Source organism: Aliirhizobium smilacinae (assembly GCF_006335145.1).
Classification (GTDB): domain Bacteria; phylum Pseudomonadota; class Alphaproteobacteria; order Rhizobiales; family Rhizobiaceae; genus Neorhizobium; species Neorhizobium smilacinae.
Genome location: NZ_VDMN01000010.1, coordinates 1 through 102,732, shown reverse-complemented (window position 1 = coordinate 102,732; position 102,732 = coordinate 1). Strand labels below are relative to the sequence as shown.

Annotated in this window: 87 protein-coding genes and 5 pseudogenes; 18 read left to right on the top strand and 74 right to left on the bottom strand. The window is 60.0% G+C overall.

The features are described from left to right. The 20 genes from FHP24_RS27020 to FHP24_RS26925 form a co-directional block, all read right to left on the bottom strand. Positions 1–271: electron transfer flavoprotein subunit beta/FixA family protein (locus FHP24_RS27020; protein WP_394344675.1), on the bottom strand; the 271-nt coding region annotated here is incomplete at its 3' end. A 47-nt stretch (positions 272–318) separates the two neighbouring features. Further along, complete coding sequence (locus tag FHP24_RS27015; RefSeq protein WP_180356146.1) at positions 319–1,302, bottom strand: NAD(P)H-quinone oxidoreductase; 984 nt, start codon at positions 1,300–1,302, stop codon at positions 319–321. 13 nt (positions 1,303–1,315) lie between these two features. Next, positions 1,316–2,251 carry an MBL fold metallo-hydrolase gene (locus tag FHP24_RS27010; protein WP_139679352.1) on the bottom strand — a complete coding sequence of 312 codons (936 nt, stop codon included), beginning with the start codon at positions 2,249–2,251 and terminating at the stop codon, positions 1,316–1,318. Continuing rightward, positions 2,248–3,798 carry a class I adenylate-forming enzyme family protein gene (locus FHP24_RS27005; protein WP_139679351.1) on the bottom strand — a complete coding sequence of 517 codons (1,551 nt, stop codon included), beginning with the start codon at positions 3,796–3,798 and terminating at the stop codon, positions 2,248–2,250. The genes FHP24_RS27010 and FHP24_RS27005 overlap by 4 nt, the downstream gene beginning before the upstream one ends. After that, positions 3,795–4,988, bottom strand: a complete 1,194-nt coding sequence (locus tag FHP24_RS27000; protein ID WP_139679350.1) for an NADH:flavin oxidoreductase/NADH oxidase — start codon at positions 4,986–4,988, stop codon at positions 3,795–3,797. The genes FHP24_RS27005 and FHP24_RS27000 overlap by 4 nt, the downstream gene beginning before the upstream one ends. Before the next feature lie 14 nt (positions 4,989–5,002). Next, on the bottom strand, positions 5,003–6,397 hold the full coding sequence (locus tag FHP24_RS26995; protein ID WP_180356145.1) for an MmgE/PrpD family protein: 1,395 nt from the start codon (positions 6,395–6,397) through the stop codon (positions 5,003–5,005). A gap of 46 nt (positions 6,398–6,443) precedes the next feature. Further along, positions 6,444–7,196, bottom strand: coding sequence for an aspartate/glutamate racemase family protein (locus FHP24_RS26990; RefSeq protein WP_139679348.1), 753 nt, complete (start codon positions 7,194–7,196; stop codon positions 6,444–6,446). 29 nt (positions 7,197–7,225) lie between these two features. Then, the gene (locus FHP24_RS26985; protein WP_139679347.1) at positions 7,226–8,437 is read right to left on the bottom strand and encodes an NADH:flavin oxidoreductase/NADH oxidase; all 1,212 of its coding nucleotides are present in this window, start codon (positions 8,435–8,437) and stop codon (positions 7,226–7,228) included. A gap of 112 nt (positions 8,438–8,549) precedes the next feature. Beyond that, entirely contained in the window at positions 8,550–9,584 is a 1,035-nt protein-coding gene (locus FHP24_RS26980) for a LacI family DNA-binding transcriptional regulator (RefSeq protein ID WP_139679346.1), read from the bottom strand. 21 nt (positions 9,585–9,605) lie between these two features. Further along, entirely contained in the window at positions 9,606–10,493 is an 888-nt protein-coding gene (locus FHP24_RS26975) for an MBL fold metallo-hydrolase (RefSeq protein WP_139679345.1), read from the bottom strand. Further along, the gene (locus FHP24_RS26970; RefSeq protein WP_139679344.1) at positions 10,490–11,845 is read right to left on the bottom strand and encodes an MmgE/PrpD family protein; all 1,356 of its coding nucleotides are present in this window, start codon (positions 11,843–11,845) and stop codon (positions 10,490–10,492) included. The genes FHP24_RS26975 and FHP24_RS26970 overlap by 4 nt, the downstream gene beginning before the upstream one ends. Positions 11,846–11,854: 9 nt before the next feature. Continuing rightward, complete coding sequence (locus FHP24_RS26965) at positions 11,855–13,033, bottom strand: acyl-CoA dehydrogenase family protein (protein WP_139679343.1); 1,179 nt, start codon at positions 13,031–13,033, stop codon at positions 11,855–11,857. Continuing rightward, positions 13,030–13,968: a hydroxymethylglutaryl-CoA lyase gene (locus FHP24_RS26960; protein ID WP_139679342.1), complete on the bottom strand. Its 939-nt coding sequence runs from the start codon at positions 13,966–13,968 to the stop codon at positions 13,030–13,032. The genes FHP24_RS26965 and FHP24_RS26960 overlap by 4 nt, the downstream gene beginning before the upstream one ends. 3 nt (positions 13,969–13,971) lie before the next feature. Next, on the bottom strand, positions 13,972–14,766 hold the full coding sequence (locus FHP24_RS26955) for an enoyl-CoA hydratase/isomerase family protein (RefSeq protein WP_139679341.1): 795 nt from the start codon (positions 14,764–14,766) through the stop codon (positions 13,972–13,974). Then, positions 14,766–15,899 (bottom strand): CaiB/BaiF CoA transferase family protein, encoded by a 1,134-nt coding sequence (locus tag FHP24_RS26950; protein ID WP_139679340.1) that lies wholly within the window; start codon positions 15,897–15,899, stop codon positions 14,766–14,768. Before FHP24_RS26950 ends, FHP24_RS26955 begins: the two co-directional genes overlap by 1 nt. Positions 15,900–15,937: 38 nt before the next feature. Further along, complete coding sequence (locus tag FHP24_RS26945; RefSeq protein ID WP_139679339.1) at positions 15,938–16,630, bottom strand: ABC transporter ATP-binding protein; 693 nt, start codon at positions 16,628–16,630, stop codon at positions 15,938–15,940. After that, on the bottom strand, positions 16,614–17,384 hold the full coding sequence (locus FHP24_RS26940) for an ABC transporter ATP-binding protein (protein WP_139679338.1): 771 nt from the start codon (positions 17,382–17,384) through the stop codon (positions 16,614–16,616). The genes FHP24_RS26945 and FHP24_RS26940 overlap by 17 nt, the downstream gene beginning before the upstream one ends. Continuing rightward, a complete protein-coding gene (locus tag FHP24_RS26935) occupies positions 17,384–18,439 on the bottom strand; it encodes a branched-chain amino acid ABC transporter permease (protein WP_139679337.1) in 1,056 nt (351 codons plus the stop codon). The genes FHP24_RS26940 and FHP24_RS26935 overlap by 1 nt, the downstream gene beginning before the upstream one ends. After that, positions 18,436–19,302 (bottom strand): branched-chain amino acid ABC transporter permease, encoded by an 867-nt coding sequence (locus tag FHP24_RS26930; RefSeq protein WP_139679336.1) that lies wholly within the window; start codon positions 19,300–19,302, stop codon positions 18,436–18,438. Before FHP24_RS26930 ends, FHP24_RS26935 begins: the two co-directional genes overlap by 4 nt. Before the next feature lie 11 nt (positions 19,303–19,313). After that, positions 19,314–20,486, bottom strand: coding sequence for an ABC transporter substrate-binding protein (locus tag FHP24_RS26925; RefSeq protein ID WP_139679335.1), 1,173 nt, complete (start codon positions 20,484–20,486; stop codon positions 19,314–19,316). A 489-nt stretch (positions 20,487–20,975) separates the two neighbouring features. On the opposite strand from FHP24_RS26925, the pseudogene FHP24_RS26920 reads away from it, so the two are divergent. Continuing rightward, positions 20,976–21,423 (top strand): annotated as a pseudogene (locus tag FHP24_RS26920) (IS110 family transposase); the annotation flags it as partial. A gap of 52 nt (positions 21,424–21,475) precedes the next feature. Here FHP24_RS26920 and FHP24_RS26915 read toward each other — a convergent pair. Beyond that, positions 21,476–22,573 carry an IS1595 family transposase gene (locus tag FHP24_RS26915; RefSeq protein ID WP_139679334.1) on the bottom strand — a complete coding sequence of 366 codons (1,098 nt, stop codon included), beginning with the start codon at positions 22,571–22,573 and terminating at the stop codon, positions 21,476–21,478. A gap of 146 nt (positions 22,574–22,719) precedes the next feature. Further along, positions 22,720–23,823 carry a nucleotidyltransferase family protein gene (locus FHP24_RS26910; RefSeq protein ID WP_139679333.1) on the bottom strand — a complete coding sequence of 368 codons (1,104 nt, stop codon included), beginning with the start codon at positions 23,821–23,823 and terminating at the stop codon, positions 22,720–22,722. Positions 23,824–24,067: 244 nt separating this feature from the next. On the opposite strand from FHP24_RS26910, the pseudogene FHP24_RS26905 reads away from it, so the two are divergent. Next, positions 24,068–24,760 (top strand): annotated as a pseudogene (locus FHP24_RS26905) (hypothetical protein); the annotation flags it as partial. A gap of 368 nt (positions 24,761–25,128) precedes the next feature. Here FHP24_RS26905 and FHP24_RS26900 read toward each other — a convergent pair. The 8 genes from FHP24_RS26900 to FHP24_RS26865 all read right to left on the bottom strand — a co-directional run bounded on the left by FHP24_RS26900 (position 25,129) and on the right by FHP24_RS26865 (position 33,110). Beyond that, the gene (locus tag FHP24_RS26900; RefSeq protein ID WP_246091963.1) at positions 25,129–25,848 is read right to left on the bottom strand and encodes a sulfite exporter TauE/SafE family protein; all 720 of its coding nucleotides are present in this window, start codon (positions 25,846–25,848) and stop codon (positions 25,129–25,131) included. Between the two features lie 39 nt (positions 25,849–25,887). Further along, positions 25,888–26,523 (bottom strand): 3-oxo-tetronate 4-phosphate decarboxylase, encoded by a 636-nt coding sequence (gene otnC, locus FHP24_RS26895; RefSeq protein ID WP_139679331.1) that lies wholly within the window; start codon positions 26,521–26,523, stop codon positions 25,888–25,890. Beyond that, the gene (otnK, locus tag FHP24_RS26890) at positions 26,510–27,796 is read right to left on the bottom strand and encodes a 3-oxo-tetronate kinase (protein WP_139679330.1); all 1,287 of its coding nucleotides are present in this window, start codon (positions 27,794–27,796) and stop codon (positions 26,510–26,512) included. Before otnK ends, otnC begins: the two co-directional genes overlap by 14 nt. 4 nt (positions 27,797–27,800) lie before the next feature. After that, positions 27,801–28,475 (bottom strand): aspartate/glutamate racemase family protein, encoded by a 675-nt coding sequence (locus FHP24_RS26885; RefSeq protein WP_139679329.1) that lies wholly within the window; start codon positions 28,473–28,475, stop codon positions 27,801–27,803. 19 nt (positions 28,476–28,494) lie between these two features. After that, on the bottom strand, positions 28,495–29,907 hold the full coding sequence (locus FHP24_RS26880) for an NAD(P)H-dependent oxidoreductase (RefSeq protein WP_139679328.1): 1,413 nt from the start codon (positions 29,905–29,907) through the stop codon (positions 28,495–28,497). Positions 29,908–30,050: 143 nt separating this feature from the next. Further along, a complete protein-coding gene (locus tag FHP24_RS26875; protein ID WP_139679327.1) occupies positions 30,051–31,577 on the bottom strand; it encodes a tripartite tricarboxylate transporter permease in 1,527 nt (508 codons plus the stop codon). Between the two features lie 21 nt (positions 31,578–31,598). Continuing rightward, complete coding sequence (locus tag FHP24_RS26870) at positions 31,599–32,045, bottom strand: tripartite tricarboxylate transporter TctB family protein (protein WP_180356144.1); 447 nt, start codon at positions 32,043–32,045, stop codon at positions 31,599–31,601. A 78-nt stretch (positions 32,046–32,123) separates the two neighbouring features. Further along, entirely contained in the window at positions 32,124–33,110 is a 987-nt protein-coding gene (locus FHP24_RS26865) for a Bug family tripartite tricarboxylate transporter substrate binding protein (protein ID WP_246091962.1), read from the bottom strand. Between the two features lie 151 nt (positions 33,111–33,261). On the opposite strand from FHP24_RS26865, the gene FHP24_RS26860 reads away from it, so the two are divergent. The 3 genes from FHP24_RS26860 to FHP24_RS26850 all read left to right on the top strand — a co-directional run bounded on the left by FHP24_RS26860 (position 33,262) and on the right by FHP24_RS26850 (position 35,881). After that, entirely contained in the window at positions 33,262–34,200 is a 939-nt protein-coding gene (locus FHP24_RS26860) for a LysR family transcriptional regulator (RefSeq protein WP_180356143.1), read from the top strand. 840 nt (positions 34,201–35,040) lie between these two features. Continuing rightward, on the top strand, positions 35,041–35,325 hold the full coding sequence (locus FHP24_RS26855) for a hypothetical protein (protein ID WP_139679324.1): 285 nt from the start codon (positions 35,041–35,043) through the stop codon (positions 35,323–35,325). Positions 35,326–35,584: 259 nt separating this feature from the next. Then, on the top strand, positions 35,585–35,881 hold the full coding sequence (locus FHP24_RS26850; RefSeq protein WP_342782364.1) for a WGR domain-containing protein: 297 nt from the start codon (positions 35,585–35,587) through the stop codon (positions 35,879–35,881). A 214-nt stretch (positions 35,882–36,095) separates the two neighbouring features. Here FHP24_RS26850 and FHP24_RS28890 read toward each other — a convergent pair whose 3' ends face one another. Beyond that, positions 36,096–36,260 carry a hypothetical protein gene (locus FHP24_RS28890; protein ID WP_180356142.1) on the bottom strand — a complete coding sequence of 55 codons (165 nt, stop codon included), beginning with the start codon at positions 36,258–36,260 and terminating at the stop codon, positions 36,096–36,098. A gap of 390 nt (positions 36,261–36,650) precedes the next feature. On the opposite strand from FHP24_RS28890, the gene FHP24_RS26845 reads away from it, so the two are divergent. Continuing rightward, complete coding sequence (locus FHP24_RS26845) at positions 36,651–36,929, top strand: HU family DNA-binding protein (RefSeq protein ID WP_139679322.1); 279 nt, start codon at positions 36,651–36,653, stop codon at positions 36,927–36,929. A gap of 245 nt (positions 36,930–37,174) precedes the next feature. On the opposite strand, the gene FHP24_RS26840 is transcribed toward FHP24_RS26845, so the two are convergent. From FHP24_RS26840 to FHP24_RS26705, 28 genes and pseudogenes are all read right to left on the bottom strand, one after another. Continuing rightward, complete coding sequence (locus tag FHP24_RS26840) at positions 37,175–37,492, bottom strand: DUF736 domain-containing protein (protein ID WP_180356149.1); 318 nt, start codon at positions 37,490–37,492, stop codon at positions 37,175–37,177. Between the two features lie 657 nt (positions 37,493–38,149). After that, entirely contained in the window at positions 38,150–39,076 is a 927-nt protein-coding gene (locus FHP24_RS26830; protein WP_139679320.1) for an ArdC family protein, read from the bottom strand. Positions 39,077–39,147: 71 nt separating this feature from the next. Beyond that, positions 39,148–39,291 carry a hypothetical protein gene (locus tag FHP24_RS28885; RefSeq protein ID WP_180356141.1) on the bottom strand — a complete coding sequence of 48 codons (144 nt, stop codon included), beginning with the start codon at positions 39,289–39,291 and terminating at the stop codon, positions 39,148–39,150. 115 nt (positions 39,292–39,406) lie between these two features. Next, positions 39,407–40,018, bottom strand: a complete 612-nt coding sequence (locus tag FHP24_RS26825) for a hypothetical protein (RefSeq protein ID WP_139679319.1) — start codon at positions 40,016–40,018, stop codon at positions 39,407–39,409. A gap of 611 nt (positions 40,019–40,629) precedes the next feature. Then, positions 40,630–40,785: a hypothetical protein gene (locus FHP24_RS28880; protein ID WP_180356140.1), complete on the bottom strand. Its 156-nt coding sequence runs from the start codon at positions 40,783–40,785 to the stop codon at positions 40,630–40,632. 310 nt (positions 40,786–41,095) lie between these two features. Beyond that, on the bottom strand, positions 41,096–41,800 hold the full coding sequence (locus FHP24_RS26820; RefSeq protein ID WP_139679318.1) for a DUF7007 domain-containing protein: 705 nt from the start codon (positions 41,798–41,800) through the stop codon (positions 41,096–41,098). 49 nt (positions 41,801–41,849) lie between these two features. Continuing rightward, positions 41,850–42,065 (bottom strand): annotated as a pseudogene (locus tag FHP24_RS26815) (DUF1419 domain-containing protein); the annotation flags it as partial. Positions 42,066–42,207: 142 nt separating this feature from the next. Continuing rightward, on the bottom strand, positions 42,208–43,236 hold the full coding sequence (locus FHP24_RS26810) for a DUF3991 and toprim domain-containing protein (RefSeq protein WP_342782363.1): 1,029 nt from the start codon (positions 43,234–43,236) through the stop codon (positions 42,208–42,210). 347 nt (positions 43,237–43,583) lie between these two features. Next, a pseudogene (repC, locus tag FHP24_RS26800) lies at positions 43,584–44,554 on the bottom strand (plasmid replication protein RepC); the annotation flags it as partial. A 201-nt stretch (positions 44,555–44,755) separates the two neighbouring features. Next, positions 44,756–45,916 carry a pyridoxal-phosphate dependent enzyme gene (locus FHP24_RS26795; RefSeq protein WP_246091961.1) on the bottom strand — a complete coding sequence of 387 codons (1,161 nt, stop codon included), beginning with the start codon at positions 45,914–45,916 and terminating at the stop codon, positions 44,756–44,758. After that, a complete protein-coding gene (locus FHP24_RS26790; RefSeq protein WP_246091960.1) occupies positions 45,913–46,986 on the bottom strand; it encodes a DSD1 family PLP-dependent enzyme in 1,074 nt (357 codons plus the stop codon). Before FHP24_RS26790 ends, FHP24_RS26795 begins: the two co-directional genes overlap by 4 nt. Positions 46,987–47,025: 39 nt before the next feature. Beyond that, positions 47,026–48,654 (bottom strand): GMC family oxidoreductase, encoded by a 1,629-nt coding sequence (locus FHP24_RS26785; RefSeq protein WP_139679314.1) that lies wholly within the window; start codon positions 48,652–48,654, stop codon positions 47,026–47,028. Then, a complete protein-coding gene (locus FHP24_RS26780) occupies positions 48,651–49,208 on the bottom strand; it encodes a gluconate 2-dehydrogenase subunit 3 family protein (protein ID WP_139679313.1) in 558 nt (185 codons plus the stop codon). Before FHP24_RS26780 ends, FHP24_RS26785 begins: the two co-directional genes overlap by 4 nt. Further along, positions 49,205–50,677: an aldehyde dehydrogenase family protein gene (locus FHP24_RS26775; protein ID WP_139679312.1), complete on the bottom strand. Its 1,473-nt coding sequence runs from the start codon at positions 50,675–50,677 to the stop codon at positions 49,205–49,207. The genes FHP24_RS26780 and FHP24_RS26775 overlap by 4 nt, the downstream gene beginning before the upstream one ends. An 11-nt stretch (positions 50,678–50,688) precedes the next feature. After that, positions 50,689–51,846, bottom strand: a complete 1,158-nt coding sequence (locus FHP24_RS26770; protein ID WP_139679311.1) for an amidohydrolase/deacetylase family metallohydrolase — start codon at positions 51,844–51,846, stop codon at positions 50,689–50,691. 24 nt (positions 51,847–51,870) lie between these two features. Next, entirely contained in the window at positions 51,871–52,890 is a 1,020-nt protein-coding gene (locus tag FHP24_RS26765) for an ABC transporter ATP-binding protein (protein ID WP_139679310.1), read from the bottom strand. Between the two features lie 27 nt (positions 52,891–52,917). Continuing rightward, positions 52,918–54,807 carry an ABC transporter permease gene (locus tag FHP24_RS26760; protein WP_139679309.1) on the bottom strand — a complete coding sequence of 630 codons (1,890 nt, stop codon included), beginning with the start codon at positions 54,805–54,807 and terminating at the stop codon, positions 52,918–52,920. 137 nt (positions 54,808–54,944) lie between these two features. Then, positions 54,945–56,219, bottom strand: coding sequence for an ABC transporter substrate-binding protein (locus tag FHP24_RS26755; protein ID WP_246091959.1), 1,275 nt, complete (start codon positions 56,217–56,219; stop codon positions 54,945–54,947). Between the two features lie 273 nt (positions 56,220–56,492). Continuing rightward, positions 56,493–57,428, bottom strand: a complete 936-nt coding sequence (locus FHP24_RS26750) for a MurR/RpiR family transcriptional regulator (RefSeq protein WP_139679307.1) — start codon at positions 57,426–57,428, stop codon at positions 56,493–56,495. A gap of 215 nt (positions 57,429–57,643) precedes the next feature. Continuing rightward, positions 57,644–59,359 carry a GMC family oxidoreductase gene (locus tag FHP24_RS26745; protein WP_139679306.1) on the bottom strand — a complete coding sequence of 572 codons (1,716 nt, stop codon included), beginning with the start codon at positions 59,357–59,359 and terminating at the stop codon, positions 57,644–57,646. Positions 59,360–59,407: 48 nt separating this feature from the next. Continuing rightward, the gene (locus tag FHP24_RS26740) at positions 59,408–59,794 is read right to left on the bottom strand and encodes a RidA family protein (protein ID WP_139679305.1); all 387 of its coding nucleotides are present in this window, start codon (positions 59,792–59,794) and stop codon (positions 59,408–59,410) included. Between the two features lie 55 nt (positions 59,795–59,849). After that, positions 59,850–61,376, bottom strand: coding sequence for an aldehyde dehydrogenase family protein (locus FHP24_RS26735; protein ID WP_139679304.1), 1,527 nt, complete (start codon positions 61,374–61,376; stop codon positions 59,850–59,852). Continuing rightward, on the bottom strand, positions 61,373–62,182 hold the full coding sequence (locus tag FHP24_RS26730) for a creatininase family protein (RefSeq protein WP_139679303.1): 810 nt from the start codon (positions 62,180–62,182) through the stop codon (positions 61,373–61,375). The genes FHP24_RS26735 and FHP24_RS26730 overlap by 4 nt, the downstream gene beginning before the upstream one ends. Then, positions 62,179–63,153: an ABC transporter permease gene (locus tag FHP24_RS26725; RefSeq protein WP_139679302.1), complete on the bottom strand. Its 975-nt coding sequence runs from the start codon at positions 63,151–63,153 to the stop codon at positions 62,179–62,181. The genes FHP24_RS26730 and FHP24_RS26725 overlap by 4 nt, the downstream gene beginning before the upstream one ends. Positions 63,154–63,213: 60 nt before the next feature. Further along, complete coding sequence (locus tag FHP24_RS26720; RefSeq protein WP_139679301.1) at positions 63,214–65,790, bottom strand: ATP-binding cassette domain-containing protein; 2,577 nt, start codon at positions 65,788–65,790, stop codon at positions 63,214–63,216. Between the two features lie 115 nt (positions 65,791–65,905). Then, on the bottom strand, positions 65,906–66,925 hold the full coding sequence (locus FHP24_RS26715; protein WP_139679300.1) for a sugar ABC transporter substrate-binding protein: 1,020 nt from the start codon (positions 66,923–66,925) through the stop codon (positions 65,906–65,908). Between the two features lie 165 nt (positions 66,926–67,090). After that, entirely contained in the window at positions 67,091–68,029 is a 939-nt protein-coding gene (locus tag FHP24_RS26710) for a threonine ammonia-lyase (RefSeq protein WP_139679299.1), read from the bottom strand. After that, positions 68,019–69,110, bottom strand: coding sequence for a succinylglutamate desuccinylase/aspartoacylase family protein (locus FHP24_RS26705; RefSeq protein ID WP_246091958.1), 1,092 nt, complete (start codon positions 69,108–69,110; stop codon positions 68,019–68,021). Before FHP24_RS26705 ends, FHP24_RS26710 begins: the two co-directional genes overlap by 11 nt. Positions 69,111–69,242: 132 nt before the next feature. On the opposite strand from FHP24_RS26705, the gene FHP24_RS26700 reads away from it, so the two are divergent. Further along, on the top strand, positions 69,243–70,052 hold the full coding sequence (locus FHP24_RS26700; protein ID WP_139679298.1) for an IclR family transcriptional regulator: 810 nt from the start codon (positions 69,243–69,245) through the stop codon (positions 70,050–70,052). 44 nt (positions 70,053–70,096) lie between these two features. On the opposite strand, the gene FHP24_RS26695 is transcribed toward FHP24_RS26700, so the two are convergent. The 5 genes from FHP24_RS26695 to FHP24_RS26675 are packed head-to-tail and all read right to left on the bottom strand — an operon-like array spanning position 70,097 to position 75,771. After that, complete coding sequence (locus FHP24_RS26695; protein WP_139679297.1) at positions 70,097–71,098, bottom strand: ABC transporter ATP-binding protein; 1,002 nt, start codon at positions 71,096–71,098, stop codon at positions 70,097–70,099. 28 nt (positions 71,099–71,126) lie between these two features. Then, on the bottom strand, positions 71,127–71,945 hold the full coding sequence (locus tag FHP24_RS26690; protein WP_139679296.1) for a carbohydrate ABC transporter permease: 819 nt from the start codon (positions 71,943–71,945) through the stop codon (positions 71,127–71,129). Then, positions 71,942–72,826: a carbohydrate ABC transporter permease gene (locus FHP24_RS26685; protein WP_139679295.1), complete on the bottom strand. Its 885-nt coding sequence runs from the start codon at positions 72,824–72,826 to the stop codon at positions 71,942–71,944. The genes FHP24_RS26690 and FHP24_RS26685 overlap by 4 nt, the downstream gene beginning before the upstream one ends. Before the next feature lie 52 nt (positions 72,827–72,878). Next, a complete protein-coding gene (locus FHP24_RS26680) occupies positions 72,879–74,213 on the bottom strand; it encodes an extracellular solute-binding protein (protein ID WP_139679294.1) in 1,335 nt (444 codons plus the stop codon). Positions 74,214–74,250: 37 nt separating this feature from the next. Continuing rightward, complete coding sequence (locus FHP24_RS26675) at positions 74,251–75,771, bottom strand: putative N-acetylmannosamine-6-phosphate 2-epimerase (protein WP_139679293.1); 1,521 nt, start codon at positions 75,769–75,771, stop codon at positions 74,251–74,253. 189 nt (positions 75,772–75,960) lie between these two features. Here FHP24_RS26675 and FHP24_RS26670 point away from each other — a divergent pair, with 189 nt between their 5' ends. After that, positions 75,961–76,749, top strand: a complete 789-nt coding sequence (locus tag FHP24_RS26670) for a GntR family transcriptional regulator (protein WP_180356139.1) — start codon at positions 75,961–75,963, stop codon at positions 76,747–76,749. A gap of 199 nt (positions 76,750–76,948) precedes the next feature. Here FHP24_RS26670 and FHP24_RS26665 read toward each other — a convergent pair whose 3' ends face one another. Both FHP24_RS26665 and FHP24_RS26660 read right to left on the bottom strand, forming a co-directional pair. Further along, a complete protein-coding gene (locus FHP24_RS26665; RefSeq protein WP_139679291.1) occupies positions 76,949–79,228 on the bottom strand; it encodes a molybdopterin guanine dinucleotide-containing S/N-oxide reductase in 2,280 nt (759 codons plus the stop codon). A gap of 20 nt (positions 79,229–79,248) precedes the next feature. Continuing rightward, on the bottom strand, positions 79,249–79,941 hold the full coding sequence (locus FHP24_RS26660; protein WP_210237874.1) for an FCD domain-containing protein: 693 nt from the start codon (positions 79,939–79,941) through the stop codon (positions 79,249–79,251). Positions 79,942–80,106: 165 nt separating this feature from the next. Here FHP24_RS26660 and FHP24_RS26655 point away from each other — a divergent pair, with 165 nt between their 5' ends. The 6 genes from FHP24_RS26655 to FHP24_RS26630 are packed head-to-tail and all read left to right on the top strand — an operon-like array spanning position 80,107 to position 86,541. Further along, positions 80,107–81,594 carry an ABC transporter substrate-binding protein gene (locus FHP24_RS26655; protein ID WP_139679289.1) on the top strand — a complete coding sequence of 496 codons (1,488 nt, stop codon included), beginning with the start codon at positions 80,107–80,109 and terminating at the stop codon, positions 81,592–81,594. A gap of 6 nt (positions 81,595–81,600) precedes the next feature. Beyond that, positions 81,601–82,440 (top strand): ABC transporter permease, encoded by an 840-nt coding sequence (locus tag FHP24_RS26650; RefSeq protein ID WP_139679288.1) that lies wholly within the window; start codon positions 81,601–81,603, stop codon positions 82,438–82,440. A 4-nt stretch (positions 82,441–82,444) separates the two neighbouring features. Next, positions 82,445–83,365: an ABC transporter permease gene (locus FHP24_RS26645; protein WP_139679287.1), complete on the top strand. Its 921-nt coding sequence runs from the start codon at positions 82,445–82,447 to the stop codon at positions 83,363–83,365. Then, positions 83,362–84,711, top strand: a complete 1,350-nt coding sequence (locus FHP24_RS26640; protein WP_139679286.1) for a M20/M25/M40 family metallo-hydrolase — start codon at positions 83,362–83,364, stop codon at positions 84,709–84,711. The genes FHP24_RS26645 and FHP24_RS26640 overlap by 4 nt, the downstream gene beginning before the upstream one ends. Continuing rightward, complete coding sequence (locus FHP24_RS26635; RefSeq protein ID WP_139679285.1) at positions 84,708–85,694, top strand: ornithine cyclodeaminase family protein; 987 nt, start codon at positions 84,708–84,710, stop codon at positions 85,692–85,694. Before FHP24_RS26640 ends, FHP24_RS26635 begins: the two co-directional genes overlap by 4 nt. A gap of 25 nt (positions 85,695–85,719) precedes the next feature. Further along, a complete protein-coding gene (locus tag FHP24_RS26630) occupies positions 85,720–86,541 on the top strand; it encodes a sulfurtransferase (RefSeq protein ID WP_139679284.1) in 822 nt (273 codons plus the stop codon). A gap of 52 nt (positions 86,542–86,593) precedes the next feature. Here FHP24_RS26630 and FHP24_RS26625 read toward each other — a convergent pair whose 3' ends face one another. After that, a complete protein-coding gene (locus FHP24_RS26625; protein WP_246091957.1) occupies positions 86,594–87,295 on the bottom strand; it encodes an SDR family NAD(P)-dependent oxidoreductase in 702 nt (233 codons plus the stop codon). Between the two features lie 24 nt (positions 87,296–87,319). After that, positions 87,320–89,164: an ABC transporter ATP-binding protein gene (locus tag FHP24_RS26620; RefSeq protein ID WP_139679282.1), complete on the bottom strand. Its 1,845-nt coding sequence runs from the start codon at positions 89,162–89,164 to the stop codon at positions 87,320–87,322. Positions 89,165–89,336: 172 nt separating this feature from the next. On the opposite strand from FHP24_RS26620, the gene FHP24_RS26615 reads away from it, so the two are divergent. Then, positions 89,337–90,341, top strand: coding sequence for a 1-aminocyclopropane-1-carboxylate deaminase/D-cysteine desulfhydrase (locus FHP24_RS26615; protein WP_139679281.1), 1,005 nt, complete (start codon positions 89,337–89,339; stop codon positions 90,339–90,341). Positions 90,342–90,459: 118 nt separating this feature from the next. On the opposite strand, the gene FHP24_RS26610 is transcribed toward FHP24_RS26615, so the two are convergent. From FHP24_RS26610 to FHP24_RS26595, 5 genes are all read right to left on the bottom strand, one after another. Continuing rightward, a complete protein-coding gene (locus FHP24_RS26610) occupies positions 90,460–91,782 on the bottom strand; it encodes an NAD(P)/FAD-dependent oxidoreductase (protein ID WP_139679280.1) in 1,323 nt (440 codons plus the stop codon). Positions 91,783–91,812: 30 nt separating this feature from the next. Continuing rightward, a complete protein-coding gene (locus tag FHP24_RS26605; protein ID WP_180356147.1) occupies positions 91,813–93,645 on the bottom strand; it encodes an ABC transporter ATP-binding protein in 1,833 nt (610 codons plus the stop codon). Further along, positions 93,645–94,478 (bottom strand): ABC transporter permease, encoded by an 834-nt coding sequence (locus FHP24_RS28875; RefSeq protein ID WP_246091956.1) that lies wholly within the window; start codon positions 94,476–94,478, stop codon positions 93,645–93,647. Before FHP24_RS28875 ends, FHP24_RS26605 begins: the two co-directional genes overlap by 1 nt. After that, on the bottom strand, positions 94,475–95,422 hold the full coding sequence (locus FHP24_RS26600) for an ABC transporter permease (protein ID WP_139679279.1): 948 nt from the start codon (positions 95,420–95,422) through the stop codon (positions 94,475–94,477). Before FHP24_RS26600 ends, FHP24_RS28875 begins: the two co-directional genes overlap by 4 nt. A 117-nt stretch (positions 95,423–95,539) precedes the next feature. Further along, positions 95,540–97,069 (bottom strand): ABC transporter substrate-binding protein, encoded by a 1,530-nt coding sequence (locus FHP24_RS26595; protein WP_139679278.1) that lies wholly within the window; start codon positions 97,067–97,069, stop codon positions 95,540–95,542. A 449-nt stretch (positions 97,070–97,518) separates the two neighbouring features. Between FHP24_RS26595 and FHP24_RS26590 the strand changes: the two genes are divergently transcribed. From FHP24_RS26590 to FHP24_RS26580, 3 genes are all read left to right on the top strand, one after another. Further along, positions 97,519–99,570 (top strand): hydantoinase/oxoprolinase family protein, encoded by a 2,052-nt coding sequence (locus tag FHP24_RS26590; RefSeq protein ID WP_139679277.1) that lies wholly within the window; start codon positions 97,519–97,521, stop codon positions 99,568–99,570. Then, on the top strand, positions 99,570–101,210 hold the full coding sequence (locus FHP24_RS26585; protein ID WP_139679276.1) for a hydantoinase B/oxoprolinase family protein: 1,641 nt from the start codon (positions 99,570–99,572) through the stop codon (positions 101,208–101,210). Before FHP24_RS26590 ends, FHP24_RS26585 begins: the two co-directional genes overlap by 1 nt. Positions 101,211–101,340: 130 nt before the next feature. Next, the gene (locus FHP24_RS26580) at positions 101,341–102,084 is read left to right on the top strand and encodes an IclR family transcriptional regulator (protein ID WP_139679275.1); all 744 of its coding nucleotides are present in this window, start codon (positions 101,341–101,343) and stop codon (positions 102,082–102,084) included. Positions 102,085–102,218: 134 nt separating this feature from the next. Here the strand turns inward: FHP24_RS26580 and FHP24_RS28935 are convergent. Beyond that, a pseudogene (locus FHP24_RS28935) lies at positions 102,219–102,607 on the bottom strand (integrase core domain-containing protein); the annotation flags it as partial. Between the last annotated feature and the right edge of the window lie 125 nt (positions 102,608–102,732).

Below are 102,732 nucleotides of genomic sequence, written 5' to 3'. Positions count from 1 at the left end.
GATCGTCGGTCTCGATGAGGATCGCCCGGTCGGCGCCCATGGCGAGCGCTGTCCGCAGCGTTTCTTCGGCTTTCGCCGGGCCGATCGAGACGACCACCACTTCTTCGGCCTTGCCTGCTTCCTTCAGTCGTAGCGCCTCTTCGACGGAGATTTCGTCAAAGGGGTTCATCGACATCTTCACGTTGGCGAGTTCCACGCCCGTGCCATCCGGTTTCACGCGGATCTTCACGTTGTAATCGACAACTCGCTTAACAGGCACCAGGATCTTCATGGGGTCCTTCCTCTCAATTCGAACGTGTTCAGCCAGCCAGGTTCGGGCTAGGGACAGAGTATGATCTTGCCGAAATTGTCGCCCGCTTCGAGCATGCGGTGCGCCTCCACCGCCTGACTGATGGGTAGGACGGCGTGAATGGCCGGTTCGATTGCCCGGCCTGCCAACACGGGCATCCAGGTTTGCCGAAACCGTTCGACAACGGCTGCTTTTTCCGCCGGTGAATGCGGCCGCAATGTAAAACCGCGCAATTGCAGCATCTTTGTCAGTACGAGAGAGACATCACATTCTGTAATTCCCGCGCTGAGCAACCCGACGAAAGCCAACCGTCCCCGCCAGCGCAGCAACGATATGTGATGCGCCAGATAGGCGGGACCGATGAAATCCTCGACCACGTCGATGCCATCCGGATAGATCTCCCGGACAACCTGCGAGAAATCAGCTTCACGATAATTGATTACATGCGGCACGCCCCATGCCCGTAGCCGGGTCGCCTTGTCTTCGCGCCCGACTGTGGTGATGATCTCTGCCCCGATATGCTTTGCCATCAGAATCGCAGTCGATCCCACGGCACTGCCACCGGCATGGATCAGCACCCGTTCACCCGATGACAGCCGGGACAGTTCGAACAGGGTTTCGTGTGCGGTACAGAAGGTCTCGATCACCGAAGCGGCCAAGACATCGTCCCAGTCCGCAGGTACGACCACCACGTGACGCCAGTAGGCCACAGCATATTCGGCATACCCTCCGCCCGAAAGTAACGCAGCGACCCGCATGCCGACAGAAATGCCTTCCACATCAGCCCCAACCTCGATCACCTCGCCAGCACATTCAACGCCGAGGATCGGATTTGCACCAGCTGGCAGCGGATAGGCTCCGGCGCGCTGCATCGCATCGAGCCGGTTGACACCGATCGCACCGACGCGGATCAGAACCTCACCCGGTCCGGGCCTTGGCCGCATTACGGTCTCGAAGCGCAGGGTCTCCGGTCCTCCCGGCTGCGGAGCATGGCAAATGGTCATCGTCTGCATTTTGCCATCCCGCTCATGATGTCTTGCCCGGCGGTTGCCAGGCATCCGGCCGGTGCCCGTGATTGTCGGCATGGAACCATTGCTCCTGCACGAAGCGGAAGGCGCCCTTATATCCCTTGCGGATACGTGCGAAACCGGGAAAGTGGATGTGCATCCCGCCGACCAGAAGATCCTCGTCGACGCATTTTTGCAGAATACGCCGCCGGGATTCGGCTGCGCGCGGCGTATCGGTGTCGAAGATCATTCCGACGCCCGGATCGCCGAGCTGTACTTCCGGCACGTGAACTGTATCGCCCCAGACGATCATCACCTCGACGCCGGATCGAAGCACATAACACGTGTGTCCCGGCGTATGACCCGGCGACGGCAATGCGGTGATACCCGGCAGGATCTCGCACTCCCGGTCGAAGAGATTTGCGGCATCCTTCAGATAGGGCGTGATCTGGGTGCGACCGGCATCGAAATAAACCCGCTTCTGCCGTTCGGTCGCCTTGGCCTTCTCTCCATCATCAAACCAATGAGCTATCTCTGCCTGATGCACATGCACAGTCGCATTGGGAAACAACTTGGCACCCGTCACTGGATCGGTCAGCCCGTTGGAGTGGTCGGGATGGATATGGGTCAGCGCCACATCGGTGATAGCTTCCGGTGCGATGCCCATCTGATCGAGCAGGCCTGGCACCCGCCCGCAGGTCGGCCCCATGATATCACCCGAGCCGCAATCGATCAGCACGTTGCGCGATCCGTATCGGACGAGAAAGGTGTTGATCGAGACGACCGGTGGGGCCACGCGCGTCTCGGCCTCCAGGAAATGCCGCAGCTTGGCGTGGTCGGGATCGCGAAAAATATCGAACGTATCATAGGCCATATAGCCGTCGCAGACGGTGGTGACGAGCATCTCGCCGAGCGGTCGATGGTAAATTCCGGGGATCTGGTTGAAGCCACTCATATCTGGTTCTCCGCAAGAACCACAGCCTTGGCCACGAATGCCGGATGCGGCCTTTCGACGAGGTCATAGGTCTCGCTCAGCCAGCGCCGCAGATGGGCGCGAGAAATCTTGCCGATCGCATTGCGCGGTATTTCGTCAATCGCAACGAAAAGACGCGGCCGCTTGTAGGGTGTCATCGCAGAGAGCGCGTCCATCAGATCGTCACGCCAACCGTCCGGCGGTCGTTGTGCGACGACGGTGACGATCTCGCCCCAATATTCGGACGGAAAACCAAGAGCGACGAGCTCCGTTCCCGGCAATGCAGGGACCAGCGCCCGCTCCACCTCATCAGGGGCAATCTTGTAGCCGCCGCTCTTCATCATGTCGGAATCGCGCGCCACGAGAAAAAGCCGGCCGCGATCATCAATCCGACCGAGATCGCCGGTGTCGTGATATTCGCCCGGCGCCAGCATCCTGCGGCCGTTCGCGGTAATATATCCGGTAAACATGTGCGGGCTTGCCAGATGGATCTGGCCGATCTCCCCGTGCGGCAAGGCTTTACCCTCATCATCCCGAATTTCCACCTCGACGCCGCTCGCCGGCCAGCCGACGCAAAGCCCATCAGCCGGCGGTTCGGCATAGACGGCTGCCGTCTCGGCCGGGTCGAGCACAGTAATCGGGTTGAAGATCTCGCTCTTGCCATAAGTCACGCGGACAATCTCGCCGAAGGCGTTCACTACGTTGCGGTAAAGCGTCGGCGAAAGCGGCGCCGTGCCGGTCAGGATAGTCTTCAGTTTCGGGGTCAGGCCGGCATGTCCCGAGCGGCCAAGGGCTTCGGTTAGCTTCGCAAGCACAGTGGGCGGTGCGAACATTTCGGTCACCTCACCTTCATTAAGCAGCGGCAGGATGACGGCAGGATCAACGCCCTGCATCAGGTGCACACTGGCACCCTCGGCCAGATAGGCGAAGGTCAGCAGCGAGCTTCCATGCGAAAAGGGCGTCATCAGAAGGATGCGGCTGTCGCCGCCCGGCAGGATAGGCAAGGCCGCACGAAGCATGAGCGATGCGACCCAGCGGCTGCGATGAGTATGGATGGCGCCCTTGGCCGGACCGGTGGTGCCGCTGGTGAAGACGATGCGGCTCGGCTCGTCGTTCACGACATCCGGCCAGCCTTCCGGCACGAATGCACAGGCGGCAATCGCACGCACATCCTCGACTGACACATCAGCCGACACGGTGGGCTTGGCCGCGCCATCGAGAAGGATGATGCGTGTTCCGGTGCAGCGCAGCGCGTGGCCGATCTCGGCTGCACTCAGAACCGGGTTGATAGGTACTTCCGTCGACCCGACAAGTGCAACCGCATAACTTGCAGCCGCAGCCAGCGCCGAGTTCTGAAAAATGGTGGCGACGAACTCACCCGGTCCCAAACCGAGATCCTGCAACCGGCGTGCAATACCGGTGGCGCGATCGACGACAGATGCCGTGGTGTGCGTTCCCTCGATGTCGACGATGCCGACCCGGTCGCCGTACCGGTCGCGCATCGCTGAAAGTTCGCGGCCCCAGTTCATATCCGATCTTCTCCCATAATCATTTCGGGAAACACTTCAGCACCAAGTGGATCTTCACCATTCGTAGCAAGCGCCTTCGCCCACTTGTCCAGCCACCAGCCATAGGGTTCCGGCCAGGTGGAAAAGTTCTGGTCCAGCCCCAGCTCCCAGGCCGCATGCCGCACCCAGAACGGATTGAAAAGCATCTGTCGTCCGATGCAGATGAGATCAGCCTTTTGCTGCTGCAGGATGCTTTCGGCATAACCGGCGCTGCGGATCATGCCGACCGCTGCCGTGGCGATCTCGGCCTCACGACGAAGCATTTCGGACAATGCCACTTGATAACCCGGCCCGCGCGCAAGATTGGAATTTGTGGCCCCCGCCCGCATATTCCCACCCGAGGAGCAGTCGACCAGGTCGACACCTGCCGCCTTCAATTCTCGGGCAAAGACGATGCTGTCATCCTCCGTCCAGCCACCGTCCATCCAGTCGGTGACGGACAGGCGGGCGAAAAGCGGCATCGAATCCGGCATCAGGTCTCGCAGCCGTGCCACGACGGCAAGCGCCAGGCGCATGCGGTTTTCCAATGAACCACCCCATTGATCTGCTCGCTGATTGGCAAGCGGAGAGAGGAAGCTCTGCAGCAGATAACCGTGGGCGAGATGCAGTTCGAGAAGGTCGAAACCCGCAAGCAGAGCCCGACGTGCGCCGGCAACGAAGGCATCGACAATGCCCTCAATCTGCGCTTCGCTCATCTCGACCGGCGTCAGCCAGCCCTCGGACAGCGGGATGGCCGACGCGCCCATCGGATAAAGCTGTTCGTCACCGGCCGCCAGATTGCGGTCGGAGATCGGTCCATTACCCTCGAAAGCGCGCTGCTGGCCGCCTTTACGGCCGCCATGGCTAATCTGGATCGCCGTCTTGGCGCCGTATCGCTTCATTTCGCTGACGAGCCTTGCCATCGGCTCTATATGGCTATCGGCCCAGAGACCGGGATCGCCATTGCTGACCCGTCCTGCACGGGTGACAAAGGTCTGTTCCATGATGACGAGGCCCGCGCCCCCCATCGCCATGCGCTCGTAATGGGCAAACTGGAAGGGCGTCAGTCGTCCGTCTTCGGCAGCATAGGTTCCCATCGGAGATACCACGACGCGGTTCTTCAGCGTTACACCGCGAAACGTACGGGGCTGGAAAAGCAAGGGAGTGGACATGGACTGGAACAACCTCACTTGCCACGAACGAGAGCGAAGACATCCTGAAGCGCCCCAGAAACCGGTCGGCCAGCGCCGGTTTCCAGTTCACCGAACAGCTTTTCACCGACGGCGGTTGCTGCTCCCGGCGTGGCACCAATCGCCGCCATCCGGCGTTCGAAGACGGAAAGTGACCGGGCGCGGTTCTGAAACACCAGTTCGTCCGGCATTTCGCGCGAATGCGCCTGGCGCTTGCTGCCATCCTTCATCGTCACAGTGATCAGAGAATCTAGCGCGCCATTGACCGCATCCGGCACCACCGTCGTTTTCCCCACGAGATCGAGGATCAGCGGATCCTGCCGCAAGGTGTTTCCCATTTCATAGGTGATATCGCCACGCGACAGCATCGCGCCGACGGCAAACGCGGTGCTGGCCTGGGTCTGGACCATGCGCTCGTAAGGCCCTTTGAAATTTGTGCCCGGATAGACGGTGAAGGGCTCCCACAGTGTCACCTCGACATCGGCGATCTGGCTTGCATCGATGCCGTCCTGATGCAGTTTCTGGGCCGCTGTCGCCGCCGCCATGTTGTCCCCGAGTGTGGCGTAGGGCTTGGCCTGAAGCCGGCGCATGATCGCCGGGTCCGGCGACGCCGACCAGACGTCCGGCGCCTTATCCATGCCGGCGACGGCCGCCAGAAATCCCTTCGGGCCATCGAGCGCCTGCGGTGCACCGACAACACCCGCCTGCGCAAGGCAGGCGGCGATCAGGCCGCCTTGCGCGGCGCGACCATTCTGCACCCGCCATTCATCGGCGCCGGAACGTACCGGCTCCAGCGTGCCACCGGTGGTCGATGCGGCGATAGACACCGCCGAGGCGGCCTTGGCTGCATCCAGCCCGAGAATGACCGCACTCCCGGCCGCAGCCGCAATCGTGCCGAAGGTCGGGCTTGTGCGGAAACCGCGGGCGATCAGCTTGCGGGCGACCACTTCGTCCCGCCCCAGCCAGTTGATAACGCTGTAGCCGGCGACAAGTGCTCGCAGCGCTGCTTCGAGGCTTGCTCCCTCTCTCTCGGCAAGCGCGACAATCGCCGGCGGTACCAGCGACCCGGGATGCGTCCAGGATTCATGGTCCGTATCGTCCTGGAAATGAGCGTGCGTGGCGACGCCATTGGCAAAGGCCGCCTCGGTTGCCGACAAGCGGTCGCCGGATACCCAGGCCGTAGCCGCTCGCGTCGACCCGACAGGTAATTCGCTGGAGAGAGCGAGTGCGGCTCGGGTAGTCGGTTCTGTGCGCGCGGAAAGCGCCAGACCTAGAGCATCGATCAGGCAGATCAGCGCCTTCTCGCGAATATCATCCTCCAGTTCGACGGCATGGAAGCCGCCAAGATAATCACCGAGAATTTCGCCTGCCGCCTTTGTGGCCGTCGTCATGAAAATGTTCCTCCCCGAACTTCGAATGGGCGCCCTGCCCGAAAAATCAGCCGCGGCTGTAAAGCCAGGCGCGGCTTGTTCCCATGCCGGCCTTGCGCATCCGCACCAGACCAAGCGCCTGGCTCCAGGCCGCTGCAAAGACATCAATGACCGTTGCCCCGTCGATCGTCTTCAGCCCTTCGCGGGCGAGGATCTCCGCCATCACCCCTTCGGCCGGCACGATCACCTCCGCACCTCGACCGATCAGAACACGTGCTTCTGTCTTGAAGGCCTCGATCAACGCAGACGGTTCATCGCGCGCTGCGATCAGTTGGTACTCGTCCATGCCTGGAGACAGCGCCGTGACATCGAGAACGCGTGCCTCTAGATGATGCTTGGCAACGGAGAGCCTGGTCATGAAGGCGACGTTCGGGGCATTGGAGATGAGACCGATCTGGCCGCCGAGTGCGCAGCCGGTCAGAAGTGCTGCCTCGGTCAGCGACACGACCGGAATATCGACCGCCGTGCGCATTTCGCGCAGATAGGGTTCGCTGAAAGAGCCTATGACGAAGGCGTCATAGCCCTGCCGCTCCGCTTCCACCGCCTGTTCCACGATTGGCGACAGGACGCGATGGTAAAGATAGGCATTGCCGAGCGCATCGCTCGGGCTCTGCGTGCCATAGGTGCCCTCCGGCATGCCATGTACATGCACCTCTGCCTCGGCACCGAGAAACGCCCCCGCATGTGCCTCAATGCCGCGTTTGTAAGCCTCGATGCGGCTAAGCTCGTTGACCGACTGGTGCCAGAATTTCAGGCTCATCGTCCTTGCCTCCTCTCAACGGTCCGCGGTCAGACCGACGCCTGTCGTCGGACCGACTCTCCGGCTGCGGGTTCAGGAAAGACCTCAGGTCCGGTCGGGACTTCGCCATTGGCGGCGAGCGCCCTGCCCCACTTGTCCAGCCACCAGCCGTATTGCGGCGGCCAGTCGGCGAAGTTCTCGTTGGCACCGAGCTTTTCTGCCGCATGCCGCGACCAGAACGGATCAAACAACGCCTGGCGACCGAGGCAGACCAGATCGGCCCGGCCTTCCTGCACGATCTGCTCGGCGAATTCCGGCGTCCGGATCATACCGACGGCAGCAGTCGGGATGCCAGTCTCCGAACGGATCCGCTCTGCAAACGGAACCTGATAGCCCGGTCCACGACCGAGGCTGGCATTCGTGGCGCCAATCCTGAGATTGCCGCCAGAGGAGCAATCGACGAGATCGATGCCAGCTTCGGTTAAGGCCCTGGCCAGAACGACGCTGTCATCGATCGTCCAGCCGCCCTCGATCCAGTCGGTCGCGGAAATCCGGGCGAACAGCGGCATGGACTGAGGCACGACTTCACGGACCGCCCGCACCACCTCCAGCGGGAAACGCATGCGGTTTTCCAGGCTGCCGCCATAGTCGTCGTCCCGCTGGTTGGCGAGCGGCGAGAGGAAATTTTGCAGGAGATAACCATGCGCCATATGGATCTCGAGCAGATCGAAACCGGCAAGCATGGCACGGCGGGCTGCAGCCACGAATGCCTGGCGGATACCGTCCAGATGATCCTTGGTGATCGCTTCCGGTGTCAGCCAGCCTTCACCGAGCGGCAGGGCGGAGGGGGCGAGCGGCACCCATTTTTCCTCACCCATGGCGACATCCCGATCCGTCAGCGGACCATTGCCGCGGAAGGCGCGTTGCATGCTGGATTTGCGACCGCCATGATTAAGCTGGATGCCCGCCCTGGCGCCATAGGCACGCATGTGGCTGACGAGCGCGCGCATGCCGGCGATCTGACCGTCTTCCCAAAGACCCGGATCGCCATTGGTGACGCGGCCGCGTCGCGTAATCGAGGTCTGCTCGACCATGACCAATCCTGCGCCGCCCATGGCAAAATTCGCATAATGCGTATGATGGAAAGGCTGTAATTGGCCATTCTCTGCCGAATAGGTGCCCATAGGCGAAATCACGACGCGATTTTTCAACGTCACGCTGCGCAGCTTGAATTCGGAAAACAACCGGACATCATGCGGCATCTTTCTCTCCCTTGATCCCGTTCTGCCGCGACAACTCAGATCGCAGGCAACAACTTTCCCCCCGCAATCTTGCGAACGCGGTTCCGTCTGTCTCATTCATTGGTTTTGCCGGTCAGGCCGGCGTCATGTCCCTCGCCGGCGGGGGCATGCAGGATGCCTGCGCGTTGAAGGTGGTTGGAATGATGACACGGCGTGGTTCCTCCCTTTTGCCGTGAGTGATCAGGTCGAGGAGCAGCGCCGCAGCGGTTGCTCCGACCTCGTTCTGGTCCCAACCGACGACAGCGATCGGCGGTTGATGCAGGTCGGCCAGATCGCTCTGTCCCGATCCGACAACGGAAATGTCTTGGGGTATTCGCAGGCCCCGTGTGCGGATGGCCTTGAGGACACCCGACAGCATGTCTATACCGCCTGCGATGATCGCGGTTGGCGGCTGCGACATGCCGAGCATCGACGACGTGACCCGATAGCCCTGGTCGCGCAGAAAGCTCTCCGCAACCACCAGCTCCGGATCCGGCTCCAGTCCCCGCTCGCGATAGGCCCGCTCATAACCACGCACACGGGCAGCACCCGGGTGAAGTCGCGTCGGACCGGTCAGGAGTGCGATCTGGCGATGCCCGAGATCCAGCAGATGGCCGGTAGCCTGAGCAAGGCCACCCTCGTGATCGGTATAAACCGCATTGCACCAGGAAGGCTGGTCACGGTCGATCATGACGAAGGGGATCGGCAGACCGCGAAGCAAATCCTCGAATTCACCCTCGATCGGAGTGTAAGGCCCCATCAGCACGCCATCGACCTGACCGCTCGAAAAGTTACGCAGAAGCTCCATCTCACGCTGCCGCCGACCTTCCGAATTGGCGATCAGCAACGCATAACCCGCTTCGTTCAGCATGTTGTGCGCCGTCGAGACAAATCCGCCGAGTTGGGCGATATTGATCTCACGAAGAATACAGCCCACGGTCCGGGTGCGACCCATGCGCATCGATTTCGCGGCCGCGTTTGGCACATAGCCGAGTTTCTCGATGGCGCTTTCCACCGCCTTGCGGATTTGCGGCTTGACGTCCGCCGCGTCGTTGACCACGCGCGACACCGTGCCGATGGACACGTTGGCGAGTAAAGCGACGTCGCGTATGGTGGGGGTCTTTGCCATCTCAGTCCGCAGCCAAGCCTTTCAGATCTCAAAATTCCATTGTTCGGTAGCAACCCGGTAGCCGGAACTTTCGCGCACCAGCCAGCCGAATCCTGGAAAGTGGATATGCATGCCGGCCACTAGCATATCCTCCTCGAAAATACGCGCCAGCAATGCCGTCCGGTTCTTCGCCGCAAGGTCTGGATCATGGTCGAAGCTCATTGAAACTTCGGGGCGCGCCACCTGAATTTCCGGCACATGCGCCAAATCGCCCCAGACGATCATCTGCTGTCCCTGCGAGCGGATCAGCCAGGTGCTGTGTCCGGGCGTGTGCCCCGCGCATTCGACGAGCCTGATGCCCGGCAGAACCTCTTCGCCATCGTCTGCCAGCCGAAGGTGCTTTTCGCGGTATGGTTCCACCTGTTCCCGGGTCCAGCCGAAATAGCGCAGGCGTTTGCGTTCGTCGACTGAAGCCATTTCCTCGTCCGAGAACCAGTGCTCGATCTCCTTGCGGTTGGCGATCACCGTAGCGTTCGGGAAAAGCCGCCGGCCGTTCTTGGGATCGGCCAGGCCGGAGGAATGGTCCGGATGGCAATGAGTGAGCAACACGTGATCGACCTCGCTGGGATCGACACCGGCAGCCTCCAGATTTTCAAACAGCTTGCCGGCCGTCGGCCCGAACTTGTCTGCCGAACCGCAATCGATCAGCACCGTGCCGGCCGGCCCGCGCACCAGGAAGCAGTTGACGGAAATGCGCGGCGGAGAGACACGGTGATCCCGCGCCATCATCAGGTCCACATCCTGCGGCTCGAACTCCCGAAAGATATTATAGCCCATTTCCACATAGCCGTCGGAAATCCCCGTCACCAGGAATTCACCGAAGCGACGGTGATAGACGCCGGGTATCTGCCTTGTCGGGAGACCGCTCATAACAGTTCCAGCTCCCGGATATCGTTGACCGTCTGGAGATCGTATAGTCTGTCGAACAGCGGCCCAACCTTCTCTTCGGGCAGCAGGATGCCCGCACATTCTCCGAACTTTGCGGCGATCTCGGATCGTCGAAGCTGTTTTTGCCAACTTCCCCGCGCATGCTCTACCGGTTCATGGCGCAATACCGTGCCATCCCTGAGCGTAACCCAGACAAGATCGAAAGGTGCATTCGGGAGATCACCTGCATCCTTTTCCTCGCTGACCGTCACCTCGACCTTTTCCAACATCGCCTGAATATCAGGGCGGGTGACGAAGTCGTCGGTGAGTTCCCTGAGCCCCACCTTGCGGGTAATCGCGGCGCTGGCCATCGCAAATTCCATCGAGAACTTTGCTTCAAGCCCCGTTTGTGGCCGCGTATTGCGCAGCATCAAGCGCTGCGTTACGCCGGTATGGACGTGGATTATCGCGACATCGTCAGGCGCGATGTCATGTTCGTCGGCAAGATCGATCATCGCATCGATCGAGCGGTGAGTGGCATAGCAGGTCGGGTAGCGCTTGATGTTGACGCCGTAGCGGGCCGCAAGCGACTCTTCGCCGATGCGAAAAGCGGAGGCCTCAGTGTCCGGAGAGCCGGACGGGGAAAAGGACCGCAGGAAACCCGTACGATGCTCCAGAACGTCGAGGCTGCCGGTATAACCGGATTGCGCCAGCCGCACTGCCTGAATTCCGGACTGTGCCGTGCGGCCGGCATGCAGCGATTTTGTCATCGATCCGAAATTGGCGACCAGACCCGCCGCAAGGGAGGCAGCGATCGCAAGCGCATTGGCCGTCTCCTCCGTGGGGAGCCGGTTCAGCCGCGCAGCACCGGCCGCACAGGCGAGTGTGCCCATCACCGCAGTTGGATGGAAGCCGCGATCATGCATATGGCCGGGTTCGAGTTCTGCGAGATGTGCCCACAGTTCATAGCCCACCAGATAGGCCTCGATCGCCTCCTGCCCGGAGGATTGCAGCCGATGTCCTTCGGCGAGGATCATCGGCACCAGAACCGTGCTTGGATGTCCGGCCAATGCCACGTCGTCGAAGTCAAGCACATGCGCCGCAACGCCATTGACGAGAGCGGCATCCGCCGCGCCATAGCGCAAGCCATTGACGGCCGGCGGAGCGTCATTGCTGCCGGTCGCGGGCGTGGCAATGCAGGCAACCAGGCCGACTGCCGGTTCACGTGCCCCCGCCAGCATGACGCCGACGCAATCGACGATGCCAATGCGCGCCGCGTGAACCGCCTCGTTCGGAACGGAGGCGAGATCGAATTTCGCGACGAATTCGGCCGCTTTTCTGGTGATACTGTCCATGGTCTGGCCTCAATAGGAGCGTGGCATCCCAAGAATATGCTGGCCGATATAGGCAAGCACCATGTTCGTGGAGATCGGCGCTGTCTGGTAAATGCGGCATTCGCGCCATTTTCGCTCGATCCCGTATTCCACCGCATAACCAAAGCCGCCAAAGGTCTGCAGCGCCGTGTCGGCTGCTTTCCAGGTCGCTTCCGACGCCAGCATTTTTGCGATATTCGCCTCGCCGCCACATGGCTGGTGGGCATCGAACAGGGCGGCCGCCTTGCGCGCCATCAGGTCGGCCGCTTCAAGTTCGGCATGGGCGCGTGCGATCGGGAACTGGACGCCCTGATTGGCGCCGATCTCTCGGTTGAATACGCGGCGCTCGTTGGCATAGTCCACCGCGCGGCGCACCATATAGCGCCCGTCGCCAATGCATTCCGAGGCGACCAGAATGCGCTCGGCATTCATGCCGTCCAGAATGTAGCGGAAACCTTTTCCTTCCTCTCCGACCAGTGCGGATGCTGGAACCCGCAGGTTATCGATGAAGATTTCCGTGGTGTTGTGGTTGATCAGCGCCTTGATCGGCCGGATGTCGACACCGTTTCCGCGCGCCGCGCGCAGGTCGATCAGGAACACCGAGATGCCATCCGTCTTCTTGGCAACCTGATCGATCGGCGTAGTGCGCGCCAGCAGCAGCAGCAGATCGGAATAGAGCGCGCGTGACGTCCAGACCTTCTGGCCGTTGATGACATAGTGGTCACCGTCACGCACCGCCTTCGTCTTCAACTGGGTCGTATCGGAGCCGGTGGTCGGCTCCGTCACGCCGAAAGCTTGAAGCCGCAGTCGGCCTGCGGCGATCTCTGGCAGATATTTTGCTTTCTGTTCTTCAGATCCATGCCGGAGCAGCGTGCCCATAATATACATCTGCGCATGCGCCGGGCTCGCCTGGCAGCCGCAGGCATTGATCTCTTCCAGAATGACGGCTGCGGCGCGCAGCGGCAGGCCCGCCCCGCCATATTCCTCCGGCACGAGAGCTGCCAGAAACCCACCTTCGGTCAACTCGGCAACAAATTCGGATGGATAGCCGGATTCCTCGTCGAGTTTCGCCCAGTATTCAAGCGGATAGTTCTCGCAGATCCGACGGATCGAATCGCGCAGGTCGGAATAGTCTTCGCCAAGTTCCATGCTGACAACATCTTGGGTCATATCGCAGTCTCACCTTGCAACTGAAATGTCTTCGGAAGGCCGGCGCGTGCGATGGCGCCGCTATAACGCTCCTCGCTGCCGAGCCATGTCTCTACATCGAGGCGCAGTTCAAGCAGCGCGCCGATATCCACGCCCGTCGAAAAACCCATGCTTTCCAGCATGAAGGCCGTATCTTCGGTATTGATGTTACCCGTAGCACCGGGCGCAAAAGGGCATCCTCCGAGCCCGGCAAGCGACGTATCGAAAGCTCTCACGCCCGTCTCCAGCGCTGCCGCGACATTGGCGAGGCCAAGTCCACGCGTATCGTGGAAATGGCAGAGAACCCGGCGGCCGGCAGCAATCTCGATAATCGTAGGCAGAAGCATCGTCACCTGAGCCGGATTGCCGTAACCGACCGTGTCGGCGACGATCAATTCGTCCGCACCACCGTCCGCAACCTTACGGGCAACCTCGAAGACCCGGTCAGGCGAGACTTTGCCCTGCAGCGTGCAGCCGAAGCTTGTGGCAAGGCCGACGCCGAGCACCATGCCACGCCCCGCGTCTGTCTGCTTCAGCGCCACGATACGCTCGAATTCTGCAATCGCTTCATCCGTCGAGCGTCGGACATTCGCCTGACTGTGCGCCTCTGAGATCGACAGCACGTAGTTGATATGCCGGAAGCCGGCAGCAAGCGCCCGCTCCGCCCCTTTCAGATTGGGAACCAGCGCCGAAGGCACTGTTCCCGAGAGTTGAGGCAGATGCGTCGCCAGTGCATCTGCATCTGCGAATTGCGGCACGATCTTCGGCGGCACGAAGGATGTCAGCTCGATTTCGCGAACGCCTGCCTTTTTCAGCCGCAGCGCCCATTCAAGCTTGTGCTCTGTATCGACAAAGCGCTTGGCCATCTGGATACCGTCGCGCAGCCCGACTTCACGCAGGTTGACGTGCTCGACCATCGTTCATACTCCCCGAAACGCCGGGCGGCGCTTTTCATTGAAGGCCCGAACGCCTTCGTACCGGTCTTCGGTCGAGACCATGCGGTTATAGCATTCGATTTCAAAGGCCAGGCCATCGGCAAGCGACATCTGCAGCCCGCGATGAATGGAGTGCTTGGCCTGCCGCACCGAAATCGGTGCATTGCCCGCGATCCTTCGCGCGGTCGCAAGCGTGGCATCCATAAGTTCTGCCTGTGGCAGCACGCGGTTGATCAGGCCCCAATCGCAGGCCTCTGCTGCAGTGAACGGCAGACCAGTGAGGATGATTTCCTTGGCGCGACGCTCGCCCACCGCACGCGGCAGGTTTTGCGTACCGCCTGCACCCGGCATGATACCGAGCGTCACTTCGGTCAGCGCGAAGCGCGCATTGTCCGAGGCATAGGCAAAGTCAAGCGCGGCGGTAATCTCACAACCTCCGCCATAGGCGGCACCATTGATCGCACCGATGAGCGGAAGCGGGCAGCCGATAATCGCCCGCAGCATCCGTTCAAACATGGCGTGCTGGCGCAGCCATTGCTCGTCGGTCATGCCGTTGCGCTCTTTCAGGTCGCCACCGGCACAGAAGGTCTTTTCGCCGGTACCTGTTAGAACGAGAGCGCGCAGCCCCTCGATATCCACCTGAAAGCCCTCGAACAGATCCATCAGCTCTTCGCCCATGCGGGTATTCATCGCATTGGCAGCCTGCGGCCGGTTCAGCCTGATGACGAGAACATGATCATCTACGCGCTCAAGCGCCAGCGTTTCATAGGAGCGGTCCATCAGCATTCCTGCCTTATCGTCTCGTTATGGGCACCAAGCGCAGGCGCAATACCGCCAGAGGTCGGCCGTGCGTCATCAATAGTGAAGGGCATGCCAACCCATTTGTAGCCGTCCGCCTCGGTCAGAATGCCTACCGCCTCCGTCTGCGGATGGGTCCAGACCTTGTCGATGGTCAAAAGCGGGCAATTGGGAACGCCGACACCGTCGAGTGCCGCACCGACTTCGGCAACGGTCATGACAGCGATGGCTGCCTCGATCTGCGGGAGAAGTTCGTGGCGACGCGTCACCCGGTCGCGATTAAGGGAGAAGCGCGGATCGCTACCAAGCGCGTCGAGGCCCGGCAGCCCCTGGCAGAGTTTCTTGAACAGCTTGTCATTGCCGGCGGCGATCATCACCCAGCCATCGCTCGCTTCAAAAGCCTGGTAGGGTACGATCTCGGCCAGACCGGAGCCGTAGGGCTTGCGGACCTCTCCAGAGACCGCATGAGCCGCGAGCGGCATGGTCATCCAAGAGAGCCCGGTTTCAAACAGGGATGTGGCGATATGTGCGCCCTTGTTGCTTTTTGTGCGCTCGAACAGTGCCGACAGCATGCCGATCACCGCCCACATGCCCGATCCCATATCGACTAGGGACACGCCGACGCGCACCGGTGGCCGGTTCACCTCACCAGTCACCGACATGATGCCCGTGGAGGCCTGTGCCAACGGGTCGTAACCAAGCTTGGAGGACAGCGGGCCGGTCTTTCCGAAGGCGCCGATATCGCACCAGATAAGACCGGGCGACTGCGTGCGGACATCCTCGAAATCGACGCCGAATTTCTTCAGCAGGCCCGGACGCAGATTCTGGATTACGGCATCAGCATCCAGCATCAAGCGTTTGAGCACGGCAAGCTGCCCCGGATCGGAAAAATCGAGCGTAATACTTTCCTTGCCGCGGTTGAGCGCATGGAAGACGGTGGCGTCTTCCTTATGGAATGGAGGCCCCCATCCCCGCGCATAATCACCGGTCATAGGGTTCTCGATCTTGATAACGCGCGCGCCGAGATCGGCGAGGATGAGACCAGCGAAAGGCGCTGCCACACTATGTCCCAGTTCCAGGACGGTCAGACCGTGAAGTGGTGCTGAGTTACCCAAAATACGTCTCCTATCGAAACTTGGTACGGTCCATCGGCTCAAAGGTATTCCTCCGCCAAAGCCGCTCCTTTTATTTCGCTGGTTGTTCCGGAGCGGCGGATCAGACCGCCGCGCATGATATGTCCGCTATGCGCAAGCTTGAGTGCCGGCCGTGCCATCTGCTCAGTCATCAGCACTGCAATCCCGTCTTCCTGCATCTGACGCACGGCGACGGAAATCTGCTGAATCCAGACCGGGGCAAGGCCGAGAAACGGTTCGTCGAGCAGAAGCAGTTTCGGTCCGCCGCACATGGCACGCGAGATCGCCACAAGCTGCTGCTGCCCTCCGGACAGCTCTCCCGCCGCCTGTGCCTGACGTTCGCCGAGAAAGGGAAAACTTGCGACTAGCCTGTCCCATGCCCGCGCCTGGCCGCGAGCACCTAGCGATCCGGCACCGGACAGGACATTGTCCTTCACCGTCATCGACGGAAATACCCGCCTTCCTTCCGGAGAGTAGCCGATGCCGAGACGTGCGCGGGCATCGCTGGAGAGCCCGCTGATATCACGTCCGTTGAAACTGACTTGACCACGAGCAGAACGGACCAGGCCGATGACAGCATTGATCAGGCTGGATTTTCCAGCGCCATTTGCCCCGATCAGCAGAACCGTCTGCCCCGGCTCGACGTCGATATCGACACCGGCGAGAGCTCGGGTGCCGCCATAGGTCACATGCAGGTCACGAATGCTGAGCATCGGCGTCCTCCTCGTTTTCGTCGGCGCCGCCTAGATAGGCATTGATGACATGGGGATAGGAGAGCACTTCGGCTGGCGCGCCTTCGGCAATCAGCCGCCCGCCGTCGAGAACGATGATCGACGGGCAGAGCCGTTTGATAAGCTCCATGTCATGTTCAACCAGAAGCACTCCGCAGCCGAACTCCTCGCGGGCGAACCGCACATAGGTATCGATATTATCGCGCTCGGACTTCTCGAGCCCTGCGGCCGGTTCGTCGAGCAGCAGCATCTTCGGGCGAGCCGCCAGGGCCATGGTCAGCCCGAGCATCTTCTGAAGACCGTAGGGCAGAATTTCCGCGTTCCGGCCCCAGTTTGCCTTCAGGCCGAACTGATCGAGAAGCGGCATCAGCCGTTCCAGGATCGAAAGGTCGCTTTTTGAAAAACGCAGGGCCGACAGAAGATTGTCCTCGATCGTGTAGCCGTGGAAGGTCGCCGTCTGCTGGAAACTGCGCACCAGACCGCGGCTTGTATTTTCGTAGACCGGCCGGCCATCGACGCGAGTCCCCCCGAGCGTGACCTCGCCGGAACTCAGTCTCAGCCGACCCGAGATGATGTTGATCATCGTGGTCTTGCCCGCGCCATTCGGTCCGATCACACCAAGAAGGCCACCCGGCTGCAAGGTGAAGCTCACGTCATTGAAAACTTTGAGACCACCAAATGCCTTAGAAATATGGTCCGCCTTCAGCGCACCGGTTGAGGGATTTTCGAAACTCATTAGCCCTTCTCCCCAGTTGCAAGGTTCGCCGTCCGCTCCGTCGAGAGACCCGCCATGTCCTTCGACTGCCTGTTCGCCAGCTTCTGGTAGGTGGAGATCGCGATGCCGACGAGACCGCCTCGGGCGACGAGTGTCACGACAATGATCAGGAAGCCGAAAAGACCCGGTGACATCTCGCCGGACAGGGCGAAATAATCGGTCGCGGACACCAGCACGATCGCGCCCACCAGGGTGCCGAGAATGGTCCGCTTGCCGCCGACGATCGTGTAGGTGATGTATGTGACCGACGACATCGGCGCAAAAGAGGTTGGGTGAGCGGTCAGGAGCATGTTGACCAGCGCAAAACCCGCAAAACCCGACACACCCGCGGCTACGGTGAAAGCCATTGCCTTGTATTTCCAGGCGGCGAGCCCCAGGCTCTCTGCAAGCACGTCATTCGTTTCGATCGCCGCGAATTCGTAGCGATACCAGCGCGTGAAGACCGCAGTGATGAGGAAGCCGGTGAAGGCGAGCCCGCAGGTGGTGACGAGAACAAGCGAGTTGTCCCACAACTCCATGCCGAAGAAGGTGACCGCAGGCATTCCCACGAGCCCGTTGGCGCCGCCCGTCAGCGGTTCTGCTTCGAACAGCAGAAGCTGGACGATCTCCGTGAGCACAAAAGTCACGAGGACGAAGTAGACCCCCTTGAGCCGCAAGATCAATGAGCCGAGCGGGATGGCGCAGAGCGCCGGAACGATGAAGGCGGAGGCAGACAGTATGAAGATGTCCGTGATGCCGAGCCGTAGGCTGAGCACCGCGACCGTATAGCCTCCGATCGCCATGAAGGCGGGCACGGCAAAGCTCATCAGGTCGAGCCGCTGCATGATATAGACGCCGAGTGCGGCTGTCGCAGCGATCAGGATGAGGTTGCTCTGTGACAAGATATGCGGATTGGTGCTGACGAAAGGGACAGCGAAAGACAATGCAACGATGCCGAGCGAGAGCCAGTCGGGGATACTGAAGAAGGGCTGACGCTTGTCGGATGCTACGGCCGTGGAGGTGGCGGTGCTGGTCATGAGCGGCGAACCTCCCGACCGAAGAGACCCCGCGGGCGCACCACGAGGATGACCATGACGAGGGCGAACAGCGTGAGCGCGCCCTTGGACCCGCCAAGATAGACCGCGGCATAGGCTTCGATCAGACCGACGATGAAGGCGGCTACGGTCGCACCGGAGACACTGCCTAGTCCGCCGAGGATGACTGTTAGGAACGAATAGGCGAGCGTTGCATCACCCACATGTGGTGCGAGCGACAGGATGGGCGTCACCAGCGCACCGGTCACTCCGGCCAAACCTGTCGCCAGAGCGAAGGCGAAGGGAAACAATGCCTTGGTGCGCATGCCGAGGGCGCTTGCAACGGCGCGGTCTTCAGCCATTGCGCGCATGCCGCGGCCGATATTGGTGCGGTAAACCAACCAATAGACCAGCGCGATCGCGACCAGGCATGCGGCGAGGACAATCATGTTCGCATAGGGGAAATACACCCCTCCCATGCGCCAGACACCGGATACAGGGAAGGAGAACTGGGGAGATTCCGCTCCAAATATCATCAGGATCGTGGTCGCCATCACAAGGTAGAATCCCATGGTGACCATCAGCGTCGCCTGGTGATCGTCGATCACCCTTTCGAGCACAATCGCTTCGAACAGCCAGCCAAGAATGGCGGTGGCGGCCAGTGCAACAAGCACTGCCACGGCATAGGGCATGCCGAGCGTCGAGGTGCAATAATAGGCGACGTAACCGCCCATTACGTAGAAGCCGCCATGGGCGAAGTTCACCACGCCGAGGATACCGAAAATCAGCGTGAACCCGAGTGCGAGCAGGGTATATTGCGACCCGAGGCTGATGCCGATCAGCCCCGTCGTGATGAAACCTTCCATAACACTGTCCCTTATTTTTCGCTGACCGCTTCCGCGCGCAGGTAGGGCTGTTTCTGGCCATTCTGAACGATGCCGATGGCGAACGGGTATGACATTTCCTGATTGATGCCGAAGAAGGATTGGCCGATCCAATGCCCCTTGCCGATGTTTGCATCCTCAACCGGCAGGGCCCGCATGGCGTCGGCAATCTTTCGAGGATCGTCGACGGTCCCGGCCGCAGCGACGGCCTTGATCATCATACGGGCAGCAAATGTCCAACGGAAGAAATCACTGTTTTCCGGCCGTGGCGATCCCATCAGCTTCTGGTATTTTTCCTCGAGAGCCTTCATGTTCTCGTCCATGTAGATCGGCTCGTACCAGAGAAAATCTTTCAGCACATCGACGCCGCCTGCAACACGGGCGATCTCGTCAAAGCCCGGCCCGCCGAGGCGGAAAATCGGCCCCTCAAATCCAGCTTGACGGAGCTGCTTTACGATAATCCCTGCATCGCCCGCAGGCGAAGAGGCAAGATCGAGCGCACCGGGATTGGCATTCATCACGCGGGTAACGATCGGCGCAAAATTGGTTGTTCCGCGCTGGTAATATTCCTGGGTGACGTTAACGCCCTTCTCCTTGAAGATGTCACCGTTTACCCCGGCAACATCGGTGCCGCCCTGATCGTTCGGCGCTACGATCGCCACGCTGTCGAACTTGAAGCGCTCGCGGCCCGCATCGATGATCGGCCCCGCCCAGCCGGAAGGTCCGGGCCCAATGTGGAAAACATTCGGCCATTGCGGGCCAATCGAGTTCTTTGCAAAACTGTTGACCATCGCGACCATGCGATTGCGCGTTGCGACCGGTTTCAGGCCCGTCACTTCAGGCGAGCCTACGCCTCCGACGATCACTTTGATGCCCTGCGCTGCAAGTTGGTTCATAGCCGACGCGGCGCCTTCCGCGGTGTATTTCGAATCGATCACGCTGGTGCTGACGGTGCAGGCTTCTCCATCTATAGTGATCAGCTTTTCCTCGGTCGCCTCCTTTGCGGCGAACTCGACGGCTCCTCGAAGGGCAATGCCCCACTGGGCGGCCGGTCCGGACAGGACCGAAGGTGATCCGATCTTCAGCTCGCACGCCGATGAGGCGCTGGCTAGAATCAGTGAAACAAAGGCAGTCCCGCCCAAAAGGCGGCCCAAGCGAAACGACATTATCAATCTCCTCCCAAAGACGGCGACAGCGCAGATCCTCACTCTTTGACTTCCAGCAACCACTCCCAAGTCGCTGGCATCTTGCGCTCGCAGGACAAACGATATCCGCGACAGAAACATACGTCAATAAAACGTTTCATAAAATTTTGTCCAGGAAATCTTCACATGCGTCGCCCTATTTATTCCATACATATCAAGATATTATGCAAGTTTCAAAACTTCGGAACTCAATATTATTCGCGAATGCAGCAAAATATATGCGTCGCAAAATCGCCTGTTATGAAACGTTCCATCTAAAGAATCTCGCGCACGGTTAGGAATTTGACTGGAACGAGTTTGAAGTTTTGGGGACCGCTAACCATTGGATCACGACAGACTGTTTCCTCAATAGGTGTCGAGAAGGTTCAGGCCTTAAGATCCCATCAGGGGTGAGTAGCGGCCAGCACCGTGGCAGGGTGAGGTCGCTAGAAAATTCTCTGGAGGCCAACCATGCCGATAACAGCAGATCAATCTCAAGCGCAGACCGCTACTCTCGTCGATCGTGGCGCAATTTTCGTCTCGTTGGAACTGAGCAAGTCAACCTGGCTGGTGACAGCTCTATCACCTTGTCGCGAAAAGATGTCCCGCCACACCATCAATGGAGGTGATCTCGCCGGCTTATTTGCATGTTTTGCAATGCTTCGCGAGAAGGCAAAACGTCGAACGAATATGCTTTATCCATTGGTAGTGATCCAAGAGGCCGGGGCTTGATGGCTTCTGGTTAGGGCGGGTCCTGAGTGGGGAAGCCTGGATCGAGAGCCACATTGTAGAAGCAGCATCGATTGCAGTGCCGCGCCGGCATCGGCGGGCTAAAACCGATCGCACCGATGGTGAAACGCTGATCCGGGCTTTGATTGCATGGAAACGAGGCGAGCCACGTGCATCCTCAATGGTCAAGCTTCTTACACGGGGTCGGAACAAGAGCAGTCCGAAATCGTACGCCGCCTTTATCAACCAAAGACAGCTACGGCAGATTTGATGATGATGCCTCCGTCATGGCTGCGGCGCATTTGGCGGCCAACAGCAGCGCGAAAAACCTGCTGCAATTGTAAAGCAGGCGGGATTCTTGACCAGAGCGTCTTCGTACTTTCCTTGCCACTTCGACTTTTGCGGATCACTTGACCCGTAACGACGCGCTGGGACCAGCGAAAGCCCATTTCGTGAAAATACAGGTTCGCAAGTTCTGGGCTGATATGATGAAAAACGCCGGCGATGGTTCGGCGAACCCGCGCATTGAACCCTTCGGCTGAATTGACATGGACGGAATCGCGAACATATTCGCCGTTGGAATGATTGACCGTCTCATGCGCGGCAAAGCACTCGCCCATAGCTACGAATGCCTTTGCCTCATCGCTCATCAAATGTGCATGAAGCTCTACCTGCGGAGCGACGGCACGCACGGCGGCACTCAAGGAAAGGCCTGAGACAACGGCGGCACGGGCATGTCCTGCCGATGAGCCGGGGGTGATGTCTGCCGGGCGCTGCACGATCGCCATGACCGGCGTCTTCTGCGTCTTGGCCTGCCCCTTACGGCCTCTTCCGGGTGGCGGGTCATCGGGTTTCCGGTCTGGCCTACGACCAAGATAGAAATGATCCACTTCCACCGTGCCGTTGAGCATGTGTTCACGCGCCACCATCAGACGCAACGCATGGCCCATACGCCAGGCCGTTGGCTGGCTCACGCCCAGTGCCTCAGCAAGACGAACCGAGGACAAGCCTTTGTCAGACTGGAGCAGCAACCACATCCCCTTGAGCCACGTACGCAAGGGAAGCTTTGTAGCGTGCAAGGGCGTACGCGCCGTCACAGTGAACTGGAAGCGGCAATCGCCGCTAGAGCACTGATAGAGACCGGGCCTCGCGCGACCCCTGCCCGTATCCCGGCCAGCTATCGCAATAGAACGTTTGTAACCGCAAGCCGGGCAGATCCTGCCATTTCGCCAAACCATGCTTTCCAAAAGGCGACGGCATTGCTCTTCGTCCTGGAACGCAGCGATCATGTCGTCAATTGTTCGAATGTCGGAAAGCACCGCGGGTATGGTTTCGGACATGGACATCTCCTTCGGGAACACTCGAAGAATCGCATGATAGGCCCGCAACTACAAGGCTTTCGCTGTTTTTGGTTGATAAAGGCCGCGTACGATTTCGAACTGCTCTTGTTCTGACCCCATTTTGGATCCGTACCTGTAACCGACTTCTAAGTGCCCAAAGGGATGTCCTCCGGCGGGTCTAAACCGATCTCCATGTTGCCCTGTCTCCTGATCCGGTTAAGCGCATCTTGGCCTTCCGCAGACAACATGCTGTTTGCCGCTTTCTGAAGAGCCTCTTGCCACGCCGGCCCACGTTGCCACGCTTCCTCGAACACAATCGCAAAATCGGACGCCCTGCGGGTCTCATAAAGAGCTTCGAAAAGGACCTCGGCTTGGCGGATATCTTTGTCGCGTTTAACCGCACTCAGCCCGTCCGTCCTTCGTCTCGTGGCCACGATCATTTTATGCACCGCATATCGGGCTGGGTCTGGAACAGTCACAGGGACGCCGCTCTTGTGCAACAGGATCGTTCGTAAAGGATCTTTGATCAGGAAATCGAGAAACCGGAGTGGATCCGCACTCGCGCCACCAAGAGCAGGCATGCTTGCGGGTTGGTCGATGTAGCCATTAGATCCCCGGTTCGAAGTTAGGAATTCTACACGATATCCGGTTGCATTCTGGAAGGCGGACGAGGCAATCGAACCTGATCGGTGGGGAACCGGCCGAAAACTTGGATCAACGTTCTGAAGGAGATCAACGATGGGAGGAAGCGTGTCTTCGACCTCGCGAGAGATTGCGTAATCCTGGGCGATATCGGCATCGCCGGTCAGAATTGCCGCCGCTGGCAATCGAACGCCAAGCAAGCCCGCATAGGTTTGGAACGCGACCGTGCCGATGAGCACACCACGGAGCCGAAATAGGCCGCCGGATGCGAGCGCTTCCACGATCGCTCCTGACATCGTATCCGGTGCAATCATCCCGCCTTCACGAGTGAGACTGCTTACCATCCGCCGCCGTGCTAGAAGATCATCTTTCTGCCGCTGATGTGTCTCGACGCGGCGCGTGATCTCATCATCTTCTGCAGGACCGACATAGCGCCGGGATTTACCACCGGAACCATCCGGTAAGTCGAAGTACCAGTAGCTTCTTTCCTTGACCACCACGCGCTGAAAGCGGCCTTCTGGTGGAAAGTCAGCAGTCCAAGCGGCGTCCATTGACCGTTGTCCCAGCTCCGCCAGCATTGTCTGATAGACGAGATCGATCTTTTTCATCGTGATCCCAGCGGGTTATACCTTTTTCGAAATACGGTATATCAGGCTTAACCCCTCTGCGAAAGGGTAGAGACATAACCCTGTGCATCGACCAACCTACAAGCGTTCCACAATCTCCAAGCGAAAAACAGGAAGGAGATTGTCAAATCGGACGTCTCTGCACGGTCAGAAATCTGATACATCCTTTCTTAAAGCTCCCCTCATATTCCCGCTCGCCCTCGGCAATAGCGCCGAGAGAAACGGAATGAGCATGACCAAAAACGACATTGCATCACGTCATTTTCAGCGAAAGATATCGGAATTCTGCGAGCTACGCATTGCTCCCATCGGCTCCGGGAGGGTGCTGGAGAATATCCAACCTTACTTGGTCAGCCTGATCATCTACCGGAAACCGCCACCCCTCCTGAATGGCCATATCGACTGGACGACAATTGGTCAGGTCTGCAGGATCGAACCCGAGCTGACTGCCGAACTGAAAAAGCAGCTCCGGCCAAGCTTGGATGCAATCATTCGATGGCTCGGGGCACCACCGGCAGCCGAAGAGCGACGATCCCAAAAGCCAAAGACCCGCCCGAACAAAATAGTGCCTGCAAAGAAGGTAGCTTCCGCATCCTCAACCAGAAAACCGCAACGCCCGGCGGCCGAGGGCACGTTTGTCCGACCTGCATCCGCGGCGCGCGGGCCTGCACCGAAGCCAATCAGTCCACCCCCAGCCCCAGTATTCGAAGCGACGGAGGATCCGGCGAGCTTTCAGGATGCACTGGTCTATCATATGCGTCGGTTCGGCGACACCTATTGGCAGCTCTACCGCGCCAATGTTCATCTCAATGAGACCTTCGACCATAAGACGCTGCTAACCTGGATCCAGGGCGAGCGTGTGCCCCGATCAGTTGCGAGTCTCGACGTCCTCCACCGTATCGAGCGGCGCTACCGACTTTAGGACGGTTATTTTAAGGAGAAGCTATTGACCGCGTTCTTTCCTGTATCGTCGTCTGCTCCTTTTCCGAATAACTGAACAGCAGACAAACGAAACCCCGCTCGATGATGTCGGTGGAGTTTTTTCGTTTCCGAGTACGGCTCGATATTCAGCCAATTCGGCGGCTTTCTATGCTGCGAAAGTCGTGGAAGCCTTTCAACCTCAATAGTTTAGATCGATTCTACGGCGCCAAGCGCATCTCGCAAAAACCTTCACGCTACTGTCTTGTTTTTGCAGCCGTCTTTGCCCGCTTGCATGGTTTTCGCCGGTTTTCACAGGTTCATGGGAAAGCATGCTTCTGCCCTACCGTTGCGAAGATGCGACACGTCTTAATGCAGATGGCCAAGACCTAATGCCAGAAGCCAAGCACCTGACACGAGCGTCACGACATCCATCATCGTCCTGAAATGATGATCGCCAAGGCTCGCCGCGAGGGGACGGACCAGGAACGTCCCTGCCATCAGTGCACCGCCGATGACGACGCCCCGCATCATGGTTGTTACCGTTATGGCGCCGAATTCCCGGAAGCTGACGATCTTGGCAGCCTGCACGAGGAGCGACGCGGCCGCTTCCGTTGCGATGAAGGCGCCGCGCACAAGGCCGAAGGCCAGGAATGCCGGGACGCTCAGCGGACCCGTCGACAGGAATATCCCGGTCAGGAAGCCGACCACGGCGCCGGTCAGTGCCAGATGGCCGATACCCGCCGTCGAAAATCTGGCAATGGCCATGCGGCGGATCGGCACTAGCGCCATGATGAACAGGCCGAGCATCGCTTCCGGCCATCCCGCCGGAAGGTGGATGAGCGTATAGGCGCCGAGCGCCGCCGCCGGCATGCCGGGCAGCGCGTAGGCGAGCACCGCGTTCCAGGCGATCGAACGCCACCAGGCCAGTGCCCGCGACAGATTGGCGAGAAAACCCGCCACCGCCATGATCGGGATCGCCTCGACCGCGCCGAACATCGGCACCAGGACCGGTAGGAGCAGAAGGCTGGCTCCTGTGCCAACCAGTCCGCTCAGCGCGCCTGCGGCCAGAGCGACGCTCAGAAGCACGAGCCATTGATCCAGAGGGGTTTCCTTTTCCGATCCGCTTCAGCTTGGAAAGACGTCGTTCAATTCGGTGATCGCCTCGCAGGTCAGAAGCGAGACGGGGCGATTGCCGACCAGGAAGAAGAGCTTTGCCGTTTCCTCCAGTTCCTCGTAGGCGTGCACGGCGTCCTGGAGAGACTTACCCGACACGATGGGGCCGTGATTGGCAAGCAGCATCGCTTTGTGTTCACCCGCAAGCCCGCGCACAGCATCCGCCAGTTTCCGGTCGCCGGGCCTGTAATAGGGGATGAGTGGCAGGCGACCGACCCGCATCACCTGATAGGCCGTCAGCGGCGGCAGGACATCGGCGCTGTTGTCGTGGCAGAGGCAGGATACCGCGACCGCATGGGTGGAATGCAGATGCACGATCGCCTTTGCGGTTGGCCGTTCCTCATAGACGGCAAGGTGGAAAAACGCCTCCTTTGAGGGTGGATCGCCGGCGATATGGGTGCCGGCAGGCGACACTTTCGAGATCTGCTCCGGCGCGAGAAAGCCGAGTGACGAATTGGTCGGGGTGACCAGGATCGAGCCGTCGTCGAGGCGCACCGACAGATTGCCGGCGCTGCCATGGGCAAGGCCGCGCATGTAGAGCAGGGATCCGACCTTCACGATTTCAGATCGAAGACTATCTTCGCTCATGGGTAACATCGCCTTTCAGAAACTTGAGCGCCTTCTCGAAAAAGTCAGGCGCGCCGAAATTGCCGGATTTGAGCGCAAGAGCAATATCCCTATTAGGCCCGGCCAGGATAGGCACGCCCGGATCGATTTCGGGGCCGATGTCGAGAGCTCCCAGGCCAAGCGCCTGGGCGACCGCTCCGGACGTCTCCCCGCCGGCGACGACGAGCCTGCGAACCCCATTCTTCACCAGCTCGCGCGCCGTGTCGGCAAACAGCCCGTCAAGCGTGCGGGCAAGCTTCTCGCGACCGTAGCGGCGCTGCAACTCCTCGACATCCGACGGATCATCAGAGGAATAGACGAGCGGTGCCTGTCCATGATGTCCGGTCACGAAATCCAGAATCTCCGCCACGCCGAGCCGGCCGGCCATGATGGCGTCCACGTCGAGCGCCAGAACCGGATGGTTCTTTGCATGTATCGCAATTTGCTGGCGGGTGGCTGTCGAGCAGCTTCCGGCGAGGATCGCTTCCGGTCCGTCGACGCCGGAAAAATGCGAGACGCCACCACGGGCCAGTCCGCTGCGGATGAAATTGGCCGGCAGGCCGATGGCGATGCCCGAACCGCCGGTCAGAAACGGCATGCCGGCAGCGGCCGTGCCCAGGGTAACGAGGTCCTCGTCGACTGCCGCGTCGCAGATTACCAGGGTCTGTCCGCCACCCGCTGCGACATCGAGCGCATCCCGAACCGCGGCGCTGCCGGCCCTGACCGTTGCAACCGTCACAAGGCCGACCGGATCATTGGTCTGGCGGGCAAGCCAGCGGCGGATATCGGGGTCCGGCATCGGTGTCAGGGGATGGTGACGCATGCTGGATTCGCTCAGCAGTCTGTCATGGACGAAGAGATGCCCCTGATGCACCGTACGTCCGACAGTCGGAAAGGCCGGGCAGGCAATCACACCCTTGACGCCGAGCGCGCCGGCGATCGCCTCGCCCACCGGGCCGATATTGCCTTCCGGCGTGGAATCGAATGTCGAGCAATATTTGAAGACGTATTGCACGCAGCCTTGCGTCTGCAGCCACTCAAGCGCCGCCAGCGCTTGGGCGATGGCCTCGCCGATCGGGGCCGAGCGTGTCTTCAGCGAGATCACCCCGGCCTCCACAGCGGCTGCGGCCGGAGATGACGGGATGCCGAAATATTGTGTCACGGCCAGCCCGCCCTGGCCGGGCAGTCCCTTTGCCAGCGTATTGGCAATATCTCCGGCCCCGGTAAAATCGTCTGCGATTACGCCGAGCAGCATCGGTTCACGTCTCCTTGGCTTCGACCAGTTGTTTCATTCTCGCCACGGCGCTTTCCGGCGCGGTCAGCACACTCGTCTTGACTGCGGCGCGAACGGCTTCCGTAGCCCGCGAGGTCGAAAAATGCGCGAGCATGATCGCGTCGCAGGAAGCAAGACTTTCTGCCGCCTCGGCAACGCGGCGGTTGTGATCCGCGACATCGCCCCGGCGCAGGCTTTCGATCGCGCCACGCGCAAGGACCGTAGTCAGCCGCGTCTTGCTGCCGGCCTGTGCCGAGAAGTCGCGAAATTCATCCTCCATCGTCGCAATTGCCGGTTCGAAGGTCGCGATCATGCCGATATTCTGGCCCAACGAAAGGGCTTCACGAAACATCGCCTCGTTTGGCATAAGCACCGGGACTGCAACCTCAGCCGACAGGCGTTTGATCGCCGGGCCGAACGCGGAACAGGTGATCAGGATACCGTCGGCCGAACCCTCGATTGCCTGACGCCCGAGGGTGATGAACCGTCGCGTCAAGGGTTCGGATAGCTCGGCGCCCTCCCGGGCCCGGTCGAGCGACAGGCTTTCATCCAGGAGATTGACGGCTTCCGCCTGCTGCCAGAGGCTTTTCATCGCGGCGCAGACCGGATCCATCGCAACCGGGGTGGCGTGGAACAGGAATATGCGGGGAGCATCGGTCATGGGTCAGTCCTGCCTGCGGTCAGAGAAACGTCCGGTCCTGAAGACGCCGCATCGCCCAGAGCGCCGATCCCTGCGGTTCCTCCACCATGTCGTAGGTGACCACCGTTCCTGCCGGAATATCCACTGCCGCCGGGTTGCCGGTCAGCAGATGCGCGCAGGCCGGGTTGCCGGCCTTGACCGGCACTGCGGGGATAATGCGGGCGGTCAGCATCGGGCTGTGGTCGTTGCCGAAGATCTCGCCCGCCTTGATGTCGCGTGCCGCAACCTTCACGAGGTCGTAACGCGGCAGATAGTTGTCCGAACCGGTATCGATGCCCAGCAGCCCTGCCATCAGCAGCGAGGTCGATGTCTCAACGCCACACAGATGATAGGGCCGGTAGATGACGGCCGCCGTCTCGTCGTAATTGGGGATCTGGCCCTTGGTGACCAGGACATGGTTCGAGTAGGCGTTGTCGCAGCGGACGACCAGGAACACACCGCCACCGAGCCCGGATTCATCCGGCCGCCTGAGGCAGGTGGCCAGATCGATCGTGTCGCCGTGTTCGAACAGGCCGCCATTTTCGATTTCCGCATAGGCAACCGGGATTTCGGTAATGCGCAGCGCCGCGTATATGAGCGTATCGACGGCCGGGGTCATGCCCGTATAGTTCGCCGCTACGGTGATCTCGCAGAGGTCGTAGGCTCCCGGCTGCGGCAGGCGGGCCAGGATCTGCTTGCGGCGGGCAACGAATTCCGAAGCCTTGCCTTCGGGGATCATCGCCAGCCATTTGCGGTCTTCTTCGGCGACGGTGATCGTCTCGACGTAAGGCGCGTGGATCTTCTTGTCGGTCTTGATCGTCACCGTCCCGGCCGCCTCGTCGTAGACGAACTCGCCATCGGTCGCCTTGCCGCCGGACAGCACCGTCAGGCCCACCGACTTCGCCCATTCGTAGAACTGGATCAGAAGCCCGTGCTGGTCGCCATCGACGGGCGTGTAGATGACGCCGGCATCCTTGGCGAGCCGTTTCAGCATCGGCCCAACCGCAACGTCGCAATCCTTGGTGACCATGGCGACATGCTTGCCGGCTTCGATCGCCTGGCTGGCATAACGCACGCTTGCCTCGGGAACGCCGCTGCTTTCGCAGACGATATCGACGGCCAGGATCGCACCGATAATGTCCGGCCTGTCGGTATAGACCGACTTGCCATCGGCGATCCGCGCCTGCGCCTCTTCCGCCGTCTCCACCTGGACGACGAGCGCCATGTCGTAGCCGCCCTTTTCATAGGCGCCGCGCGCCGCCGCAAGCGAGATATCGGCAACCGCCACGACATTGAGGCGCGGCGTATAGGGCGCCTGGGTGACGATGGCCGTGCCGTAGTTTCCCGCGCCGATAATCCCGACTTTCACCTCGTCGGCCTTGGCGAACCGTGCATAGAGATGATGATAGACCATTGTAACCTAATCCCTTTTCGTCAGCGCTCGAGGGCGCTTCTTTCTATGTCCTGAGCCTGAACCAGCTCGAGTTTCCTGTCGAACGCGCAAGGTTTCGGCCTCGCGCGCCGGGTATTTGGCGAGATCGCCCTGCGCTTTCGTTTTCAGTGGACCTTGGTGGCGTCCGGTTCGATCGTCGCCTCCGGCTTGGGCTGCGATTTCTGGAAGATCCAGGGCGCCACGAGCAGGACGACGGTGATGAGCAGGATGACGAGTGCGATCGGGCTCTTGAAGAACACCGACATATCGCCATCCGACGCCACCAGCGTGCGGCGGATGCCGCGCTCCAAGATCGGGCCGAGGATCATACCGAGCACCAGCGGCACCGGCGGGTAGTCCAGCTTCATCATCAGGTAGCCGAGAATGCCGAAGCCGATCACCAGAACCACTTCGAACATCGAGTTATTGATGCCGAATATGCCGAAGGCGATGATCGCGATGACGGCCGGAAACAGGTAGCTGGGGCGGACGAAGGCGCAGGTGGCCAGAACCGGCGTCAGCACGATGGTGATCGCCACCAGCGCCAGGTTGCCGATGTAGAAGCTGCCGAAGATCGTCCAGACGAAGGCGGATTGGGTCTGGAACAGCATCGGCCCCGGCTGCAGCCCGATCATCAGCAGCCCACCCATCAGGACCGCGGTCGTGCCGGATCCGGGAATGCCGAGCGCGAACATCGGGATCATATTGCCATAGGCGGCGCTGTTGTTGGCAGCTTCCGGCGCGGCGACACCTTCCATGGCGCCATTGCCGAAACGCTCCGGATGTTTGGATGTGCGCTTGGCGAAGGCATAGGCGATCATCGTGGCAGCGGTGGCGCCTGCGCCTGGTAGGATGCCGATGAAAAAGCCGATCAGCGAGCCGGAACCCAGCTCCCGCCAGCAGCGCAGCGTGCCGCGGATATCCGGCAGCAGTTCGCGGAAGCAGAAGCGATTGTTTTCCTCCGGCTTTCCGATCGACGGCGGGGTGGCATACATTTCCGCAAGGCCGAACAGGCCGACCGCGATGATCGAAAATTCTATGCCGTCGAACAGCCGCACTTCGCCGAAATCGAACCGCGGCAGGCCGACCATCGGGTCGAGCCCGATCGTGCCGATGAAAAGCCCGACGAACAGCGACATCATCGCCTTGTTGAGATCCTTGCCGCCGAGCACGCTGACGAGCGACAGCGAGAAGATCATCAGCGCGGTCATTTCGATCGGCCCGAAGGCAATGGCGGCCTGGGCGATCGTCGTCGCGAAGGCGGTCAGAAGAATGAGGCCGATCAGGCCGCCGATGAACGAGGCCGCAATGCTGAGGCCAAGTGCGGCCCCCGCCTTGCCGTTGCGGGCAAGCTTATGGCCGTCGATGACGGTCATCGTCGCAGAGGCGTCGCCGGGGATCCCGAGCAGGATCGCGGTGACCGCGCCGCCATATTGCGCGCCGTAATAAACGGCGCCGAGGGCGGCGATCGCGGCCGTCCCATCGAAGCTGACCGCGACCGGCAGCAGGATCGCCACGCCGGCGGTCGGTCCCAGCCCGGGAAGCGCACCGATGAACAGGCCGATGACCGCACCGATCATGATCGCGATCAGAACGGAGGGTTGCGAGGCTGCGACCAATCCCTCGGCAAGAAGATGCCATGATTCAAACATGATGGATTCTCTTTTTGGGGATCAGAGCAGCGGAATGGTCAGAACCACGCCGAAGACGAGATAAAGAATTATGGCCATCCCGACCGAGATCGCGCTGATCGCAGCGAGCGACCGGCGATCGCGTGCGCCGAAGATGCAGCCGACGGCGATCATCAGCGGCACGGAGGCGATCAGCATGCCGATGACATCCGACATGAGGACGAAGCCGACAAGCGCGAGGCTGACGAGCAGCACCCTGACCACTTCCATCCTGTCGACTGTTCCGCGCAGACCCGATTGCCGGAGGACCTTGATGAGGTTGAGCGCCGAGAACAGCGTCAGTCCCGCCCCGATCCACACCGGGAAGAAACCGGCGGCCGGCACTGCACCGTCCTGATAACCGAACATGGTCCCTTGCCAGGCGATATAGATGCCGAGCAGGGCGAGGATGGCCGAAAGGCCGAGGTCGAATGAGCGTAGAGGTATCATCTGCTGTTTCTCCTGAGCCTTCGGCAATGGAGCCTGTCTTGGGCGATGCCCCCCGGTCATGACCGGGGGGCATCGGTCTCACTTGATCAGGCCGAGTTCGCGCATCAGGGTCTCGTATCGCTGCGACGTCGCGACGATCTCCTCGCCGAATTCCTTGCTGTTGAGGAATAGCGGTATCTCGTTGAAGCGGTCGACATACTGGCTGCGCCATTCCGGGCTGTCGGAAACCGTCTTCATCACGCCTTCCCAATAGGCGACGGCGTCGGCCGGAACGTCCTTGGGCATGATGATGCCGCGAAGCTGGGTATGAACGATATCATGTCCCAGTTCTTTGAAGCTCGGCACGTCCGGCAGCGATGCCATCCGCTCGGCCGAGGTGACGGCCAGCGCTCGCATCTTGCCGGCATTGACCTGTTCTAGGATTTCGTTCGGATTGCCGAACAGAAGGGTGAGGTGCTTGCCCAGAACCGCCGCCATGACCTCGCCTTCGCCGTCATAGGGCACGACCTTGATCGAGGCGCCGAGCTGCTTGTTGAGGAGATGCGACAGAAGTGCCGGGTCGGAGACGGCGCCGGCAGAGCCGATCGTCAGCCCCTTGGCAGTCTTGATGTCGTCGATCGTCTTGATTTCGGAATCGGCCAGTACGGCGAGGATATAGGGCGAGCGGGCAATCGCTGCGAGCGGCGTGAAGTCCTTGTAGCTCAACGGCATCTTGCCGAGCAGCGGGGTGGTGAAGAAGCTGACGCCGACGCCGCCCAGATAATAGGGATTGCCCTTGCGGGAGCTGATATAGGAATAACCGACCGCGCCGGAACCGCCCGGCCGGTTTTCGACCAGCATCTTGACCGGGATGAGGTTCTTTTCGTTGATCACCTTGGCCATGGTGCGGGCGACGATGTCGCTGCCGCCTCCGACGCCAAAGGCAACGATGTAATTGATTGTCTCGCTAGGATAGGCATTAGCTCTGGCTGAAGTTAGCGTGAGCGATTGTGCAGCGACGAAGGCCGCTCCGCATCCGAGAAGCGTACGCCGTTTCATGCCTTGGTGAGCTTCGTAAGTGTCCAATGGATTTCCTCCCGATTTGAAATTCGGCCCTCCAGCCGATACCGACAACCCCTTCCCGATTGCGGTTTGATAACTAGACCCCGGCGACAGTGGCGAAGCAAGTATAATAATGATACCGATTGGTTCTTCCTACAGACCAATCGGAGCTCCATTGGAAACGATCAACGACATCAATCTGCGACTGTTTCAGACGTTCCTCGTCGTCGCCAGCGAAGGAAGCTTCCGTCTTGCCGGCGAGAAGCTGAAGCGTGCCCATTCAGCCGTCAGCGTTCAAATCCGCCAATTGGAAGAACAGCTTCAAGTGAAGCTGTTCGATCGAACAACACGTAGCGTTAAATTGACGGAAGAAGGCGCTAGGTTGCAGGAAAGCCTGAGGAAGGCACATTTTGAGATCCTGCATGGATTACGTGAAATTCGCGAAGCCGCGGATCTCAAACGCGGACAATTGTCGCTTGCCAGCTCATCCCACGTGGCCTCGGTCCACCTTCCCCCAATTCTCACGGAATTTGTCAGCCAGTTTCCGGAGGTGGCGGTCACTATACGAGAGCTGACGTCGACGGATTTATATGCGGCATTGCGCCAGCAGGAAGTCGATTTCGCCATCGGTCCACATGGTACGGACCCCGCTTTCGAATTCAGCCCCATTCTGGTCGAGCCACTTCATGCAGTCGTCCATCCACGCTTCGTTGATCCATCGAGAGACAGCATAACTTGGCAGGAGATCGCTCAGTTTCCAATGCTTCTGCCCGCCCCCCAGACCGCGATGCGCAGGATCGTCGACGAGGTTTTGCGAAGCAATGGACTGGAGGGGCCAGGCCGGTACCAGTTCATCCAGGCCGAAACGATCATTGCGATGGCGGAGGCGGGGCTGGGGATCGCGGTTCAGCCGAGCACGAGGCTGGAGAAACACCCACCAGTCAACGCTCGCGTCATGACGCTTACAGAACCACACATACGGCGCGCAATGTCACTGATCCGACTGCGGGATCGTGCCCTTTCCCCGGCAGCGCGGCACCTTGCGGAGAAGATCATTACCGAGGTCCGCACCGTGACGGGTTACCAGCAGGGCGAGAGTTTCTCGGTCTATTGAACCGGGACTCGGACATCGCGGCCGCAACCAGCAGAGCACACGTCGCAACTAGGCGCCTCACTGATCCGTCTATGCGCACAATCACCTATTCACCGATTGCCGCATTTGCTCATACACCTATCCGCCGATGCACTATTTCGCATCTATACCGGTTCACCGAAACGCTTGTTTGCCGCTTCACGCATTCGCGCATAAACCGATTCGGTAAATGCGCACGGCGCCGATTTGCCGATACGCTCAATCACGCATTCGCCGACCGCAACTGACAAGTTGCGCCTCCGTCTGCCGGATGCGTTTTTGCCATCTTTCATAAAAGAGAAAGATGGCTCCCCACCCTCCTTATCGGAAGTTGTCCGAGGACATCGGATGCCCCCACAGGCTGCGCCTTGCACTCGCCCCTCGGGCGAAAAGGCTATTGGTATACCAATAGCCTATCCTGCCATCTTCTTCAGGTCGGCAAGACATCGTGCCCGGGACGCAAATGCTGTTGCGCGTCGTCAGACGAAGCAACAGCGATCGGAGGTGTCTCATCACAGATCCGCGTCGCAGGAACAGCGCGGTGTTTTGCCGATCTGAAGAAGATGCTGAGGCGAGCCGTCGTCGCGAGCGACCCGGATGAGCGGATCGCAGGGATCGGACATCGAAGGCTGCGAGCGATGAGACGGCGAGCACACCGCAGGAGGGGATGAGCATCTGGAGGGGATACCCTAAGCATGAGGGTGGAGCGCAGGCTGCGCATTTCCTCCGTATTGTTTGGCGAAGTCGCGGCAGCGCCTGCCAACCGGCCCGAAAGGCCGGGCGGGGGTTGACCCGCTCTGCAGAGCGATAGAGGGGTTCATCGTGCATCAAGACGAGGAAGTCAAAGTCACGTTGAGCTGCGAACATTTACAAGTTGTCCGTAAAAGCATCGAAAGTGGCGAATTTGCCACTCTAAGCGAAGCCATTCAGGACGGCGTAGAGACATGGAAGCGCTGCCGCATTGAGGATATCGAGCGTAAGAACGCCCTAAACGAACTAGTTCTCAATGCGGCTGAACTTTATCCGGCTTCGCCTAAGACGGCTCTTCGGGAGGATAAGTCCCCTGACGTTACTGATCCAGTCGTTGTAATTTATCGAGATGAGTAGTGCGCTGTTGTCAACGTGACAATTGACCGGAACACCCACCGCCCCGACATCTGAGGCGGAAGGTCGATCCGGCCGTCTCATCCCGCGAGAAGTGATCGTCACCGAAGCTGGAGAGCGCGGAGCGGGCTCCGTGAGCGACGCAGCGCGACGCGAATAGAGCATGGCCGGCTGTAGCCGGCTCGCCCAGATCAACGCTTGCGTCGCCCATCGATCCATCACGATTATGAATCGAATCCTATCGACCGATTCAGAACAGTCGTTGGACGGAGAACGTGAGATCCACGATTCTGCCGGCATGATCTCGCAACCTTACCAGCTCTATGTCGAACGCTCCGATACGTTGAAAAACACGGCACGCTACTACGCCATGGATATCTCGATGACGCCGGTCGGGCACGCCTGCCTGACACGGCGATGGGGTCGGATCGGGTCACGCGGGCAGTCAAAGCTTCATATCTTCGAGAATGAGCAGGAGGCGGTGTCACTGTTCCTGGACATTCTGCGCCAGAAGCGTGGCCGCGGTTATCGCCCAACACGGCGGCAACATCAGGTATGATCGCTCGACTGTCATGAGCGCAACGCCGGGCGCAACAAGCATAAGAGTTTCTATCATTTCCATCGACCCCAATCTGTTTCGAGGAACTGACAATGCATCCGGGCACGTTCCTGACGTCAATGAACCCGCGTGTCGCCATTGCGAAGCGATGCTTCGTGCTCGGCGCGCCGGTCGATCCGGCGGGCCGAGCAAGGCAGGACGGCAAAAGCCTCCCTTAGAAGGGGGGCTCGGCCGAGACCTGGCCGTCCTGTTCGGCGATGATTACCGCAAGCTCGGCGCGTGCCAGCTCGAGTTCGAGTTCGAGTTCGCGGCGCTCGACCGGGTCGACCGACACATTCAATTCCAGGCGCAGCTCTTCAATGTGTTGTTCCAGAAGCATCTTCGTCTCCTTGACGTCGTGAATGACGACGCCTGCGGTCATGAGGGGTCGGGTCGGGTCAAGGTTCGCGTTAGCGACCGGCGGAGCCGGCGTGCGGAGGAGCCGATTTTGGTGGAGTGGAGGGAACCGGAGCGGAGGCAAAATTGGAGGGGCCGCGCGACCTTGAGGCGGCGCGATCGCTCATGGCACCCTTGGAGAGACTGAGCAGATATACCCTCTCCGTATGGCACCCATGGCGACGTGCGCGGCCGGGTAGATGCGCCCGAGTGAGTTTATGCGCCGAGAACTTGTGGAGAGGCCATATTTCTGGGCGTTTGTGCTGCACTTCGCCAATGACACGCCGGAGTTTCGCTGCAAGGAATTTGCGGTCAAAGATGCGGAGACAAGACCATGACGACCACAAACGAAATTGCCGACAAGATCGCTGCCGACCATAGCTTGACCAAGACGCAGGCCAAGACCATTGTCGAGGCGGTGATCGCCTCGATTACTTCTGCCGCCGTCGCAGGCAACGAAACGAGCCTGCCAGGGTTTGGGAAGTTCAAAGTCAAAGCGACGCCCGAGCGTGAAGCCCGCAATCCGGCGACAGGCGCGACCATCAAGGTGGCGGCAGCAAGAAAGCTGGCCTTCACGCCGGCTAAGGCTCTGAAAGACGCCCTCAACAAATAAGGTCTTCAGACGGACAGAGAAAAGCCCGACATCGCGCCGGGTCTTTTCGTTTCTCCTGTGGCCCCAAAAGCCCGTCGAGCTGGCAAGCTGCTGGACAATGGCACGGCGACTGGGCCAATCGCCTTGTGTCGTAATCGTCGAGCCGTTGGAAAGAGGGGCACGCGGGCTCGTCTCGCCGCGATGCCAGGGCCAGGACAACAGAAGACGAGCCCCGCCTTTTCCGGCGGGGCTCGTCATTGCGAAGATCAGATTTCGCGCTTTGGCCGGTTCCAGATGAGAGCGTACTCGCCTTCTTTCTCGCCCGGCCATAGGGCGGCGGTGATCGGTGCGTTGAAGCTTGGGTCGTCGAGTTTGACCGAGATGTATTGCTCACCATCGGTTGAGACCGCCTTCCAGCCGGCCCCGACCTCGACGCCGTTACCGGCGGTGATGCGGAAATCCGGGGCGTCCCGCGAGACGCGTTCGATCGGGTTCAGGCGGGCCTTCATGCTGACGGTGAGGGTGCGAACATTGCCAATGATGGAGTTGTTACCGTTGGTGGTGAATTCGCCGATGACTGCCATTGTCGTGTTCCTTTTCCGGTGTGTTCGGGCCGCGCCCACCGCGGCCTCGATGGCGGTGTCAAGACCGACGGCGATCGACGCCGCACCCTTGGGCCGAAACGTCAGTGGAGGGCGGCCGGGAGCGGCTTTCTTGTCGCGCGAGGAATGCGAACCTGTTCGCAGGGGAAGAAAGTTGCGGACGGGCGTTGCGGTCCAGGCGATCAAGACGAAGGCGTCCTTCGGTCACACCAGTCCCATCGAGGTCTGCGTGAGTGCGGTCCTTCGTTCCGGATGGGCAGGTCACGACCCGCAGTCATCGACCGGCTCCCGACCGACATAACGCTCGAGACGCTGTGACCCCGCGCGCCCGCGCAATTGCCTGGCCACGCTGACCGGTCGGCATGAGATCGCTGGCCCCATTTTCCGTCCACGACGACGCTGGGATTGGGCTGGTCGGCCGGGCCTCTCCGATAGCTGAGGCTACTCGACCTGTCCGGCTAGACACTGCACATCCCCTCGCACTCGTTCGGCCATAGATCGAGCTGGCGATCGGCCCGATCCCACCATGGGCGGCCATCAGCGCCACGGTGGTGGATCGGACCCCGGCCCCGAGCGACAGCACTCTGAGCCGGATCGTCGAGGTTTCAGCGTGGTCGGCAAGCTTGGGTTCGCACAACGTCAGACCGCCTCGTGATCGGAAGACGCCTGCGGCTGAAGACCATGGAGATAGGCGACGGCGCGCTGCGCATGGGCAGCAGCCTGGAAGATAGCGCGCTTGTCGGCCCCGAGGATTGCGGCCCAGGTCTGGATATAAGCAGCGTGATCCGGCCGCGGCTCCAGTTCCGCAACGATCCCGAGATCGGCGCAAAGCATCGCGGCGCCGAGCTCGACGAGCATCTCTTCGAAGGCACGTTCGCGGCGATCCTTGTGATAACGGGAAAGATCCCTGTTCAGCCTATGAGCCGCGGAAGTCCAGTGCAGTGTCTCATGCGCGCGGATCGCAATGAAGGACGTCGTGTCGCGGAATTGCGCCGGCTCGGGAAGCTGGATGTGGTCGGTGGGCGCTGAATAGTAGGCCTGGTTGCCGCCATACCGGACGACCGCGCCTGTGTTGTCGAAGAAGCGGTCCGCGTACTCGATGCGCTCGAGCGGTTTGGCAATCGCGTCGGGAGCGCGGTAATAATGATCCGGCAATCCTTCAATTTGATCACAATTGAAGACGGTGTAAGCTTTCAGGAACGGGATATCGCGTTCGATCTCGCCGCCGCCAGCGTCGGTTTCCGTCTTGGTGAAACGGTTCGCATAGACGACGGTGGCGCCGTTTTCGCCCTTGCGGACACGGGCGCCAAGCTCGTTCGCCTGTCGCAGGGTCATCCAGGTCGCGGAGGTGAACCCGCAGGCAACGCTCTCCGACCATAGGAGGAGCACGTTCAGCCCCGTATAGGCCTGTCCGTTATGCCGGAGCGGCCGGCTCACTCGGCCGGACATGTTGCGGGCGCTCCATGGCTTGACCCAAGGGCGCACGCCGCTTTCCAGATCGGCCACGATCCGGTCGGTGATGCGGGCATAGATATCGATGCGGGCGGTTTCGGTCTTCTTGCTCATTTTTCAAACCTCCGTTTACGGAAGGCCGCGTCGATCGCGACCTCGTCACGGAGGGCCGATTGCAGGAGCGGTCAGGGGGCAGGAGCACCGGAACGGCCGAAGCGCATGTGAAGGACGGCGAAGCCGTTGCGGCCTGCATCCGGCTCCTGCAGGACCGAGGCCGGGACGGGGTTGCGAGCGGCACCGATGGCCGTTTCCCGCCTTTCTTCCTCCATCCTCCTTCGGCATGGTCGCTATGGACTACATGGAAAAGGCCGCTCTGACTGGGCGGCCGCCAATATCAGACCTAGATGGAACGGCGGAACCTGGGCTCCGCCGGTTGGGATGGCCTCAGTCGAAGGCCGACATCTGGGCCGCGGCCGCCTTGCGGTCGAGCGTCTGGCCCGGATTTTCGACCGGTCGGTCAAAGGGCTTCCAGACCTCGCCGACAATCTGCTCGTAGGCTGCGACGGCGCCCTCGGCTGCCATTCGGAGCGCGTGAGCCTGGATGCCCATATCCGCGGCGAATTCGCGCTTGCGCTGAGCGGCGCTGTCATAGCCGACCGGCCCGTCGAGATCCTCGTCGCGGGCATCAGCAGCTCCTTTGGCGGTGGCATCGCGCGCTTCGCTGACGGCGCGGGAATAAAACTGGCCGGCACCGTGCGCCGAGCCGACATAGGCACCGACGATGCGCTGGAGGTGGATCTGCATCGCCCTCTCCCCGAGGCCGTCCGAGAGGCCGGTGGCAGTTTCGACTATCAGGCGCTCGTGCATATCGCGGATGCCGTCGCTATCGAGGATGGCAGCGCCGAAGCTCTCTGCGATCTTCAGTGCCTGGGCTTCATCGGGGCATGTCAGGCGGACCATTTCGACGGTAGCGCCCTTGCGAAGCTGGAGGACGCGGGCGGATGGACGGGAGGCCTGATTGGAGGATTGCCGGGACTGGTTTGCTGGCTTTGCCATGATGGTTTCCTTTCGTTATCTGCCGAGGCGGCTTCGGCCCCCTCGGCCGGCCCGTCCTTCGGTGCGGTAGAAAGGGACCGACGCAAGCCGGCCGGTTCAGGGTCCGGGCGAGCCAGATCGAGCAAAGCCGGCATGCGGGCAAGCGGGGCCAAAGCCCTGCGATGTCCCGCATTCCTGCTTTGCGACGAGCGACACGACCGGCCGCCCCGCGGCGCGACAGCGGCCTTGAGCCGGACGGGCGTTGGTCCAGACCGCCACGAAACCGAAGGCCGGACCGGCCAAGGGGAGCAACCTTGCCGGTCGAGATGCCGGAAGCAGTCCACAAGAAGCAATGACAATCTGTGAAACGATCGTATCGGATCGCTGACCATGACGACGAGGCGGTCTTAGGTGCCGATTGCGTCGGCCTTCAATTAGGCCACCTGCGCCCGTGGCAGCCAATCCTCGAAGTCCCGTTTTGACTGACCCATCTCACCCGCCGGCTCCCGCAACAACGCGACAAGATCGTCAAAGAGATCCGCTTTCCGCTGCAACGTCTCGCGAAATGCCTCGGGCACCGGATGATAGGTCGGTTCCGCCCCGTCGGTTGGCTCTTCGCGGATATCGGTGATCTAGGTGTCACCCGAGCTATCGGCCCCGGATCGCTCGTCGTCCCATCCTTCGTCGCTGATGGCCATTCGGCCCGCGTTGTGGATGGTTGCGGCCTTGTAAAACCGTCGGCGATAGATCGGCAAATGATATTCGGTGTCGATACGAAAGCGTTTCATGCTGCGCTCCTTCCGTGTCGAGGGATGACATCCGTGACCGCCTCGGACAGCTGAGATTGCTGCTTCCTGGCGCGACAGCTTGCGGGTCAGGGCCTCGATTCCGGCCCGCGCTCGAATTCGAAATGCTCGAAGTTGTCGAAAGAGCGCTTCATCCGACCTGGTCCACTATGATCCTGAGCGCCTGCGCGACCGATTGGCCACCCTTGGCCTTTTGGGTGTTTGTGGCACGCTCCGCCATCACCTCGATCTGTCTGGAGACCAGATCGAGGTGATGGCGTGTCTCATGGCGGGGCGCCTTTGAACGAGCGGATCATCTCGTCCGCCCGACCCAGGACATGAAGGACGAGGGGCCGTCGTAGGTTTGGTGCCGGGTCTCATCGATGACAAAACCGAAGCGACCGACCTCGTATTCGCCTGACGACACCAGATATCGTCGTTCGTCAACGCCAGAGCCTCGCTTGCCACCGCGCGTGGCGACCACTTCCGTCATGCCGGTATGATGATCCGACCGACGCGCCGATATCACGGCCCAGTCGTCTGCATGATCGCATTCGAAGCTGCGACGATCCCTGACGTCGGGTTCACCCGGCACAAGCATCACACCATGGATGGCCTCCCAGGCATCGGGTTGCCAGGTCTCGCACTTCTTGTCGGCAATCCGCCTCTCATCGCCGGTGAACAGGTTCGGAAAGGTGATGGTGACGGCGGCCCAGCAGCAATCCTCATAGAAACAATCGGCCGATCGCAAGAAGGCGTGGACTTGCGCATTGCGCTCAGGTGACAGATGGAAGCGGCCATGGCTGGCGGTCACATGGCTGACGATGCCCTCGGCATAGACTGTGACAATCTGCGACCACCCCCAGGGCGTGCCGCAGCACTGCTGTTTCTGGATACGATTGAGGCGTGCGAGGTCACGCCGATGCTCTGCAGTCTCGAATACGCGCGCCCGGAAGTCCGCCTCATCCGCTACCCGGCCCTTATGACTGTAGAAAGATTGACCTGTGAGCTCGGACAAGGGGCGATTGACACGCCACGCGCTGGCGATGAAGCCGCCCGTACCCGCTCATGGCAAACAGATCGCCACGCATGAACAGCGGCGGCAGGATCCCGAACATGTAATCATGGGAGGGCTCGTCGATTTCGAACCATTTGCCGGGATAAACGGCGCTGTCGTCCTCTGCCCATCGGTTGGGCCGCTGAACATGCCGATCGAACAAGCGGGACATCTGCCGGCGATCGGCGGTACTCTGGTAGATCCTGCGGATAGAAGCTACGGTCATGGGGGGGCTCCTTCGGGCTCGTCCGGGCCTGAAGCGTGGCTGATCCTCGTGGTCGCCATCTTGTCTTCAGCCCTTCTGGCCCCTCCGCTCGAGCCGCCTCCCGGTCCGGACGGGTCAAGGGCCGGCAGAGCCGGGCGAAGCTTCACCCTTGATGCGCCCGGCGGGCATGCGGCAGGCCTCCTATCCTTTCCATCTTCCTTTTCCTTCTTTCTATTTCCCGCGCACGCAACGCGTCGTTCCAGTCTTCTGCGGGTGGCTTGAGCCGCTGCCAGTCGCAACCGGTAGCGTCGGCAATGTCGCGTAACCGACCGGCGAAGGTCTCTCCCTGGCTATTGGCATCTGTGGCGGCGACGAGTCGTGAGCCTTTGCGTTCCGCAAGTTTGCGTAAAGCTCTGTGGGTAATCGGAGACCAGCCGCCGCCCGTGCTGAGATACATACTGCCCTCGCGAAAACCTTCGAAAGCCGCAAGGCTCATGGCATCGATCGCAGCCTCGGTCACGCAGAGCCGCATTGCATCCTCGGCGCCAAATCGGAAGAGAACTTTGGAACCGCCGGTGGCAAAGCCGCGCCAGACCGGTCCGCGTTCTTCCCAGCCGGAGACTATTCCGTCGTCATCGACATGTGCCGCCCACATGCTACCAAAGGGTCCCTCCCGCAGCAGATCCGTCCGCATGGCGGCTAGAATGATATTTTCCGGGAGGCAGCGTTCCGATCGGAGATAGTGCCAAGCCTCCGAGCCCCGCCACAACATGCTACGCTCGGCCCAACGAGCTTGAACGGAAACGCCTGAAGCTTCGTTTCGAGCGGCTCGAAATTCTTGCCCCACTTGCCAAACTGGCAGAGCAGCCGAAAATCCGATCAATCCCGCCACACGTTCGACGGCATCGCTGAACGACAGGGCATTCAGATGTTTGGCAAGGCCGAACACATCACCCTTCGCGTCGGACAAGGGATCGAACCATCCCCTACCCTCGTGGATGACGATGACGATCTCTGCGTTTCGCCGATACTTGACCGCACGCCGCGTGCTCTCTTTCAAATCAATCGTGAAGCCTGCGACCTCGAGCACGGCTCCACACGGGACCCGCTCCCGCAGGTCTTCCAATCCACGTCTTTCCATATTTCTCCGGACCAGAGGCCCGCCCTTCTTCATTCTTTCCTTTTCCCACATTGCGTAGGACCCCTTCGTCTGCCGCGAAGAGCAAAGGAGGCAAGGGCGCGGATGACGGATTTCAGGTCGGGCGGCCGGCTCTGGCGAAAGATGGCAGACGCGGCGAAGCTTCCCTTGCCGCCTGCCGCTCGCAAGCGGCACCCAAACGAGCTGAAATGCCTAAAGCCAAGGCGACTCAAGGACCTCCAGCGGACACGTGCTACCTCGCCCAAGTGGAGATCAGTTCAGTAATCGGAGGCAACGTAGGTCGTTTCGCGACAATGGTCATTGAACCGACGACGCAAAAATCGGCTACCTTAAAAACACAGCGTTTTCAGCTATTTATCAATGTTGGCAGCTACCAACTTTTATCCGACCTTCAAATGCCCTGCACCGTTTGCCCTCAGAGCAGACATAACCATCGGCCCCAGAGAAAACTCCCCCAGCTGTGTTCTTCGCGTCAAATCACGAAGGTAGCCGCCCGGAGCATTAATGAACGCGGCCCGCTCCAGCATACAGGACACCGCGACCGCTGCGTTCTCCGGCCCCATCACTTCGCAAGCGTCCTGGTAAACGGACGGACTGATCCCGAGCATCGATCGCACAGTAACTGCGGTGGTCATCAACTCCCGCCAGTATGTTACAACCCCACCCGGTGCCTAGTCGATAACCGTCGGACAAGCCTTGAGCACCACGATTAACGGGAAAGCTTGCATCGGCTCGCTCTTGTGGCCCATGTTTCCATGCGAGGTCGCGCCCAGCTCTTCTCTGGAGCGAGGTTCAAGTTCATTTGTGGATTCGGTATTTGGATTCTGTATGTGCCGCTCGATAAGAGCGTCATTGCTGCTCATATTTTCAGTTTTCCCAGATTATCCAATCGATTGACGACTTCCTCGTGTAGCATCTCGATTTCATCCATGAGCGGGGCAATAGTCGCGAGCGTCTGAATACGGGGGATCCGCGAGACGATCCCCACACAGATCCCTTCAATTGCATGCCAGCCACCTTGCGCGCTCTCCTCCATAGCGGCCGTGATCAGCTTGCGAACTTCTCGCCGGTAAAGGCTGAGACTCTCCTTGGCCTTGCGCAAAGCGGCACGATCAGCGGCGACCTTCTGCGCCATCGACGCTAATTCTTCCGAACGAGCTAGAAGCGGCACCAGGTCGAAACCGAATGCAGTCTCGATCTCGTCATCATGGTCCTTGAGTGCGTGCGGCTTGCCGTTGGGGCTGTCCTTACGCACGATCAAACCTGCTTCGACGAGGACCGCAAGGAGCCCCCTCAGGGCCGCGCCCGACATCCCATGTGCCCGCAGAGCCAGCTGGGCATTCAAGGGGAACTCCCGACCGAGCTACATCGAAAATTACACCCATAGGCAGGATGGATTCGACGGGACACCGCAAGCAGCTAAGCTCCACATCCCCGAGGGCACCCGAACAGAACTACCGGCAGCGACCAATCTCGATCTTCGGTGTCCGGCACTGGATTTGGCGGGTAACCGCAGGCCACTTGATTGGTCCTGAAGCTGGGTATCAAAAATTTAGCTGGGAATTCCGTGAGCTTCGACATCAGACCATGCTGAAAAATCCTTAAAACCGTGCCCTGTGATAATACAGACGACTGTGTCCGGCATTCCGATCTTTCCTTCAGAAAAGAGACGGCGACAGGCGGCCAGTGACGTGGCTCCGGTGGGTTCGCAGAACAGACCGGCTTTGCGAGCAAGAGCGACCATCGCATCCTTGATATAATTGTCAGGGACCGCGACTGCCTCGCCTCCACTTTTGCGGATCAGGGATAGTGTATGGCTTCCCTCTTCGGGATAGCCCTGCAACGGATCAGAAATGCCGGATGCAATGGTTTGCGGCAATTCCCAAGGTTCCACCGTGTCCTGCCCTCCGGCGAACGCTCGCGCGATCGGGGCACATCCCTCGGATTGTGCCGCCACCAACCGGGGAACCTGCTCCGCGGTATCAAGAAAACCTTGGAAGACACCCTTTACGAGCGGGCCGGAACTGGTTGGAATGGAAATCCAGCCGGGTAGAATGCCTCCAAGCGCCTCAAAAATTTCCTGACCAACCAGCCGCAGAGCATCAACGCCGTAGGGATTGAGATATGTCGTCGTAAGATTGACATAGCCATGCTGGTCGCAGAGTTCCATTGCACGTTGGAAGGAGTTACCATAATGGCCCGACACTCGCTCCAGCGTCGCGCCATAAGCCATGATCTGCGCGAGTTTGCCGTGAGGTGTCGTCTCCGGGCAGCAGATAATTGCGGGTATTCCGGCATTGGCAGCGTAGCAGGCAGCAGCCGCCCCCGCATTCCCACTTGACGCGCTGACGATACCGCTCGCGCCGAATTCGATAGCGCGCGAGAGCGCGGCAGCCACCAGCCTGTCCTTGAAGGAACCGGATGGATTGCGTGTCTCATCCTTAACCAGAAGCGCGCCACGAAAATCGGGATGCAGCAAAGAAGATGGCACCTGCCGGAGAGGAGTTCCACCCTCTCCTAATGTTACCTCCTCACGAACGAAATCACTCGGATCCCATCTGCGGAACGGCTTTGCACGTTCAACTTCAAGAATGCCGGCACAGGCGGTACACCGGTAGAGAAGTTCGGGCGGGTAGAACGCGTTGCAAGCAAGACAACGCAATCCCGTCACAGATCCTGCCGCCGTTTTCATCTCGCTTTCGGCAAGACTCATTGCATCATACCTCTTGCGGCAACGGGAAAGACGCAATCCACTCGCTGGCCACGCATGCCGACATACCAGTCGTAGCGATCGACAGTCGGATCACAATGTCCGGGAACCAGGCGCAGCACCTCGCCAACCTTCAGCGACGTACCACGCAAGGCGAGCGTACCGTGTTCGTCAGATGCACCGACATAATCGATGTCCTCACGTCCGTGAACGAGCGGCAATCCGCTATCAATCGCGATACCTTTATGGCCACAGTCAACGACCGCGACGCCATCACGCGCGGCGCTCATTACCGTGCTCAACACGAAAAGAGACTGTTCGAACTCCGGCCTGGGGTTGTTGCGGGCGTAATCGGCATCCATGAAAATGTATGAGCCAGCCTGCATCTCGTTATAAACTCCACTGGCTGCCTCATGGCGGAAAGTACCGGTACCGGCTCCACCGACGATTTCGCAGGCGAGACCCTCGCTCCGGATTGCCTCCACAGTCTCCACCGTCTTCCGGACCGCGCTTGCGATCGCCTGCTCGCGCTCGCCTTCGCTACGCAAGTGTTGCGCACTGCCGTGGTAGGACTGCAGCCCACCGAAGATGAGATGGGGGCTTGTCGCGATCCGCCTTGCCAGTGCGGCCGCTTCCGCGCCGGGCCGAACGCCGCAGCGTACGCCCATCACGTCGATCTCGACCAACACGGTTAGACGTTGCCTGGCGGCTTCCGCCATCTGCTCGATGCGGTCGACCGTACCTGAGTCATCAGCGCAGATAGAAACCTTCGCCATCGACTGCAAGGCAACAAGCCGCTTGAGCTTGCGCTCCGCGACCACTTCGTTGGAAACAAGAATGTCCCTGACGCCGGACCAGGCTAGAACCTCTGCCTCCGCTGTTTTCTGAACGCATTGGCCGACGGCACCGCGTTCAATCTGCCAACTGGCAATAACTGGTGACTTGTGAGTTTTGGCATGCGCCCGCAGCCCGACACCAGCCTTGCGGCAGAATTCAGCCATACGATTCATGTTCGTTTCCATGACATCGAGATCGATCACCAGCGCTGGCGTATCAACCTCGGATTCATGCATTCCCGGCTCCGCCGGCGGAGGCTGCATCACGATATTACCTCAGGCTGCGATTGATGGGCGCGTCGTAATGGACAGCGTCTCGAAGTTGTCGCGAATATAGGCACTGGCACGCAGCGCCAGCGCGGAGATGGTCGGTGTCGGATTGACCACGCCGCCGGTTGCCAGAACGCTACCATCAACGATGAACAGATTCGGAACTTCCCAGGTCTGATGCCACTTGTTGACGACCGAGGTCTTCGGATCGCTGCCCATGCGGCAGGTGCCGATCATATGCCACGCCGGTGTGCGGTAAACGCCATCCTTGTCACGATAGTCATGCAGTTTGTATTCGAACGCGCCACACGCTTTGGCTAGCTCCTCCAGTCGGTCGAGCATATAGTTCATCATCCGCTTGTCGTTCTCCCCCGGCGCATATTGTGTCTTTGCTGCTGGGACCCCGTCCGAGTCTTTCAGAACGGGATCGAGCGTAACACGGTTTTCCGGATTGGGCAGATCGTCGCCAATGGCGAAAACACCGATCGAATGCCCGAAATGCCGCTGGAACCAGTTGTGATGTTCCTTACCCCACGGTGCGCGTGCGGACGTGAACCAGCCCGCCGCCAGTTCTCCGGCGGATGCCGTAGACGTAATGCAGTTGAAATTGAAACCATTGACGAACCCGCGGGATATGTCGGTTTCGGCGAACTGGCGTGATAACAGCGAGGCGACATAGCCGATCTGTCCGTCTACCGGCTCATCCACCCACATCTCGCAGGCGACCAAAGTGTGGTGCAGCAGGTGACGCCCGACCTGATCGTTGCTGTTGGCGAGGTTGTCCGAAGCCAGCAGAAGGCGCGGTGTACCGATTCCGTTTGCCGCAACGATGACAATCTTCGCCTTCTGGAAGTGTTTCTGTCCCGTATTGCGATCGATATAGAGCGCTCCGCTGGCTCGACCGTTGGAATCCTTTTCAATCTTCAGAACACGCGCATTGATTCTCAGCTCACAACCAGCTTCCAGCGCCTTCGGCCAGATGGACATGGAATATTTGCTCATCGAGCCACGCGGGCAGCCGTTGCAGGTACCACAATTGTTGCAGGCGGGGCGGCCGTCGTAATCCTCGGTAACCGCACCGGCTTCTGCTGGCCACCAGTGCCAGCCGAGTTCGTCGAACCCGGCGGCAAGGCGCTTCGCCACCTTCGAAACGGGCATCGGCCTTGTCGGACATTTTTCGCGCGTCGGCATTGCCGGATCGCCGGCCAATCCGGAGACCCCAACCAATCGGTCGGCTTCCTCATAATACGGGGCGATGTCCTCATAGGTGATAGGCCAGTCGGGTTGCATGCTGTGTTCTGTGCCCTTGCGGAAATCGGAAGGGCGATAGCGTGGCCAGATAGCGCCATAGACGTTGGTGGACCCGCCCACAGCGTTCCACATCAGGATTTGCGATGAGTCAGAATTGACCGGGAAATCGTCGGGATGGCTACGCTTGTTGACGTCCGGGCTCCAGTTGGTACGCCGCTGCCATGTCCAGTCCGCATGGAGATGCGGATGGTCCTTCGCCTCGACCCAGGAACCCTGCTCGAGACAGACAACGTCGAGGCCGGCTTCTGCCAGCACAAGGGCGGCGAGTGAACCGGTGGCACCAGCGCCGACGATCAGGATGTCACAGGTACGGTCGTTGTTCATCGATGAACCCCCCAACGGTGCGTTTTATTCGTTTCGAGATGAAGTCCTGACGTATCGACAGGTCGCATCTCCTCAGTTGTCAGGTAATGACCGCGTCCATGTTTCGGCGTGTCCCGCGTATAATCGAACGGTGACATCTGATAGCCAGAGACATGGGGGCGGATCGAATAGGGGCGGCCGGTCATGGCGATCGCCTCGACGATGAAGGGCGTCTCGTAATAGGCGAGTACCACCGCCGCATAGACCTTGTCGAACAGGTCCGGATCGGCGGCCTCGAAAGTCTGCACGGCTTCGATACGTGCATCTGGATCGTCGCTGCCGAGTCCGCCCATAGGCCATCCCAGTCCCTCGGCGATTTTCTCGAACATGCCGGGGGCGCCATCGACAAAAAGGCGCAGGGCGATGATGCCATGTACACCAGCCTCGGAAGCGGAAGGCCAACCGTCTGCGCCCGGTATCAGTTGGTCGACGAGGCATAGAAGAAGTCGTGTCTTTTCCACCGGCGTCAGGCGGACATTGCTGTCTGCCTGCGCCGCAACAGAAGCCATACTCATGAGTCAGCTCCCTTCCGATCGATGGTGATGGTGATCATCTTGAGTTCCGTCATTGCTTCCATGGTGTGGACGCCGCCGAGACGGCCGATGCCGCTCTTGGTGTTAGAACCACCGCCGAATGGCAGATGGATTTCCCACCATGTACTGCCGGCATTGATGTTGACGATGCCGGCCGGAATGGCCTTGGCGATTTCAACGCCGCGGGTCACGTCGGCAGTAAAGACGCCGACCGAGAGGCCGTATTCGCTGTCCAGCGCCAGATCCAGGGCTTCTGCTTCGTTCTGAAAGGCGAGAACCGGTACGACCGGACCGAAGGTCTCTTCACGGTTGATCTTCATATCGCGCGTCACGTCACGGATCACGGTCGGTTCGAAGTAGAGTTCGCTACCGAGGTCCGGCCGCGGCTTGCCGCCGATCAGCACCTTGGCGCCGTTGCTAAGAGCGTCATCCACATGCTCCTTCACTTTGGCAGCGACCTTGGGGTTGTTGAGTGGCCCCATGGTCGTCCCCTGATGGAAGGGATCGCCGAGGACATGCTTTGCCGCGTGTGCGGTTAGCTTCTCGCACAGGCTGTCGACGATCGAATGATGAGCAAGCACGCGGCCAGTCGCAGCGCAGACCTGGCCCGCATTGAAGAAGGCACCGCCGGCTGCCGCCGCAGCCGCCGCATCCAGGTCGGCATCCTCGAAGACGATGACCGGGCCGTTGCCGCCAAGCTCCAGAAGCAGAGGCTTACCGGCGCCACGCTCGGCGATCCGCTTACCGGTCGCCGCACTTCCGGTGAAGCCGATGGCAGCGACATCCGGATGAACGACAACCGCATCGCCCGCCGTCGCGCCCTCGCCGATGACCAGGTTCAACACGCCAGCCGGCAGGCCAGCCTTTTCTATCGCCTGCATCAGCGCGCAGGCGACCAGAGAAGTCGAAGGCGCCGGCACCCAGACGATCGCGTTGCCTGTGGCGATACCCGGCGCGAGATACTCGACCGGGATATTGACCGGAAAGTTCCACGGCGTGATCACGCCGTAGACGCCGCGGGGCTGACGAATGGTCATCACGAGCTTGGTCGCATCTTCTGCAGGAAGCGTCTGGCCCCCCATCTGCTTGACGAGCTCGGACGCGAGACGGAAGCCATCCGCGGCCTTGCCGACCTCGCCGAAGGCTTCGGCATAGACCTTACCCTGTTCGATGGACAATATCCGGGCAATGGATTCGCGTTCGGCATCGATGGCAGTACCGATCGCCACGCAGATTTCAGCGCGCTTGAACACCGGCGTTGCGGCCCATGCTTTGGCGGCCAGTTTCGCGGCTGACACCGCCGTCGCGACGGTTTCGCGGCTCGATTTCGGCAATTGGGCGATCACGGCCCCCGTCGCCGGATTGACGGCGGGCATGGTCTCCGATTCCAAGGCCCAGCTTCCGCCGATGAAATTACCGATTTTGGTGGTGGGAGTATATCCGGTATCCATGATCTTTCTCCTTATTCCGCTGCGGCGGCAATGGGTTGTGTGCTCGTGCCGACGTCGCGGCCGCCAATGACCAGGCCCGCGGCAAAGAGGCGCTGAGGCGCCATGACGATCTCGCCGCGTACATCTTCGAGTGCAAACGAGCCGTTGCGGAGTTCGAGCACGCTTGCATCGCCTTCGGCGCCGATCTTGAAAGTGCCCAGTTCCGGCCGCTGCAGGGCGTTTGCCGCATTGATAGTGGATGCGGCGATCACCTCGCTCATCGGCATGCCGAGTGCGAGGAACTTCGATAAAGTTGTCACCTGGTCGTAGGCCGGACCTTCGATGCAAAGTGCATGCACATCGGATGAAATCGTATCCGGTGGAAAACCCTGGTCCAGCATGGCGCGCGCCGTCTTCCAGGAAAACGAGCCCATTCCATGACCGATGTCGAACAGGACGCCGCGCTCGCGCGCCTCGAGAATTTCAGGCTTGATCTTGCCCTTGCCATCGACCGGGGAATTGGGGAACGGGCGATAACAATGTGTCAGCACGTCACCTTTGCGAAGACGCGAGACGACGGCTTCATAGGAAGGCGGCGGCTCGTCGATATGGCACATGACAGGAAGATTGGTCTCGTCGCCCACCTGCAATGCGATGTCGAGCGGCTGGATCCCGGATGGCCCGGAGGCGTGCTTGCCGATACGAACCTTGACGCCGATAATCACATCACGATTGGCATTGATAACTTCGACCGCCTCGCGTGCGGCCATCAGTCGCAGATCGTGGCTTTCGCCCAGCATGATATTCTTGGCAAAGCCATAGATACCTGCAAACGACACGTGCAGATAAACGAGAACGCGTGCCGTACTCTGCTCGATGACATGCTTGCGGAAGCCGGGAAAGTTACCCGGTCCGGCGCTTCCGGTATCCACACAGGTGGAAACCGCGCTCTGGCGCGCGAATGCATCCGGATCGACGCCGAGCGAAGTGCCACCCCAATAGACATGCGTATGAAGATCGATAAGGCCCGGCGTGACGATCAGGCCCGATACGTCGCGTTCCTGCAGGCCGGTAAGATTTTCGCCGAGAGCTGCCACCTTCCCGGCGGAAAAGGCCACGTCGGCGACACGGTCAATACTTTGGGACGGATCGATGATGTGACCATTTTTCAGTACGAGATCATATGCCATGACTGCGACTTTCGGTTATTAGCGTTATCTGGAGTGACTTACGCGGGCTCCGGTGTCCGCGTTGAAGTAGCGGAGGGCCTCGGGGCTTGCTCCAACGGTGATCGTTTCGCCCGGCGAAAGCCCGGCAATGTCGGTACAGGTGGCGCGCACGATATGCCCGCCGATCGCGATATCGAGGAACTGGAACGGACCAGCAGGTTCGACCAGCACCAGTTCGCCGCTGAGCGTGAAAGGATTGGCGATGCCGTTTCCGGGCTTCAGGTCATGGGGGCGGACGCCCACCACATGATCGGCCGCGCCGCCACAGAGATCGCCTGGTAGAAAATTCATCTGCGGGCTTCCGATGAAACCGGCAACGAAGCGATTGGCCGGACGGCTGTAGACGTCCATCGGGGCGGCGAACTGCTGCAGCACGCCATTATTCATTACCGCGATCCGGTCGGATAGAACCATTGCCTCCTCCTGGTCGTGGGTGACAAAGATGACGGTGATGCCGAGTTCCTTCTGCAACCGACGGATTTCCGTGCGCATATGGACACGCAGCGATGCGTCGAGGTTCGACAGAGGCTCATCCATCAGCAGGACGGAAGGATTGCGCACGATGGCGCGACCAACGGCGACACGCTGACGCTGGCCACCTGAAAGTGCTGCCGGAAGCCGGTCGAGCAGGGCCTGGATACCGAGAACGTCGGCGGCCCACGCAACCTGCTTGGCGATGGTTGCCGCATCGATCTTCTGCTGTCGCAACGGAAACGCGATATTGTCGCGAACGGTCATATGTGGATAGAGCGCGTAATCCTGGAAGACGAGTGCGATGTTGCGCTCGCGCGGCCCCAGATCCGAGATTTCACGTCCGTCAAAGCGGATCGAACCATCGGAAATCTCTTCGAGACCGGCAATGCAAAACAGAAGTGTCGACTTGCCGCAGCCCGACGGGCCGAGGAAGGAGATGAATTCTCCATTCTTGATCGAGAGGTCGAGACCTTTCAGTACATGCGTCTGGCCGTAACGTTTGTTGAGGCCGGCAATATTGATGGATGACATAGATAGCTTCCCTTCATCCGTTTTGAGTCAGCCCTTCACCGCGCCGGAAAGGGCGCCCTGAACGAGGTAGCGTTGAAAGAAGAATGCAATTGCAATGGGGGGTAGGATCGCCAGCACGCTTGCCGCGAACATCGGGCCATATTCGTAAAATCGTGCCTGGTTCAGGAAGCCCGCGATGATCACCGGGATCGTCTGGGTCTTCATGGTCGTCGTCAAGATCATGGCGAAGAGGAACTCGTTCCACGAGACGAGGAAACAGAATATCACTGCCGCGATGATGCCTGGCCGCACGATCGGCACGAGAACCTTGATGAACATGGTCCAGCGGCTGCAACCGTCGATCTGAGCTGCCCGCTCGAGGCTCGCCGGCAAGTTCTCGAAACTCGCTTTCATCATCCACGCGGCCAGTGGCATGAGGATGGTCGAATAGGCGATGATGACGCCGAGATAGGTGTCGATCAGCCCCATGGAACGGAACAGGATGAAGAAAGGCAGGACGAGGGTGAGCGCCGGCACCATGCGTGTCAGAAGCAGGGCCCAGAGGCTGACGGCGAAGAACCGCCTGTTCGCGTAGCGCGCAAAACCGTAGCCGGCGAAGGTGCCGAGCGCGACGTTGATCAGAGAGACGATTGCACCGATGACGAAACTGTTGAACAAGGCGACCGGAACACGCTGGGCCTGCACGCTCGTAGTCCCCTCCGCCATCAGTACCATGCGGTAGTTCTCAAGCGTCAACGAAGACGGAAAAACTGAGGGCGGCGTGCGGATGAGGTCGGTCGGGGGCGACAGGCTGATCATGATGAGAATGGCAACCGGTAGAAAGGACCACACGAAGATTGCCAGAACGCCTATGCCAAAAAACACCCGCGTTAGGTTGCGCTGCGTCGTCGGATGGATAAGCGGGCGCATGTTCCATGGTGGTATGACAACCATTGCGGGGCGAACTCTGGGGATTGTTGCGACAGGCTTTCCTGGAATCTCCGACGCAGGCTTCGGCTTCTTTGGGCTTAGAACGAAGAAATACAGAACGGCGAGAGCCAGGCTCAACATGGTCAGAAGGTAGAGCGTTGCGGCTCCTTCGCCGAAGCGTAGGAACTGGAAGGACTGGACGTAACCGAGCCATGACAGTGTCGTGGTCGCCGCTCCCGGTCCGCCGCGTGTCATGATCCAGATGATGTCGAACGTCATCAGCGCATTGATGGTGGAGACGATGGTAGAGAAGAGCAGCGACGATTTCAGCCATGGCAGCGTAATCGAGAAGAAGCGCCTGACTGGACCGGCACCATCAAGTATCGCAGCGCGATGCAGGTTGCCTGGCATCGACTGCAACGCCGACAGCATCATCAGGGCAGTGAGCGGCGCCTGATTCCATATCTGAGTAATTGCAACGAGATTCAGCGCTCGAAAGCCGTCACCGAACCATGCCGTGGCAAGTGAGCCTAGCCCGAGATCATGAAGCAGGCCGTTGAGGAGACCGAAATTTCCGGCATAGATGAATGACCAGAGCACGCCAATAGACACCGGCGCCATGGCCCACGGAATGAGGACGACGCTACGCAACAAGCCGCGCCCAAAAAATCTCTGGTTCAGCACCAGTGCGAAAATGATGCCAAGCACGGTGGTACCAACAACTGCCAGTACCGAGAAATAAGCCGTTCGCCCGAGCGCCGCCCAGAAGTCAGCGTTTTGGAACACGCGGCTATAATTGGCGAAGCCGACAAATATCCATTTCTTGGTAATCGGATTGGTGCTGTTGAAGGAAAGATACAAGCTGTAGAGCAATGGGATGCCGACAATCAGCACCATAAGCACAAGGACCGGTGCCACGGTGAGGTAGGCAAAGGCGGGCGCGGTGCCGACACGGCGGCGGCGCGGCGCGACAATGTCGATTTTGGGCGCGTCTGCGGTAAGCGTCATGATATCCCTCGCATGTCATCGCAGGTAGACACCGCATCGGCGCGCCTTACGATCATTTTGGGGGCTGAACTCCGGAATGCGGCCGCCATCGCCGATGTACGACGGTCGCATTCTCCAACTTTGCGGATATCCGGTTTCTACTGGTACTGAGACTTGAGCTCGGTTGCCTTTTCAGCCAGACGCGTGACGAGTTCGTCTGTGGAACTGCCTGAGCGGATATATTCCTGCACCTGTTGCATCATGAACATATCCCATTCAGGGAACCAAATGGCCTTGCCGATGGCACGCGACGTCGCCATGCCTAGCTGCTGTGACGACACATTCAGATCACGCCATTTGGAAAAGCTTTCGACGATGTCGGGATCAGCCATGACTTCCTTGTAGCCAGAGCCGAGGCCGAACTCGAGCGCCCAGCGCTTGATGACGTGATACTCGCCATCGCTTGCTTTGCCGCCAAAAAACTTCAGCAGGTTCCAGACGCGCTCTTCATCGACGGGTTGTGCGCCCATCAGATAAGAGGCGGTCCAGGCCATGGTGGAGCGTGTGGCACCGGGCATCAGTGAATTGCGGACCTTGCCGGCGATCTTGGAAACAGCCGGGTCGTTGGCGACCTTGTGGTTATAGTCATGGACAACCATGAAAGTGTGCCTGCCCGAAGCATAGGATGGCACGCCCTCACCTGGCAGCGTCATGATATCAGCGGTAACGAGGCCTTCCTTGTAAAGGGTCTGGTGCACTTCGAGGATTTTTCGCAATGCCGGCTCGTCGATGAAATTGCCGTCCGCGTCAAAGACCTTCGCGCCCTCCGAATACCAGCAGGCAAACATGTTCCATGACATGTTCGGCCAGTTCTGCTGCCACATGCCGTGGAACGGCGCATCGGAAATGCCGTCGGCCTTGAGTTTGCGACAAGTTTCAAGCACCGCATCCCAAGTGGCAGGCGCTTCGACTCCAGCTTTCTGAAGATGCTCCTCGTTGTACAGGAAGGTGTTGTAACCGGCATAATACGGCAGGCCGCACAGTTCGCCCGTCGGCAGCGACAGGGATTGGACACTGACCGGGAACATGCCGGCCTTGATCTCATCCACGCCCGGAAGCTCTTCGATGCTGCGGATCCATTCGGCCGTATGCCAACGCGCGATGTAGTTCTCTTCGGCATAAAGCATGTCGAGATGCTGGCCGCCGGTCAGCTTAGTTTCAGCCAGCGGATGGTAGTCACCGGAAATGAGTTCGTAAGCGACGTTCTCGTCGTATAGTTTCATGAAAGTTTTGACGTTTTCCTCGACGATAGAAGGCTGATACTGCCAGCCTGCAAAAGTCAGGGCCGTCGATGGTGCAGCAAAGGCGCGTCCGCCAAGCATGGAAGCAGCTGCGAGGCCTCCCATCCCTTTCATTACGTGGCGTCTGGACATGAGTATTCGTTCTAGCGAAGAAGTCATGCTAGTTCCCCTTAGCGATGGCTTGTTGGAGCGGTATTCCGGTTCCCTCGGAATATGCAGAAACTAAATCTGCCCGTGTCGTATCGACTTACAGGCGTCTCAATGCGCTACAGCCATAACTATGAGCCATTTTTTCAGGCTGTCTATAGAAATTTCACTTCCAGATCATTTTATTGCATTTCCTTGCCTCAGCCTCAAATTATGCGATTTTTTTGATCAGAAAATGCAAAAAATAGCCGCTGATATTTAGTCACATAGCGGCTGCACGTCTGGCTTATCTCTTGACGTCGCCAGCTGCTGCTTCAAGCGCCGTAGCTTTTCGCGTCCGGTGTCATTTCGAGCGATCGCGACACTGTAGGCGATGATATCGATCGCGATGAGGTAGGCATATCGCATGGATGATGGGCTCAGGATGTCGTCGTCTGGAGGGCTATCTACGGCCAGGACCGCATCAACGGCTGTCGCCAAGCTGGAATTGCTGGGAGCAAGCGCCACCGTCGTTGCACCGTATTCGCGTGCAACTGAGACCGCACGTTCCAAACCGCTGTTTTCTCCGGTAAGAGAGCAGCAGAGAACGAGATCCTGCTTGTCAACGGTCGCGGCAAGCATGAACTGCATCTGATGATCACAGCAGGGTATAACGCGAATACCGAGGCGAAAGAAGCGGTTCTGAATCTCTTCGATCAGCCATGAAGATACACCGCCACCGCCAAAAGCGTAGAGCGTCGTACAATGGCTTACCAGATCGACTACGCGACTGGCCTGAGAAAGATCAATCCCGTGGCTTACGTCATCGATGGTCTTCTGTGCACGCTTGCTGACCCGCTCAGCGACCTCTTCGATCGAGGCAGGAGGCGTCATTGGTTCGAGATAGTGAATCCCGACCCGCACGGAGCCCATGATCTTCAGCTTCAAGTCCTTCAAACCGTCACAACCGATCGTACGCGCAAAGCGCGTAATCGTGGGCGCAGAGACATTGAGCCATGTCGTCAACTCCTCGATTGGAAGTTCGACAAAGCGATGGGGTTCGGAGAGTATTGCATCGGTGATCCGACGGTTCGATTTCGACAATGCTTCACGCGTATCGACCAGTTTCGCAAGAATGTCTTGAGCTCTCGCTTTATCATTGGTGCGAGTGGCAGCGCGTGTGACGGTTATAGTGCTTGATCGTTTCAACGTCATCGGATCTCCAATTTCTGGAGAAAATCCAACCAAAGCACTGGCCTGTCAACAAACCTGCCCCATGGAACCCATGACGTAAGGTTCACCGAAAGCTTTCGCCGGCGATCGAACGCAGCTCATTTCTCCTCGAAAGCCATATCTTCTCGGATAGACGCTTGATGTGGCTGAGAATAAAAAACTTGCCTCGGGCGATGTATCGGGTGGAGCGATCCGGTTCATGCTGCCTCAAATTTGAGTATATCCGCGATCTTTTCGGCCATCATGATCGTCGGAAGATTGGTGTTTGCACAAGGAATGGTCGGCATGATCGACGCATCGCAAACATAGAGGCCTTCTACCCCCCGCACCTTACCCGATGCATTGGTGACTGCCATTCGGTCGCCGTCGGCGCCCATGCGGCATGTGCCCGACGGGTGCCAGACCCCACCGACGACTTCGGAAATATAGGCCTCGAGTTCGGAGCGGTTGCCAGCAAGCCGCTTCGGGTCATCGTAGTTAGCGAGCATATATGGAAAGGCCTTTTCTCGCAGGCTGCCGATCGCATCGAGACCGACCGCGCCGATGGCGGTAACGGCGGCGCCGAGGCGCGATGGTTTTGAAAACAGCTTGCCTATTTCGGACATGCCGCCAGCATAGACACCGGATACGACGGAGCCGAGGCTTGGATCGGATGTCAGGCGCACGGCACGTTCGAAGGCGTCGGCAAGGCGAACGAGATCGCGGCGGTCGGAAAGCATGCGGAAATCGATCCGCGGTGATGCATCCGGCGATACTGGATCAAGCAAAAGCTGGCCGCGCGAATAGGACTTGTTGACCCAGAAGAATACCGAGCCGAGCTGCCGGCCGACCGAGTGCCAGGCGGCACGCGTGACGAAATTCATATGCATGTCTCCCTCCGGACAGCCTTCGAGGCCGGAGGAGAAACGGTAGCCGATGGGAATATGATAGTCCGGCACGCCCTTCTGGCGGGCGGCGGGCTTCAGGAAAGGCACGAGACCGGCGGAGGGGTGCTCCATCAGGTTCTGGCCGATGCCAGGCAGATCGCGCAGAACTTCGATTCCGCAATCGACGAGATGGGCCGCCGGACCGATACCAGATCGCATCAGCATGGCGGGTGAGGCAAGCGCGCCGGCAGAAAGCACAACGCGTGCCGCTCGAAGTTCTTCCCGGACACCTGCTCGAAGGACCGTAACCCCGGTCGCCTTGCCCTGTTCGACCAGCAGTCGCGAGACCGTGGTTTCCGTACGGATGTCGAGATTGGTCCGGCGGCGGACCTCCGGCGTCAGATAGGCCCAGGCGGTGCTGACGCGACGGGCATTTTCGTCCATGTTGACGGCCATTTCGAACAGGCCTTCCTGCCACACGCCATTCTGGTCGGGTAGAAATGGAATGCCCTTCTTTTCGCAGATCGCCAGCATGGCGCGGGTGAAGGGCGTCCACAGGACCTCCCCACGGCGACGGATCGGAAACGGACCGGTCTGGCCGTGCAGTTCGTTATCGAAATCGAGGTCGCGTTCGAGCTTCTTGAAATAGGGCAGGCATTCCTCCCAGGACCAGCCGTCCACGCCCATCTCACCCCATTCGTCATAGTCATGGGGAGCGCCGCGATTGGCGCCGATGCCGTTGATGGCCGAGCCACCGCCCAACACGCGAGCCTGCTCGTAGCGGGAAGCTTTGGCCTCGGACCGGTTCGAACCGGTATAGGGATAGGAGGCCTTCAGGTTCCAGGTGTAGCGCGGGTTGGAATAGGCAACACCCGGATAGGGGTTGGCGAGATCCGGAAAGTCTTCCGGGCGGGCTGCATCCATCCCGGCCTCCAGCAGGATGACACGCGTATGCGGGTTTTGGGTGAGCCGGGAGGCGAGCACGCAGCCCGCGGATCCTCCTCCTACGATGATATAATCCGCATGAATGATGTCCGCAGTGCTCATGTCAGTCCTCGAGGAGCCGGGTGGGAATGTTGATTTGGAAGAGGTCGTTCAGGGCGCTTTGTAGGCGATGCAGTCGACCTCGACCTTGCAGTCGACGACCATGCGTGTTTCCACACAGCAGCGCGCCGGCGGGTTGTCGCCGAAATACTGCTCGAACACGCCGTTGAAGCTCCAGAAGTCACGTGCATCGTCAACCCAAACGCCGACGCGGACGATGTCGGAAGGCTGGTATCCAGCATCCTTGACGATGGTCAGCATATTCTCGATGGCGATTTTGGCCTGTTCGACGATGCCGCTGCCAACGACTTCGCCGTCACGCATCGGCGTCTGGCCGGAAACATACAGCCAGCCGCCGGCTTCCACCGCCTTTGCAAAAGGAAGCTTGCGGCCGCCCGAACCACGGCCCTCGCCCAGTCCATGTCTGATGATTGTCATGATGTTTTCCTCTCGATGCTTCGCCGCACAACCTGCGTCGGCTTTAAAACGGCTCTCAGCGGGTGATGTCGATCGTCATGGTCTTGAGATCGCACATCTCCATCAACGTGTGTCGACCGCCGGTTCTGCCGAGCCCGCTATTGGTGCCGGCAGCTCCGCCGGCCGGGATATGCGGCTCCCAGTAGCAGCTCTTCTCGTTGACGTTGACGATGCCGCAACGAAGGCTTTCCGTGTAGAAGAAAGCCCGTTTGATGGAATTGGTGAAGACTGCTGCGTTGAGACCATAGGGGCTGGAAGCCGCAAGTTCGAGTGCCTCCTCATCGGTCTCGAAGGTGAGAACCGGTGCTACGGGCCCGAAGGACTCTTCCTTGTTGAGCAGGCTTTCGCGGGTCAGGCCTGTCACGACGGTCGGCTCGAAATAGAGATTGGTCGGCATGCCCGCAGCGATCCTGCCGCCCTTCACCACATCGGCCTTTCGCGCAAAGGCGTCGTTCATGTGTTCCAGCATCTTGTCCAGAGCGGAGGCGTTGTTGACAGGCCCCATGGTCGTCGATGGGTCGAAGGGGTCGCCCATGCGCACCTTCTCGGCGGCTTTGATCAGCCCCTCGACGAAGCGGTCGTGGATTGACTTGTGCACCAGGATGCGTTCGGTCGCGGTGCAGATCTGGCCGGCATTGGCAAAGCAACCCGCGCCGACGAGTTCGGCCGCGAGATCGATATCGGCATCCGGCAACACGATGGTCGGGCCGTTGCCCCCCATTTCGAGCAATAGCGGCTTTCCGGCACCACGGCGGGCTATGATGCCACCAGTGACGGAGCTGCCGGTGAAGCCGATCGCGTGCGTACCTGGATGAATGACAGCCTCGTCCCCCACTTCCGCACCGTCGCCGAGCACGAGGTTGATGACGCCATCGGGAAGGCCTGCCTCGATGAGGCACTCCATCAATGCGACGGCGATCAACGAGGTGGTCGGCGCCGGAATCCAGACGACCGTGTTGCCTGTCGCGACCGCCGGGCCGAGATAATAGAGGCATGGCAGGCCGAGCGGGAAATTCCACGGCGTGATGATGGCGAGTACGCCCTTCGGCTGCAGGAAGGAGAATGCTCGCTTATTGGCATCGGCGACCGGAAAAGCGGCCGTTTCCAGCCACTTCATCTGCTCGGCAGCATTGCGGAAACCGAGCGAGGCGGCGCCCACCTCGGCTTTTGCTTCGCTGTGAAACGGCTTGCCCTGTTCGAGGCAGAGAAGACGGGCAAGCTCGTCGGTACGACGGTCGATCTCGTCGGCGATCTTCATGCAGAGCGCCGCCCGCTGGAAAACGCCCATCTTGGAGATCAGCGGACGCGCGGCATCAGCCGCTTCGACAGCACGGCCGACATCGGCGCGGGTGGAAAGCGCGAGATAGCCGAGCTCCTCGCCCGTCGAGGGACTGTCTATCTTCAGGAATTTGCCGGAACTGCCGGGCAGCCATTGCGAACCGATACGGTTGGTGCCGACACGAAGCCCCGTGGACGGCTCAGCTACGATGGGCATCCCGCGCAGGTTGGGGCCGTCGAGAGAGGATTTGAACTGGACCGTCATGGGATGCTCCTTTGACCGTATTCCGATTGAATCTTGAGTATGGTTTCGCGGCTGCGCCGCACCGCTTCGACAAACAGACGTTCGCCGGCCTCGCGTGAGGCTTCCGAAGGCGTGCCTATGACGCCATTGTCCCGGATCTGTTCGAATGGCCGCCAGACGGTGACTGCCGGCCCGGCATAGAGATGCGGATCGGGCCACGAAGGCGGCGTTCCTCCTTCGGGGATCAGGTTTTCGCGCACGCTTTCAGGGATGACATGCATCATCAGCGAAGTTTCAAGCGCGCAAGCATGTCCCGTTCCGCCGGCATGATCCGGCAGGACCTCGGACGCGACGTCCGCAATCAAGTCGAAATAGGAAAAACCTGCCGAAACCACGCCTTGACGGCCGAGCGTCGTGATAGCCACCTGGATCGCCGCGCGGTTGCCGCCATGCCCGTTGATGATCACCGGCAGGAAGCCATCCTCCCACAGGCAAGTGCAGAGATCGACCAAGACGGCGATGAAGGTCTGCGGGCTGAGGCTCATCGTACCGGCGAAGGCGCGATGATGCTGCGACGATCCATAAGCAAAGGGTTCGCAAACCCGGATGCCGCGCTCTCCCTCGGCCGCGGCATTGGCGACGGCCGAGGCAAGCCAGATATCGAGCCCCATCGGCAGGTGCGGGCCGTGTTGCTCCACGGCGCCGGTCGGCAAAAGCGCCACCGGCCGGTTGGTCCCTTCACCGACGAGATATGCTGCGTCCGGTGAAGTCATCCACCCGAAAGAAGGTGGACCTTTCGCAAAGAAGTCGTACAGGGGCCGGCTCATCGTACCGGCTCCAGCAGACGGGTTTTGGCATAGGTCATGCCGGTATCCGCCAGAAGTGCCGCCATGATGATCGCGCCCTTGTAGAGTTCGAGGCTCGACGGATCGGTACCGAAGATGCGCAGCGCCGTGGTCAGCAGACTGACGATAAGGGCACCGACCACCGTGCCCCAGACGGTGCCACGACCACCGAAAATGCTTGTGCCGCCCAGCACGGTCGCAGCGATCGCATCGAGCAGCAGCGAGGTGCCGCCGATATTCGGTGTCACCACCGGCACTCGGCTGATCATCACCACCGCCGTCAGAAAGACGAACAGGCCTGACGCGGTGTAAATCAGGATCGTGTGACGGGTCACCGGGATGCCCGCGAGTTCTGCCGCTCCGGCATCCGAACCCAGTGCATAAGTGCGCAAACCGAAGCGAGTCAGACGCATCAGGACGGCCGCGGCGATCACGATCGCGAGCGTGGCGAAGATCACATGGGGAATTCCGAAACTGCGCTCGATGCCGATGAAGCGCAGCGTCGGATCCTTCAGCATCAGCACGCCCTTGGAGGCGACGGCAAGGGTTGCTCCCTGCAGCACAACCATGGCCGCCAGCGTGGTGACGAAAGGCGGAATTTTCAGCAATGAAATGACAAGGCCGTTGACGAGACCGACTATCAGCATCGCAGCAAGACCGATCGCAAGCGAGCCCGGCAGGCCGAAACCCGCATCGATCAGGCTTGCGATCAACACGGCGCAGAAGGCCACGCCGACGCCGGCGGCCAGATCGATACCGCCAGTCAAAAGGACGATCAGCGCTCCGATCGCCAGGACTGCGATCGGCGTCGCCTGCGATACGATGTTGATCAGGCTCTGGCTGGAAACCACGCGCGAATCGACGACGGCGAAGATCGCCATAAGGGCCACAAGAAGGATCAGCGGCGAAAGGTCGAGAACCTTCTTAAGGGCGAGATTGCGGGAAGAAATCATGTCAGTTCATCCTTCTACCCGGTCGAGATATGCAGGAATGAGAGGGAGACGCAGCTTTAATCACGTTGTGGCCTCCATGGAGAACTGACCGACGGAGGGTGCCGCACTGCGTTGTGCCCGAGGCGTGCAGGCGCGGCGGTGATTTTCACCGAAGGCAAGCGCCATGACGTCCTCCTCGGTGGCGCCGCGTTTCAGTTCGCCGACCGAGCGGCCCTCGCACATGACGACGATGCGATCTGCGACACCCAGAACTTCGGGTAGCTCGGACGAGACCATGATGATCGCCGCGCCCTGTTGCTTGAGTTTGGCAATCAGGTGATGCAGGTCGGACTTGGCGCCGACATCGACCCCGCGGGTTGGCTCGTCGAGGAGAATGACGCGCGGCCTGGTGGCCAGCCACTTGCCGATCACGACCTTCTGCTGGTTTCCGCCGGAGAGTTCGATCGTCATTTTGTCGGCCTGCGCCGGGCGCACGCCAAGCGATGCGATCAATTCTCGCGCCAGCCGCCGGATGCCGGCCATGTGCAGGATGCCGAACCGACTGTGCTCACGCATCCAGGCGAGCGAAAGGTTGTCGCGGATCGACATGGTGCCGACAAAACCTTCGAGATGGCGATCTTCGGGGATGTAGACGATGCCGGCGCGATTAGCAGCTTTCAGATTGCCACCGGCCTGGCGCTCGCCAAACACGTCGAGCGTACCTTCCTGGATGGTATCAAGCCCGGCAATCAGGCGCAGTACCTCGGAACGGCCGCTGCCCATCAGACCGGCCAGTGCGACGATCTCGCCGCAGCGAACGTGGAGCGAGGCGGAATGCAACAGCTTGCCATTGGAGATGTTGTTGACCTTGACCGCGACCTCGCCGATCTCGGCCTCAAGATGCGGGAAGATGTCTCCGACCTCACGTCCAACCATCATCGAAACGATCTCGGCCTCGTCCGTCTCGGCGGTCTTGCGCTCGCCAATGAACTTGCCGTCGCGCAGCACGACGACGCGGTCGCACTGGTTGAAGATCTCCTCCATCTTGTGGGAGATGTAGAGGATGCCGGCACCCCGCGCCTTCAGCCGATCGATCAGCGTATAGAGCTGATCCCTTTCACGGTTGGAAAGCGCACTTGTCGGCTCGTCCATTACCATGAACCAGGCGTCGGCCAACACGGCGCGGGCAATTTCCACCATCTGCTGGCGACCGACCGAAAGCGTGCGCAGTTCTGCATCGACGTCGATATCAAGCGAAAGTTCCGACATGATCGCACGTGCCTCGCGTCGCATGCGGCGACGGTCGAGAAGGCCGAAAGCGGTGCGAGGTTCGCGACCGACGAACATGTTTTCGGCCACCGTCAAGTCCGGTGACAGGCTGAAATGCTGATGGATAACGCTGATACCCTTGGCATCGTTGGGAGACGCGAACGTCACGGGCTTTCCATCGACAAGCAGCCGGCCTTCGTCCGGGCGGTAGACGCCGGAGATGCACTTGACCAGCGTTGATTTGCCGGCACCGTTCTCACCGGCAAGCGCCACCACTTCGCCGGCAGTGACAGTGAAGGAAACACCGTCGAGTGCCTTGACGCCGGGGAAGATCTTGCCGATGCCGCTGAGCGTGATCGAATGCTTTTCGCCATTGGTCTCGGCTGCAACTGCCGCAGCAGAGGATCCGGCAAATTTTGCACGACGCCGCAGCGAGCCGACGAGCCGCGTGATAGTCTCGGGCTGGCTGGTCAGCACGGCGACGACAATCAGCGCGCCGGTAATGTAGTAGATGATAATCTGCGGCACCTGCAGGAACGAAAGGCCGGTGTTGATCACACCCAGCAGCAGCGCACCGATGGCCGTGCCCCAGATGGAGCCTCTGCCACCAGAAAGTTTGGTACCGCCGATGATGGCAGCGGTGATAGCGGTGAATTCAAGGCCGGTTCCGGCGAGCGGCTGGGCCGAACCGAGACGTCCAATGGTCAGGATAGCACCGAGGCCTGCAGTGGCGCCGGCGATCAGGTAGACCGAGATGCGCACGAGTTCGACCGGCACCATGGAGACACGAGCAGCCTCGGCATTGCCACCGATCGCGTAGATCCAGCGACCGTAGACGGTGCGGCGGAGTACGAACCACCAGACACAGAGAACAATACCGGCGATCACCACCGAGACCGGCAGCAGACCGACCGTGGCACGTCCCGCATAAAGCACGGCGGGGTCGGCTATTGGCAAGCTCGATGCGCCTGACAGGCTAAGCGAAAGCCCGCGGGCGAAAGCCATTGTCGCCAGTGTGGCGATAAAGGGAGAGATGCCGGCGAAACCGATGAGCAAACCATTGAGCAGTCCGATCAGCGCACCGCTGGCAATGGCTGCGATCAGGGTCAGCGTCGCCGAACCTGTCGACGCGAAAACTATGCCTGCCGCAACACCTGCGAAGGCAAGCGTGCTGCCAACGGAAATGTCGATTCCTCGGGCGATGATGACCGCAGTCATGGCGAAGGCAACAAGTGCGATCACAGCACTTTGCTGAGCGATACTGACGAAATTGCCAGTCGAAAGGAACCGAGGATCGATCCAGCCGAAAACGGAGATCGCGACCACGAGCACGACGACCAGAACCGGTTCGTTGTGGCGCAATAGGGATATGATCCGGGAGTGTGACACGTGCGACCTCCATCAAAAGGTGTGCACCGATCGCCGCGGTAGAAGCGATGTGCAAGCAACTATGGATTGGAGTGACCGATGCAGGTTGGGAAGCACCGGTCATCCCATGACGGCTTTACTTGCCGACAGTCATGGCCGACGCCGGCACTTTCGGGCCGAGCTGTTCGGTATAGTTCTTGGCCTCGACGGCCTGCTTTTCGGTGTTGATATAGTCGACGGTCAGGCCGGCGGACTTCAGCTTTGCGGCCGTTTCGTCGGAGGTGACGAAATAGGTCGGCATGTAGAGATCCTTGGGAAGGTCCTCACCCTTGGCGAGGCGGGCGGCGACTGCGACGTTCCAGTAGCCGACACGGTAGGCGCCGGTCATGACGTCCATCACCATCTTGCCGCTGTCGATCAGGTCCTTCATCTCGGCGTCGCCGTCATAACCGCCATAGATGAGCTCGCTACCCATCGCGGTAGCGACGGAATCGGCTGCCAGGCAAAGGCTGTCGGAAATGCAGGCAACGGCCTTCAGGTCTGGATAGGTGGTCAGCCAGGTCTGGGCGGCGTTGGTCGCCTTGGCAGCGTCCCAGCCGGTGGGTTCGACACCGACGATCTTGATGTTGGGGAATTCCTTCTGCATCGTCTCGACAAAGCCCTTTTCGCGGGTGTCGGAGACGAAATTGCCGCGCGAGCCGACGAGAAGGGCAATTTCACCCTCGCCGCCAAGCGAGGTTCCGATGGCGCGTGCCACCATGGCCATGTTGTTATAGTCGGGATAGAGCGTCGAATAGTTTGCGCCGGCCTCGACCTTGTTGCCCATGGTGATGACCGGAATGCCGGCGGCGGTTGCCTTTTCGATGGCGGGAACGACGGCGTTCTTGTCTATCGGATCGATCAGGACAGCGCTGACGCCCTGATTGATGAAGTTCTCTATGATGCCCACCTGCTTTTCCAGGCTGCCTTCGGCACTTTGCCAGGTGGATTTGACACCGTAATCGGAGGCCGCGACGTCGCCGGCTTCCTTCATCCGGACGTAGAAGGAGTTCTGCAGATCGATTGCCGCGAGGCCCAGGACCTTTTCCTGTGCCATGGACGGAGTTGCCAGTGTGAGTGCGACCAGCGCGACGGATGCTTTCAGAATGCTACGCATGTTTTAGTTCTCCTCTGCCATCAGCAGTTCATTGGATGGTGGCATTTCGGGCGTTTTCCGCCTCTTGTCGGTATTGACCGATCAGGTCCGCTGCCTCAGGCAGCGATGTCGGCGATCGCGTTCCGCATCATCGCGGTGCGCATCGTCATTTGGCCTTGACGCTTCTCAGGCGCCGAGGCCGTCCACGCCGGCGCCACAAACCAGGCCGGCAATTCTTTCTCCTTTTTGCGCTTTCACAGCACCCGACATCAGCGCGGCAAGCGAGGCCGCCCCACTCAGGTCGGCGGCAATGCCGAATTCCAACCACAGGAGTTCGGCAGCACGCTGCATGTCTTCGTCTTCAATAAGAACGATGTCATCGACATGCTGGCGGGCGATCTCGTAGATGCTTTCGTCGGTACGGCCGCAGGCCATGGTGGCGACACGGGTGGTGATCTGCGGCAGGCGCACCACCTTGCCGGCAGCAAAAGAGGCATGCAGCGTCGGCGAGCCGACCGGCTCCACACCGATGATGCGGGCTTTCGGGTTTGTCGCCTTGATGATCTGCGACATGCCGGTGATCAGTCCGCCACCGCCGATCGCAACGATATAGAGATCGACATCCGGCACCTGTTCCAGCATCTCGACCGCCACAGTCCCCTGTCCCGAAACGATCGCATCGTCGGCAAATGGGTGCATGTAGAAGGCGCCGCAATCTTTGGCGAAGGCCTGTGCCGCCTCATGCGCTTCGTCCCATACGGAGCCTGAATAGCGGACGTCGGCCCCCCATTTCCTGAGCTTCTGCTCCTTGATCGGGCTGGCATTGGTCGGCAGGAAAATCGTCGCCGACACGCCTGACTGGCGTGCCATATAGGCGGTTGCCAGTCCATGGTTACCGCCCGAGGCGGCCACGAGCCCGTTGGCGAGCTGTTCGGGCGCAAGTGTTTTTACCCGGTTGACGGCGCCCCGGATCTTGAATGAGCCGCTGACCTGGAGGCACTCAAGCTTCAGGTGGAATTCCTGCGGAAGCTCCGCTCCGGCGCAATGGGAAAGCCGCAACATGGGTGTCTTGCGGATGAAAGGCTTGATGCGCTCGGCGGCGGCCCTGATGCTCTCAACGCTCATGGCCGGCCTCCTCTTCAACCAGTGCTTCGGGATATTCGTTGGCAAGGACGAAACAGCAATTGCCGGGGCGAACGCGGCCGGGCTGACGCTTGGCGAAGACTACGCCGTCGATCGGGTGGTACAGCACCAACGGCTCGCGTTGCGGCGTACGCAGGAAGTGGATCCGGCCAGCGATATCGCCCTTGTTCACCACGGTTCCCAGTTCGGTGATCGGCTCGAATACGCCATCCTCATCCGAGATGATGTAACCTTCGGCCCCCGGAACCTTGAGGACGCGCGCATTGGCACTCGCCGGGATCTCGACCTCGCCCTGCAGGACGCCGGCATGTTTGAGGACATTGCGGATGCCGCGGCGGCATATAGCCAGCGCATCCTGGCTGACGAGACCCCCGCCGGCCATTTCGCTGCCGATGACGATCAGGCCCTGAAGGTTGGCTGCGGCAGTCGAGGTGCGGGTCTCGCCGAGATTGTCGACCATCACCACCGTAGGCGCCCCGAACGCGAGCGTCGCCCTGATGTTGCGGCGATGGCCGTCAGGCGTCGGTGACGGTTCGATGATGGCGCTTGGGAGGATCATCAGCGAGGAGCCGCCGGAATGCAGGTCGAGGAAGTAGTCGGCGATCGGAAACAGGCAGTCGTTCACATAGGCCGCGATCTGGTTCGTCAGCGTTCCGTTGAAATCTCCCGGAAAACTGCGGTTGAAGTTGAGCCCGTCGACCGGGGAAGTCCGCGTTCCAGCCTCGACGGCGCGCACATTGATGGCGGGAATGGCGATGATGCGACCACGGATGTCGGCGGGATCGATCTCGCGCAGCAATTCGCCAAGCGCGATCGGGCCTTCATATTCGTCACCGTGATTGCCAGCTTCGATCAGCACCGTCGGGCCTTCGCCATTCTTCACGACGGCGAGCGGCACCTGAACCGAACCCCAGGCATCATCGTGGGGTGACTGCGGCACATTGAAATAGCCGATCTGCTTCCCGTCGCGGTCGAGATCGATTGAGGTGAAGACGCTGTTGCGCCGAGGTGTCGCCACCTTGCGAACGGCCTGACCGGCCTTCATCGCTGTCAGATTTGTCATCGCGCCCACTCGTCTTTTTTCTCGTTGAGGCGAGTGTGACAGTTTTATATATGGAGTCAAGTTTGCATATGAAACAAATGACAATATGGTCGGAACTTTAATATGGTTGCAGTGAAGACAAGGATTCGACCGATGAACGAAACCGCAATCGAGGCGGGAAAACCTGCATATTCGGCCCCTGCACTGACAAAGGGGCTGGAGGTTCTGGAGCTTCTTGCGGAAGCGCGCAACCCGTTGACCATGAAGGAAATTGCCGATGGTCTCGGCCGCTCGAAGAGCGAGATTTTCCGGATGCTCGTTGCCTTGCAGGAACGGGGATACATTACCCGCGATCCGGAGACGGATGCCTATTGCCTGACCGACCGGCTGTTCAAGCTCGGCCTGCATACGCCGAGCGCGCAGGACCTGATGACGGCGGTCATGCCTGAACTTTCCAGGATTGCCCATGACACAAGCCAGTCGCCGCACCTTGTCGTGATCAATCATGGCCTGACGGTCGTGACGGCGGCCGTGCCTGGAGGCGATGACATGTCGTTTACCCTGCGGCTCGGCTATGGCCGCCTCGCCTCGGATTCGACTTCCGGCCAGGTCATGCTCGCCTTCCAGGCGCCCGACATGGCTGAGCGTATCCTCGGAGAATGCGATGCCCATGCGACGTCGCCGGTCGACAGGGCTGCGTTGTCGGCCCATCTGACGCGCATACGCGACCGGGGCTACGAATTGCGCGAAAGCCGCGATTTCGTTGGCATTACCGACATCTGCTGCCCGATCCTTGGCGCAGACGGCAACGCCGTGGCCGCGGTCATCATCGCCTACGTCAATCGTCACACCCGGGAAAGCCGACATGAGCACACCGTCCACGTATTGAAGGCGGCCTGCGATCGCATATCCGCCAAGCTGTCTAACCGTGTTCGACCGCCGGGTGAGCTGTTACCCGACTGAGAGCAGACGAAGTCGGCGCCTGCGCAGTTCTTGCCGTGAGAGCGTCAGCGCAACGCCTTGCCCTCGTGATCGAACCTGTAAGTGAACCCCTCTGCCGGGGAGAGATTGATCTTGTCGCCGGCCTTGACGGACGGCGCACCGGCCATGCGCACAACGAGAGAACCCGCCTCGCCGCAAAGCACATGCACGTGGCTTTCGGCGCCAAGATTTTCGGTGAGCTCGACCGAGCCCTGCCATGTCCCTTCGCCCTCGACGATCCTCAGATGTTCAGGCCGGATACCAATGGTCTCAGCACCCATCGCAGCCGCGATCCGGCCTCCGATGCGGTTCATCTTCGGAGCGCCGATAAATTCGGCGACGAACAGGTTGGCAGGACGCTCGTAGAGTTCCTGCGGAGTTCCCACCTGTTCGATCACCCCGTGATTGAGCACGACGATCCGGTCCGCCATCGTCATCGCCTCGACCTGGTCGTGGGTGACGTAGATCATCGTGCTTTCGAGCTGCTGGTGCAGCTTCATGATTTCGAGGCGCATGCTTCCGCGAAGCGCTGCATCGAGATTGGACAGCGGCTCGTCGAACAGGAATGCCGTCGGGTTGCGCACGATCGCGCGACCGATTGCGACGCGCTGGCGCTGGCCGCCCGAAAGCTGCGAAGGGCGACGTTCGAGAAAGCGGGTGAGATCGAGAACACGGGCAGCGTCTTCAACTTTAGCCGCCGTCGAAGCCTTGCTCTCGCCGACCATTTCCAGCGGAAAAGCCATGTTCTGGCGTACGGTCATGTGCGGATAAAGCGCATAGGACTGGAACACCATGGCCAGGCCCCGCTCGCCGCAGGGTGTCATGGTGACATCCTTGCCCTCGATGCTGATCCTGCCACCGCTGGTCTCCTCCAGTCCGGCGATCAGGCGCAGTAGCGTCGACTTTCCACTGCCCGAAGGACCGACGAAAACGACGAATTCGCCCTTGCCGATCTCCAGATTGAGAGAGGGAATGACGGTATTCTTGCCGAACACCTTGTTGACACCGTCGAGTGTGATCTGAGCCATGGTCAATCCGTTTCCCTGTCCGTCCGGCTCAGCCCTTGACCGCGCCTGCGGTCATGGATCCGGTCAATTGTCGATAGATGAGCATGCCGAGTACCGCAGGCGGCAGCGCACCGAGGATCATCACCGCTGACGCCACGCCCCATTGCACGCCCCCGCCGCTGGCGGAAAAGAAGAACGAGGCCCCGACGGTGACGGGCACGGCGTTGCGTGTCGTCAGCATCAGGCCGAACAGATATTCGTTCCAGGCGGTGATGAAGCCGAAGATGAAAGCGGTTACGACCGCCGGTCGGATCACCGGGCGCACGATACGCCTCAGGATCACAAACGCGCCGGCACGGTCCATGCGGGCGGCCTCGTCGATCTCCGTCGGCATGTCAGAAATGGCATTGACCATCATCATCAGGCTGAGCGGCAGATTGACGATGGTGAGGATCAGCCCGAGGCCAAGACGGGTATCGAGCAGCCCGACGAACTGGAACATCATGTAGAGCGGGATGGCGAAGACCACCAGCGGCACTGCGCGCAGGTTTGCCACCAGCGGCAGGAGATGGCGGCGGCCGGTGCCGGTGCGCACGATGGCATAGGCTGCCGGAAGCGTCAGAAGCAGTGCCAGCAGCGAACCTATGAGTGCCGCGACAGTGCTGTTAAGAAGATAGGCGTAGATATTGAAGCGGCTGGTATCTGTCAGCACTCTGGCGTAATTGGCAAGCGTCGGCGCCTGGATGATCAAGCCGGGATTCATCGCGATTTCCTTGGCGCTTTTGAAGGAGGTGATCAGCGTCACGATCACCGGAAAATTCATGGCGAAGGCGGCGACCGCGAAAACGATCCAGCGAAGCGCGTTCATGCGGCCATCCTCCTACGGTCCAGTTGGGCTTTGAGCACGGCGGCGCCATAAAGCACGACCAGCGAGGCCAGGAACATCAATACCGAGGCGGCAACCGCCTGGCCGATCTGTCCGCCCTTGAAGAAGGATTGGTAGATATAGATCGACAGCGACATGGTGGAGCCACCTGCACCTGCTCCGGTGAGCCCAAAGACATTGTCGAACACGCGAAAACCGTCGATGAAGCGGATGCCGAGTGCGATGGCGATCGTCGCCTTCATCATCGGCAGCTCGATGCGCCACAGAATCTTCCATGCAGTGGCCCGGTCCATCGCTGCAGCCTCGCGAATTTCCGCAGGTATCGAGATGTAGGCGACATGAAACAGCAGAAAGGCGAACGGCGTCCATTGCAGCACTTCGACCACGACCAGTGTCCAGAAGGCATTGTTGGCATCGAGAAAGGCCGGGCTGGTGCCAAACCAGAGCGTCAAGTAATGGGGCAGCGGTCCGGCAAATTCATGCAACACGAGGCGATACATGAGGCCGACCATCGATGGCGCCACCATCATCGGGAGCATGATGAGAGCCAGTGTCCAGCCATGGCGGCTGACAATCGGCGAAAGAAATATGGCGAGTGCCAGGCCAAGCCCGCACTCGATGATGGCGGTCAATACGCCGAAGCGAAGTGAAAACCAGCAGGCAGCCCAGAATTCGGGATCGGCAAGCACCACGCCGAAGTTTCTGAAACCCACGATTTGGGGTGCCCGCATGGTCTGGAAAGTGACGTCGGACAATGCGTAGACGATGTCGACCAGGGCCGGGAAGCTCAGGAAAACGATCAGGAAAGCAACCAGAGGCGCCAGAAGAAGCCGCCCTTCGCGTTGCTGTGGGGTACTGTGCATGATGCCGTCCGCAAAGGTTTGCCCAGGCGACAAGACGCCTGGGCGTTGACGCTTACTTCTTGAGCAGATCGGTCATGGTCCGGGTGGCTGCAGCTAGCGCCTCATCGAGGCTTTTCTGGCCTGCCCAATAAGCGGTGAATTCCTTGGCCTGGGCTTCATAGACCGACAGCGCACCGGCAGACGTGGCCCCGTTCATGACATAGCCATAGGCGCCGGCGAACTCACCGAGCTTGACCAGATCGGGGCGGTCCGCTGCGATTTTAGCAACGACATCCGGTGCGAGAGCCGGAGAACCGCCAGCCTTGGCGTAGGCAAGGGCGGCATTTTCCGACGCCAGCCACTTCAGGAAGCGAACCGCGCCTTCCTTGTGCTTGGAGCTCTTGTTGAGGCCCAGTCCAAGGCCGTGGATGTGGTCCTTGCGGCCTTCGGGACCGGATGGCGGTGCGACGACGGCGGTGTCTTCCGCAACGGCGGGAGCCGTGTCCGGGTTCATCAACTCACCCGCTGCGGCATTCCACTGCAGTGCGGTGGCAATCTGACCCGAAGTCCAGGCGGCGTTGGTCTCGGGATATTCGTAGCTGAGCGAATCCTTGGGCGTAGCACCCGCGTCATAGAGTTTCTTGTAGAGCTCGAGGCCGGTGCGGTAAGCCTTAGAATCGACTGTTACCTTGCCGGAAGCATCCGTCCAGTCTGCGCCGTAGGAGCGCGGCAGGGACTGGAATACCATCATGTTGAACAGCAGGTTCTTCATCTGCAGCACGGTGCCATAACGCACTGGGCTGTCCGGATTGACTGCCTTGGTGAAATAGAGCGCCGTCGCTGCCCAGTCGTCCCAGTTCCACTGGTCGGGATCCTTGGGGGCGAGTTCCTTGCCGAGGTATTTCTTGGCGATTTCCGCATATCTGGCCTTGGCCGCGTCGTCGGCCATCAGCGCGTCGATCAGGTCCTTACGGTAATACATGAAGTGCAGCGAAAGGTCGGTCGGAACGCCATACTGCTTGCCTTCGAACTGCATGGTTTCCAGAATCGGCTTGCCGAACACCTTCTCGGCGTCGGTGCCCAGATCGACCGGCTCCATGAAGGGCGCGTAACGGCCGATGGAATAGGTGGCGATCAGGTTGATGTCGAAGGCGTCCGATCCGGCGGCGAGGTCTGCCTGCAACTTGTCGTAAAAGCCGTCGCGGTTGAAGAACAGGAGCTCGACCTTGTCGGTGTCGGCCGTGTTAGGGAGCGCGTTATAGACTTCTACTGCGGCACGCAGAGCAGTTTCTTCCGACCCGCCGGGCCAGCCGAGCACGGTCACTTCTGCCGATGCCAGGCCTGGTAGCGCTGCGGTGGTGAGGAGGGCCGCCACACCGGCGGCCATGAGGCTGCGAAATGTTGTCATGATGGTTCTACCCTTCCGGAGATTTGTCGGTTTTTCTTCAAGTCTTCTTATGTGTCAGTACGAGATCGGCAATCCCGACGATGCCGGCGCTGGCGCCGAGCTTCGCGGCCCGCAGCTCGGGCATCACGGGCGGGGCAAGAGCGGTGATTTCCGCCCTGACCCTGTCCATGAAGCCCGTGGCGAGGCCAACGCCTCCGCCGATGACGATCCGTGCGGGGTCGATCGCCAATTGGATGTCGCAGCAGAGCCGCGCAAAACGACGGGCGACGCCGTCGATGATGACGCCTGCCCATTCCTCGCCGTTCACAGCCGCGTCGAAGACCGCTCTCGGCTCGCCGGAATGGCCAAGACGTTCTGCCTCGGCTGCGATCCACGGACCACAGACGCGGCTTTCAAGCGGCAGGCTGCCACCATCGGGATCGCGCATTTGTCCGAAATGGCCGGCAATGCCGCCGAGCAGCGTTCCGTTGGAGACGATGCCACCGCCAAGGCCGGTCGAGACCGTGATGAAAACGAGATCCGAGCGATCTTCGGAAGCCTTGTACTCGCCCCAGGCAGCAGCCTGTGCATCGTTGGCCGCGACCACCGAGGCGCCGAAGATTTCTGCAGCGCGGATTTCCAGCGCAAACTCGCCTTCGATGCCGAGTGTTGCTTTGTTCATTGCACGCCAGCGTCCTGCCCGCACCGCACCCGTCACAGCAATGCCGACAGCACCATAGCTGCCCTTCCAGTCGCGGGTAGCCGCCGCGATCGCATCTAGCCAGCCTTGCGGAGAGCCCGAGCGATCCGTCTGGATCGATACGGTTTCGATCACTTTACCATCCTGCACCAGCGACGCCATGGTCTTGGTCCCGCCAAGATCGATTGCGAGCACGACCGGGCGTGCAGCAGGGGCATTAACCTCACTCAACGCCTCTCTGAACCAGGCGGTCACATGTTCGGTGCGCGTAATGGCGGAACCGACGACCACACAGGCCGCACCGGCGCGAGCGGCGGCCTGGGCCTGTTCGGGGGTGCGGATACGCCCTTCTGCGATCACGTTTGGCGTCAGTTCCCGCAGAGCTGCGACAAGCGCGATGTCGGGATCGACCGGTTCCGGCCCGCCGGTATAACCGGACATCGTCGAGCCGACGAAATCGACGCCGACGGATAGTGCATGGCGCGCATCCTCGACGCAGCTGCAATCGGCCATGGACAGCTTTCCGGCGTCACGCACCGCCTTCGCCAACGCCGCCACGCTTGCCGGGCGAACACGGTCGGTTGCGTCGAAAGCGATGATGTCGGCGCCCGCATCGGCAAGCGCCGTCACGTCGTCGAGAAAGGGCGTGATGCGCACCGGGCTGTCATCGAGATCGCGCTTGATGAGGCCGATAATGGGGGCGTCGGTTGCTGCGCGAACGGCTGCGACGTAACGCGCCGATTCGATGCGCAGTCCGGCCGCCCCAGCGGAAAGAGCCGCAAGTGCAAAAGCGACGACATAGGGGCTGTCGTCCATCACACCGCCGGGTACGGGCTGGCAGGAAACGATAAGGCCATTCTTGAGAATTTCAGTAAGCACGTTTACCACACCCTTTATCAGCAAGGCACACGCTAAGTGAAATAATACCAGATGACAACCAGTATCCCGGCACTGTCTGCAAACTGGGCTTGGCGCGACCGAGCGGGACTTGAAACTTCATCGGAATTTTCAGAGAACTAGACGACATGCCAGCTGCAACCGCCTTGGATTCCAATGAGGTCATCCTTCTTGAGCTCGAAACTGCCGCAGGACATCGGAGAGGCCACAACCCCGAGAGACGCGCTGCTCGACCGTCTGGCCATCAGCCTTGGAGGTTCGAACGACCATTCGCCTATCTATATGCGGCTCGCAATGGCGCTTGCCGATGCGATCGATGGCGGACATCTGGGCCGCGGACGCAGCCTGCCGAGCGAGCGGCTGCTGGCGGAGCGCCTCAACATCTCGCGCGTCTCGGTGCGCCGTGCCATCGCCGAGCTTGAAGGCGAAGGCCGGGTCAATCGCCGCCACGGCGCACGAACGGTGGTCCAGACGCGCGTCCGCAAGGATCTTCCCAACCTCACCGGTTTTTCCGACGAAATTCGTGCGCGTGGCATGGAACCAAGCTTTTCGTGGATTTCGCGTGGCACTGTCATCGGCACGCTTCACGAAACGATGGCGCTTGGCCTACCGGTGCAGACAGAGGTCATTCGCCTGATCCGCGTGCGCCATGCCGACGGCATTCCCATTGCGCTGGAACGGGCCGTCGTGCCGAAGTCTATCTTGCCGGACGCCATGCTGGTCACAGACTCGCTCTACGCGACATTGGCTTCGCTCAACGCCCGGCCACATCACGGCTTCCAGCGTATCCGCGCCGATGTGATGTCGGTTGCCGAAGCCGAACTGCTACAGGCAGCCCCGCAGACGCCGATGCTGGTGGCCGAACGTCGTTGCTTCCTCGAAGACGGCCGCGCCATCGAGTTCACGGAGACACGCTACAACGGCAAGGTCTACGACTTCATCTCCGATCTGCATTTATAACGTGGCCATCTCACCATGCAAACCAGTTGCATACCATTTTGAGCGCTGGTTTATCATTGCTCGACGCGTGCCATCCACGACGGACGGCCGCCATTTTCGCAGTCGGGCAACCAGTGCCTATCAACACTCACGTCTTCGAATGCCCAGAAACGCCTATCCCGTCTGTGGTACCGAAGCTATCGCCCGGCCTTGAAGGTCATTAGCGATCGATTCTAGGGTGATTGAAAGCCTCAACGGCGCCAGCGTACTCATCTTCAATCTTTCTAACACTGACAAGACATGTTTGGGCGCTGCAGCCCTGCGACAGGGATGACGACGGCACATCCAGCGTCAAGGCATTGGGATTGCCGTGACGTTCCAGATTGCGTTCGTAATCCATGTCGAACCACGCACCAGTCGAAAGCCTGACGACGCCCGGCATGATCGCATCGGAAATTAAGACAGCAGAAATGAGCCGGCCGCGCTGGTTATGAATTTCGACGAAATCTCCGGCACTCAGGCCGCAACGCTCCGCGTCCGTGGGATTCATAAGAACCGGCTCACGGCCCTTCACTTTCCCGGCCTTGCTGTAAGGGCTGGCATCCAGCTGGCTATGCAGGCGTCGCACCGGCTGGTCGGAAATCAGATGGAACTGATCGTCGCTCTCCCGATTACCCAGCCATTCCGGCGGCTCGAACCACGTGGGATGGCCGGGGCAGTCTGGGAGGCCAAAGCCGTCGACCGTCTCGGAGAATATCTCGATCCTGCCGGACGGCGTTGGAACCGGGTGTTCATCCGGCGCATCCCTGAACTCTTGCAGCATCACGACGGGCCAGGCGTCAGGCTTGAGATCGAAAATACCGTCCTGCCAGAACTGGTCGAAACTCGGCATCTCGACCTTCTTTTCGAGGGCGTTTGCAGAGGTTGCACCATACAGCCGCCGCAGCCAGCCTTCCTCGTCGAGATTTTCGGAAAAGTTGATGCCCATACGCAGCGCCAGCCCACAGAAGATATCGAAGTCGTTGCGCGCCTCGGCAAACGGCTCAGACACCTTGCGCATGGCAACGATCAAATCCTCACCGCCGGAAGAGGCGATATCGTTGCGCTCCAATGGAGTGGTCACCGGCAGGACGATATCCGCAAGCTTGGCCGTCGGCGTCCAGTAAGGTTCGTTGACGATGATCGTCTCCGGCTTTTGCCAGGCCTTCAGCAACCGGTTGAGATCCTGATGATGATGGAACGGGTTGCCGCCTGCCCAGTAAACCAGACGGATATCCGTGTAGGTATGTTGCTTGCCGTTGTAGGCGAATGTCGCGCCCGGATTAAGCAACATGTCAGTGATCCGCGCCACCGGAATGAACGCCTTGACGGGATTGTCCCCTTGCGGAAATGCACCCGACTTGAAGCGGACATTGTCGTGACCGACGGAATTTAACGCGCCGTATCCGACCCCGAAACCACCGCCCGGCAAGCCGATCTGCCCCAGCATCGCGGCCAGCGTCACCAGCATCCAGAAGGGCTGCTCACCATGGACGGCACGCTGCAGCGACCAGGAAATATTGAGCATCGTTCGATGACATGCCATCTCGCGGGCAAGCGAAGCGATGCGATCGGCATCGACGCCACAGATTGCAGCGGCCCATTCCGGTGTCTTGGCTGTCCCGTCCGTGTTGCCCGTCAGGTAGGCAGCGAAACGGTCATATCCGACGCAATGGCTGCTGAGAAAATCCAGATGCGCCAGATCTTCGGTGTGAAGAACATAGGCAAGCGCCAACATCATCGCGACATCGGTATTCGGACTGTTTGCGATCCATTCGCTGTCGACCGGCATATTGTCGGAAACCGGACCGATATTGATGAAGCGCGTGCCCTTCTTCTCCATATCGAGCATGCCCGCCACCACGCGGTGCCGCCCTGCCCCACCGGCTGACATCTGGGCATTCTTGACCGGCACACCGCCGAAGGTAACGAAAAGCTCGGTATGCTTGGCCATCACATCGAAGGATGTATGCCGATCCAGCAGGAATTCGGTCGAGCCGATCGCGTGCGGCAGGATCACCCGCCCGGCAGCCAGACTGTAATTGTCGACCGACGAAACATAACCGCCGATCAGGTTGAGAAAGCGGTGAACCTGGCTCTGGGCATGATGGAAACGTCCAGCACTCGCCCAACCATAGGAGCCGCCGAAGATGGATTCATTGCCGTGGTCGCGCCGCACCCGGTCCAGTTCGGCCGCAAGAAGATCAAGAGCGGTATCCCAGTCGACTTCGACAAACGGTTCGCGCCCGCGCAAATGCGGATCGGCGCCTGGTCCTTTTTCGAGCCAGCTCTTACGGATCGATGGCCTGCGGACCCTCACATCCGTCAGGTCCTTGGCTGTCATATGCAGCCCGATCGGAGACGGATCGGGATCCTGAGCGAAACCTTCAAGTCTCAGCTCCGACTCATCGGTTTTCACTTCGTAGACGCCCCAATGGGCTGCTGTGAATGTCTTACCCATGGGTGACGTCCGCCTTCTACCTACTTGACCGGAACCGGCTGCGCCTCGCGCCGTTGCAGCGCCTCTATGACGATACGCGCTCCATCCTCGATCGCATGCTCGATGGCTTCGCGAGCCGCGACGGCTCTACGCTCATGCAGCGCAATCAGCAGATCCTCGTAATTATGATGATCCCCATTCCCCGACTGGGTCTCCGGATAAAGATAGTTGAACCCCGGGCCGGCCTTCAGCCACAGCAGTTCGATGACGCCGAGAAGCGTCGGCATACGGGCGGCGGAATAGAGGACGAAGCGGAATTCCTTGTTCAGCGTCAAAGCCAAGTGCTGGTCCTTGTCAGCCTTTGCCGCAAGATATCGCTTGAGCAGGATCTTCATCGAAGCGATCTCCTCAGTCGTGATCTGCGACGCCGCATTAAAGGCCGCAAGCCCTTCCACCGATTTGCGGATTTCGGAGATTTCCGAATATTGCGCCACCGTCATCGTCGGCACCCTGAAGGATTGCGCAGGCTCGGCCGTCAGAACGCCTGATGCGGCAAAGCGCACCAACGCCTCGCGCACGGGCGTGATGCTCATGCCAAGCGAATCCGCCAACTCCTTGGTGACAAGCCGGGTGCCCGGCTCCAGCCGCCCTTCGATGAGAGCTGCGCGAATCTCGTCTTCCACATGCGTCACCAAGCTCTTTCGGGGAGCCGCATTGAACAAAGCTGTACTCACTTGGACCTCACCCTTGGAAAAATTGCCCGTTTTTTGACGCCGAATCGAAAATGCCCATATCTTGCCCATCGAGAATATATCATATATCTTAGAAAACAATAATTGCCCTGTCGGACAAGATCGACAGGGTATCAGATACCAACTCCAGAGGAAGTGAAGGCCACCATGAAAAGACTTGTTGCCATTGCGCTCGCTGCATCCATGCTGCTGCCGCTCTCAACGGCCATCGCTTCGGCTGCCGACATTGTCGTCGGTCGCGGCGCTTCGACCACTGCGATGGATCCCGGCTTCCTCAAGGAAAGCGCGACGATCGTTGACAACATCTTCGATACGCTTGTCATGCGCGACAAGGAGATGAAGCTGGTTCCGGGTCTCGCAACGTCCTGGACAGCGATTGACGACACAACATGGGAATTCAAGCTGCGCGACGGCGTGAAATTCCACAATGGCGAAGCGATGGATGCTGAAGCGGTCAAGTTCACTATCGACCGCGTTATCGATCCCGCCGCCAAGTCCCCGACGGTCTCCTATATCCGCACCGTGGAAAGCGTCGAGGTCGTCGATCCGCTGACCGTGCGTATCAAGACCAAGGGCGCTGACCCCCTCTTGCCAACTCGCATGAGCCGTTACCCGGCCTATATCGTGCCGCCGAAATACGTGAAGGAAGTCGGCAACGACGTCTTCGCCCGCAAGCCGGTCGGCACCGGCCCCTACAAATTCGTCGAATTCGTTCCCGACCAGCACGTCATCCTCGAAGCCAACAAGGATTACTGGCGCGGCGCACCATCGATCGACAAGGTGACATGGCGCGCTATCCCGGATGGCACGGCGCGTATCACCGCACTTCTGACCGGCGAAGTCGATCTGATCGAGAACGTCCCCGTCGATATCGCTCCAATGGTCAAGGACAGCCCGGATACGGATCTCGTCCAGGTCAAGAACGGCGGTCTCACCATCTATCTCGGTCTGGTGATGAGCGAAAAGCCGCTGGATAACGTAAAAGTCCGTCAGGCGCTCAACATGGCGATCGATCGTCAGTCGATCGTCACCAACATCCTGCAGGGCATGGCATCGCCGCGCGGAACGCAGGTCGGCGCCGCCGACTTCGGCTACAAGGATTTAGCCGTCACGGCTTACGACCCGGCCAAGGCAAAGGCGCTGCTCGCCGAAGCCGGCCTTCCGGACGGCTTCTCGATCAAGATGCAGTCCACCCATCGCTACATGAAGGATAGCGAAGTCGCCCAGGCGATTGCCCAGCAGTTCGGCGATATTGGCGTCAAGATCGATCAGGAAGTGCTTGATTGGTCCGTCTATACCCAGCAGGTGCCGCGCAAGGGCCCGATCTTCATGCTCGGCTGGGGCTCTACCCAGACGCTTGATGCGGATGCTGCCGTCTACGCCATCTTCAAGACCGGCGAGCCCTATTCGACGGCCTCCATTCCCGAAATGGACAAACTGCTCGACGAAAGCCGCTCGATCGTCGACCCGGCAAAGCGCGAAGCGGTTCTCGCCCAAATCCAGGATCTCGCCGCCGAGCAGGTCCCGGTCATCCCGCTCTATCAGGAAGATGCCCTTTACGGTAAGGCTAAGTCGGTCACCTTCGAAGGACGTCCGGACGCCCGTATCCCGATCTTCGACATCAAGAAGCAGTAATCGCGCATGACACGGTTCTGGAATGTCAGGGACAACGCCGATGCGATATTTGCCACGTTCCTTCTGATCGCGGTTCTGGCGCTTTGCGTCCTCGTGCCTCTCCTCTGGCCGATCGACCCGGTGCGCGGAACCCTGACCGCGACATTCAAGCCGCCGCTCTCCGTCATCGGCGGAGAGCTTCATCCTCTGGGAACAGACCAGCTCGGGCGAGATCTTCTCGCCCGTCTCGGGCTTGGAACGGCGATCTCGCTGTCCATCGTGCTTGCGGCTTCGGTCATCTCCGTCGTGCTCGGCACGACGCTCGGCATGATCGCCGGCTATTACCGCGGCTGGTTCGACATCATCATCATGCGGGCTGTCGATGTGCAGCTCGCCATCCCCTTCATTCTCCTGATCCTGCTCATCGTTGCCGTCATCGGCCCGAGCATGGGCAATCTCGTCATTGTGCTCGGCGTCACCGGCTGGGCGGTCTTTGCACGCGTTGCCCGTGCCAAGACGCTCGAAATCCGCGAGCTTGAATATATCGATGCGTCGCGCTCGATCGGCCTGTCCAACATGGTCATCATCTTCCGCCATGTCCTGCCTAACATTACCGGGCCGATCACGGTGCTGATGACGCTAGATCTGCCGCGCCTCATCATTCTCGAAGCCTCGGTCGGTTTCCTGGGCCTTGGCGTACAACCGCCGACACCCACCCTTGGCAACCTGATCGGCGAAGGCCGCTCCTTCATCCTGCTTGCCAACTGGCTGGTGCTCTATCCGGGCCTTGTCATCGGCGCGCTGGTGATCGGCTGCAATTTGATCGGTGACTGGCTCGTAAGACGTGCCGACAGCAGGAATGCTTAAAAACATGAAGACCTTGAGCTTTATCACCGGCCGCGCGCTTCAGGGCCTCGTCGTCATGTTCGGCGTCTCCGCCATCGTGTTTTTCGCCCTCTTCCTGACCGGCGACCCGGCAGCCCTGATGATGTCGCCGGATGCATCCCGCGAGGAACTCGAAGCCTTTCGTCAGGCCATGGGCTTCAACGATCCGATCTGGGTTCAATATGGGCGCTTTCTGGCAAGTGCCGTGACCGGCGAACTCGGCATGTCGCTGCGCTTCCAGCGCCCGGCGCTTGATCTTCTGATCGAACGCCTGCCGGCAACCGCACTTCTGGCGATGACCGCACTCGTCTGGAGTTCGCTGCTCGGCTTCCTGCTCGGCACGATCGCCGCCGTGCGCAAGAACAGCGCCATCGATTTCGCCATCCGGGTCATCTCGCTGCTCGGCCAGGCCATCCCGGTCTTCTGGCTGGCACTGCTGCTGATTATCTTCTTCTCGCTGAAAATGCGCTGGCTGCCATCGAGCGGCATCGGCTCGGCCTGGCATCTTATCATGCCGTCGATTGCGCTCGGCGCCTATTATCTCAGCGCCATCACACGACTGGTCAGGGCAAGCCTCATCGAGGTTCTCGGCGAAAACTATATCCGCACCGCCCGCGCCAAGGGCATTTCTTCCTGGCGTATCATCGTCCATCACGCGCTGCGCAACGCGCTGATCCCGGTCATCACCGTGCAGGGCATGTATTTCGCCTCGCTGCTCGGCGGCGCACTGGTGACGGAAATCATCTTCGCCTGGCCCGGCATCGGACGGCTGGCCGTCGAGGCGATCCAGAACCGCGATTTCCCCGTCGTTCAGGCCGTCGTTCTGTTTGCCGCAGCCGTCTTCGTCATCGTCAATTTTCTCGTCGATCTCGCCTATGTCTGGCTCAACCCGAGGATCAGGCTGTGACCACAGACGCCACCTTCGACGCGGCTCTCGACCTCACCCGGCAGTGGTGCGAAATCCGGTCGGTCAAGGGCAATGAACGGCAGATCGACCGACAGGCAGATGCCGTCGTCACCTGGCTGAAGACCGAACTCGGCGCCACCATCGTCTCGGCGGTATCCTCGAAGGGCCGGCCGCCGGTCATCCACGCCCGCCTTGATGTCGGCGCGCAAAAGACCGTCATCCTCTACAACATGTATGATGTCATGCCCGCCTCGCCGGAAGGCTGGTCTGTCGATCCGTTCAAGGGCGGCATCGTCGATCTGGAAGGCATCGGGGCAAGCTTCGTTGCCCGCGGGGCTGAGAACAACAAGGGGCCGCTCGCCGGCATGCTTTTAGCCGTCAAGGCTCTGGCGGATGCTGGAAAACTCCGCGTCAATGTCGAAATCCTCGTTGATGGCGAAGAGGAAAGCGGCAGCGGCGCGATGCGCGATTATCTCGCTGACCCCGATTGCCCTGTGCGCAAAAGCGCGTCTGCGATCTTTCCCTCTTTCTGCGAATATGGCGGCGGCGCGCCGCGCGTCTATCTCGGCTTTTCCGGCATCGCCAAGGGAGAGGTCCGGGTCGATGGTTGCGCATGGGGTGGCCCGAAAGCCGCCATCCATTCCAGCAACGCCCCGTGGATCGCTAATCCCGCAAGCCGGCTGGTCGAAGCCCTATCCCTGATCGGCAAGCCGCCAACCGGCGAACTGGCAAGGACCGCGATTGATGCGGAAGCCGCCGGGATCATCACGGATCTCGCAAAAGCTTTCGATCCTGCAGCCGAACTGCGCTTCCGCAAGACGGAATGCTTCTCTCTCGAAGGCGATGCACAGACACTGCTCGAACACGTCCTATCGACTGCATCCTTCAACATATCAAGCCTCGAAACCATGCCTCTCGGTACCGATGGCGTGATCCCGCATGGCGCACGTGCCGCTTTCGAACTGCGCACACCGCCCTCGCTCAACCCGGCGGATTTTTTGAGCCAGTACCGGACGGCACTCGAAAAGACGCCGGGGGCCATCCTCAACGTTGCCGACAGCTATCCCGGATTTCGTTTTGGCGCCGATGCGCCCGGCGTCTCGGCCCTCCTGAAAAGCTACGAGACAACAGCCAATGCCCCGCCCCAGATCTGGCCCTGGGCAATCGGCGCAGCCCCTGCTTATGCATTTGCGCGCCATGCAGGATCCTTCCTGCTCGCCGGCGCCGGTCGCGGCGGCCATGCGCATGGCATTGATGAGTTCATGACGCTCGAGGGTTTTCGGCGTTTCATCCAGTCGATCTCCCTCTGGCTCGAATACGTCGCAGACGAAACGGAGGCCGCGTGAACACCATCCGTCATCTCTCCCGCAAGGATGCGATCGAAGCGGGTGCGCTGCACTGGGCGGCCGCGGTCGAGGATATCCACGCCACAATCCGCCTTTTGCGCAGCGGCGAAGCCGGCATGGTCGCCGAAAGCGTCATGCCACTCGGAGCCGATCCCCGCAACAAGGCCTATGGTCTGCCAGCTTTTGTCGGCGGCGCTTATGATGCCGCCGGATTGAAATGGACGGTGCATCGGGGAGAACCGATCGGCGACCTTCCGAGCATCAGCAGCACGACCGTCATCAACCGCCTGTCGGACGGCGCACCGGTCGGCAGCGTCGAAAGCGCACTTCTGACCCACATGCGCACCGCAGCCGTCTCCTCAGCGGCGATCAAGGCCCTGAAGCCGACGGGCATGAAATCCGTTGCCCTGCTTGGCGCCGGCGCGCATGCGCAAACCCATCTCGACATGCTGCTTGCCCTGTTTCCGAATGTGGAAACCATCCAACTCTGGAACCGGACACGATCCCATCTCGATCCGATGATTGCGGAAGCCGGGCAAGACACAGCCACCCAGATCCTTCCTCATGCCGATTGGCATGAAGCGCTGACCGATGCGGATGTCGTCATCTGCTGCACGTCGGCACCACAGCCGTTTCTGGATAAATCCGCAGTGAGGCCCGGCCGGCTGATCATGCAGATCGGCTTTCACGAAGTCATGTTCGAAACGATCGCGGCAACCGATTTCATCACCGTCGATCTCTGGGGCGATTTTGCGAATAAGAGCGCCAAAAGCCTGTTCCAGATGTATCGCGCCGGACAGTTTTCACCCGAGCGTGTAGCAGCGGATCTGCCCGCCCTGCTGCTCGACGGCTGGCAACCGGACGCAGACGCATCGCTCTACTTCTCCAGTTTTGGTCTCAACGTTTTCGACATCGCCTTTGCCGCCCGCGTGCTGCGCCGGGCGAACACACTGAACATCGGCACTCTTCTGCCGTCCATATGATACGCATTCCCGAAAGGATCCGGCCATGATCATCACCGCCGCCGAACTCATCAAGCTACTTCCGGAAGGTAAGTTCGTTCCCGTCGACGTGCGTCCCGAAGCGGTATGGCGCGAAGCCACCATTCCCGGCGCGGTGAGCCTGAATGTCTATGACTATTTCATTCCCGAAAGTGACGAGGCGGGGATAACCGGCATGGCCGCCGGCGCTCGCGAAGCCTTCGACCGGCTGGGCCTCGGCGGTGATCGCATCCCGGTGTTTTTCGAGGAACAGACCGGCATGATCTCGCCACGCGGCCTCTGGTTCTATGAACTCGTGGGCCTCAGGGGCGGCCTTATCCTCGATGGCGGCATCCAAGCCTGGAAGGCAGAAGGCGGCCAAATTGCTTCAGGAATAGGCTTGCCGGACGTCATCGCGCAATCCGAAACAAAAGGTCTAAGCTTTACCCGTGAACTCGTCGCCTCGACAGATGACGTGCTGAATCACGCGGATCATGATGCCGATATCTTCGACGTCCGCCGAAAGACGGAATTCGAGGGCACGTTCCACCACGCCTGCTGCGCCCGCCCGGGCCGTATCCCGCATTCGCATTTCGCTTTCTACGAGGATGTGCTGAAAGACGGCAAATATCGCCCGGCCGAAGAAATCCGCCGGATCGCTGAAGCCGCGGGCCTGTCACCGGATCGGGAGGTCATCACCTATTGCCACCGTGGCGCGCGTGCCGCGACTGCGCTTTACGGCCTGAAACTCGCGGGCTTCGACAAGCTGAAGATCTATGTCGGCTCCTGGCATGAATGGGCCGGCAACGCCGCCCTGCCGATCGAAATCGGTCCGGCCGAAGAGGTGTAAAACCGCGTCAAGCCGGGCCGCAAAACGCGGCTCGGCAGACGACACCGGATTTTTAATAGCAGTCTTCGACGCTGTAATGCACCGGTATCTCGGCAATGCTCGCAGTCTTCGGCAGTTCGAGAACCATGTGCACGATGTTGGCAATGTCTTCCGGCTGGGTCAGCTCGGAACTGTCGCGGCTTGCCAGCGCATTGCCCATGTCGGTCGCAACGAAGCTCGGGCAGATGATCGTCGAACGAACACCATTTTCCTTGCCGCATTGGCGCAGACCATGCCCGAGCGCCACCGCCGCAAATTTCGACATCGCATAAAGCCCCGAGCCAGCCGATTTCACGCGCTTCCCGGAAAGCGACGCCAGCGTCACGATCCGCCCGTTCGGTGCGCCTTCTAGATGCGGCCAAGCCAGCTGGCTGAGACGCATCGGCGACTTGACGTTGACATTGAAGATCAGGTCGAAATCCGCGTCTTCGGCTTCCAGCACGGACTTCGGCGTCATGATGCCGGCATTATGCACCAATCCGTCCAGCCGGCCAAAACGGGTAATCGTCTCTTCTATCCATAACCGCTCGCTCTCGGGATCAAGCGCATCGAAACGGCAGACAAGCGCATTCGCATTACCGTTGAATGTCGAAGCCTCCGGATTCCTGACCCCGAGGCTGACCGCCCAGCCTTCGGATAACAGCTTCTCGGCAATCGAAGCACCGATGCCGCGCGATGCGCCGCTGATCATTGCCACACGGTTCGACACAGTCATCATTCAATCCCTTGCCAATTCACGTCATGCAGCCGCAGCGGCATTGCCCCATTCATCGCCCCAGGACTGGACGAAATGCCCCGGCGAAACCTCCATATGATCGCGCTTCGGCGGAACATAGGAAAGCGACCGGACGGGGCTCTTGATTTCCTCATTGCTCAAACCGCGACGAATACCCCGGCGGGCCGGGTCAGGGATCGGAACGGCAGCGAGAAGCCGCTTTGTGTAAGGATGCTGCGGGTTCTCGAAGATCGCCTGCCGCGGACCGATTTCGACGATCTCGCCGAGATACATCACGGCAACGCGATGGCTCATCCGCTCCACCACTGCCATGTCATGGCTGATGAACAGATAGGAAAGCCCCATGCTTTCCTGCAGGTCGAGCATCAGGTTGATGACCTGCGCCTTGATCGATACGTCGAGCGCCGACACCGCCTCGTCCGCGACGATGATCTGCGGCGCCATGGCAAGTGCACGGGCAATACACAGGCGCTGCCGCTGTCCACCGGAAAACTCGTGCGGAAAACGGCTCGCCATATCCGGCTGCAAACCGACCTTCACCATCAGGTCCGCCACCCGCTCGCGGGCATCGCTCTTGCTGGAGGCGATATGGTGCGCAAGCAGCGGTTCAGCCACCGCGTCGCCGACCTGAATGCGTGGATTGAGGCTGGCAAACGGGTCCTGGAAAATCATCTGGATATGCCGGCGCATGGCGCGCATATCCTGCCCCGTCAGGCCGAGTATCTCCTGGCCATCAAGCTTCACCGAGCCGGACGTCGCGTCCTGCAGGCGTATGATCGTGCGACCGGTCGTCGATTTGCCGCAACCGGACTCGCCCACCAGCGCCAGCGTTTCTCCGGCCTTGAGGTCGAAGGACACGCTTTCGACGGCGTGGACTCGGCCGGATGTGGAACCGAGAAACCCGCTGCCGATATCGAAACGCGTCACAAGATCGCGCACCTGCAGAAGCGGTACCGGTCCGGCAGACACGGTGTCTTTCACATCAGGCATCTCGACCGGCACGCCGGTCTCGACATCCACCAGCGGGAAACGGGCCGGGCCTGCCTCGCCCTGCATCGATCCGAGCTTCGGCACGGCAGAGAGGAGCGCTTTGGTATATCCACGCTGCGGCTGTGCAAAAATCTGCCCGGTCTCACCGCGCTCGATCGCCTCGCCCTTGTACATCACGAGCGTGCGGTCGGCGATTTCGGCAACGACGCCCATGTCATGGGTGATGAAGAGAACGGCCATGCCTTCTTCTTCCTGCAACAGCTTGATCAGCTCGAGGATCTGCGCCTGGATCGTCACATCGAGTGCCGTCGTCGGCTCGTCGGCGATCAGCAGCCGCGGGCGGCAGGCAAGCGCCATGGCGATCATGATACGTTGGCGCATGCCGCCGGACATCTGGTGCGGATATTCTTCGAGGCGTTTGGCGGCGGACGGAATCCGCACCTTTTCCAGCAGGCCGCGCGTTTCCTTCATCGCCTCCTTAAGCGACAGGCCGCGATGCGCAACCAGCACTTCGGAAATCTGGTCCCCGATCGTCAGCGACGGATTGAGGCTCGTCATCGGTTCCTGAAAGATCATCGCGATCCGGTCGCCGCGAACATCGCGCATCTTGCGCTCCGGCAGCGTTGTCAGCTCCTGGCCCTCGAGCGTCACGGATCCTTCGATCCGGCAGGTCTCGGGCGAATAGAGCCGCATGATCGACATGGCTGTAACGCTCTTGCCGGAACCGGATTCGCCCACCAGCGCCAGTGTCTCGCCCGCATGGATGTCGAAGGACACATCACGAACGACGGGAAGCCAAATGCCTTTGCGGCGGAAGGACGTTTTCAGGCCCGACACGGTCATCACGGGTGCGCTCATGGACGGGTCCTTTTTCTCTAAACTCAGGTCCGAAAGCAATAATTTGCCTCTTTATATTGCATGCCACAAATGAAAGCATCTTGCCAGCATCGATATAGGATATATTATATATCCAAGATCATCGCCGGTCGCATCCGACCCGCCGCACCCCGTGATTCAAGAGGAAATCTGCATGAAACTCGAAGCGATCCCCAGGCTCTCCCTTGGCTATCTGCCGACGCCGATCGAGAAGATGGAGCGCCTGAGCGCCGAGCTTGGCATTTCGCTTTCGGTCAAGCGGGACGATTTCACCGGCTTCGGCGGTGGCGGCAACAAGGTGCGCAAGCTCGAATACCTGATGGCCGATGCCGTCGCGCAGGGCGTCAAGGTGCTCATCACCACCGGCGGCCACCAATCCAACCACGCCCGCATGACGGCTGCTGCCGCTCGCAAATACGGCATGAAGCCTATTCTCGTCCTGCGCGGCAACCGTCCGGACCTCTATCAGGGCAATCTCCTGCTCGACCATCTTTTTGGCGCTCAGATCGATTTCCTCGATCCCGATGCCTATTTCACGCAGATCAACCCACGCATGGACCACCACGCTGCTGAAGCAGAGGCACGGGGCGAAAAGGCCTATATCATCCCGCTCGGCGGTGCGAGCGCACTCGGCGCCATGGGTTATGTCAACGCGGTCAAGGAACTCTCCGAGCAATATGCCGCCGCCGGCACGCCCGCTCCGCGCTATCTCGTTGCTCCTGTCGGCTCGGGCGGCACGCTTGCCGGTCTGCATATCGGCTGCTCGCTCTACTGGCCCGATACTGAAGTCGTCGGCATTGCCGTCACTGGAAGCGCGGTTCCGTTCAGCGAGCGTATCGCCGTGATGGCCAATGCCGGCGCGGACCTTCTTGACGTCAAGAAACGCTGGACTGCCGACGATATCCGTATCGAGAACGACTATATCGGTCCCGGCTATTCCATTCCTTCGGATGCCGGCAATGCGGCGATCAAGCTCGCCGGCAATCGCGAAGGCATGCTTCTCGATCCGGTCTACACCGGCAAGGCTTTCGCCGGCATCATTGGCTGCGTCGAGAAGGGCAGCATCGAGAAGGGCAGTTCCGTTCTCTTCGTCCATTGTGGCGGCTCCCCTGCTCTCTTCCCTTATGCAGGTCTGCTGACCAGCGATCTCGCTGACTGAACCAAAACCAGCAAACCGGACGTAACCGCCGGACACCCCTCCCCAACTAAACCTCCCATAACGCCAGAAGGCATATGGGAGGTCTTTTTTTGCCGTGACGGGAAATATCGCACGCAGATTAAGCTGCAATCGCCAGCTTCGGCCGAAGTCTCGAAATGTTGAACGGGGCGGGATCGACCAATTTATCGCCACCCATGACGATATCGGCCATCAGATGGCCGGCAGCCGGTCCGATGCCAAACCCGTGGCCGGAGAAACCGGAGGCGATGAAGAAGCCCGGCGTTGACGGCACGTCGCTGATGACGGGAACGGCATCCGGCGTCACATCCATCACGCCCGCCCATTCGTTGACGACTTGCGCCTTGGCAAAGGCCGGATAGGCGCGTGCGAGATTGGCAAGGGCCTTGCGGTTGAAGGATTTCGTCGGCAGCGGATCGAGAGTACGGATCGTCTCGAAGGCCGTCTTTTCATCCAGCGCCCAGCGTTTCGGCATCACCAGTTCGTCGACGAAGGATTTCCCGACACGGAGCTTCAGCTCCCGCCAGGTCTGGACGAAGGACGGCATATATTCGAAGAACAGCCGAAAACTGTCCGGCACGATATTGGCGATATTGGCATTGCGCAGCGCCACCGAATAATCGCCATCCAGCCGCTTTCTGTAGGCGAAATCCCCAGCACCGACCGGCATGTCGGAAATGCCTTCGATACCGGTCACGCGAGCAACCGTGCCCATCACCTTCAGCTGCGGAAAATCGATACCCATATTGCCGGCAAACAGCCGCGACCAGACACCACCCGCCAGCACGACAGACGAGCAGGTGATCCTGCCACGTTCGGTCACGACGGCGGAGATCCTGCCCGCCGAGCGCTCGACACCACGCGCAGCACACTGCGTCAGGATGTGAGCACCGACACGTCTCGCCGCATTCGCCATGGCGACCGTCGCCAATGCCGGTTCGGCACGCCCGTCGCTTGGCGTATGCAGACCACCGATAAGACCTCCTGACGACCCCGGCAGTAGTGCCTCGGTTTGCGGACCGGTCAGCATTTCGGAATTCAGCCCGTAAGCCTTGCCTTTTTCATACCAGCCGCCCCAGATATCCATGTCGCGCTTGTTGTAGCAGAGATAGGTGATGCCGGTGCGCCGCCAGCCGGTTTCATCGCCGGTGCGCTCGTTCATCTGAGACCACAGCCGCAGGCTTGCCATGGTCAGCGGGATTTCCGCCGGATCGCGCCCCATCTGGCGTGTCCAGCCCCAGTTGCGCGCCGATTGCTCGCCACCGATCACGCCCTTTTCAACCACGGCGACGGAGACCCCCCGCTCCGCCAGCGACAGCGCCGTGTTGATGCCGATAATGCCGCCGCCGATGACGACAACGTCAACATGCGCCGGTAATTCGGCATCGCCTTGAAACGGTGAAACAGGAATGGAGAGTGACATGGCTTTTGCCTCAATGGTCTATTTGAAAATTCAGGCAGCCCATTCCGGGCCGACCTCCTGCACGAGGTGACCGGGCGACACTTCGCGATAGGTGCGCGTAGGCACTACATAGTCGCCGGCGCGCACCGGGCTGCGGATCTCACTGTCGGTTATCTTGTGGCGATCGCGGCGACGCGACGGATCGGGAACCGGCACTGCCTCGATGAGACGGCGCGTATAGGGATGAACCGGATTGGAAAAAATCGCCGCCCGCGGTCCGATCTCGACGATTTCTCCCAGATACATCACCGCGACACGGTGGCTGATGCGTTCTACAACGGCCATGTCGTGACTGATGAAGATGAAACCGAGTTGCATTTCCTGCTGCAATTCCAGAAGCAGATTGACGACCTGCGCCTTCACCGACACGTCGAGCGCCGAAACCGCCTCGTCGGCGATGATCACGCTCGGCTTCAGCGCCAGCGTCCGAGCAACACAGATGCGCTGCCGCTGGCCACCGGAAAACTCGTGCGGATAACGTTTTGCTATATTGGGCGAAAGGCCGACACGGGTGAGCAGCGAGGCGGCAATCTCGTCCCGCTGCGTTTCCGTCGCCAGTTTGTGAATGCGCAGCGGCTCGGTGATAGCCCGGCCGACAGTCAGGCGCGGATTGAGGCTGGAGAAAGGATCTTGAAAGATCATCTGCACCGAACGGCTGAGCGATTGCCGCGTGTCGCTGCGCATCGGCTTGCCGCAGATCTCCACTTTGCCGGCGGTCGGATGCAGCAGCCCGGTAACCAGCTTGCCGGTGGTGGACTTGCCGCTGCCGGATTCGCCGACAATCGCCAGCGTTTCCCCGCGCGCAAGCGTCAGGCTGACATTCTCGACCGCGTGCACACGCGCAGTCACCTTGCCGAAGATCGTTTGCTGTACCGGGAAGCGAACCGACAGATCTTTCACCTCCAAGAGGATCTCCGACATGTCGACGGTGGATTTCAGCACCGCGGCATCGGTAGCGAGGCCGGTATTGATATCGTAGATCGCAAACGGCTGCGGATCATTGCTGCCACTCATAGATCCCAGCTGCGGCACGGCAGAGAGAAGCGCCTTGGTGTAAGGATGGCGGGCATTGGCGAAGATCTCGGTCGTCGTGCCTTCTTCCACCACGTCGCCGCGATACATCACCACCATGCGGTCGGCGACTTCGGCCACCACACCCATGTCGTGGGTGATGAAGAGAACGGCCATGCCCTCTTCTTCCTGCAGTTCCTTGATCAGATTCAGCACCTGCGCCTGAATCGTCACGTCGAGTGCCGTGGTCGGCTCGTCGGCGATCAGCAGTGCGGGTTTGCAGGCAAGCGCGATAGCAATCATCACGCGCTGGCGCATGCCACCGGAAAACTGGTGCGGATATTCACCGTAACGCCGTGCGGCAGATGGGATATGCACCTTCTCCATCAACCGGATCGCCTCGAGCTTGGCTTCCGCCTTGGATATGCCGCGATGAGCGATGATGGATTCGGCAATCTGTTCGCCGATGCACATTGTCGGGTTGAGCGACGTCATCGGTTCCTGAAAGATCATCGCGATCTCATTGCCGCGCAGCGCCTTCAGATCTTTCGGCGAAAGAGACAGAAGTTCCTTGTCCCCCAGCCGGATCGAGCCCTCGATGCGCGTCGCCTGCTGCGGCAGCAGACCAAGCACCGACAGGGCAGTAACGCTCTTGCCCGAACCGGATTCACCGACGATCGCGACGGTTTCGCCTGGTGCGATATCGAAGCCGAGATTGCGCACGACCGAAGTCCATCCATCCTTGTTGCGGAAGGATATGTTCAGGCCGGAAATCGACAGGCCGGGCTTACTCGTGGTTTCGGCTATCGACATCACTGCCCCCTGATCTTGCTGGATTTCGGATCGAGCCTGTCACGCAGGTCGTCGCAGAAAGCGTTGAGGATGAGGATCATCGCCGTCAGCGCCGCACAGGGCCAGACCAGCAGCATCGGCGCCTGCGCCAGCGTGGCGCGGCCGGTTCCGATCATCAGTCCGAGGGATGGCGCGGGTGGCAGCACGCCGAGCCCGAGGAAGGACAGGCCGGATTCCAGCACCACGGTGACTGCGACAGTGAACGAAAACTGGACGATCAGTGGACCGGCGATGTTGGGCAGGATGGTGGAGAACATCACCCGCGCATTGCTCGCCCCCATGCTGCGCACGGCCTCGACATAATCCTGCGAGCGGACGGAAAGCACGCTGGCATGGGCAACACGGGTGAAGCTTGGCACGAAGACGATCGCAAGCACCGGAATGAGCGTTACCGGCCCCGGACCGTAAAGCGTCACCGCCAGCATGGCGAGCAGCAGAGGCGGGAAGCAGAGCACGATGTCGATGAACCGCATCGCCAGCATTTCGGTCAGCCCGCGGGAATAACCTGCCAGAACACCGAGCGCCGTACCGAAGATACCCGCCAGAACGGCCGCGGCGAAAGCTACGATCAGCGAGTTGCGGATTGCAAAGATGAGACGCACGAGAATGTCGCGGCCAAATTCATCCTGACCGAACAGATGCTGGGCCGATGGACCGGCAAAACGGGACGCGGTATCCATCAGCAATGGATCCTGCAGCGGCAAAACCGGAGCGAGAAGACTGACGATGAGCAATAGGGCCAGAAGATAGGCCGGGATCTGATCTGATTTGAATTTCGAAAAAGTTCCGGTCATTTGCGTACCCGCGGGTCAGTCAGGCCGTAAAGAACATCCACCAGGAAGTTAAGGCCGATGAAGAGTGCCGAGATCACCAAAATGACGCCGGTCACGGTCGGATAGTCACGGGCATTAACGCCGCTGACCAGCATTCCCGACAGACCCGGCCAGTTGAACACATATTCGACAAGCACCGTGCCGCCGAGCAGTGAGCCGATCTGCAGCGCGAAGATGGTGATGACGGGGATCAGCGCATTGCGAAGGATGTGGTGGAGAACGATACGGCGATCACCCAACCCCTTGGCACGTGCCGTGCGGACATAGTCGAGCGGCAGCACCTCGAGCGTCGAGGCGCGGGTGATCCGGAAGACGATCGCGGCTAGGCCGATACCGATGGAAAATGAAGGCATCAGCAGCAGCAGCATGTGTTTGCCCGGCGCTTGCGAAAACGCCACAAAACCGCCCGCCGATGTCAGCTTCAGCATCTGCGAGAAGACGAGAATGAGAAGCGTGCCCAGTACGAAAACCGGAATGCCCTGCGCAAAACCTGCCAGATAGGATGCGACGCGATCGAACGATCTGCCGGTGTGAAGCGCTGCATAGATGCCGGCCGGAATTCCGATGATGAGGCTGATCAGCGCTGCAAGCCCGATCAGTTCCAGCGTGCGCGGCAGCCGGCGGGCGATTTCCGCCGATACGGAACTATCGTCGACCATGGAGCGCCCGAGATCGAAGGAGGCAAGACCCTTCAGCTTTTCCACATACTGCTCGACGATCGGCCGGTTGAGCCCGAGATCCTCGCGGATCATCTGCACGGTTGCCGGATCGGCCGAACCGCCATCCTGTGACAGAAGCAGTTCGACGGGATCACCGGGCACGAAATGAATGGACATGAAAACCAGTGTCACGATCACCCATAACATGATCAGACTAGCAAACCCGCGTCTTAGAAACCAGAACATGAAGCCCCTATTCTCTCTTGGTCACGGCACAGGCCGCCGCAGTCATGCGACGCGGCAATCAATGCCATTTCGCTTCCACCTGCACGGGAATGCAAGCGGAAGCGCTGGGGAGATGTGTCAGGCAAGCGCCAGCTTGTCGAACAATGTTGCCGAGAAGGGCGACATCTGGTCCGGAAGCAGTTCGAGATTGCTGACGCTCTTGGCTCGGGCAAAACCGGTGGCGCGATAAGCGAGGCCGCAGAAGCTGGTATTGTCGCAGACCAGTTTGTCGACTTCGGCGTAAAGCGCGATACGCTTGGCTTCGTCGCCTTCCTGGCGGCCGCGTTGCAACAGGTCGGTCAGGCCCGGAACCTCGAAGTTGCGGCTTCGCAGGAATGTCTGAGTCAAGGACGGATCGATGACGGTTGCCGCCGCATCCGGATCGAGCGTATCGATGCCGATGCCCTGAACCGCGAAGTCGCCGACGCCGCGATTGCCCATCGTCACGCGGGTTGCCCAGTCCGGCATGGTCAGGTTCACCTTGATACCGATTTCCGCCAGATGCGACTGGACCAGCACGGCGATGCCGGAATGCATCGTATATTGCGAGGTGGCCAGAAGCGAGACCTCAAGACCGTTCTCGTAACCAGCTTCCTTCAGCAGGGCCTTTGCCTTTGCCGGATCATATGACCAGTAATTGGCCAATTCCTTGTTATAGTAAGGCGAGACCGACGGGCGCGGAACGCCGGCAAGCGGCGCGCCGCGGCCATAAAACATGGTGTTGACGATTTCCTCGCGGCGGATGCCGAAGGCGACGGCCTGACGCAGCTTCGGATCCTTGAACACGCCCGAACCGTTGAAGCTCAGATACATGAACGCACCGGAAGCCATGGCGTCGAGCTTGAGATTGGCATCCTTTTCGATCGTGTCCATCGCGCTCCACGGAACGTAGTCGATCAGGTCGACATCGCCCGCGGTAAGCGCTGCAACACGCAGGTTTTCATCCGCATAAGGAGTGATCTGCACGTCCTTGAAGGACGGAAGGCCTTCCTTGAAATAATGCTCCGAGGCCGTCAGCGAAATGCCGACGCCCTTTTCGGCGGAAACGATGGTGAACGGACCTGCGCCGATCCCCTGCTCCTGGCTGTCGGTAGAGCCGGCCGCAATGATAGCCAAGAACGGATAGGCCATGACGGAGGGAATGGTTACGTCAGGTTCTTTGGTGACGAGCTTAAAATTGCGGTCATCGACGATCTCGATCGACGCGACATGCGTCACCGGATCACGCATATATGCGCCGGAGCCTTCGGCCGCGATCTTTTCCAGCGTCCACTTCACGTCGGCCGAGGTCACCGGCTGGCCGTTCGAGAATTTCACGTCCTTGAGGACGAAAGCCCAGGTCAGGTCGTTCTCGCGCTTCCAGCTTTCCGCCAGTTCGCCGACCAGCTGGCCCTTGGCATCATAGGTGACCAGGTTGCGGTTGATCAGCGCGGACACGAGCTGGCCCGCGTAACCGACATTGATCCAGGGACGAAAATGCGACGGATAGGTGGACAGACCGACCCGCAGGGTCTTAGCCGCCGGAGCAGCAAAAAGCTGACCGGGAAGTGCTGCGGCGGCGCTGGATATGGCGAGATATTTGAGGAGATCTCGGCGGTTAACAATCATAGCAGTTCCCTCTTTTATGGCCTGTCTGTTTATGGCTTCAAGGCACGGCGCGCATGTCTTCATGCTTTCGCGGATGCCTTGCTGATCAAGCATCAACCTGTTTAGTCACGCTTCTCGCATCATCTTTTCCACCCGATGACGGAGCTGCGGCTTCAAGGAAATCCGAAAGGCCGAGGCCTGTGGTTCCATGCGGTCAAGCTAAGAACCAGAAATGAAAATCGTCAAGCAAATTCCTATAAAAGGGCCAAATAATTATCTTAAGTCCAATTATCGGAATAAAAAAGCTGCGGCCAGCAAATAAATGTCAAAAATACGCCTTTTAATCCTATTATAGGAATATAAAATAATAGATGATCCATTTATTGGAATTTAGTTGACAGTTTTTTTCTTCGGTTCTTACATGAAGCCACTTCGGGGCGACACAGCCTCAAAACAAGAAGGGGAACTTCATGGTCTGGCGCATTGGCGTGGATTCCGGCGGTACGTTTACCGATGTATGTCTGTTTGAAGAGAACACCGGAGAGGTGAAAATCTGGAAGGTGTCGTCCACCCCGGACGATCCTTCCCGCGGCATTACCCAAGGTGTGGAAGAAGGTCTTCGCGAAGTCGGAACCACGGCTTCCGACGTTGCCTTTCTCGGCCACGGCACCACCGTCGCCACCAACGCGCTGATCCAGGGCCGCGGCGTGGAGACCGGCCTGATCACCACCGACGGCTTCCGCGACCTGCTCGAAATCGGCCGCCAGAAGCGCCCGGACCTTTACGATATCCAGGCCGACAAGCCCGATACGCTGGTCAGCCGCGATCTGCGCATCGGCGTCAAGGAACGTGTCCTGTCGAACGGCGATACCGAAATTTCGCTTGATGAGGAAGAGTTCCGCGCAGCCGTACGCGAGTTGAAGAAGGCCGGCGTCAAGTCGGTCGCAGTCTGCTTCCTCTACAGCTTCCTGAATTCCGAACACGAGGCGATCGCCGGGCGCATTCTCGAAGAAGAGTTCCCGGAAGCCTTCTCCGCGCTGTCGCACAGGATCGCCCCGGAATTCCGCGAGTTTGAGCGTCTGTCGACCACTGTCGTCAATGCCTATCTCGGCCCGGTGATGAAGGGTTATGTCAATGCGCTCAGCGGCAAGCTGAAAGACCTCGGCATTTCCGTCGCCCCGCAACTGACCCAGTCCAATGGCGGCGTCATCGGTTTTGATGCGGCTGCGGACCTGCCCGTCCGCACCGTACTGTCAGGCCCGAGCACCGGCGTGGTCGCCGCACAGGCGATCGGACGCATGACCGGCATCGAAAACCTCATCACCTTCGATATGGGCGGCACGTCGAGTGACGTGGCTCTTCTGGCTGGCGGCAAATGCCAGGTCGTCAACGAATCCGTCGTGCATGGTTATCCGATCAAGGCTCCGATGCTCGACATCCATACGGTCGGTGCCGGTGGCGGCTCGATTGCGTATGTTGACAATGGCGGCTTCTTGAAGGTCGGCCCCCGCAGCGCCGGCGCAAATCCCGGCCCGTCCTGCTACGGTCTCGGCAACCCGGAGCCGACGGTGACGGACGCCAACGTGCTTCTGCAGACGCAGAACCCGAAATACCTCCTCAACGGCCGCATGAAGATTGATCAGGAACTGTCGCGCGCCGCGATCCAGACGCTGGCTGACAAGCTCGGCATGGGCGTGCTGGAAACGGCAAACGGCATTCTCGATATCGTTGCCGCCAACATGGCCAAGGCCATCCGCGTCATCAGCGTGCAGCGCGGCCACGATCCGCGCGAATACACCATGGTCGCTTTCGGCGGTGCAGGCCCGGTTCACGCCGCGCGTCTGGCAAAAGAACTCGGCATGAAGCGCATCCTCATTCCCCGCACGCCCGGCGTCCTTTGCGCGCTCGGCCTGCTGATGACCGACCTGCGCACCGACTTCTCCTCCACGCAACTCACTCGTCTGGACGAGGCAAGTGCAGACGGCATCGGCGAAATCTACGCAGCCCTCGAGGCCAAAGCCTATGCTTGGTTCGAGAGCGAAGGCATTGCCCCACAGGCGCAGCAGATCTCCCGCACGGTCGATGTCCGTTACGCCGGCCAGAACTACGAGATCTCGGTCCCGGTTCCGGCAGGACAGGTCACGGCTGCAACCTTTGCGGCGATCGAAGAAGCATTCCTCAACGCCCATCGCCAGCTCTACGGCTTCATTGCAGAAGGCGAGCCGGTGCAGATGGTGACGTTCCGCTTGGCCGCAAGCGGACTTGTCGAAAAGGCGCAGTTCCAGCCGGCGGAAATCGAAGGCTCGGATTCGTCCGCGGCGATCACGGGTTCTCGCGAAGTCTGGATGATGGAAGCCGGCGGCTTCGTCACCGCGACACTCTACGACCGCGCCAAGCTGAAAGCCGGCAATGTCGTCCACGGTCCCGCAATCATCGACCAGATGGATACCACCACCGTTGTGCCGATGGATACGACCGCGACCGTCGATGCCTATCTCAATCTCATGCTTGAGGCGAAGTGATGCTGAACGTCAATCAGGAACAAACCACGGCCATCAACCCGATTACCGTCGAAGTGATTGCCAGCGCTTTTGCTTCGACCGTCGAGGAGATGGGCGAAGCGCTCGTCCGCGCCAGCTATTCCACCAATATCAAGGAGCGCCGCGACTGCTCGACTGCCCTCTTCGATGCCAATGGCGCAATGTTGTGCCAGGCCGAGCATATTCCCATGCATCTCGGCAGCTTCATCGGCTTCATCCCCTATCTGATGCACACACCCGGTCTGGAAAACATCAAGCCCGGCGACATCTTCATCGGCAACGATGCCTATGAGGGTGGCGGCACCCACCTGCCGGATATCGTCATGGCCTCACCGATATTCGTTCAGGGGCATCTCGTGGCTTGGGCCATCAACACCGCCCACCATTCCGACTTCGCCGATCGCGGCCATGCGCATATCTATCAGGAAGGCCTGCGTATTCCGCCGGTGCGCCTCTACAAGGAAGGTGTGCTGCAGGAGGATATCCAGCGCCTCTTCTTACTCAATTGCCAGGTTCCGCACGAACGCGTCTCCGACCTGCGCGCCCAGATGGCGGCAAACCGCCTCGGCATCACCCGCCTCAACGAACTCTGCGATAAATACGGTCTGGACACGGTTCTTGCCGCGGGCGCAGAACTGATGAACTATGCGGAGCGCAAGATGCGCCTTGGCATAGCCTCGATTCCCGACGGCACCTATTCATTCAAAGATCGTTTCGACAGTGAAGCGCTTGTCGGCGAACTGGAATTCGGCGTGACGATCGAAGTCAGGGGTGATGAAATGCACCTTGATTTCGTTAGCCCGCCACAGGTGCGCGCCGGCCTCAACGTCGTCTATACCGCGCTTCTGGCAACTGTATATTACGCGGTAAAATCGATCGTCGATCCGACGATCCTGCCGAATGCCGGCCTCGCCCGCCCGATCCATGTGACGGCGGAAGAGGGCAGCCTTCTGCGTTGCGGCCATCCGGCGGCAGTTGACGGGCGCATCACGGCCTGCCAGCGCGTGGTCGATCTGGTCCACGGCGCCTTTGCGCAGGTCATCCCGCACCGGGTAACCGCCGCTTCTAACGGCTCCGTCGGCGTCGCAAGCTTCAACGGAACCCGTCCCGACAAAAGCCTCTGGGTCTATCTCGAAACCATCGGCGGCGGTTCCGGCGCGCGTTGGAACAAGGATGGCCTAGACGGCGTGCATGTGCACATGACCAACACTTCCAACCTTCCCGTCGAGGCGCTCGAAAACGAATACCCGATTACGCTGCTCCGTTATGAACTGGTGGACGGTTCCGGCGGTGCCGGCACGTTCCGCGGCGGCATGGGCCTTCGCCGTGTCTACCGCGCAGAGGCAGATTGCCGCGTGCAGGTCATGGGTTCGCGCCTGATCTCCGCCCCCTGGGGCATAGATGGCGGGCGGGAAGGCGCGCGCGGTTACTTCACCCTCAACGGCAACCGCGACGTCTTCGTCGATGGCTCGACAGACCTCAAGGCCGGCGACCTGCTGGAAATCGTCACCCCCGGCGCGGGCGGTTACGGAACACCGAATGGCCGCGAAAAGACACAGGTTGAAAGCGATGTACGCCAAGGACGAATGACAGCTGCCGAAGCCGAATCGGTTTACGGCTAAAGCCTAACCCTGGTTGCATTCCGCCCGGAATTGACAAGCCGGGTGGAAACGTTTCACAGCTTGAACCCGTATCGGCCTGCACTGTTAAAGACCATGCAGGCCGATACACTGCCTTTGGAGGACTCAGGGATTGAGCGCGGAAAAGAAATCGTCGAGCAACGTCATGCGCGCAGCCGAAATCCTCATGGCACTGGGCGATGCCAATCCACCGGGATTGACGCTTTCCGATCTTGCGGCAAAGCTGGACGACGCCAAATCCGCCGTTCACCGAGCGCTTGTGGCGCTCAGCCAATTCGGCCTTGTCGAGCAATCGGGGCGGCGGGGCGCCTATCGTCTCGGCCCCGGTATCTATGCGCTGGCGAACAAGTCGCATAGCATCAACGACATGGTGAACTTCTACCGTCCGGCGCTGATCAGCATCAGCGCCGAAACAGGACTTTCCAGTTACCTCATGGTGCGCTCCGGACTGGATTCGGTCTGTCTGGATTTCGCGCTTGGAACCTTGCCTATGCAATCCCTGTTCCAAGGTGTCGGAGGTCGCCTGCCGCTTGGTGTCGGCCTGGGTGGCGTCTGTGTCCTGGCACAGATGGATGAAGCTGCCCGCGACAGGATCATCGAGATCAATACCGAGCGCTATCGGGAATGGGATGTGGATGTCGAAATGGTGATGCAGGAAATCGCCATGCTGAAGACCGAAGGCTATGCCTTCGGCACAAGAAAACATGCTGGTGGCGAACTCAAAACGATCGCCATCTCCGCCGAAAAGGCAAATATATACAACAGCCAAGCCGCAATTTCACTTTTGCTGCCAAACGATATGGGTAGATCCGAATTACTGACGATGGCAAAGACATTGGAGAAGCATCTTCATTAAAGAGTTAACCAACGCGATGACTGTGGAGATATCTCGGTGTACGGGGTCCAAGCTTTTCTGCCACTATAGGCAAAGTGAATAGCGCCTTCGGATAAGAAGAGGCTCGGGAAATCCTCACAGTGAGTGACCATGCCCTAAGTTTTATCCAGTTTTAAGTTCGCGCCGCGATTTTTGGTTTCGCTAGCTCGGGCGGTAGCCCGTGGATTGTTGTGCGGAGTCATTTCGGCTGCGCACCACTGCATCACGCCGCGGGTTGCTGGTCCGAGCGAACTCGGCCGGTATCAGCCAGCCGAGGCCAGAATGTGGTCGATGATCGTTGTAATCGTTGCTTCAGTCAGGGAGCACTGATCAAGCACTGTGTCAGTGCTGAGAGGAGCATTTCATTCAAGAACTCGTCGCGCAGCCGACCATTGAAGCTCTCAATGAAAGCGTTCTGGAGCAGTTTGCCGGGTGCGATGTATTGCCAATCGACTGTCGTCCGGTCGGCCCATTGCGGGACCGCGTTGCTGGTGAACTCACTGCCGTAACACCTTCGGAAGTTTGCGTTGAATGAGGCTTTGACCAGTTGCGTAGCCCCTATCAGGCGAAGCAGGTGGTCATAGCCGGGCCTCAGGTCTCACAGTGGTTTTGCGAAGCCACACTGTAAAA

Coding starts and splice junctions, on each gene's coding strand:
- FHP24_RS27015 (WP_180356146.1), bottom strand. CDS start 1,302: ATGCAGACGATGACCATTTGCCATGCTCCGCAGCCGGGAGGACCGGAG.
- FHP24_RS27010 (WP_139679352.1), bottom strand. CDS start 2,251: ATGAGTGGCTTCAACCAGATCCCCGGAATTTACCATCGACCGCTCGGC.
- FHP24_RS27005 (WP_139679351.1), bottom strand. CDS start 3,798: ATGAACTGGGGCCGCGAACTTTCAGCGATGCGCGACCGGTACGGCGAC.
- FHP24_RS27000 (WP_139679350.1), bottom strand. CDS start 4,988: ATGTCCACTCCCTTGCTTTTCCAGCCCCGTACGTTTCGCGGTGTAACG.
- FHP24_RS26995 (WP_180356145.1), bottom strand. CDS start 6,397: ATGACGACGGCCACAAAGGCGGCAGGCGAAATTCTCGGTGATTATCTT.
- FHP24_RS26990 (WP_139679348.1), bottom strand. CDS start 7,196: ATGAGCCTGAAATTCTGGCACCAGTCGGTCAACGAGCTTAGCCGCATC.
- FHP24_RS26985 (WP_139679347.1), bottom strand. CDS start 8,437: ATGCCGCATGATGTCCGGTTGTTTTCCGAATTCAAGCTGCGCAGCGTG.
- FHP24_RS26980 (WP_139679346.1), bottom strand. CDS start 9,584: ATGGCAAAGACCCCCACCATACGCGACGTCGCTTTACTCGCCAACGTG.
- FHP24_RS26975 (WP_139679345.1), bottom strand. CDS start 10,493: ATGAGCGGTCTCCCGACAAGGCAGATACCCGGCGTCTATCACCGTCGC.
- FHP24_RS26970 (WP_139679344.1), bottom strand. CDS start 11,845: ATGGACAGTATCACCAGAAAAGCGGCCGAATTCGTCGCGAAATTCGAT.
- FHP24_RS26965 (WP_139679343.1), bottom strand. CDS start 13,033: ATGACCCAAGATGTTGTCAGCATGGAACTTGGCGAAGACTATTCCGAC.
- FHP24_RS26960 (WP_139679342.1), bottom strand. CDS start 13,968: ATGGTCGAGCACGTCAACCTGCGTGAAGTCGGGCTGCGCGACGGTATC.
- FHP24_RS26955 (WP_139679341.1), bottom strand. CDS start 14,766: ATGGACCGCTCCTATGAAACGCTGGCGCTTGAGCGCGTAGATGATCAT.
- FHP24_RS26945 (WP_139679339.1), bottom strand. CDS start 16,630: ATGCTCAGCATTCGTGACCTGCATGTGACCTATGGCGGCACCCGAGCT.
- FHP24_RS26940 (WP_139679338.1), bottom strand. CDS start 17,384: ATGAGTTTCGAAAATCCCTCAACCGGTGCGCTGAAGGCGGACCATATT.
- FHP24_RS26935 (WP_139679337.1), bottom strand. CDS start 18,439: ATGACCAGCACCGCCACCTCCACGGCCGTAGCATCCGACAAGCGTCAG.
- FHP24_RS26930 (WP_139679336.1), bottom strand. CDS start 19,302: ATGGAAGGTTTCATCACGACGGGGCTGATCGGCATCAGCCTCGGGTCG.
- FHP24_RS26925 (WP_139679335.1), bottom strand. CDS start 20,486: ATGTCGTTTCGCTTGGGCCGCCTTTTGGGCGGGACTGCCTTTGTTTCA.
- FHP24_RS26915 (WP_139679334.1), bottom strand. CDS start 22,573: ATGTCCGAAACCATACCCGCGGTGCTTTCCGACATTCGAACAATTGAC.
- FHP24_RS26910 (WP_139679333.1), bottom strand. CDS start 23,823: ATGAAAAAGATCGATCTCGTCTATCAGACAATGCTGGCGGAGCTGGGA.
- otnC (WP_139679331.1), bottom strand. CDS start 26,523: ATGAGCGAAGATAGTCTTCGATCTGAAATCGTGAAGGTCGGATCCCTG.
- otnK (WP_139679330.1), bottom strand. CDS start 27,796: ATGCTGCTCGGCGTAATCGCAGACGATTTTACCGGGGCCGGAGATATT.
- FHP24_RS26885 (WP_139679329.1), bottom strand. CDS start 28,475: ATGACCGATGCTCCCCGCATATTCCTGTTCCACGCCACCCCGGTTGCG.
- FHP24_RS26880 (WP_139679328.1), bottom strand. CDS start 29,907: ATGGTCTATCATCATCTCTATGCACGGTTCGCCAAGGCCGACGAGGTG.
- FHP24_RS26875 (WP_139679327.1), bottom strand. CDS start 31,577: ATGTTTGAATCATGGCATCTTCTTGCCGAGGGATTGGTCGCAGCCTCG.
- FHP24_RS26870 (WP_180356144.1), bottom strand. CDS start 32,045: ATGATACCTCTACGCTCATTCGACCTCGGCCTTTCGGCCATCCTCGCC.
- FHP24_RS28890 (WP_180356142.1), bottom strand. CDS start 36,260: ATGCTTCTGGAACAACACATTGAAGAGCTGCGCCTGGAATTGAATGTG.
- FHP24_RS26845 (WP_139679322.1), top strand. CDS start 36,651: ATGACGACCACAAACGAAATTGCCGACAAGATCGCTGCCGACCATAGC.
- FHP24_RS26840 (WP_180356149.1), bottom strand. CDS start 37,492: ATGGCAGTCATCGGCGAATTCACCACCAACGGTAACAACTCCATCATT.
- FHP24_RS26830 (WP_139679320.1), bottom strand. CDS start 39,076: ATGAGCAAGAAGACCGAAACCGCCCGCATCGATATCTATGCCCGCATC.
- FHP24_RS28885 (WP_180356141.1), bottom strand. CDS start 39,291: ATGGAGGAAGAAAGGCGGGAAACGGCCATCGGTGCCGCTCGCAACCCC.
- FHP24_RS26825 (WP_139679319.1), bottom strand. CDS start 40,018: ATGGCAAAGCCAGCAAACCAGTCCCGGCAATCCTCCAATCAGGCCTCC.
- FHP24_RS28880 (WP_180356140.1), bottom strand. CDS start 40,785: ATGAAACGCTTTCGTATCGACACCGAATATCATTTGCCGATCTATCGC.
- FHP24_RS26810 (WP_342782363.1), bottom strand. CDS start 43,236: ATGTGGGAAAAGGAAAGAATGAAGAAGGGCGGGCCTCTGGTCCGGAGA.
- FHP24_RS26795 (WP_246091961.1), bottom strand. CDS start 45,916: ATGAGTCTTGCCGAAAGCGAGATGAAAACGGCGGCAGGATCTGTGACG.
- FHP24_RS26790 (WP_246091960.1), bottom strand. CDS start 46,986: ATGCATGAATCCGAGGTTGATACGCCAGCGCTGGTGATCGATCTCGAT.
- FHP24_RS26785 (WP_139679314.1), bottom strand. CDS start 48,654: ATGAACAACGACCGTACCTGTGACATCCTGATCGTCGGCGCTGGTGCC.
- FHP24_RS26780 (WP_139679313.1), bottom strand. CDS start 49,208: ATGAGTATGGCTTCTGTTGCGGCGCAGGCAGACAGCAATGTCCGCCTG.
- FHP24_RS26775 (WP_139679312.1), bottom strand. CDS start 50,677: ATGGATACCGGATATACTCCCACCACCAAAATCGGTAATTTCATCGGC.
- FHP24_RS26770 (WP_139679311.1), bottom strand. CDS start 51,846: ATGGCATATGATCTCGTACTGAAAAATGGTCACATCATCGATCCGTCC.
- FHP24_RS26765 (WP_139679310.1), bottom strand. CDS start 52,890: ATGTCATCCATCAATATTGCCGGCCTCAACAAACGTTACGGCCAGACG.
- FHP24_RS26760 (WP_139679309.1), bottom strand. CDS start 54,807: ATGACGCTTACCGCAGACGCGCCCAAAATCGACATTGTCGCGCCGCGC.
- FHP24_RS26755 (WP_246091959.1), bottom strand. CDS start 56,219: ATGTCCAGACGCCACGTAATGAAAGGGATGGGAGGCCTCGCAGCTGCT.
- FHP24_RS26750 (WP_139679307.1), bottom strand. CDS start 57,428: ATGACGTTGAAACGATCAAGCACTATAACCGTCACACGCGCTGCCACT.
- FHP24_RS26745 (WP_139679306.1), bottom strand. CDS start 59,359: ATGAGCACTGCGGACATCATTCATGCGGATTATATCATCGTAGGAGGA.
- FHP24_RS26740 (WP_139679305.1), bottom strand. CDS start 59,794: ATGACAATCATCAGACATGGACTGGGCGAGGGCCGTGGTTCGGGCGGC.
- FHP24_RS26735 (WP_139679304.1), bottom strand. CDS start 61,376: ATGACGGTCCAGTTCAAATCCTCTCTCGACGGCCCCAACCTGCGCGGG.
- FHP24_RS26730 (WP_139679303.1), bottom strand. CDS start 62,182: ATGAGCCGGCCCCTGTACGACTTCTTTGCGAAAGGTCCACCTTCTTTC.
- FHP24_RS26725 (WP_139679302.1), bottom strand. CDS start 63,153: ATGATTTCTTCCCGCAATCTCGCCCTTAAGAAGGTTCTCGACCTTTCG.
- FHP24_RS26715 (WP_139679300.1), bottom strand. CDS start 66,925: ATGCGTAGCATTCTGAAAGCATCCGTCGCGCTGGTCGCACTCACACTG.
- FHP24_RS26710 (WP_139679299.1), bottom strand. CDS start 68,029: ATGAGCGTTGAGAGCATCAGGGCCGCCGCCGAGCGCATCAAGCCTTTC.
- FHP24_RS26705 (WP_246091958.1), bottom strand. CDS start 69,110: ATGACAAATCTGACAGCGATGAAGGCCGGTCAGGCCGTTCGCAAGGTG.
- FHP24_RS26700 (WP_139679298.1), top strand. CDS start 69,243: ATGAACGAAACCGCAATCGAGGCGGGAAAACCTGCATATTCGGCCCCT.
- FHP24_RS26695 (WP_139679297.1), bottom strand. CDS start 71,098: ATGGCTCAGATCACACTCGACGGTGTCAACAAGGTGTTCGGCAAGAAT.
- FHP24_RS26690 (WP_139679296.1), bottom strand. CDS start 71,945: ATGAACGCGCTTCGCTGGATCGTTTTCGCGGTCGCCGCCTTCGCCATG.
- FHP24_RS26685 (WP_139679295.1), bottom strand. CDS start 72,826: ATGCACAGTACCCCACAGCAACGCGAAGGGCGGCTTCTTCTGGCGCCT.
- FHP24_RS26680 (WP_139679294.1), bottom strand. CDS start 74,213: ATGACAACATTTCGCAGCCTCATGGCCGCCGGTGTGGCGGCCCTCCTC.
- FHP24_RS26665 (WP_139679291.1), bottom strand. CDS start 79,228: ATGGGTAAGACATTCACAGCAGCCCATTGGGGCGTCTACGAAGTGAAA.
- FHP24_RS26655 (WP_139679289.1), top strand. CDS start 80,107: ATGAAAAGACTTGTTGCCATTGCGCTCGCTGCATCCATGCTGCTGCCG.
- FHP24_RS26650 (WP_139679288.1), top strand. CDS start 81,601: ATGACACGGTTCTGGAATGTCAGGGACAACGCCGATGCGATATTTGCC.
- FHP24_RS26645 (WP_139679287.1), top strand. CDS start 82,445: ATGAAGACCTTGAGCTTTATCACCGGCCGCGCGCTTCAGGGCCTCGTC.
- FHP24_RS26630 (WP_139679284.1), top strand. CDS start 85,720: ATGATCATCACCGCCGCCGAACTCATCAAGCTACTTCCGGAAGGTAAG.
- FHP24_RS26625 (WP_246091957.1), bottom strand. CDS start 87,295: ATGACTGTGTCGAACCGTGTGGCAATGATCAGCGGCGCATCGCGCGGC.
- FHP24_RS26620 (WP_139679282.1), bottom strand. CDS start 89,164: ATGAGCGCACCCGTGATGACCGTGTCGGGCCTGAAAACGTCCTTCCGC.
- FHP24_RS26615 (WP_139679281.1), top strand. CDS start 89,337: ATGAAACTCGAAGCGATCCCCAGGCTCTCCCTTGGCTATCTGCCGACG.
- FHP24_RS26610 (WP_139679280.1), bottom strand. CDS start 91,782: ATGTCACTCTCCATTCCTGTTTCACCGTTTCAAGGCGATGCCGAATTA.
- FHP24_RS26605 (WP_180356147.1), bottom strand. CDS start 93,645: ATGTCGATAGCCGAAACCACGAGTAAGCCCGGCCTGTCGATTTCCGGC.
- FHP24_RS28875 (WP_246091956.1), bottom strand. CDS start 94,478: ATGACCGGAACTTTTTCGAAATTCAAATCAGATCAGATCCCGGCCTAT.
- FHP24_RS26600 (WP_139679279.1), bottom strand. CDS start 95,422: ATGTTCTGGTTTCTAAGACGCGGGTTTGCTAGTCTGATCATGTTATGG.
- FHP24_RS26595 (WP_139679278.1), bottom strand. CDS start 97,069: ATGATTGTTAACCGCCGAGATCTCCTCAAATATCTCGCCATATCCAGC.
- FHP24_RS26590 (WP_139679277.1), top strand. CDS start 97,519: ATGGTCTGGCGCATTGGCGTGGATTCCGGCGGTACGTTTACCGATGTA.
- FHP24_RS26585 (WP_139679276.1), top strand. CDS start 99,570: ATGCTGAACGTCAATCAGGAACAAACCACGGCCATCAACCCGATTACC.